Here is a 91991-nt window from a genome sequence, read left to right as displayed (position 1 = left end):
TATCTCAAAGACTACGTGGCGACCTATGAAGCCATGTACAACGCCAAACGCATCAATGCGATGCTCATTCGACGAATGTGCCGGACAGCAACGATGCAAACTGGTTACACATGAGCCAACATTTCTTCCTGTAGAAAATTCGGGGTTGCCACCTGGGAGCGCAGGCATCCTTGCCTGCTGGTAAGAAACGCCGCGTAGCGTTCCTTTTCCCTGCTACCGCCTTTGGCCTAGATCGGTTTTCATTTGCGTGTACGGTAGACGCGCCGCGCCGGGACAGTACCGCGCGCGTGAGCAAGCGGCGCGTCAAGTACGGCTGGACTGGCGCAACGCCAAAGCGCCGCTTGCTCACGCGCGCGGTACTGTCCCGCTTGCGCGGCTTTTGCCATACACCGAAGTGAAAACCGATCTAAGTTGGTAAATGGTGGCTGCGCGACTTCTTCCTCAGCAGGCAAGGATGCCTGCGCTCCCAGGTGGCACCGCGCTTTTTATCTATCACCGAATTATTTACAGAACGAGTGAAATTCGTGATGTGGTTCGCCAACAACAAACCGGGCGGCAGTATGAAAGCAGTGCCGTGCTTTGGTCAAAGCCAAAAGCGCGCGGGTGGATTACCGACGGGAACCAAGGTGGGATAAAGGATGCTGCCTCACTTATTTGCTATCCGCGTCACTGACTGTTCCAGCACCACGCCCAACGCAATCCCAACCGCATAACAAACCAGATCGCTCCACAAAAACCCTTGCCCCAGCACCAGCGCCGCCCAGCGATTGGCGCGCAACTCGTCCAACCAAGGTGCGTGATAAAGCTGGCTCAATTCGATGGCAAGCGAGAATACCCCTGCATACCAAGCAACGCGGATGGCGGAATGCGCCGGAAAGAGCCAGCCGAAGCCCAGGAAGACAAGCAGTGCCCAGAGCGTGTCTCCGGCATAAGCGGCAATGAATGTCGGCAGCGGGATGTGTTTGGAACGGGAAAGCAGGCCGAGACAGATCACGAGCAGGCTGCTCGCGGCATACGCTGCTCGTGATCTGGGTTTGTGTTCAGGCATTTATCACTTGCCGTTGCCGGAGGAACCTGCCGGGAGCGGCGCGAGTTCTTTGGCTTTGACCATCTCTGGCAAATCGGCGTCGGCGCGCGCCCAGGCTTTGACGAACTTGGCCAATTGCTGACGCGCTTCGTCGGCCTTGCCCAAGGCTTGGTGCGTTTGCAGCAAGCCGAAATAGGCGCGGCCACTGCCGGGATCACGTTCAAGGGCGGCGGTGAATAAGTCCTGGGCGTCTTTCCAGCGTTGTAGGGCGAGCGCCGTGCGGCCAGCGGCCTCTTCCATTGGGTTCGGATAGATCGGCGGTTCGGAATAGCCGAGTTTGTATTCTTCCTCGATGCCTTGTTTGAACTGGGCCAGCGCTTCGTCGGCTTTGCCTTCTTGGGCGAGGATGCGGGCGCGCAATTCAAAGGGTGCGACTTTCAGCGCGTTGGCTTGCTGGCGTTGGCGACCTGCTTGCGGCAGGTCTTTTACCTGCGAGATGTGTTCGCGCACGTAAGCCGCCTCGCGTTCGAGCGCGGCCAGTTGCTCGCGCGCGCCCGCGACGTCGCCTTTGCCGAGTTTGGCTAGGCCGATGGCGTAGATGCGCCAAGCGGTGAAGACCTCAAACGCGCCGCTGTCAGGCAGCATCTTGCCAGCCAGAATCTCATCCCATTTCTCAAAACGCACCAGCGTGCGCAAGCGGGCGAGGCGCGCTTCCAAGGCCGTGCGCGACTTGTCTTCGCCGGGTTTGGCGACGGCGTCAAGGAGTTCCTGGCTGGCTTTGAGGCTGTCGCGATAACGGCCCTGATAGTTATAAACCGTCGTCAGGAAGTGGACGTTGTGTCCGTATGGTCCGGCGGCGTGGTCGGTCGTTTCGTTGTTGTCGCGGATGTAGGCGCGATCCACGGCGGCTGAATTCTCAAAGGCGCGCGCCGCATCGTCCCAACGGTCTACGTGGACGTAGGTGTGGCCGGGCATGTGCACGGCATGGCCGACTTGGGGCGCGAGCGTGCCGTAAATATCCGCCGCCGCGACGCCGTCAACGGCGCGTTTGCCCGCTTCGGTGGCGTGGATCATGTAATGGTGCGCGGCCAGATGTTGCGGGTCGCGCGCGAGCACGACTTGCAACAGCGCGATGGCTTCGACGGTGCCGGGGCGCGGGGTGCCGTCGCGTTCGTAACCGGACATCGAGGCCAGCGCGAGAAAGAGCTTGGCTTCGTTGTCATCGGGGTAAAAGGCGACGATTTTGCGCAGCGCCTTGGTGTGTTCGTCGGTCGCGCCCAGGAAGCCGTTGTTTTGGACGGTGCTCTTTTCGCCCTTGTAACGCGCCTCAACGGCGGCGAGGTAAAGCTGTTCGCGCGCGCTCACCTTTGGCGCGAGTTCCTTGGCGCGTTTGAGCGCGGCATCGCGGCGCGCGTCGTTGACTGCCGCCATCGCAATGCCCCACTGCGCCATCGCGCATTCGGGGTCGAGTTGCGCGGCGCGTTCAAAGGCACGGTCGGCTTCATAGCCCCAGAACGAATGGAGCAGCGCGAGGCCCTGGTCAAAGAACTGTTGCGCTTCCGCCGATTTGGTCGTGATGGGCATGTGAACTTTGCCATATCCAGCCATGAGTTGCGCGGGTTTGGTTGATGCTTGGGTGGTGGATGGCAGGTGGCAAACTTGGGTGTTGTCTTTAGTTTCAGCTTGTTGGGCGAGTACCGCACAACACAGTGCCGTGGAAAAGCAGAAAGCAAAGAGCGCCGTTCGCAGTTTCATGATCTTCCTCCAAGTTCAAATTGAGCGACGCCAGCCAATGCCACGCCGTCGCAAATGAAACGCGGGAACACAGCATCGCTGCCGCCTTCCCGCGTTCTCGCCACATCAGTCCGTTACGGACTTATTTCTTCTTCGCCGACCAAGTGCCGGTAAAGCCGCCGAACTCCCATTTGCCGCCCATGCTGCCGTCAGTGGCGCGTTTGCCTGGAAGCATGATTGGGCCTTGGCCTTGATACTGCGCCACCAGCGTGATGGTTTCGCCTTCGACCTTGATGTCCACGATGTTCAGATCGCCGCCGCCGGGGACTTCGGTCTTGAGCTTACCGCCCTCGCTTTTGATGACCAACGTCATCGGCAATTCGCCTTGTCCGTCGGCAATCACTTTGGCGTCATAGGTGCCCTCGAGACCCGCCATCGCGGACGCGCCGCCACCGGCTGCCGGTGCTGCCGGAGCCGCAGCCATCGCGGCATCTTTCTTGGCGGCTTCCCAAGTGCCTTTCATGTCGCCCGCCGACCAGGCGCCTTTGATTTTACCGGCGTCGAATTTGCCTTTGATCTCGACTGCGGTGCCGCCCGCATCGGCGACCACGGCGACATTATTTTCGGCATCAACAGTGGTGCTGGTCACGGTCAGCGGCAAGGGCGAATCTTTGATCTCGCCCATCCATTTGTCGCCATTCTTTTTGAGCACGAGCACAAAATTGATCGTTCCCATCTCGCTGCTCGTGGAAGCAACCGTGTAGGTGCCTTCGGCGGGATGGCCTTGAGCCAGAGTTGCCACCGAGAGCACACCCGCGAATACTGCGGCCAGCGCCAAGCTGGCCAGTTTGAAAAGCTGTTTCTTCATTGCCTGTCTTCTCCTATCGAAAAAGTGTTTGCGGCAAGCGCACATTGGCTTGCGTGAAGTCGTCCGAACGATGTTGGATTGCACTGGGGAGCTTGGCGTAGCGAGCGAGTTTATTTATTCGTAGCTTTGTCAACCACTCAATTAATGTACTGGCAACCATGCGCTCAACCAACGCTAAGTCGTCGCGCAGTCTACTGCCACAGAGCGCGGGAAAACAAGCGGCAACTCTCAAGCCTCATTTGGTTTGTCCAACCAGGCACTGCAATTCATAGAGCTTGGTCAATGCTTCGACCGGACTGAGTTGATTGATGTCCAGTTGCAATAGCACTTCAAGCACAGCGTGGCGCGCGGTTTTATGCCCAGCGCGCACGGCCCTTCCAGCCTTGCTATCGTATTCGCGCAACAATTCTTCGGCGCGCCGGATCACCGGTTTGGGCAAGCCCGCCAGTTGCGCGACATAAATGCCAAAGCTCTTTTCGGCGCGGCCCGCTTCGACGCGGTGCAGGTACTCGACCGTGCTGCCGCGTTCACGCACAGCCAAATGGTAATTGCAGACGCGCGGCAAATAGTCGGCGCAATCGGTCAGTTCGTGATAGTGCGTGGCGAACAATGTTTTGGCCGCCAGCTTCGGTTGGTTGTGCAGGTATTCAACCACGGCGCGTGCAATCGAAAGGCCATCCGCCGTGGCCGTCCCGCGCCCGATTTCGTCCAATAGAATCAGGCTGCGCGGCGCGGCTTGCTGCAAAATCTGCGCGGTCTCGAGCATCTCGACCATAAAACTGGAATGGCCACGCAAGGTGTAATCGTGCAAGCCTACGCGGGTGAAGATGCGATCCACGATGCCGAGCTTGGCAGATTCGGCAGGCACGAAGCTGCCGATTTGCGCGAGCAAACAAATCAACGCGACTTGCCGCAGATACACCGACTTGCCCGCCATATTCGGCGCGGTCAGCAGCATGATTTGCTCGCCCCGATTCGATAGATGCGTGTCATTGGGCACGAACTGCCGCCGGTCGTCTAGTCGCTGCTCGATCATCGGATGGCGGCCTTGGCGAATGTTAAGCGCATCACTGTCGTCTAATTCGGGTTTGACATAACCGTAACGTGCCGCCGCTTCGGCCAACGCACAATACACATCGAGTTGCGCAATGCCTGCGGCGACCTGCGCGATGCGTTCGGCGTGCTTGCCGATTTCGGCGCAGACCTGGCGATAGAGCGTCGTCTCCAATTCAATGACGCGCACGCTGGCGTTGGCGATTAGCGACTCGTGCTCTTTCAGTTCCAGCGTGTAAAAGCGTTCAGCGTTCGTGAGCGTCTGTTTGCGAATGTAATCTTTGGGTGCGAGGTGCAGATTGGCTTTGGTGATCTCGATGTAATAGCCGAAGACTTTGTTGAAGCCGACCTTGAGGGAACGAATGCCGTTGCGCTCTTTCTCGCGCGTCTCAAAGCGCGCCAGAAAGTCCTTGCCGCCGCTGAGCACGTCGCGCAATTCGTCCAACTCTTTTGAAAAGCCCGCGCGGATGATGTTGCCGCGCTCGAAATCAGAAGAGGGCCGGTCGGTCACAGCGCGCGCGACATAATCCACCAGGTCTTCGCAATCTTTGAGCGGCTGGCTGAAAGCGGCGGGCGCTTTGTGTTTGTCGAGCGCGGCCCGCAACAGCGGCACGGCGTTCAAGCTGCGGGCCAGCGCGACAATTTCCATCGGCACGGCCAGCTTGCGGCGGATGCGGCCCAGCAGGCGTTCGATGTCCAGCACTTCATTCAACGCCGCGCGCAACTTGTCGCGCACAGGTTCGTGTTGCCAGAACCATTCGACCGCGTCCTGCCGCGCGCGCAACTCAACCACATCCAGCAACGGATGCCGCAACCAGCGCCGCAAACGCCGCCCACCCATCGGCGTGAGCGTCAAATCAATCGTGGCGAGCAGCGAACCGGTCGGCTGTCCGCCCGTGAAATCCCAACCCTGAAAGATTTCCAGATTGCGCGCCGTTTGCGGATCGAGCCGCATGAAATTGTCGGTCACGAAACTTTGCAGCCGCGTCAGGTTGGCGAGGGCGTCCGGTTGCGTGTCGCGCAAATACGCGATGATTGCGCCCGCCGCCGCAAGCGCGAGCGGCTTGCCTTCACAACCAAACGCTTCCAGCGTCCGCACCTCGAAATGATCCAGCAACGCACGGCGCGAGGGTTTGGGTTCCCAATGAGCATCGTCAAGTTTTGTGATTGCCTTGATCTCAACGTTCGGTGCGGGTTGGCTGCGGGGCAACAACAACTCTGCCGGATCAAGGCGTTCCAATTCGGCCAGGGCCTGCATGGCTTCCAATTCAATCGCGGCGAACTCACCCGTCGTGACGTCCGTGAAGGCGAGACCCGCGTGCCGCTCAATGCTGACAAAGCTCGCCAGGTAATTGTTCGCGCGGCCTTCCAGCAAGCCCGGCTCGACGATGGTGCCGGGCGTGACGATGCGTGTGACTTCGCGTTCGACCAAGCCCTTGCCCGGCAGCGTTACCTGCTCGCAAACGGCGACTTTGTGACCGCGATTGATGAGTTTGGCGAGATGGCTTTCGAGCGCACGCACCGGCACGCCAGCGAGCGGATGCACCTGGCCCTTGCCAAAGAATTTGCGCGTCAACGCCACGCCCAATTCACGCGCGATGACGTGCGCGTCTTCGTCAAAGGCTTCGTAAAAATCGCCGATCTGGAAGAACAGCAACATGCCGGGGTAGCGGCGTTTGATGTCTAGGTATTGGCGACGCAACGGGGTCGTCATAAGCGCAGGCGATGCAAGCTCCGAAGTTAAGGTTGGGAAAACTGGCTGGGAGTATAGACGGCGCGTGGCGGGCTTGTCATTCACGGGGAGCGTGGCTGTCTCATCCGCGCTCCCCGCAAGCTTTATCAATGCGTGTGGTGATGGTCTGGCGTTTCGACCACTTTGTCTGGATAGACGACCGAGACGGCGTCCACCGGCAGCGCGGTGTCCGCATCGTTGCGAATCAACAACTGGCGCGCTTGCAATAAGCCGTGATGGCCCATGTCGTGACCTTTGATGCCCTGCACAAAACCGTGGCGGTTGCTGTCAATACGCTGCCACGCGGCGGCGGCGGCGTTGCGCACAAAGACTGTGTAGCTGACTGGCGCTAAGGCCGCGCTGTGCACCTGCACATCCGCGCCTGGGCCGTTGCCAAAAAAGCTGCCCGCGCGCAACTCCAAGGCGAGTTGACCGCCGGAAGCGATCACGGCGGCGGTCTGATCCGGCTCCGCCAGGGCGTTTTCAGCAGCGCTGACCTCGCTGGTCTGGTCAGCAATGAGCGTCCAGCGCTGCGCCAAAACCGGCGTCGGCGACGCCATCGGCGTGACCGTAGGTTTAGCGACCAGCGAGGCCACCGCCTGTGCCGCAACCGGTTGCTGCCGGTATTGCTGAAAGCCAAAACCTCCGGCCAACAAGAGCATGACAGCCGCCGCCAACAGCACAGACACTCTGCGTTGCGAGGCCGTCTTCGCCGGGATTGTGTGTGTGCTTCGGTCTAAGGCTTTGCCTCTGCTGCGTGCAAGTGCAGGGACGACCGTCACGCTGCTTTGTTTAATCCGCACCGTTTGCGCGGCAGCGGCGTTGCGTTGCGGCGTAGTCAGCACCACCGGCGCGACTTTTTGCGTCACGGTTTGGTGGGCCGCAACAGATACCGTGCGGACGACAGTCTGGGCAGCGGCGTTGCGCGGCGTGCCTTGGTAGCGCGGCAACATTTGTGCGAGGCCGCAGCGTGTGCAAAAGCGTTTGCCTTTGCTTGGGGTTCCACATTTTGGACAAAACATAGCAATGCCTCCCATTCGGTCAGGGGTTCGTTCAAGGTGCATTTCTCGGCCAATGGTTTTTGCGATTCAGGAAAGGAACAATCGCGTGACAGCCGCTCCGGCGAAGATTTTCAACGCGCCGGAGCGACCGGGACGGTCTGAACAGGAAGACACAGCAGGCAACCGGGTAAGCTTTCGGCTAAGAGCTTGCGTTGCGTTTGTGCTGTTGATTAGCGTCTCAGGAAGCGGCGATGATTGCGGAACCACCACCAATCGCCACGGTCAAAACGGCGGCGGTTGTTCCAGCGACGGCCATCGCGGTCATCATCGTCATCGTATTTGTGTTTCTTCTTCGAGTACTTCTTGTCGTACTTGCCATGGTCTTTGTCATCGTCATCGTTATGGCGGCGGGAGTCACCGGCAAACGCTTTGGCAGACGAACTGTTGGTCAATGTGGGCAACATCAGCAAAGCCAAGCCCAGCAACGTCGCGCTAATCAGTTTGGAAAATGGGGACAACATAACTACCTCCTAGTTTGGAATGCCAACTGGCAACACCGACTAACGGTCTCTGGTTGCCAGCACCTTTTCAATCACGCGCCTAGCAAAAGCACTTGGCGTGCCGCGCTGAGAAATTTTATAGAAATGCTTGAAACCACGTAGATATACGTGGTTTGTCCTAAAACGCGCTTCCACCGAATGCGCCCAAGGCTACCCCAAGTCGCGTAGCCTTACGGGCAGGCTCGCCGCATATGGGGTATGACCTTTCTCGCTGCTAATCTGAACAAAAACTGTTATGGAGCCGCTAAAACACGGCGTCGCAGGAAGAATAAATCCTGTGCAGACTGGTTCATTTGCCCGGTGCAGTTATGGCTATTGAAGCTGGTTGGGATTCAAACGCGCCGCACCAATTTTTCGAGCAGCACGGCTTGTTGCTGTAGCGTTTCGGCCAGCCGTTGTAAGTCGCCCACACCGATGACCGTCACCGCGTGTAGGATTTCGTGAAACGAGGCGGCCAACCGTTTCCGCGCAAATGTCACATCTCGTTCAGCGCCGATAACCAGGAAGAGTTGCGAGCGCTGCGCCTCATAAGCCTGCTTCAGCCGCGTCAACGCGCTGTCCACGCTGCCCGCAATCTGCACTTCGAAAACATGGCTTAGGCGCGGCGCGTGCGCACTGGCGCGCCAGACCACGTCGTAATACTCAAACTCCGCTTCGGCATGCCAGCCTAACAGCGAACCGATTTCGACCAGCAAGTCCTGCGCTTCACGATGCGACAGCGCGCGCGTCGCGTTTTGCCCAGGCGCGCGGCTCGGCTCGAATTGCACAGCCTCGGCTGCGACACGTTTCAACCCGCGCGGTGTGATCGTCCAGTGCGCCTGCGCGCGTTTCAATTCGCCCGCGTCGGCCAATTGCTTCCCGGCGCGTTGCACCAGCGTGCGCCAACGATTGCGCCCGGTTTCTGTGCGTGCGGCCAAATCGTCTTCGCTCAACTGCGGAAAGTAGCCAGTGAGCCGGTCGTACAGATACCGCACCTGATCGCTGCCGCCCGTGGCCTGGAGTTCTTGCAGGATGGGCAACTCGAGGCGGGTGGTTTCGGGGAAAGGCATCGAAGCAAATCTCCTCATTACAAAACAGAAAACCCGCGCCGCCTCCGAAGCTGCAACGCGGGTTTCACTCACTTGGGAATCAGCCGAGTCGAATTACTTCTCGCTGCCGATTCGCATCCCGTAAAACGACCGGTACACAAAGAACATCGAGACCAGTAAGAAAACGACTGCCAGCACGTGGCTCAATGAAGTGCCCGCACTCGTGTGCCGCAAGCTGACCGCCAGCTCCACCGCCAGCAAGCCGAACAGCGTCGTGAATTTGATGACCGGATTCATCGCCACCGAAGAGGTGTCTTTGAACGGGTCGCCGACCGTGTCGCCGACGACGCAGGCATCGTGCAATTCGGTGCCTTTGGCTTTCAGTTCAACTTCGACGACCTTTTTGGCGTTGTCCCAGGCACCGCCCGCGTTCGCCATAAAGATCGCTTGGTACAAGCCGAAGATCGCAATCGAGAACAGATAGCCAATGAAGAAATACTCTTCGATAAAGGCGAAGGCCAGCGCCGAGAAGAAGACCGTCAGGAAGATGTTGAACATCCCTTTCTGCGCGTATTCCGTGCAGATTTGGACGACCTTCTTGCTGTCTTCCACCGAGGCTTTCACGACGCCATCGAGTTTGATGTTGGCCTTGATGAACTCGACCGCGCGGTAAGCGCCGGTGGTCACGGCTTGCGTGGACGCGCCGGTGAACCAGTAAATCAGCGCGCCGCCCGTGATCAGCCCCAGCACGAAAGGCGCGTGCAGCAGCGAGAGCTTCTCTACGTTTTCGGTCAGGCCGTTGGTCAGCGACATGATGATCGAGAAAATCATCGTGGTCGCGCCGACGACGGCGGTACCGATCAGCACGGGTTTGGCCGTCGCTTTGAAGGTGTTGCCCGCGCCGTCATTCTCTTCGAGCAGGTGTTTGGCCTTGTCGAAGTTGACCGTGATGCCGAAATCGCGTTTGACCTCGGCTTCAATGTTCGGGATTTGCTCGATCAGCGAGAGTTCATAAACCGATTGCGCGTTGTCGGTCACCGGGCCATACGAGTCAACCGCAATGGTGACGGGGCCCATGCCCAGGAAGCCGAAGGCCACCAGACCAAAGGCGAATACCGCCGGCGCGGCCATCAGCACAGCCAGACCTTGCAGGCTGACTGCATAAGCAATCGCCATCAGGATGACGATGCTGATGCCCAACCAGTAGCAAGAGAAGTTACCCGCGACCAAGCCGGACAGGATGTTGAGAGAGGCACCGCCCTCTTTGGACGAGGTGACGACTTCGCTGACGTGCCGCGATTCGGTCGAGGTGAAGACCTTGACCAGTTCGGGAATGATCGCGCCCGCCGCCGTGCCGCACGAAATAATCATCGAAAGCTTCCACCATAGCGTGCTGTCGCCCGCCAAGTCCGGAATCATCAGCTTCGACACAACGAAGGTCAGGATGATCGAAACGATGGAAGTCAGGATGACCAGGCTGGTCAGCGGATGCTCGAAGTTCATCTTGTCGGCGCCGTCGTAACGCGCTTTCGCGATGGCTTCGTTGATGAAGTATGAGCCAGCCGAAGCGATGACCATCATCACGCGCATCACGAAAATCCAGACCAGCAGTTGCACCTGTATCGTTTCAAAACCGATGCCTGCCGTCTTCTGATTGACGGCCAGCAGAATGAACGAGATCAACGCGACGCCCGTCACGCCGTAGGTTTCAAAACCGTCTGCCGACGGGCCGACCGAATCGCCCGCGTTGTCGCCCGTGCAATCGGCGATCACACCAGGGTTGCGCGCGTCGTCTTCCTTGATCTTGAAGACGATCTTCATCAGATCGGAACCGATGTCGGCGATCTTGGTGAAGATGCCGCCTGCGATACGCAAGGCCGCCGCGCCCAACGATTCACCGATGGCGAAGCCGATGAAACACGGCCCGGCGTAATCGCCCGGAATGAAGAGCAAAATGCAGAGCATGATCAGCAATTCGACCGAGATCAGCATCATGCCGATGCTCATCCCAGCCTTAAGCGGGATAGCGTAAATCGGATAGGGCTTGCCGCCGAGCGAGGCAAAGGCGGTGCGCGAATTGGCGAAGGTGTTGACGCGGATGCCGAACCACGCGACACCATAACTGCCGCCGATGCCGATCAGGCTAAAGATCAAAATGATAGCGACCTTGTACGCGGGAAAGCCGACCAGCAAGCCGAAGTAAAGCACGATGATGACGGCGATAAAGGCTTCCAGAATCAAGATGAATTTGCCCTGCGTCACCAGATAGGTTTTGCACGTCTCGTAAATCAACTCAGAGATTTCGAGCATGCTTTTGTGCACGGCCATCTTTTTGAGTTGGGTATAAATCAACAACCCAAAAACCATCCCGAGCAGCGAGACCAGAATGCCGACCATCAACAGGCTGCGGCCATTGGTGCCGCCCATAAATGAGACGGTCGAGAGATCGGGCAGTTTCAAATTGGCTTCGCCGCCAGGCCGGTGCGCCGGTTCCTGGGCAAATGCCGTCAGGGTGTTGAGGGCGAAAAAGGCTACGCCCGCCGTCAGTGCAGTGAGTTGGGCAGTGAGTTGACGGCGCAGCCGCGCGAGACCGAATCCAGGATTCGTTTGGTGCATAGGTGATTGAACCTCTTGTGTTATGAAGTTGACGTCCTTAGACAATGTGAATGCCGTAATGAGCGGCGGATTATAGACGAAGCAAAAGCGGCTTGAAAAGCGCGGGCGGGCGGGCGGGCGCTTCCCTTGGTCATACCGGGCTGGGTTGCGTGGTTTGGTGAACCTGTGAACGATGACTATAATCAGGCCTCGTTAGCAGCAAAACTAGATTGATTGAGCAAGGAGAAGGAAATGCCCAAGATTGCAGACATCGAATACACGCCCAACCCAAATGCCGTGAAGTTCATTTTGAAGGAACCGGTGACGGCTGGCTCTTCACGTTCCTATCAAAACGCGCTCGCCGCACAAGGCGACCCCTTGGCCGCGTCATTGTTTGACGTGGGCAACGTGACCTCGGTCTTTTACATGGATCGCTTCATCACGATCAACAAAGCGGATCATGTGGATTGGGAAGAGATGCTGCGCAAGCTGGCCGAACCGATTCGCTCAGCCCCGGCAGTGACCGAAGTCGCGCAAGCAGCCGCAGCCGAAAGCAACCCGGCTTACGTCGTTGGCGAAAACCCACTGCTTGATCAGATCAATCAGGTGCTGGATGAAAAAGTCCGCTCCGGCTTGGCGATGGACGGCGGCGGCTTGGAAATCATCGGACTGAATGGCAAACGTTTGACGATCAGCTATCAGGGCGCGTGCGGCAGTTGCCCGAGTTCGTCATATGGTACGTTGATGGCCATTGAAAGCATGCTGAAAGCCGAGGTTGATCCTGAGATAGAAGTTATCTCCGTTTGAAGAGTGAGGGTGAGGGGGAAATCAGTTCATCCCTCATCCTTCACACCGGCAAATAAACGCTCACCGTCGTGCCCTTTCCCTCCTCACTCTCAATCTCAATTTTGCCGTCGTGTTTTTTGATGATTTCCTGCGTGATCATCATACCCAAGCCGGTGCCGTGTTGTTTGGTTGAATAAAACGCCTCGAAGATGCGGCGTTTGGTTTCGGGCGACATGCCGATGCCGTGGTCGGTGACGCTGACGGCAACGGCCCCGCGTTCAGCTTGAAAGTCCGGCGGCAATTCATCCGGGTTGAGTATGCGCGTGCGCAATTCGATCTCGCCCTCACGCGGCGAAGCTTCGACGGCATTGATGAGCAGATTCAAGAAGACTTTGCGTAATTGCAGCGGATCGTACTCGCCCAGCAATTTTGCCGCCGCGTAATCGCGTTTGATCACGACGCGCGAACGTTCCAGCCGGTCGCCCGCCAGTTCGATCACCTCATCCAACAAGGCATTCATCTCGGTCGGCTGGCGTTCAGGCTCGCGCGGGCGCGTCACATAACGCAAATCCATCACGATGGTCGTCAGGTGTTCCAACCCGCGTTTGAGGCGCGCAACGGTGTGTTTGACGTCGTTGTCCTCATCGCTTAACTGCATTTCCAGTAAATCCACATTGAGCTTGATCGCGCCTAACGGATTGTAAATTTCGTGGGCGACCTGGGCGGTCAATTGACCGACTGTGCTAAGCGTGCGATTGCGGTTGGCCTCTTCGCGGATGCGCTCGGCCTCGGTGACATCGGTCAGCACGACGACGTGCCCGCGCTGCTGCTGTCCGACCAGACGCGGCGCCACGTCAACATCAAAGAGCCGCGTCATCTCTTGCCCGCCGTCAGGCTGAATTTGAATGTGTTTGCGATGCGCCGGGTCGCCGTTTTTGGCTTGGGCCGACTGTTCGACAAAGGCGCGTAAGTCAGCATTGCGGCTGAGCAAGGTGCGGTAATCCTGCTGCAAACATTCGTCGCGTTGCAGCTTGAAATCTTTGAGAAACGCCGGATTGACGGTTAGCACCGCGCCTTGTTCGTTAAAAGCCAGCACGTCGTTGGACAAGCTGTTGAGCACCGAAGTCGTCAGGCCATCGGCCTCTTGCGCATTGTTCTTGGCCTCGCGGATTTGGCGCACCTGTTGTTGCGTGAGAATGTAGGTGGCTACAGCCACAATCCAACTCACCATGTACATCAACCACCAACGATTATTGACCTCAGCGGCTGCCTGGGTCTGTTGCGCTTTCATCTCCTGCAAGACGGTGCTTTGACGGCTGCTGAGGTTGTCGGCCAATGCGCGGGTGGCGTCCGCAAGCTGGTTGCGTTTGTCAAAAAAATGCCGTTGCGTTTCGTCAGAAACCTGTGGCTCGGATTCCTTGGTTAAAGCGCCAGCGCCGATAGCATCAGAGGTAGTCGTGGGCGGCCCTTCCGGTACGCGTTGCTCTTCGGCAAACAACGCGGGCCAGAAATCTTTGGCGCTCTGTTCGACCTTTTCCCAAGCCGCGCGTTCATCGGAGGGTAGCGCTGCGCCACGTAGGGCACGGAGTTTTTGGCCTTCCCCCAGCAACTGTTCCAGCTTTACTTTCGACTCGTTCAACTTGGCTTTAATGGCGGGGCCACGCACGCGCAAATCACGCGCGGCCCGATAGAAGCGCGCCTCTGCGATAACGCTGACGGTTTGTTCGCGTAACTGGATCGCCAGTTTCAGGCGGTTGGTGTAATCCTGCGTGCGCTCTTCGGCCAGGGTGCTCAATTCGCTGAGCTTTTGCGTACTGTAGTTGCCAATGTACCAAAGTGAACTGAGCAGCATGGCGAAGCCGAAGATCAAGACATAGTAAATCAGCCGTGAGTTAACCGGTTTGGATTGAAAGACTGAACGATTCATGTGGTTACCGCTAATGCGTAGTCAGTAGCCAGTAGTCGGTAGTCAGTAGTCGTCTCCGAATGGAATCTCTTGCAATTATTGACTGTGAATAAAAAGGGACTGACTACTGACTACTGACTACCGACTACCGACTACTGCTTGAGTTTGCGCACGCTTGTGTTCATACAGACGCGCATCAGCCAACCGCAATAATTCGCCGGCGCCTTGCCCATCGGCTGGGTACGTCGCGAAGCCATAGCGAATGCCGAACGGCGGGCGCACAGCTTCCGCCTGGCAAGCCTCAAGCAACCGTGCTTCCAGCCGTTGCAAAATGGGCATGGCGGCGGCGCAACCGGTTTCGGGCAAGAGTGTCGCAAACTCATCGTCCCCATAACGAAAAGCAACGTCGCTTTGACGCAAAGAGGTTTGCAGGACAGTCGCGAAATGGCACAAGACTTCGTCGCCCGCGGGCCGACCTAGCCGACCACTGCCTTGTTTGAACTGATCCAGATCAAAGAGTGCCAGTGTCAATTCACGGCCATAACGGCGCGCGCGCGCCAATTCCTCCTGCCAGCGGTGTTCAAACACAGCCCGATTGAAGAGTTTGGTCAAGGGGTCTTGCTGAGCCTGTTCCTGCAATTGCCGCGTCATCGTGTGCAAATACGCTTTGATGGCGCTGGCCAACAGCGCCTGTTGTTTCGGCAGATGGCCCTCGCCGGGAAATTGGCTGGCCAATAGTAACTGGCCGATTAAATCTTGCAGATCGCCATTGTATCGGGCATACCATTCACCCAGTTTGCGCGCCGCTTTGAACGCATCTTCGTTCAAGCCCGGCGTGGCGCAAGTCAAGCTGACGATTTCCAGCAGGGTGTTGAATTCCGCCGCGCGTTCAACAGGCGTCTGCGCCAATTGCGCCAACAGACTTTCACAATTGTCTCGTAAAAGAGCGACCATCGAATCCGGCATTAGGGCTATTCTCCTCACCGTGTCTTGCGACTGTGTTGTACGAATGCTTGCGGGACAGATTGTTTTCAGCGAACGGCGGACATTATATTCACTTCGCCGCAATGGCATAACCCATCCGCGCACTCAGCGCGTAAAAGTCTTCGGAAATAGAACCGTTATGCAAAAGGACTCTCTTCAAAAAACGTATGATGCCGCGGTGATCGGCGCTGGCGTGTTTGGTGCGTGGACGGCCTATCAACTCTGCCGCGCAGGTTTGCGTGTGGCTTTGATGGATGCTTACGGCCCCGGCAATAATCGGTCGAGTTCGGGCGATGAGTCGCGCATCATCCGCATGAGTTACGGCGCGGACGAACTCTATACACGCTGGTCGTGGCGCGCCTTGCAATTGTGGCGGGAGTTTGACGAACGCACCGGACAGCCAGTCTTCCAAGCTACGGGCGTGCTGTTGCTGGCGCGCGCCGAGGATGCATATGCGGCGCACAGCGTCACAGTTTTGCAAAACGTCGGCATCCCCTTTGAGAAATTGGACCGTGACGAATTGGAACGCCGCTACCCGCAAATCAATTTTGGGCCGGTGGCGTGGGGGATTTATGAACCGCAAAGCGGCGCATTACTGGCGCGGCGCGCCGTGCAACTGGTCGCGCGTGAAGCCGTCAATGCTGGCGTTGATTATTTCCCAGCAGCGATTTTGCCACCCGTAGGCATGGGCCAATTGAAGGCCGTGACAACACACGCAGGCGCGACGATCAGCGCCGGGGTCTTCGTCTTTGCCTGCGGCCCCTGGTTGCCTAAGCTCTTCCCTGACCTGCTTGGCGAACGCCTTCACCCAACACGGCAAGAGGTGTTTTATTTCGGCACGCCGGCGGGCGACCGGCGCTTTGCTCCGCCGCAATTCCCCGCCTGGATAGATTTCGGCAGCGAGATGTACGGCTTGCCGGATATGGAAGGACGTGGTTTCAAACTCGCCCTTGACCGCCACGGGCCGCCCTTCGATCCCGACACGGGCGAACGCGCCTTCACGCCAGAACGCTTGCAGGAAGTCCGCGCCTTTCTGGCCGAACGTTTCCCAACCTTGCAAGACGCCCCGCTCGTCGAGAGCCGCGTGTGCCAGTACGAAAACACCTGCAACGGCGATTTTTTGATTGATCGGCATCCGGCCTTTGAGAACGTTTGGCTGGTCGGCGGCGGTTCCGGCCACGGCTTCAAACACGGGCCGGTGCTGGGCGAATACATGGCCGCGCGGATTTTGGCGGGGGATGACGTGGAGCCGCGCTTTGCGTTAGCGACGAAAGAGACGGGGCGACGGCGCGCGGTTTACTGAGGCGCTGTCCTCGCCATAAGGTTATGACCAAGTGTTGCTTCCCCCAGTTTTGATAATCGCTGGAATTTCTGCGACCGAGCCGAAGTGGAAGAGCTTTACTTTGATGTTGCGGTCTTTTTTCAGATTCTTTTTCACGCCCTCGAAAAAGCGTCCGATTAAGACCCCTTCCATGCTGCTTTTGAGCGTTTGATTGCGATTGGTGCGTTCCAGCCGGGGCGAGAGCGCCAACGAAAACATCGTTCGGGGAATATCAATCAAGTAGTCTCTGACCAGGAAAAACGGCGTGCGCGCGCCTTCGTTTGTTCTGATGAACAGCTTATCCGGCGCGCCATATAGCACCTCTCCTGGAAATTCAGCGAGCAACCGTTTTTCCAATTCTTCCCTGATTTCCTCCACCCGGCTCGCCAAGTTTTCGGGGCGAAGTACGATCAACCCTTGCAAGGCCCTAGTCTCCTCGACCAGCTTTCCTTCCGGAGTTTGCGTTCGATAAACGATTTCACCATTCGTCAAAATCGGGCGCGCGAAGTTGTCATAGAATCCTGCCGCCAGCCCATTGGCCGCCGAAATGTCAGGCAATGGAGCACCGTAAAACCGTTGAAGCGGATTTTCTGATTCGAAAAGCTTATTCCTATTTTTGAGCCAACTCGCGAATCTATTCTTTAACTCATCGGAAGAAATCGTTTTGGGCCGGAAATCAATGTTGATGAATTTGGTTTGCGCCAGATAGAAACTCACGGCTTCGGCGCCGCCGACCAAAATCGTCTCGATGCCCAGCGCATGCGTAAAGGCAAGTTCGTAAATCACCGCTGGTTTATTGCCGCTCAAATCAGCAATCACCAAGTCAGAATCATCAATCGCATCAAACACATTTGAGGGAATATCGCCAGCCCCGTATAGGTCGAACGGGGTCAGGATGGTAATAGAATCCTTGCCTTTTCCCTTTCCTTTTACCAGCGTGACACTGCCGACGCGCTGGCCTTCGGTTAGAGTGAAAAACTTATTTTTGGTTTCTTGATACCCGTGCTCTTCTTTGAGGTAAGAAACAAGAAAGGCGTGGAGTTTGGGCAAGTGCAACGTGTAATCAACCCCTTTATCAGCCCCTTTGCCGGGCTTTTCCTTACCCATCGGGCCGATAAAAAAGACGCGCCATTCCATCAGTGTCCCTCCGTTTTGTTTCAGGTGATTGTTAAGGCGAGCGCAGTCTACTCAGAGAGGCGAAAGCTGACAAGCAATTGCTGGATGCCGAACTGAGTCTCTGTGACAAGAGCCGGTTGACATCGTTACGCGGTAGTATATCTTCCGTTTGCCTCTGCTTCCGGCATTCACCAATGTCGGAAGCCGCGCCACAAGCGCGCGGATCGTCGTGAGGTGCAACCACTTTACGCTCCGCGAGGCGCCGCCAGGCCGCGCCAGGCGCAGCGTCAGTTACCGCAACCAGGTCATGCTTGGATCATTGGGATGACGCAGTGCTTGGGCACAAACGCTGGCAGGCGGCTTTGAGAGACTTGTTCGCAAGGCTCTTCGGTCTCACCCCGCGCGGGTGAGGATCGCCGCATCGTTCAGTCCAGTATCGTGGGCGGAACGATGGTCGGTGACGGGTCCATCCGGCTGGCGTGGCGCGCTTATGAGTGCGCGCCGCGCGGCTGGCAAGTAGAGGCTTCGGCCTCTCCTGCAGATCGCCACGGCTTTGGCTGTGCTCTGTGGAACGCCGGTACCTAACGGTCGGGGGTTGCGGTAACCAATGGCCCCCGATATTTTTTCAACTCCAACGATGGGTGAATTAGCACTAGCTGTCAGCGATCTAGACAACCTTTATCGCGCCTGGCGTGACGTGCGGGCCAACGTGGCGCATACGGCGTGGCCGCATATCACCTATGAGATGCACGCGATTGACGCGGCTCCGTTGCGCGCGTTGCTTGAGATTCAAACGGCGCTGCGCCAGCACACCTACGAATTTTCCAAAAAACACGGCTATACCAAACGCAAGAGCGGCGGTTCGCGGCGCGGCATCGCCATCCATTCGGTGCGCGACCGCATCGTGCAACGCGCCATCCTGGATGTGCTTTACACCGCAGATGACGAGTTGAAAACACACCTGGGCGCGCTGCCTGTCGTGCTCAACCAGCCGCGCAGTTTTGCAGGCACACCGGGCAAGGGCTTGCCGCAAGCGATTGCTTGTATCGTCAGGCTGATTGAAACGGGCGCGCACGCTTATGTGTATTCCGATATGAAAGACTTCTTCCCCTGCGTGCCGCGCGAAGAGGTCGCCGACTTTATCCGCGCCAATGTCAACGATGCCGCTTTCGCCGATTTGTTCGAGCGTGCGGTCACAACAGAACTGAATAATGTCGCGGCGCTGGGCGAATTTATCGAACTCTTCCCAGGGCCAGCGCTAGGCGTGGCCCAAGGATCGTTGCTGTCAGTGCTCGCCGGAAACATCGCCCTGCGCCGGTTTGATGAAGTGCTCAATACGAACGGGCTGGCGATGGTGCGTTACCTGGATGATTTCGTGATTCTCGCCAGCCGGGAGAACGACATCGAGCGCGCCTTTGCCCTGGCGCAAGAAGAACTGGCGCGGCTGGGGATGGATTGTTATGCCCCCGGCGATGGCAGCCAGAAAGCCTTTTTGGGGCGTGTGGCCGAGGGCTTCGATTTTCTGGGCTGCCGGATTCATCCCAGCGGCGTGTCGCCCTCAAGCAAGAATCGGCGCAAATTTTTGCGCGAACTAAAATCCATTCTTGCCCAAGCCAGACAAGAGATTCGGGCCTTCAAGTCAGACGGCGCGCCACGCCGCCGCGCGGAACAAACCTACTTGCAAACGCTGAGCTTGATAGATCGCAAAATACGCGGTTGGGGCGACGCTTATCAATTCGTCACCAACCGCGTGACCTTTGCCCAGATGGATGCTGCGATTGATCACCTGCTGACGGATTTCCGGCTCTGGTTTGTGCGTCAAAGCGGCACGGCTGATGCCCGCACGCAACGCCGGATGTGGGGTGTGGCGTTGTTGGCCGACACGCCGCCGCAGGATCTTAACCAGCTTTAGCCCAGCGAATTTCGCCAAGCTTTTCTGGCTGGAAAAAATTCGGGAAGCCGCCTGGGAGCGCAGGCAAGGATGCCTGCGCTCCCAAGTAAGGTCACCGAACAATTTACTGCCAGAACCTTTTCGCCCCTACCAACTCGAAGGCCATCCATTGTGCCCGGCCAAGTACTACTGCATCGAAGAAGGTGCGCAGCCGCACCAAATCAGCCTCTCGAAACCTACAAACAATTTGCGCTTTTCGGCATTATCGGGCCATTGGCAGGCCTCTTTTTGCAACGTATACTCCCGCTGCCTTCACCCTCCCTCCTGGTTCCAAATCGCTTTGGAATTGCCATTAAGCCAGTGCCGAGCTAGAGGAGATTTCAGCTATGCCCCAACGAAAAATGCGCTCACTTAGGTTACGTGCGCTCACGTTCATCGGTTGTTTATTTCTCGGCGGTCTTAGTTTCAGCAAGTATTTCCAGAGCCTGACCGCGCCGCTGCAAACGCAACCACCGTTTATTTCGCTCTCTGCTGCTGGGTTTGAAACCAACCTGACTGCCGAAGGGATCGCCGCCGGATTCGGCAGCAACCTGGCGCCCGGCAACGCGACGGCCACCGCCACGCCGCTGCCCACGACGCTCAATGGCGTCACGGTCACGGTCAATGGCGTCAATGCCGGACTGTTTTTCGTCTCGACCGGCCAGATCAATTACCAAGTCCCGCTCGGCACTGCCGCCGGTGAAGCGACGGTCAATGTCTTGCGCAACGGCGCCATCACGCATACCGGCAAGCTGACCATCGTCAGCGCCGCCCCGACCATCTTCACCGCCAACGGCAATGGCCTGGGCGTGCCCGCTGCCGTGGCGATGCGCGTTGCCGCGAACGGCGCGCAAACGACCGAAGCCATCGCGCAACTGGTCAACAACCGTTGGGCGACCAAACCCGTCAACCTGGGGCCGGCGAATGAACGCGTCATTCTGGCGCTGTTTGTGTGCGGCGTGCGCGGCTTACCCAATACGGACGGCAACACCGGCAATGGCGTCGCCGAAAATGTGCGCGTGTTGCTGGGCGGCCTTGAATTGACGCCCAGTTTTGCCGCCAAACAGGGCGGCTTGGTCGGTGTGGATCAGATCAACGTCGAGATTCCGCGCGCCTTGCTCGGACGCGGCAAAGTCAAACTCGCCGTCCAGGGCGGCAACTTTGTTTCCAACGAAGCCGAAATTGAAATCGCCGGCTTGATTGGCTCGAATCCGCCGACGATCACCAGCTTTGCACCCGCGTTGGCGACGGCGGGCGAGACGCTCAACGTCAACGGCTCCGGCTTTTCCGCCGTTGCCGCCAACAATGTCGTCCTCATCAACGGGCTGGAAGCCGTCGTCGAATCGGCTTCGGCAAATCAACTGATCGTGCGTGTGCCGTTGGGCGCCGAGAGCGGGCGCGTCGCCGTGCGCACGATACAGGGCGAAGGCAGCAGCGCCAACACCGTCACGGTGCGCACGACGCTCAGCGGCCTCGTGACCGACACCAATGGCAATCCGCTGCCCGGCGTCGAAGTCAGTGTCGGCGCGATCAAAGCTACGACACGCAACGATGGCACGTATTTGCTGCGCGACTTGAGCGCCGGGCTGGGCACCTTGAAATTCGATCCGTCAAAACTGCCGTTGACGCCGCCGATGCAGGTTTACAGCAAGATCGTCACCGTCACCGCCAACCGCGACAACCTACAGGCCAACGTCGCCTTGCAACCCGTCACGGGCGAGGCCGTTTCTGTGCAAACGCAAGGCGGCGGCGCTGCGGATGTAAACGATTGGAGCACGCACCGCCTGCTCGCGCCCGAGGGCAGCGTGACTTCCGGCGGCGTCACGTTCACGTTCGCCGATAACACTGTCGGCACGTTTCCACCCGGCGTGACCGGCAATCTGGTTTTCCTGACGCTGATCGCCAACAGCCGCACGCCCGCGCCATTGCCCGCCGGGATTTTCAGTTCGGCCATCGCCCAGCTTTCGCCCTTCGGCGTCAAACTCGCGCCGGGCGGCAAGCTGACCTTTCCAAACCCTGACGGCTTGGCCGCCAATGCGGCGGCGCGGCTTTACAAACTGGATCAAACCACGGGCAGCGCGACGCTCGGTCAATTCATTGAAGCGGGCACGGCCACGGTTTCCGCCGACGGCACGCGCGTCGAGACTGGTGCGAATACGATCACCGAAACCAGCGTGTACTTTGCGGCGTTGCCGCGCGCGCTGACCACGGTCACGGGCCGCGTGGTGGATAGCGACAACACGACACCCGTGCGCCGCGCATTGGTCAGAGTACGTGGGCAAGAGACCGTCACCGACGGCAACGGCGCTTCACGCTGCGCAACGTGCCCGTCCCGGCCAATAACCAACTCAGCGTCGAAGCCAGCTTCGTCCGGCCCACGGGCCGCACCGACCGCGTGACGCGCAACAACATCGCCGCCGTCGTGAACGGCCTGACGCGCGTAACGCCCGATCTGGTGCTGCCTTCGCCCACGACGCAGCCCAATCAACCGCCGACGCTGGTTGCGCCATTCGCGCTGGCCGTGACCGAGAGCCAGACGCGCGACATCCCGCTGCTGGTCAGCGATCCCGATCCGAATCAAACCGTGCAAGTGACCGTGAGCGGCGCGGCCTTCGCTTCGATTGTCCAAGTGCAAGGTGTGTTCAACGTGCGGCTTGCACCCGGCGCGAATACGGCAGGCGCGTATACGCTGACGTTGCGCGCGACCGACAACCAGAATGGCGTCACGACGCAAACCATCGCGTTGACGGTCAAGCCCAACAGCCCGCCCGTGCTGACAGTACCGGGAACGCAAACCGTAGTGGCAGGAACCCCGCTCACGTTCGATGTTTTTGCGACCGACCCGGATGTGGGGCAAACGTTGACGCTGACAGCGACAGGTTTGCCGAGCGGCGCAGCGTTTAGCCAGACAAGCGCGACAACGGGGCGCTTCACGTGGACGCCGAATACGAATCAGGTCGGCACCGTGACGGTAAATTTTGCGGTGAGCGACGGCAGTTTGAGCGACACCAAGCCGGTTGCCATTACTGTTACCACTGGCGGTGGCGGCGGTGGTAGCTGGATACTCACGACAGATTTTCAAGGCGGAGAAATCAGAAACATTGTGCCGATTGGAAATGATCTTTACCTTTCGCGCTACGGCTATGGTGTATTTCGGTCACCAGACAATCGATCGGGCTGGGTTCCCTTCGGGCAGGGTCTTGATTCCAACGGCTACTACATTGTTGGCCTAGCTGCGCGCAATGGCTACTTGCTCGCGGGGACAAATGGACTCAACAAAATCCACCGGACACAGCCCGGCAACAACAATTGGACAACGACGTTTACCGGGGCGAGTTACGTTTACGATTTTATCCAAACCGGCGCTTCAGTTTATGCCATCGGGTACTATGGCTTTTTCGGTTCCTCGAATGACGGGCTGACCTGGGCCAAGATTGGCGACCAGAACTTAGAGGCTGCCGCCATCGGTTCAAATGGCTTCTACGGGCTTTATAACGGAGATGTTTACCGCTCGATTGATTCAGGCGGCTTCTTCTCGAAGATTGGCATTGCTGCGCTGGACACCGCAGGCGGCACGGCGACAGCCATTACGGTACGCGGAACTGAAATCTTCGTCGGGACGAATTTCTCAGGGATTTACTACTCTAACAACAACGGCTTGTCGTGGGAGCTAATCAATACAGGCGTCCCACCAACAGCAGCAGGGAGCACAACGCTCGTGCCAGTAACGAAGTTTCTTGTCCACAACAACGTCGTCTATGCCTGTTTGCGGGGCGGAGCGGCGGCGGCAGGGGGCGGGATCGTTCGGTTCAATGATGCCACGCGAACTTGGGAACCATTCAACCAAGGACTGACCGAGTTGCAAGTCTCCACGCTGGCTGCCGGCAATGGCTTTTTCTACGCTGGCACGTATAACGGCAAGTTTTACCGCCGCGCGCAGTAATGCCTGCGGACGGCCTGAGTACGCACGGCTTCCAGCGTGCGGGCGTGGCAGCCGACGGCTTGATACTGAAAGGAAATCCTTCGGCAGCATCCCGTCCGTTGCCACGCCCGCACGCTGGAAGCCGTGCGTACCCAGGTTGCGTGTTTTCCGCTTGTCGCCCGGTCTCTGGAGCGGAGTGGCAAGCAGGCACTGTGGTCACCTATTCCCGCGAACTTTTCGCTGTGCCTTTTTCGTATCGAACTGGCGTGGAGGAAAGCATTGTTATGAAAAATCCGGGAACGGCGGCAGTCTTGAGTTTCTTCATTCCGGGCGTGGGCCAGATTTACAACGGCAAGATTTTGCGCGGCATTTTCTGGCTGATTATTACGCCTGGGTTTTGGATCGGCACGGGCGGCATGCTCGGTTGGGTCTGTCACGTGATCGCCGCGTGGACGGCTTACAATTACGCCAAGCAGCATCCGTATTAATCGCGCGGTAAGCTGCGCCAGGCGAAAAGAGCAAAGCCCGCCAAGGCTGAAACCTTGGCGGGCTTTGTTTTGTCTCTGGCAGTCCCGAAGCGCTACTTTACTTGGGCCGCCTCTTTGGGGGCAGGCAGCACCTGGAAATTGTCTTTCGGCGAAGTCAAACTCTTGCCCGCCACGTTGTCGGTAATCGTGATGGCGACATCGTAAGAGCCAGGCTTGAACCCCTTGAGCGGGATCGAACGCGCCAACGTAATTTGCTGGCTGTTGATCGTGCTCAGGCCGGTCTTGCCGTCTTCTTTGACACGCAGCACTTCTTTGTCCTTTTGCGTGATGACGTATTCGATCTCGACGCTCGGACGCAGCGTCGCTTGATCAATCTGGACGTTATAAACCTGCATATACAGGCCCAGATTCTGATCCGGTTTGAACTCTGGTGTCGCCGCGGGCATCACCTTCAACGCGCCGAGCACGAACATACCCGTGGGCAGCTTGCCATTGAGCGGCTCGATGCGCGACGCCAGAATCATGGTTGAATGCGCCAGTTCGCCTTCGTTGTACTTGGGCACAACGAAGCCTTGTTTGAGGATGCCTGTTTTGCCGCTGTTCACATCGCGCACCACCAGATCAATCTTGTAATTGCCCGGCGGCAACACGATGTTCTTTTGATACGCTGATTTTGACTGCTGACCCAGTTCCAGCGCTTCAGGCACATAGCTCGAAGTCACGACATCTTCAAACAACCCGGCGCGGCGGCCTGACACCGCGGTGATCTTGGCGTAGATATTGGCCGCCGCTTGCGAAATGCCGCCCACGTCTTTGTAAACCAGATCGGTGTTGTCCATCTGCACGGTGAACGAGGTCAGGACTGAATTCTCAGTCACACGCAGGCAGTTGATGACCAAGCCCGCTGACAGCACGTCAAAGCTGGCTTTCGGCAATTCGGATTCCGCCGCCGCCGCCAGATCGTTGAATTTGACTTTGGGCGGACGCGAGATACGCGCCAGCAAATCCAGCCGTTCAAACTGGCTATCTTTGGCGCGTTGGCCAAAAAGCTGTCCGCCTTGCCCATTGCCGCCGCCGATGCCGCCGAAAGCGATGCGGTCAGCCTTGGACGACAGACCGAGTTCTTCGGCCAAGGTCAAGCCGGCGTTGGGCGTGTAAAGCAATGCGTCTTTTTCATTCGGATTGCGCGCAATGCGGTATTCGCCAGAACCGCTTGGGTCTACGAATTCGATTTCCACGTCCGAGCCGACGCCTTCGATATAGCGGTACCACCAGATTTCAAACGGATAGGTCGAAGTCGTGCCGCCGCCCTCCCAGGTGGGCCGGTCATAGCTGCCGCCCGACGGATGCGATTCAACCTGATCGGGCTTGCCGAACATGATGTACATGCGGCCCCGGTCGGTCTTCCAGCCAGGGATGCCGCTGGTGTATTTCTCATTCGTGTAGGCGATGCGCTGATAGTATTCCTCGCGGTACTCGTTGGTGTCGGTGTCAGGGTCGGGATCGCGGCGCAGCCAGAACTGTTCGATGAACTGCTCACGCTCTTCGTCATTTTTGAGCGCGTTGAAGGTCTTGCGCTCTTCGTCGGTGATGATCCAGCGCACGTCTTCATCGAGCCAGCGTTTGTAAACACTGTTGAGCTTTTCGGCCTGACCGCGTTTGCGGCGCTCTTCCTGATCCTTCTGCTTTTTCTTGTCTTGCTTGTTATCCTGCTTGGCATCCTGCGCAAAAGCAGTCCCCGCGCCGGACAAAGACGAAGCCAGAAGAGTGGCGATCAGCAGCAACGCCAAACGGCGCGCCGTAGCAACATTAAACAAACGATATTTCATAACAACTTTCTCCTCGGTGATTGCTGTGCAGACCGTTGGAATGTCGTGCGGGTGTTTAACCGTGAACATGAACGGCTCCGTGCGGGCCAGCTTGCAGCGCGCGACCTCCAAACACATCTCTCAAAAGTCCGTCTTCCGTGACTACTGCGACGGTTGCTTCAGGGCTTTTCCTCGCAAACCGAGTTGGCAGGTTTGACGCCGGGCAGTCTAAGCGAGCGGCAATTAGAGCGTCAAGCAAGGGCCTAGCCTGGCCGGTCACCACGCAAGACGATAAACGTCGCCAGCGTTTTCGCCACCAGCCGCCCGGCAGCGCTGCGAATCTCAGCCTCGACCACGACGCTGGTGCGCCCTTTGTGCACGACCCGAGCTTCGGCCACACAATCTTCATCACGAAGCGCGCCAATGTAATTAATTTTCATTTCCAACGTGGCGCATTGCTCACTCGGTTCCAGCATGGTGTGCACCGCCCACCCGCTCGCATGATCGGCCAGGGCAAACAAGGCTCCGCCATGAATGCGTCCGTGCGTTTGCAGATGGTTTTGGGAAAACGGCAACTGCACCGCCACGTGTCCTGCTGCGGCACGCAACGGTTGAAAGCCGAGCAGTTGTCCAAACGGTGAACCTTGCGCGGGCGCTTCGGCTGGCGGCTCAGTCTTTTCATTCATCAGAGTTATGGTTCTCCTGTCGCACAAATTACGGCGGTTGATAGTCAGCTTACGGTCTTGGTGACACAAGCTCAACTCTGCGGGCGCGGGCGGCGCAATCTCACGCCGCACAGCAATTTAGTTGCCAAATCCGTCTTGCGATGTTATTGATTTAGCGCTTTTCTGGCATTCGCCCTCCCGTTTGCCGCGCTGTTTTTGAACTTGTATTGCTGCCAACTGCCCCGGCTGACTGCGCTTGTAACGCGCATCAGGCTGGCAGTCCGGCGAAAAGTTTCAGACAAACACCAGACGCTTATGTGGCCTAACGCGCAGAAACCTTCGCAAGCTGAGGAATCAAACACACCACCCTCCGTGGTCGTCGTGGCTGCTGTCCAAGCCGCACCCATCTATCAAAACCTGGAACGCAGCTTGGCGCGCGCGTTGGAACTGATCGCGGAAGCCGCGCGCCGTCGTGCTCAACTGGTCGTCTTTCCCGAAGCCTGGTTGCCGGGCTATCCCGCCTGGCTGGATGTTTGCCGCGACGTGGCCGTGTTTGACAATCCGGCGATCAAACGCCTCTTTGCGCAACTGGTCGAGCAAAGCGTCGTCGTCCCCGGCCCCATCACCGAAGCCCTGGGCAATGCCGCCCGCGAACACCATCTAACCCTCGTCATCGGCGTCAACGAACGCATCATCGAAGGCTCCGGGCGCGGCACGTTATACAACACCGTGCTGACGTTCGGCCCTGATGGCGCATTGCTCAACCGGCACCGCAAGCTTGTCCCCACGTTCAATGAACGCCTGATCTGGGGGCCTGGCGACGGCAACAGCTTGCAGGTCGTTGAGACTTCGGCTGGACGCATTGGCAGTTTGATCTGCTGGGAACACTGGATGCCGCTCGTGCGCCAAACCTTGCACGTGGCGGGCGAAGACATACACGTGGCGCTCTGGCCCACGGTCAAAGAGATGTACCAGATTGCCGCGCGCCATTACGCCTTTGAGGGCCGCTGCTTTGTGCTTTCGGTCGGCAGCATCATGCGCCGCCAGGATTTGCCGCGCGAATTGGAACTCGCGCCGTCCTTCGCCCAATCGAACAGCGAATTTGTGCTGAGCGGCGGCAGCTCGATTGTCGGCCCCGACGGGCAATACGTGGCCGGTCCGTCCTTCGATTCCGAAGTCATCATCCTGGCGCGCATCAATCTGGATCGCATCCGCGAAGAAAGCATGACCCTGGACGTCACCGGTCATTACAATCGGCCCGACCTCTTCGACTTTGATTACAAAGTGCGCGGCTTGCTGGGCAAACCGCAAAACACCGAATTGCCGCAACTCAATACCGGCTCCTTGAACCCTGCGTTCATTCAGGAAATTGCGCCCGCCGTCAATCCTTCTGCGCCAACCGAAATCTTGCCATCAACGGAGTCGGCTCCGGTGGTCAATGGGCCGCCGGGTGCCGATGTCGTCACACCGATTCGCAAACTGGCCGCCGTGCCTTCGCCACAGGCCGCAGCCCAACCTGAACCGCCAATTCAAAAGGCTGAACAGCGCTGAGTTCGTCTGGTTCGCTGACGATGAAACCGCTTGGTGCGCAAACTCTGCCTGCTTTCACTGATGAATTCGGGAAGGTTGACGGTGGCGTGTATGCGGCGGCTCTCACGCTCTGGCTGCTTCTACCGATCACGATCCTTGTTGCAGTGGAAAACAGTGGGGAATTTGCGTTTTGGCGTTCACTACCAACTGCTTAACCGCCATTCTCCATTCTGCATTCTCCATTCCTGGGCAGTGGTAAACCTCAATCAAGACGGCCTCTGCAAGAGAATGGAGAATGGAGAATATAGAATGGAGAATGACGGTCGCCCACTGGGTTTCAGTGTCCCCGTCGCCAATTTGCTATGTTGTTGTTTCCAAAGGTCGCAACAACTCTATTACTGGTACGTTTCTGGTTGTGAGCGGAGGGCGCTGATCGTTCCCCCGAACAGTTGAGTTTATGAACGAACAAACCGAAACCGCCATTGCCCCACCCGCTGCCGGAGCGCGTGGCTTCAAGTTTTATGCGCAGGGCACCTGGCTCTTTTTGAAAAAGATGTGGCCCGCGATCTGGGATTTAACCGAGAGCGAGACCTACGTGCACGCCTCGTCCATCGCCTTCAACGTGCTGATGTCGTTCTTTTCGTTTCTGGTCCTGCTGGGCAGCTTTCTGGTCAACGTCCTCGGTTGGCAGCAAGGCTATGAAACCTGTTACCGGCTCATGATTGCGCTGGTACCGGCGGAATCGCGGACCTTGTTCGACAGTCTGGATCAAGTCACGCGCGGGCCGGGTGGCAAGGCCACGCTGGTTTCATTTGCGCTGCTGATCTTTTCCAGTTCGGGTATTTTTCAGCCGCTTGAACTCGCCTTGAATCGTTCGTGGAAGTTCCCCGAACGCAACGTCATCAAACAATACTTGCTGTACATGCCGCTGGTGTTGGTGTGCAGCGTCATCATCCTGCTTGCAATTGCGATTGCCAGCCCCTGGGATTATTTGCTGGGCAAGCTGCTGGGCGATGCCGCGATTCGCAAGCCGATCTTTGCGGTGATTGCGACGATCATCTCGCTGCCGTTTTTGGTGCTGCTCTTTTTTGCCGTGTATTACGTCGTGCCCAACGGCAAGGTGCATCGCGTGCAAATCTTTTTCGCCTCGGCAGCGACGGCGGTGCTGTGGATGATCACGACGTTGGGGTTCAGAGTGGTGATGCCGTTGCTGGATTTCAAAGGCAGCTACAAACAGCTTTCGTCGCTGATGGCGCTGATCACGTGGGTGTTCATCTCGTCATTTATTCTGATCTTGGGCGCGAATCTGTCGGCACGCGATGTGTTGCCGAAAAGCTGGACGCGGTCGAAGTAAGCGATCTTTGCCGCAGATAGACGCAGAAAAACGCGGATCAATGCTATTGCCAATCCGCGTTTTTCTGCGTCTATCTGCGGCAAGCCTTAACCTGGCGAGTTAGTGACCAAAGAGAAAACCCCAACATCCGCCGCCGCGCTGCGCTATAATCCCGCCCGCTTGCGATTACCCCTTTCCGCGCAAGCCTTCCCCATTCACAAAAATTCGTCCGTAGCGGGCAAGCTGTATCTATCGCTGCGTTCATGCGCGCGGAAGGAGTACGCACAATGAATAGACCGATCTTCGCAAGCTTTCTCTTCGTTTCGTTCATGCTCACGCTGGCCTTCGGCGTCAATTTCCATGCTGCCGCGCAATCGGGCCGCCGTTCGCAACCTGCACCGACGCCTACACCTGGACAGAAACAGGAAACTACGCCACCGCTGAACCAGCCATCGCAAAAACCCGAAGTGCCGGATGACAGCGACACGATCAAAATTGATACGAGCTTGGTTTCGATTCCCGTGACGGCGCTGGATCGCGGCGGACGCTACATCCCGTTTTTGAAGAAAGAAGACTTTCGCGTTTACGAAGACGGGGTTGAGCAAGAGGTAGCCGATTTCACCTCGGTCACGATGCCGTTGCACGTCGTCCTGCTGCTGGACGTTTCGCGCAGCACCGCCTTCAAACACGAAGACATTCAGGCCGCCGCCATCGCCTTTGTCGAACAATTGCGCGGCGATGACCAAATCATGGTCGTCTCGTTCGATGATCGCGTGTATGTGGATTCCGAATTCACCAGCGACCGCGCGCGCTTGCGCCGGGCCATTTACGGCACGCGCATCGGCGGCGGCACCAGCCTTTATGAAGCGGTTGATCTGGTCGTCAGCGAACGCCTCAAACGCATCGAAGGCCGCAAAGCCATCGTGCTCTTTACCGATGGCGTAGATACCACCAGCAAAGGCGTGCGCGCCCGCGACACTATCGCAGAGGTCGAAGAATCGGACGTGGTCGTTTTCCCAATTCAATACAACACCGAAGACCAGATGCCAGGTGGTTATGGTGGCCGGCGCAATCCTGGCGGTTTACCACCGATCATCAATATCCCTCCGTCAGGCGGCGGGCGTCGCCGCTGGCCCTTCATGCCATTGATGCCGTGGCCGCAATGGGGCAATGCGCAATTTCCCGGTGGCCAATGGCCGCAACGCGGGCCGAATCACGGTCAATATGTGGATGCGGGCGAATATCTGCGGCAACTGGCGGATCGCAGCGGCGGTAGGCTTTACCGCGCCGAAACACTCGGCAATGTGCACAGTGCCTTTACCAGCATTGCCGAAGAACTACGCTATCAATACGCGCTGAGTTACTACCCATCCAACACGGCGCAAGATGGCACTTATCGCCGCGTGCGCGTGCAAGCCAAACTCCCCAACGTCGTCATCCGTGCCCGCGAAGGCTATCGCGCAAAGGGCACACCGGACGGCAAAGATAGCGGCAAAGACCGCCCGATTCTGCGCCCACGCCAGTTGGCGGGCACGGGGCAATAGAGGCATTCGCCAAAGAGCATGGAGTTCAGGCTTCAGCCTGTTTTGGAGTTGGCGAACACAGGCTGAAGCCTGAACTCCATGCTTTTGTGCAGCGCCGCTCATCGCTTTTCAGCCTGTCCTGTTTCGGCTTTACGTTGCGCGGCTTGACAGCCTATGATCTGGGCCGGGCCACCACCGGCCCGCTTCATTCAGATTGGCAAGATTGGCTGAATCAACCGATGAATACGCACAAGCTTCGCAGCATTTTTATCAGCGCCTGCACGTTGTTGCTGTTGGCCGCAAACGCCCGCGCCCAACAAGCACAACGCCCGCTGATCACCGAAGACGTAGAGATCGTCAAACCCGGCACGGCGCGCTTCGATTTCGGTTTTGACTTTGTGCAGAACCGTGACTTCACGCTGTCGGGCTTGAATGGCGATTTGACGCGCGTCGGCGTCGTCTCGCTCACCTTCGGCCTCGCCCCCAACGTAGAGTTTGAGGCCGGCGGCGTCATGCAAAATTACCTCAGCATCAACCGCCAGATTCAGACCGCGCCCTTCCCGCTTCATCTGAGCCAGGGGACGAATTCGACGCACGACACGGGCGATTTTTTCCTGGCGGCCAAATTCAAACTGCGCAACGAAGGCAAGCGCACGCCCGCGCTCGGCTTCCGCTTTGGCGCGGAGCTGCCCAACTCCAACCAGACGCGCGGCATCGGCGTCAATCAAACCAACTTCTTTGCGACCACGCTGGCGGGCAAGCATTTCGGCAAGAAACTCTATGTCTATGGCAACCTCGGCCTGGGCATCCTGACCGCACCCGTTGATCTGTTCACGCAAAACGATGTGCTGTTATATGGGCTGGCAGCGACCTACGCTTACAACGACCGCGTGACCTTTGTGGGCGAAGTGAATGGCCGCTACAGCACGCGCAAGAACGCGCCGCGCGGGACGGAATCGGATGGCGCCAGTCGCTTCGGCGCGCGCATCAAGGCGGGCGGGTTGTTGTGGGACGTGGCCGGGATCACAGGTCTTAACAAACGCAGCGAACGGAGCGGTCTGACGTTTGGGGTGACGTATCAGGCTGATGTGTTTGCGCCCGTGAAGTAATTGCCAGTCAAGCCAGACTTCGTTCAGCACAGTTTAGTTGTGTTCATCTTTACCGGCTTCCCGACTTCCGAAAAAAACGGTGCAACGCACCAGCCGCTTGCCGTTATCGTGAGCGCCGTCCGTCTGTGCTAGGATTCCGATACATAGAACACGCAATTCGGAGTTATCCAAATGAAGATCAAACAGCTTGATATTGCCGGGTTCCGGTCGCTCAAAAATGTGAGTTGGCAGCCGGGCGATTTGAATGTGGTGATTGGTCAGAATGGAACGGGGAAATCGAATTTATTGCGAATGCTTGAATTGATAGCAGTTTCAGCACAAAGCAGGCTGTCAAAGTATGTGCAGATGTCAGGTGGAATGGAGTCTATTTTATGGGATGGAGTCGCTGCATCCATAAGTGTTGATTTGAAAACATTTGATCCTGACTTTAGGTGCATATTTGAGTTAGCCCGATTTGGTTATACAAATTCATATTCGGTATCTAAAGAAACCGTAGCGGTCAAACAGTTAACTGACATTCAAGCACCTTTAGTTGTGACTTCCTTTGATAGAAATAGCGGGGATTCATCTCAGGAAATAGAATTGCTAAATACAGGCGGGCAAGATCTTCGGCAAGATGAACTTTGGTTTGGACTTCTTCCATCGCATACCGCTGGAGCCCCTAGCCTTATGAGAGTTCGTAATAAGTTAAGTCGCATTTTTATTTTGCAAGATGTCAATGTTGGACAAGACGCAAAAATTAGACAAGCCGTTGTTTCTCGCTTTGAGAAACATCTTGAATCTGATGGGCAAAACCTCATAGCTGTGCTGCATACTCTGTACACTGGTGACCGCGAATTCAAACGCAGCATTGATTCGGCAATGCGCGCGGCTTTCGGCGGCGACTATGAAGAGCTTGTTTTTCCGCCCGCTGCCGACCAACGCGTACATCTCCGCTTACGTTGGAAAACTTTGCGGCGCGAACAATCTGCGGCGGATTTGTCTGATGGCACGCTGCGTTACTTGCTTTTACTAACAGTCTTGACTGCGCCTGATTCGCCAATGTTGATTGCCATTGATGAACCCGAAACGGGCTTACATCCGACAATGCTGCCGATCATTGCCGAGTTTGCCGTTGAGGCTTCTTCTCGCACGCAAGTCGTCTTTACTACCCACTCCCCGCAATTCCTTGATGCCTTCACCGACACCAAGCCGACCACCACTGTGGCACGCTGGGAGAATGGGGAAACCTTGCTGAACACGCTTGATGGAGAAGAATTGAGGTATTGGCTGGCCGAATACTCGCTTGGCGAGCTATTTAGATCAGGTGAGTTGGAGGCCCTGACCACATGAAGTTCGTCCTGTTGGTTGAAGGCGACACCGAGCAGCGAGTGTTGCCCGGTTTTTTCCAACGCTGGCTCAATCCGAGGCTGAGCCAGCGTGTTGGTGTGCAGGTAATCCCTTTCAATGGATGTGGTGAATATCTGGCGCGATTTGCGAGGAAAGCCCGGCTACATCTCGACGGCCCGAAAAGCAGCCAGGTCATCGCCGTCATCGGCTTGCTTGATTTGTACGGCCCACAGAATTTCTATCCATCACATCTGCGCACGGTGCAAGAACGCTACGCCTGGGGACAACAGAAATTGCAGGCTGAGGTAAGTCACCTGAAATTTCACCAGCTCTTTGCGGTTCACGAGTTGGAAGCCTGGCTCTTGAGCGATCCGGACATCTTTCCTATTCAACTCCGAGCTGCTTTGCGCAACGCGGCAAACAACCCCGAAGCGGTCAATTTCGATCAACCGCCAGCTAAGCTGCTAGGCAGGCTTTACCGTGAGAAACTTGGGGCTGGCTCTGGCAAGACCGAATACTACAAGAAGACTGCTGATGGTTACGATCTGTTCAGCAAACTTGACCCGGCGCTTGCTTATCAAAAATGTCCGCGCTTGAAAGAACTGCTGGATGAAATGCTGCGCCTGGCACAAGCCAGCGGTTGTTGATTGCCAAACCATCAGCTTAGGGATTGATCGTGCTTACCCTCAACACCCCACTCGTCGAACTCCACCACCACGCGATCCCGCGCGTAGGCCAGAAGACTGCGCATTCCCTCGCCGTCGAAATGGCCGCGCTCACCGCCAAGCCCGACGCGCGCGAAGCCATCATCGAAGACCTGCTGCATTACCTGCCGATGCGCTATGAAGACCGTTCCAATCTGGCGCGCGTGGCGGCGTTGCAGGATGGCGATTACACTTCGGTGGAGGTCTTGGTGCGCGTGGGTGGCATCGTGCCGCTCAAGGGCGGGCGGTTGAAGATGTATGAGTTTATCGCCACCGATGGCGAGGCGCAGGTGCGCGCTTTCTGGTGGAATCAGGTCTATTTATCGAAGGTCTTCAACCGGGGCACGCGCGTGATCCTGTACGGGCAGTGGAAGAAGAACAAGTACAAGGGCTATTTCGAGGTCGAGAACCCCGAATACGAGTTGCTGGCCGATGAGGACGATGACGCCGAGTCCAACGCGATTCATACGGCGCGGCGCGTGCCGGTCTATCGCAAGCTGGGCGATTTTCGCACGCGGCAGTTGCGTTCGATCTTTCATCACGTCGTCAGCAATCTGAGCCAGGATGTGCTGGAAAACCTGCCGGAGGAAATCGTCGCGCGCAACAACCTGATCGTGCGCGGTGCGGCCTTGCGCCAGATTCATTTCCCCAGCGATGACGTACCGATTGAGCATTACCAGCAAGCCAAATCGCCCGCGCATCGGCGCTTGATCTTCGAGGAGTTTTTCTGGCTGGCGCTGGCGTTGGGCTTGCGGCGCGGCGAACGCATCAGCGAACCGAAGGGCTTGCAGATCGAAATCACCGACAAAGTGCGCCAGGCCGTGCGCTCCATTCTGCCGTTTACGCCGACCGGTGCGCAGAAGCGTTGTCTGAAAGAAATCGTAGACGACATGACCAGCGACAAGCCGATGAACCGGTTGTTGCAGGGCGATGTCGGCAGCGGCAAAACCATCGTCGCGGTGCAGGCGCTGGTGATTGCGGTCGAGAATGGCTACCAGACGGCGTTGATGGCGCCGACGGAGATTCTGGCCGAACAGCACGCGCGCAACATCAAGCGCTGGCTGGCGGGCAAATACCGCGTCGAATTGCTGACCGGCAGTTTGAAAGCCAAAGAGAAACGCGAAGTGCAGGCGGCCATCGCGGCGGGCGATGTTGACGTCGTCGTGGGCACGCACGCCGTGATTCAAGAGGCCGTGAGCTTTCACAAGCTGGGCTTCGCGGTGATTGACGAACAGCACCGCTTCGGCGTGATGCAGCGCGCGGCCTTGCGGCGGTTGGGCTTGAATCCCGATGTGCTGGTGATGACGGCGACGCCGATTCCGCGCAGCCTGGCGATGACGGTGTATGGCGATCTGGAAGTTTCGATCATTGACGAAATGCCGCCGGGCCGCACGCCGATCAAAACGTTTTTGCGTTGGGATACCGAGGAGAAGCGCGCAAAGATATATGAATTCGTGCGCGGCCAGATCAAGGCGGGACGGCAGGCATACGTCGTGCTGCCGCTGATCGAAGAGTCTGAAAAGCTCGATTTGCGCAATGCCACCGAGATGTATGAAACGCTCAGCACCGAAGTCTTCCCCGAATTCAAAGTCGGCCTCTTGCACGGCAAGCTGAAACCGGTGGAGAAGGAAGAAGTGATGCGGGCCTTCACCACGAACCGCACGCAGATTCTGGTGGCGACGACGGTGATCGAGGTGGGCGTGGATGTGCCGAACGCTTCGGTGATGTTGATCGAACACGCCGAACGTTTCGGCCTGTCGCAACTGCATCAACTGCGCGGGCGCGTCGGGCGTGGTGCGGCTGAAAGCTATTGCATCCTGCTTTCCCAATTCGCCAAATCAAAAGAGGCGCAAGAGCGGTTGAAGGTGATGGAAGAGACGACGGATGGCTTCAAGATCGCCGAAAAGGATTTGGAGATTCGCGGCCCTGGCGAAGTGCTGGGCACGCGCCAATCGGGCTTGCCCGAATTCCGCATCGCCAACATTGTGCGCGATCAAAGGATTTTGGAGGTCGCCAAACGCGAGGCCGAATACATGCTCAACGAACGCGGGCGCACACGCGAGACGGACAAGTTGATTCAGCATGTGCGGAGTCAGCCGAGATTTGGATTGGCGCGCGTGGGCTGAGTTGCGCAAAGCGAGAGGCCGCAAAAAAGCGCAAGAGACGCAAACGTTGCTTTGTGTTGCTTGCGCTTTTTTGCGGCCAACCGATAGTTGAAGGTCAGTCCGCGTCCTGTGCGTCCATCATCACCAGCGCCGAACGCCAGCGCAAACCGCCGGGAATCGGTTCATAAGCCTTTTCGTGGCGTTGCGCGAAGTCGAGCGCTTCAGAGACGGCTTCTGTCAGGTCTGGGTGGATGCGTTGACGCATGCAGGCGTCGAGATGGGTGGAGAGAATTTCGACGGCCCAGCGAAGCTGTTCCGGATTAGGCGTCGGGCGTTCGGGTTGTTGCGCGTGTAACCGAATGTGCGAGTCCAGCAAACGCTGGGCTAACGAGACGGCATGGGGATGCTTCATAACTACCTCTTCTGTTAATGAGCCTGTCTGACAGGCTTCCCGTGACCGTGTTAGGTGGTAATGGTGTTCTTGAGACGGGCGCATCCTACTGCCGATGCCAATGAGGCGCAAGCAAAATTTGGCTGAAGTTTTGACAGTGAATTTTAGGTCTTGCGCGCTTGCCAATGTTGCAAGCCATGCGTTGTCGCTTCCAGGCGGCGCGTCAAACTCAGCCGCACCAATTGCTGTTCGCACAACGCGCCGATGGCCTGTTTGGCGCTGGTTTCGTCAAGGTCGGCTTCCGCGCCCAAGGTGCGGTCAATGATCCAACCGGCCAGGCCAATGCGTTCGCTGCCGACCGACACCGCCAGATGTTCAGGACTATAACGTCCACCGAGTTCAGCGATGATGCCGAGCAAGGCCAGGCTGACGGTTTCCAAATCCAATTCAATAGCAGGCTGAACGAGATTAGCAGGGAATGGCTGATCAATGAGCGCCGGTTCAGGCAACGGCAATAACGGTTGTCTCAGGCTCGCTTGCTCACGCAATTCATAATCGCCGCGCAAGCCGCGTTCGCACTGCTGTTCGTAAAGCAACAACGTGCAGGCAGCATCCAGCGAAGCGTAATGCAGTTGTTCGGCGCTCAATGGGCGGCGGCCCCAATCGCCGCGCTGTTCGGTTTTATCCAGCGCCAAGCCCAAATGGGTTTCAGCCTGTGCCTTCAATGAGCATTTCTTATCGCCGCTGCGCCGCGCCGCCAGCATCGTGTCGTGAATCGGCGAAGTCGTGATGCGGTAATGGCGCAACAATCGTGAGGCATCGAAACTGGCGTTGTGAATGGCTTTGGTTGAGCTGCTCAGTTCCAGCGGATGGCGCAACGGTTCCAGTTCCAGGTTGGCCAGGGTATCAATGATAGCGACGTGCGTGTGCTCGGCTTCGCGAAAGGCCAGTTGCACGAGCGCGACTTTTTCAGCCGCGCGATCCCACCAGTTGATCGTCTCGATGTCCAGGGCCACTGCGCGGGCTTGGGCGGCGCGTTCGGCCAAGGCGGCGAGTTGCGGTTGCGTGTGAATGAATTCGACGGTGTGCTGCAACATTGGCGAATATCTTCTGTGATCGTTCGCGGGGGCGCAAGGCGGAAAAAAGTTGTGACGGGTTGTCACCTTTCGCAAGGCTGAAACGTGATGTGGACAGGAACAGAAACTTTTGTGAGAACGAGGGAGGACACAATGACCCAATCAAAACCAGTAGCAATCATCGGCGGCGGGTTGGCCGGATTGACAGCCGCAGTCTGGCTGGCGCGCGCGGGCACGCCCGTCACCGTGTTTGAAAAGTCACGCCATCTGGGCGGCCGCGCCATGACCGAAACGCGCGGCGGCTTTCAATTCAATCTCGGCCCGCACGCGCTTTACGCCAAAGGTGCGGCGGCGCGCATCCTGCGCGAGTTAGAGATTGAATTCAGCGGGCGTGTGCCTGCGTTGTCAGGCGGCTATGCGTTGGAGGGCGGAACCAGGCAGACCTTGCCGATGGGCTTTACTTCGATGCTGACGACGGGATTGTTGAATCTGCCTGCCAAGCTGGAAACGGCCAAGCTGTTCGGTTCGATTGGCAAGCTCAATGCGCAAGCGTTGCAAGGCGTGAGCGTGCGCACCTGGCTCGACGAAACCTTGCAGCAGCCCCAAACGCGCGCCGTGGCCGCAGCGTTTTTGCGCTTGAGCACCTACGCAAACGATGCCGAGCGGCTGAGCGCGGGCGCGGCCATCTCACAATTGCAATTGGCGCTGGCGGGTGGCGTGCTCTATCTGGACGGCGGTTGGCAGACGTTGGTAGATAAGTTGCGGGCAGCGGCTGAACAAGCGGGCGCTCGCTTCGTCACGGGCGCGCGTGTAACGCAGGTTGAACATAACGGCGTGGTGCAAGCCATACGGTTGGCCGATGGCCAGCGCCTGCCTGTGGCAGCGGCGATTCTCGCCACGAGTCCGGCAGAAGCGGGGGCGTTGTTGGCAGATGGCGCACAACGCGCTTGGGCCTGGACACCGACTCCCTCCAAGCTGGCGTGTCTGGATGTTGCCTTACAGCACTTACCTGACCCACGCGCGCTGTTTGCCCTGGGCATTGATCGTCCGCTTTACTTTTCGGTGCATTCGGCGACGGCGCGCTTGGCTCCGGCAGATAGCGCGCTGATTCACGTGGCGATGTATCTGGGTAATGACTCGGCGAATGCACAGGCGCTTGAGCGTGAGTTGGAAGGCGCGCTTGATCTATTGCAACCGGGCTGGCGCGCCGTCTTGGCAGAGCGCCGCTTTTTGCCGAGCATGACGGCGGCGAACGCGTTGGTCACTGCCGCGCAAGGCGGTTATGCCGGACGGCCCAAGGCTGATGCTTCAGGCATACGCGGCGTCTTCCTGGCAGGCGATTGGGTTGGTGACGAAGGGATGTTGGCCGACGCCAGCGTGGCGAGCGGCAAACGCGCAGCGGAATTGATTATGCAATGGCACGCCCTTGCCGCGTTGGCAGCATAAAGAATGAGTAGCGAATGAAAGAGAGAGATTACGGAACAGACGGAAATAACGGAACAGACTGAAAAGATATTACCAACCAAGCTGGCTCTGTTTGTTCCGTTATTTCCGTCTGTTCCGTAATCTCGTTTTACCTTCTTGATTGAATGGCAATCAGAATAAGTTATGAGCGCAGTTTCGACTTCAACTTGGGATGAACTCTTTCAAACGCACGAACGCTTTTTGTGGGGCTTGTGTTACCGGCTGACCGGCAATGCGGCGGATGCGGACGATCTGGTGCAAGAGACCTTTGTGCGCGCGCTGAAGCATCCGCCCGCGCGCACCGACGAGCCGTGGCGTCCGTGGCTGGTGCGCGTGGCGGTCAATCTGGGCCGCGATCTGTTGCGGCACAGGCGGCGGCAGCCGTATGAAGGTGCGTGGTTGCCCGCGCCCATCGAAACGGGCCATGAAAGCGCGCCGCCCGCGTTTGAGCCGGCGGACGCAGCGGGCAATCCGGCGGCGCGCTATGACATGCTCGAAAGCGTTTCGTTTGCTTTTCTGCTGGCGTTGGAGGCATTGACGCCGCTGCAACGCGCGGTGTTGCTGTTGCGCGATGTCTTTGATTATTCGTTGCGCGAGACCGCCGCTGCCTTGGGCGTGAGCGAAGCCAACGTCAAGACGACGCATCTGCGCGCGCGCCGGGCCATGCGTGCTTACGAACAGGCGCGCTGTGTGCCGACGCGTTCATTGCAACAACAAGCCGGGCAGGCGCTCGAACGCTTCTTGCAATGTTTGCGCAGCAACGATGTCAGCGGGATTGAAACCTTGTTGGTGGATGATGTCTGCGGTTTGAGCGATGGCGGCGGCGAATTCCACGCGGCGCGCAAGCCCATTGCCGGGCGCGACAAAGTGCTGTTGTTTTATCGCACCGTGGTCAAACAGGCGGGCACGAATTGGCGTGTGGAAATGCGCTTTCTCAACGGCCTGCCCGCGCTGGTGACCGAAGCGCTTGTGCCGCAAGCGGGCTATGCGCCGCGCACGGCAATGCTGCTGGGGCTGGACGCCGAGAGGCGCATCAATCGTGTGTATTCGATTTTGGCGACGCGCAAATTGAAAGCGGTGCGGGGAATTGAAGCGTGATTGCCAGCCTGGGTACGCACGCATCCTTGCGTGCAGTCTCGGCAGCAGACCAAGCAACGCCGAAGGGATTACCTTCCGGCAGCATTCGATCTCACCCCAAGTCTGCACGCTGGAAGCGATGCGTACCCAGGGTTACTTCACCACCGGCACGCGCAAATGCGACGGCGCAATCTTTGACCGGTAAATGCGCTGCGTTGCGCTGACGTAATCAGCGTCTTTGGCTTGAAAGATATTCGGCACGAATTTTTGCGGATTGCGGTCAATCACCGGGAACCAAGTGCTCTGCACTTGCACCATGATTTTGTGGCCTTTCAGAAAGCGGTGATCCAGGTGATGCAGATCAATCGTGTATTCGTTGACCGCGTTCGGCACAATCGGCAACGGTTTTTCAAAACCCTGGCGGAAGCGCCCGCGCAACACATCATTCGCCACCATCAATTGATAACCGCCCATCTTTGGCTCTTTCGGATAATCGTCCGGGTACACATCAATCAGCTTCACAATCCAATCGCTGTCGCTGCCGGTGGTCGCGGCGAACAGATGCGCGCTGAGTTTGCCGGTGATGGTCACGTCTTCGGTCAACATCTCCGTCTGCCAATTCGCCACATCGGGCCGCTGGCTGGCGAAGCGTTGATCTTCGACCAGCCACGCGCCCCAGTCCGAACCGCGCGGATCATAGGTCGCCTCGATCGGGCGCGGGCGATAGGGCACAGGGTTGCGCGGGTCTGAAACATAACTGTCAAACGCGTGGCCCGCGTCATTCGGCGCATCGAATGAAAGGTTGCCAGCGGCGTGAAAATAAAGCTGACGATCAACCGTCAAATTGCGCGGCGGCCATTGGTCATAGCTCTTCCATTCATTCGCGCCGGTTTGAAAGGTGATCGCTTCGGTCAGGCCCGCAGTGCCTTTGTCTTTTAGCCAGTATGCGAACCAGGGCGCTTCGATCCGTTCGCGGTAATGTTGCGCGGTGTTGCTGCCGAATTTGATGCGGCCCAGGCTGCTGCCATCGCCGCGCGCCCAGCCGCCGTGATTCCAGGGCCCGGCGACCAGGAAGTTTTGCCGCTTGGTGTCGTGCGGTTCAAGCGTCTCGTAAATTTTGGTCGGCCCGTAAAAGTCTTCCTGATCCCACCAGCCCGCGACGTTGAGCAGCGGCACGTTGACCTGTTTCAAATAACCCGCCATCGCTTGCTCCTGCCAAAATTGATCGTAGTTCGGATGGTTGACGAAATCGTTCCAGGTGGGAATCTTGCCGTGCAGATATTTCTCGTTCACGTTCGAGAGCGCGCCCAACCGCAAATACCATTCAAACGTGTCATAGCGGTCGAATTCAAAACGCGCCTGTTCCTTGTTCGTCTCCATCATCGTCGCGTATTCAAAGCCGTAGCTCAGCCGGAACGCGCCGTTGTGATGAAAGTCGTCGCCCAAAAACATATCGGCGGGCGAAGCCTGCGGCGAGGCGGCGCGCAAGGCCGGATGCGGCGCAAGCGTCGCCATCGCCGCCGTCCAACCCGGATATGAAATCCCCACGATCCCCACACGCCCGTTGTTGTTCGGCACATTTTTGATGAGCCATTCAATCGTGTCGTAAGCGTCAGTGACTTCGTCAATTAACTTCGGATCGTGCTTGAGCACTGAGACGGGCGCGCGCTGCATCACGAACTGGCCTTCCGATTTGTAACGCCCGCGGATGTCTTGAAAGACGAAGATGTAACCATCCGCCGCCAGCGCCTTGTATTTGCCATTGGCCCAGCCTTGATTGGCGGGCGCATTGTAGGGCGTGCGTTCCAGAATGATCGGCAACGGCGCACTCGCGTTTTTGGGCGCGAAGATGTTGGTGTTGAGCCAGACGCCATCGCGCATCGGGATCATGGCGTTGGTGAGCGCGAAGCCTTGCTCTTGTTGGGTGTGCGCGCGCGGCGTGGCGAAGACAAGCAGCGCGAAAACCAGCGAGCAGGAAAGGGCGGCAGCTTTTTTCATGGGAGTTCCGTTCTGCGAATGAGGAGCAGCCGCAGATGAACGCAGACCACGCAGATCAATCCGAAAGGCGATAGGTTTGATCAGCGTTTTTCAGCATTCATCTGCGGCAAATTCTCCGGTTTGAATTCCGACTCGGCGAAGTGCCTTAACGTTGTTGCAACGGCGCGAGCGGTTCGCCAGCCTTGATTGGCGCGACGCCGCTCTCAGCGATTTGTTTGTTCAGGTTCGGAACCTCTTCCTGAATGACTTTGTTTGCCTCGGCGATCAGCGCGTTGAGTTGCGTGGTGAAGCGTTGCAACTGTTCGCGGTGATTGTTTTTGGGTGTTTCGGTGTAACTGTCGAGCGCGCCGAAAAGCTGGTTCAGCCGCGCCGTCAGCGCCGGTTGAATTGTCGGATCAGCCGGGCCGGCGGCTTCTGAGAGCATGGGATCGTTGGCGATTTGCGGCGTGATGCGTTTTTGCAATTCGCCGATTTGTTGCGTCAGTGATTCAGCGGCTTTGTTCAATGCTTCAGGCGCAGCGGGTTGTTTCTTCAGGTTTTCTTGCAGCGCTTTCATTTCGCTGTTGAGCGCGGTGAGGCGGCGTTGCAATTCAGTGGCGGACTTTTGCAGCTTGTTGACCGATAGCAACGTTTGCAGGCGCGTTTCCAATTCGGCAGCCGTGGCCTGGATGCGCGGGTCTTCTTCGACGCGAACGGTTTTGGTGAAACTCTTTTCGCCGACGCTTAGCTTGACGACGTAATCACCCGGCAAGACACGCGGGCCGCGCGCCAGCCCGATATTCGCCAGCATGGAATTGGCCTGCGCGGGAGTGAGTGCGCGTTCGAGCGAGGTGGGCATTTGCGCGGGCGAGCCGTAACGCAAATCCCAGACGGCGCGCTGTACGCCAGGATCGTTCGCGACCGACATTTCACGCACGAGGTCGCCGCTGTTGTCGGTGATGGTGAGCTTGACTGTGTCGTTCGGCTTTTCGCGCAAGTAGTAACTGATCAGCGCGCCGACGGGCGGATTGGGCGCGCTGAAAGTTTTATGGCCCGTGCTGCCTTTGTGGTTGCTGATGCGCCAAGCGATGGCCGGGCGAATGTCGAAGAGTTGCGCATTGCTTGTCGCCACGGCTTCGCTCATCTGTTCGAGCGGCGTCAGGTCGTCGAGAATCCAGATGCTGCGTCCGTGCGTGCCGAGGATCAGATCGTTTTCGCGCGGATGGATGGCGATGTCATCCACCGGCACGGTCGGCAGATTGCTTTTGAATTGAAACCACGCGGCGCCGCGATTGAGGCTGACCCACAAACCGAATTCAGTGCCAGCGAACAGCAGATCAGCATTGCGCGGATGTTCGCGGATGACGTGAGCCGCGTGCGGCAAACCGTTGTTGATTGCCTGCCACGATTCGCCGTAATTTTCGGTCACAAAAACATACGGCTTGAAATCGTCGTTGCGATGTCCGTCAAACGCGAGATAAGCGCGGCCCTCCTTGGCGTACGAGGCGATCACGCGCGAAACATAAGTGTTGGCGCGCACGCCGGGCACTTTGGCGGTCAGGTCTCGCCAGGTCTTGCCGCCGTCGCGCGAGAGTTGCACGTTGCCGTCATCGGTGCCAATCCAGAGCAAGCCTTGCTTCAACGGCGATTCGGCAATCGTCACGATGTGGCCGAAAGTTTCTTGTCCATCATGGCCCGACAGCACATTGGATTTGGGCACGACGCCCATGATCGGCAGTTTGTCGCGGTCTAGGTTTTTGGTCAGGTCTGCCGACCACGTCCAATCGTCGCCGCGATTGGTTGAAGTGAACAAACGATTGCCGCCGAGATAGAGCGTTTTTGGATCGTGCGTTGAAATCACGAGCGGCGCGTTCCAATCGAAACGGAATCGCTCGGCCTCTACGCCTTGGGCGGGCGCTTGCGGTTTGATGGACTTGGCTTCGCCCGTCGCGCGATTGAGCCGCAACAGCGCGGCGTTCTGCGATTCGGTGTAAACAGTATCGGGATCGTGGGGATCAACCTGAGTGTAAAAGCCATCGCCGCCGCCCACGCGCATCCATTCATCATTGCTCACGCCGATTTGCGTCAACGTCTGTGAGGGCGCGCCCCACGCGCCGTTATCCTGCAAGCCGCCATAGACCCAATATGGTTTGCGGTAGTCAAAACCGACCTCGTAAAACTGGCCCAGCGGAATCGTGTTGATGTAATCCCAGGTCTTGCCTTTGTCGTAGCTGAAATGAATGCCGCCATCCGACCCGCTAATCAGATGATTCGGATTGGCCGGATTGATCCACAGCGCGTGAAAGTCGCCGTGAATCGGCAGCAGCCGATTGCTGGTGAATCCCTTGCCGCCATTGTCCGACACATACCAGCCCGCGCCCAACACATAAACGCGCTGATCGTTCTGTGGGTCAACGCGAATCTGGCTGTAATACGCCGGTCGCGGATTGGTCGCGGATTGCTTTTTCCACGTCAACCCCTTGTCATCGGAGCGATAGACGCCGCTCTCGGTCGCGTGTTCATAGGTGAGGTAAACGACCTTGGTGTCCTTGCGCCAGATTTCGATGCCGATGCGTCCGGCGTCGCCGACGGGCAAGCCTTCGGTCAGCTTGCGCCACGTCACGCCGCCATCCGTCGTTCTGTACAAACCGCTGCCGGGGCCGCCGCCATTGAAGCCGAAGGCCGTGCGGCGGCGTTGATAGGCTGCGGCGTAAAGCGTGTCGGGGTCGTTGGGATCAAGCGCGACATCAATAAAGCCGGTGTCTTCGTTGATGAATTTGGTATTCGTCCAGGTCTTGCCGCCATCAATGGTTTTGAATAAGCCGCGCTCTTTGTTCGCGCCCCACAGATGCCCGGCGGCGGCGACATAGACGATGTCAGGGTTGGTCGGATGAATGGCGATGCGGCCGATGTGGTGCGAGTCTTTCAAGCCCGCGTGCTCCCAGGTTTTGCCGCCGTCGGTGGATTTGTACACGCCATTGCCCCATGACGAACTCTGGCGATTATTCGCTTCGCCGGTGCCGACCCAAACGATGTCGGGGTTAGAAGGCGCAACGGCCACGTCGCCAATCGAACTGTGCGGCTGGCTATCAAACAGCGGTTCCCAGGTCGTGCCGTTGTTGACGGTCTTCCACAATCCGCCCGAAGCCGTGGCGGCAAAGATGAGATGCGGATTGCTTTCGACGACGGCGAAATCATCAATGCGCCCGCCCATAATCGCCGGGCCGAGCGCACGGAATTGCAGGCTTTTGAATAGCGTGTCGTTGAGGGCGGCGGTGGATTGCGCTTGAACAAACTGGCGCCTGTCAGGCGCGGCATAAATGAACAAGGCCAGTGCGGTGAGTACAAAGTAACGCCCCCACAGACGGGCGCAACGCTGATCCATAAACCCTCCGGGGTTGCAGTGAATGATAAGGAAGTTCGCCGATTGGTGACGGCGCTGGGAAAGTAGCACCCGCTGAAAAACAAAGTCAATCGGTTGATTTGGAGAGCAGGCAAGCCCAAAAATACGGCGATGGCCAGCGCCCACTTTTCAGCATTTCAAGCTGTACGGTGCGCAATGCCACCACAGGCGCCAATCGTTGCGTGCCCAGCAAGCGCCGCTAAAGCTGGTTCATCAATATTGCCGGTCGCCGCGAGCTTGTGGTGACCACAAGCTCGCGGCGACGGCGAGGCTCCGGCGTATAAAAAACTCTGTACCATGACGGCCAATTAGGGGTTGTCTGACGTTGGGGCATCGAGTTGCGCCAGTTCGGCTTCCAGTTGCTGCAAAGCGTTTTCCAGCCAGCGTCGTTGTGCGTCGTTGCGCGCGCCTTGCAATTGTTCGCGCAATTGGCTGCGAGAGAGTTGCAAATTCTCCCGGCGCTGCTGGTGCACTAATTCTTCGGGCGTCAGCGGCGTAAAGCTCTTCTGCTCTGCCCCACGCGCGGCTTCGGCCTGCTGCTCTTCAATCGCTTTGCTTTCCCAACCTCTGGCCATCGTCTTTTGAGTTTAATGCAGCCCTTAGATCGGTTTTCATTTCAGCTTACGGGAAAAGAGCCGCGCCGCGAGACAGTACCGCGCGCGTGAGCAAGCGGAGTCTGTGCAAATCGGCCAATGGCGTCAGCTTGACGCGCCGCTTGCTCACGCGCGCGGTACTGTCCCGGTACAAGCTGCTCCCGTAAACGCGCTTGCAACCCGCTCTAATGTAAGAGGCAGGCCGCGTGGCCCAGCACGACGTCGCCCCCGCGCAAAGGACTTGGCGTTGGTTGCCAGCCGATTTGCAAGCGCGCCGTCAGCAATTCTGCCGCGCCTGGTTGATGATCCCACACAGCGACCGCCGTGATCGTGCCGTTTCAGGTCGAGCTGTACACCAGCCAGAGCGGCGCACGCCACGGCACAACGACCTCGTGCGTGTATTCGTCGAGCGCAATCGTTTCCTGCAAGCGCACCGGCGGTGTTTGCTGCTTGCCCCATGCCACCAATTCCATCAGCGTGCTGTGCGCGGGCAGGGCGGCGCCGAGCGCGGCCAGCGCTGCAATGGACAAGTTGGCGTGATTGGCGATCTGCATGATTGCCGCAGTGTAGGCGCGGGCCACGGCGACCGTCAACGCTCAGGGTTTTATGGGCTGTTCCAGTTGGGCGAGCCGTGCACGCGCGGTTTCGGCTGCGGCGCTGCGCGGATAACGGCGCAGCAATTCCCGATAGGCCGCACCATCGTAAACGATACGGTCGCGCATTTCGTCGTAGTCAAACGTCACGCCAGCGCGGTTGAACCGATCCAGCCCGTTGAAGCTGAGCACGAAATCGCGTTTGCCCAGGCCGCCTTCTGGCAGGTCACCGCCCAAGCGGCGGTCGGCATCGCGGCTCAATTTATCCGCCGCGTGTTCGGCGGTTTGCCCCAGCGCCAGCAAGGCTTGCGGCGCAATCGTGCCCGAGCGCAATTCATCGGCGCACAACCGCGCCAGCCGCGCTTTGACCAGATCGTCTTTGCTCTCGGCGATGGCGGCCAAAATCTTTTCGCCATCCGCCGTGCTGCCCAACCGTGCAAGCGCAGCGGTCAACAGCCAGCCGCGCACGTTGCGCGAGATGGCCACGCGCACAAACGGCGCACCGCTTTTGCTTTTGGCCGTGCCAACAATGCCGACGAGACGGCCACGGCTTAAGCGTTGTTTCAACGGCGCTTTGACATCGGGCTGCTCGCGCAAGGCCGACAGCCGGTCGTCAAAGACGATGGCGTGTTGTCCGGGGATGAAAAGTTTGCGTTTGGTTTGGGCGAAGGCAGGCACGGCCAACAGTATGCCGGCCAACAGCAAATGCCGCGTGAATTGCGAGGTCATGGCAAACACCTCCTGAACGTTGCCGAGTGTTTCCAGGCTGGGAACACTTCCGAGGTTGATGATGGCCGTTCGCGCGAACGGCGTTTGAAGGTACAACCGCGCGCGTGAGCAAGCGGCGGATTGCGCCAATCCGCCGCTTGCTCACGCGCGCGGTACCGTCACCGCAGCCTTGCGCTTCGGTCGCAAACTCGTATGCACCAATTGCAACCGCGCGAAATCACAACCATACCGCTGTTCCTGTTGCGCAATGGCACCAAGGTAATCGAATAGCAACATCCCTTTGCCAGGCGGAGCAGGCGTCAAGGTCGCGCTGAAAAACAGATGGGGCAAACTTTTGCGTTCGGCTTCGTCGCGCCAGCGGGCCAGCACTTGCGCGGGCAGAAAGTAAATCTCGTGGTGGCTGCTGAATTCGACCAGAAACCCAGCGACCGCGCCCAGCTTCGCCATGCGTTCGAGAAAGTAAACTTGATGCGCGTGCAGGTTGTCGAAATCCAGCACGTCGCGTTTGGTCGTCTTGGCGTCGTAAAAAATCGCGCGCCCATCCGGCGCCAGCACGCCGCCGTAATCCGGTTCGGCCTTCGATTCAGGCACGAAACGCCGCCAATCTTCGGCTTTATTCGCTTTGACCAAGCGACCCAACTCGGCGGCGGCGAGTCGTGGTTGTGCGCCAGCGGTTTTGAATTCAACACTCGGCAACGCCAAGCCGCGCCGCGTCTCGCCGCGCTCGATCAGATATTTGCCCGGAATGGCTTTGCGCGTGATACAGGCGCGGCCCAACCGTTCGTATGCTTCGTTGACCCGGTTGATCGCTTCCTGAAACCCGCTGCCGGTTTCAGCGCCGCGCCGTTTAATTTTCATAACAAGATGCTAGCTGTTGGATGCTAGATGCTAGTGTTTTTTTTCCAGCATCTAGCATCCAACAGCTAGCCCCTAACTCAAGCGCCCTGCTACATCGCCGCGTCATCCGGCTCGAAGTTGGTGTAGACGTTCTGCACGTCGTCGTGATCGTCGAGCGCCTCATAAAGTTTCATCATTTGACTGGCCGCGCCGCCTTCGAGGCTAATGGTGTTTTGCGGGATCATCGCCACTTCGGCGGAGAGGGGTTCGAGGCCGGCGGCTTTGATGTTGTCGAGCACAGTGTGGAAGTCTTCGGGCGTGGTCAGGATTTGATAGCTGCCGTCACCGGACTGGAAATCGTCCGCTCCGGCGTCCAATACCAATTCCATCATCTCGTCTTCGCCCTTTGCCGCGCTGTCAATGATGATCTGGCCCTTGCGGTTGAACATCCAACCGACCGAGCCTGATTCGCCCATGTTGCCGCCGTGCTTAGAGAAGGCATGACGGATTTCCGCGACCGTGCGATTGCGATTGTCGGTCGTGACTTCGACCATCACCGCGACGCCGCCGGGGCCATAACCTTCGTAGGTGATCTCGTCGTAATGCACGCCTTCCAATTCGCCGGTGCCGCGTTTGATGGCGCGGTCAATCGTATCGGCGGGCATGTTGCCGGCTTTGGCATCGGTGACGGCCTTGCGCAAACGCGCGTTCTGGTTGATGTCACCGGTGCCGCCGGAACGCGCCGCGATGGTGATTTCCTTGATGAGTTTGGTGAACAGCTTGCCGCGCTTGGCATCGAGCGCGCCTTTTTTATGTTTGATCGTATGCCATTTACTATGCCCTGACATCGGTGCTACCTCTCACTTTCAAGATTTTATCTGAATGTATTGCTGGAATTATGCTTGGCTAGTAGAGGCGGAATATAGCACGCCCCTTGCGCAATCGTAAATCCTTGCGGCAGGATGCGTCTATGTTGCGCAACCGTGGAAAAAATCAGGGCAACTGGGGCGCAAAAGGTGAGCGCCCGACCACCCCTCAAGCCACCGAACGTCCGCCCACCTCTCCACAAACGCCTTATGAAAAGACTCTCGCCCGCGCTTTTCGGCTGCTGGCGGCCAAAGCGCGCAGCGTCGCCCAGTTGCGCGAGCGGCTGCTGGAAAAGGCCGAATCCGAAGTCGTCGAACAGGCGTTGGCCCGGCTGGTTGAACTTGGGTATTTGAACGATGAAGAGTTCGCCCGCAGCTTTGCCAACTCGCGGTTGAGTTACAAACCGCTGGGCCGCACCCGCTTGCGCCAAGATTTGCAGCGCAAACAGCTTGCCAAACCAGTCGTCGAACAGGCGCTGGAAACGGCTTACACCGAACACAGTGAGGAAGCGTTGATTGATCGCGCCATCGAAAAACGGCTGCGGTTAAAAGGCGCGCCGACCACGCGCGAAGAGGCGAAGAAGCTGTTTGATTATTTGTTACGGCGCGGTTTCAGCTATGACCTGGTCATTCGCAAGGTGCGGGCAGCGGGACAGTCAGATATCACGGATGAGGAGTGAATATGAGCAACCAGGAAATCATGCAGTTCACCGGGCAGAACTACTTCAACCTTGAAAGCTACCGCAAAGACGGGCAAGGCGTGCGCACGCCGCTGTGGTTTGCCGAAAACGACGGCGTCTTTTATTTCTACACCGTGGCACACTCGTTCAAAGTCAAACGGCTGACCAACAACCCGCGTGTGCGGATTGCGCCATGCGATATGCGTGGCAACGTCAAAGGCGCCTGGGTCGAAGCGACGGCGCGGCGCTTGGAAGGTGCCGAAGCCAAGCGGGCGGATGATTTACTAAATCAGAAATACGGCTGGCAAAAACGCCTGCTGAATTTCTTCGCCAAACTGCGCGGCCATCAACGGGCTGCCTTTGCTGTTCAAATGCTGTAGTCCGTGCTAAACATCCATCACGAATGAAACCGCTGTTATCACTCTGTTGCGCCCTCACGTGCTGTTTGTTGCTCGCGCCCGTGTGCCTGGCGCAAGAGCAGGCCCAACCGCCGCTCAAACTTGAACAAGCCATCGAACTCGCGCTCGCCAACTATCCGGCCCTGCGCATCGCCCGCGCCCAAAAGCTCGCCGCCGAAGCCAACATCGAACTGTCTCGCACCAGCCTGCTACCGCGCGCCGAATTGCTGGCGCAGGAAAATCGCGCCAGCCGCAACAACGTCTTCGGCTTGCTGTTGCCGCAAAGCACGCTGCCGTCAATTTCCGGCCCGGTGCTCAACAACACTTCGCAAACCAGCGCCTGGGGCAGCGCCGCCGGATTGCTGGTGGCGTGGGAGCCTTTCGATTTCGGCTTGCGCCAAGCGCAGATTGACTTAGCCAAAGCCCAAACCAAACAGGCCGGAGCCAGCGAGAACGTCACCAAACTCGACGTCACCTTCGCCGCTGCCGAAGCTTTCCTCGCCGCGCTCGCCCACGAACAAGCCGTGCGCGCCGCCCAGGCCAACGTTGACCGTTTGGAAACTTTCGGCAAAGCGGTTTATGCGCTGGTCAATAACCAACTGCGCCCCGGCGTCGAAGCCTCGCGCGCCGAGGTCGAACTGGTCGCGGCGAAAAACCAGTTGATCCAACTACAGCAAAACGCCGAACTCGCGCGTATCGCGCTGGCCGATGCCATCGGTCAACCGGGCACGATTGCGCGCCTAGACCCAGGCCCGCTGCTCGAATACACGCCCAACGCGCCCGCGCTGCCCGCCGTCAATACCTTCGCCACGCACCCGTTGTTGCTGGCGCAAAGCGCCACGATTGACGTGGTCAAGGCGCGGCAAACGACGCTCGACAAATCTTTCTTCCCGCGCTTCAACTGGCAGACGGCGGTTTTCGGACGCGGCACGGGCGCGCGGCTGGACGGCACGTTCCGCGAAGCGCGCGGCTTTTACCCAGATACCTTTAACTATGCGACCGGCTTCACGGTGACGTTTACTGTTTCGGACTGGTTCGGCTTGAAAGCCAAACGCCGCGTCGAACGCTTCAACCTGCAAGCCGAAGAGGCGCGGCTGGCCCAAGTCACCAACACTCTCAAAACTCAGGAAGCCCGCGCCCGGGCCTTGATCGAAGCGGCGTACAAGCTGGCCGAGAACACGCCCGCGCAGGTCAACGCCGCTTCCGAAACGCTGACGCGCTCGAAGGTGCGCTACGAATACGGCCTGACCACCATCACCGAAGTCGCTGAGGCGCAACGCCTGTTGGCGCAGGCCGAAATTGACGAAGCGGTCGCGCGGCTGGGCGTGTGGCGCGCGTATCTGGTGGCGGCGAAATTGCAAGGCGAGTTGAAACCGTTTTTGGATCAAATGACCAGTGTTTCGGCTGAACGGAAGTAATGAACGAGGCAGTCACAAGCTGTGACCAGATGGCGTCATCTGCCACTGTGTTTTCGCCCGTGTGGTGCTAGAGTAACGCTGGAGGTACAAGACGATGGTCTCAATAACGTATGAACAAATTGCCGAAGCGGCGCTCGCGTTGCCGTTGGCGGCGCAGCAACAATTGCTTGGGCTGCTGCTCGCACAACCGGGCATGCGTGATGAGATGACGAAGAATGGTTTGCCCGCTCAACCTGCCGTGAACCCCTTAATAGCTGAAGGGAAAAAGTTCGCGGAAGAATGGATTGCTTCACTCAAGCGACGGCCTGACGACCAGAGTGACGCGGAAGACTGGCTGGAAGCGCAGGCATGGTCGGACTTATGAAACGAGGCGACATCTGGCAAGCTGATTTGGGCGGACGTGCCGGGATACGCCCAGTCGTCATCCTGACGCGCGACGAAGTGATTCCTCAACTCAACAAGGTGACCGTGGCTGAGATCACGACGCAGGGCAAGGGTTATCGAACTGAAGTAGATATTGACCATCGAGCCAACTTACCTCAGCACTCGTTTGTGCAACTCGACAACCTGCAAACCATTCCCAAAACGAGGCTGGGAAAATATATCGGCACGCTCGATGACGAGATAATGAAAGCCATTGGGCAAAAAGTCGTACTGGCGCTTAACCTCGAAGACGCTTATCCATCATCTTGATTTCACCTTCCGCTCATAACCCATGTGGCTCATCAACACCGCACTCCGTCGCCCCTTCACCATCCTCGTGCTCGTCATCGGCATCGCGCTCGGCGCAGGTCTTGCCGTCACGCGCATGCCGGTGGACATCTTTCCGACGCTCAACCTGCCGGTGATTTATGTCGCGCAGCCTTACGGCGGAATGGACCCGGCGCAGATGGAAAGCTTTCTGGTGTCGTATTACGAATACCACTTTCTGTACATCGCGGGCATCGAGCACGTCGAATCGAAATCAATCCAGAACACCGGCCTCGTCAAACTCTTCTTTCATCCCGGCACCGATATGAGCCAGGCGCTGGCGCAAGTGATCGCTTATGTCGAACGCTCAAAAGCCTTCATGCCGCCGGGCACAGTGAATCCGTTCGTGATGCGCTTTGATTCGGGCAGCGTCCCTGTAGGGCAATTGGTCTTTGCGAGCGAGTCACGAACGCTGGGCGAGATTTCGGATTTGGCGCTGTTCCGCGTGCGGCCGCTGTTTTCAACGCTGCCGGGCGTGTCGGCGCCGCCACCCTTCGGCGGCAATCAGCGCACGGTACTGGTGCGCGTTGATCCTGAAAAGCTGCGCGCGTTCAACATGTCACCCGAAGAAGTCGTCAAGGCCGTGGCTTCCGGCAATTCGATCTTGCCGTCGGGCACGCTGCGCACGGGCGACCTGGCGCGCATTGCGGCGGTCAATGGCGTAGTGCGCGACATTCAGGAACTGGCCGAGCTGCCGATTCGCGCGGGCGCGGGGACAAACGTCTATGTGCGCGACGTGGGACGTGTCGAAAACGGCAGCGACATCTTGACTGGATATGGGTATGTGAACGGTAAGCGCGCCGTCTACATCCCCGTCACCAAACGCGCGGAAGCCTCGACGCTGGATGTTATCAATCGCGTCAAAGCAGAACTCCCCAACTTTCAAAAGCTGGTGCCCGAAGACATCAAGATTTCGTTCGAGTTGGATCAATCAGGCATCGTCAAGAATTCGCTGAACAGTTTGATTTTTGAAGGCGTGCTGGGCGCATTCCTGACCGGGTTGATGGTCTTGCTCTTTTTACGCGACGTGCGCAGCGCCGCGATTGTCGTGTTGACGATTCCGTTTGCCTTGTTGGCAGCGGTGGTCGGGTTATGGCTGAGCGGACAAACGTTCAACATCATGACGCTCGGCGGGCTGGCCCTCGCCATCGGCATTCTGGTGGACGAAGCCACCGTCACGATCGAAAACACCCACACACATCTGGCGCACGGCGAAGCACCACGCCAAGCTGCCTACACCGCGGCGCGCGAAACCGTGCTCCCACGGTTTCTAGCGATGTTGTCAGTATTGGCTGTGTTCGTGCCTTCGCTGTTTATGACCGGCGTCGCACGTGGGCTGTTCGTCCCGCTTTCGCTGGCGGTCGGCTTTGCGATGCTGGCGTCCTATCTGTTGTCGAGCACGCTGGTGCCGGTGCTGGCGGCGTGGCTGTTGCGCCCGCACAAAGCCGAAGACGAGCATTCCTTCTTCGCCCGCTTGCAACAACGCTACGGCAACCTCAGCGCCAGTCTGATGAAAGCGCGCTGGCTGGTCTTTGCCGTTTACTTGCTCATCGCCTTTGGTGTGATCGCACTCGTCGGCACGCAGCTGGGCACAGACATTTTCCCCAACGTAGACACGGGGATGTTCCAGCTTCGCATGCGCGCGCCAACCGGCACACGTGTCGAACGCACCGAACTCGTCCTGCAGAAAGCCCTCGAAACCATCAACGCCGAAGCCGGCGGCAACGTAGACATTTCGCTCGGCTTCGTCGGCATTCAACCGCCCAGTTTTCCGGTCAACGTGATTCACCTCTGGACAAGCGGGCCGCACGAAGCCGTGTTGACCGTGGCATTGAAGAAAGGCTCCGGCGTGCGCGTCGAAGCGTTGAAAGAACGCCTGCGCCAGCGGCTGCCCGAAGTCATTCCCAACGTCGCGCTGTCATTCGAGGCGGGCGACGTCATCACCAAGATCATGAATTTCGGCGCGCCCACGCCCATCGAAGTCGTCACCAGCGGCCCCAACCTCGCCAACAACCGCTCCTTCGCTGAAAAGGTCATGACCGAATTGAAAAAGATCGGCAGCCTGCGCGACTTGCAATTCGACCAGCCACTCGATTACCCGACCGTCAACATCAACGTAGACCGCAAACGCGCCGGGCAAATGGGCGTGACCGTCGAACAGGTCGGACGTTCGCTCGTCGCCGCGACTTCATCGAGCCGCTTTACGCAGCCGGTTTACTGGCGCGACCCAGCCAGCGGTACGGCCTATCAAGTCCAGGTCGAAGTCCCGCAGGCGCGCATGAATTCCATTGAAGACATCCAGAGCATGCCTGTCACGCTGGGCGCAAACGGCGCGCGGACGCTCGCCGGGGATGTGGCCGAAATCAGCTACGGCACAATGGTCGGCGAATATGACCGCTACAACCAGCAACGCATGGTCACGATCATCGGCAACATTTTCGGCAAAGACCTGGCGGGTGTCGCGCGCGAAGTCAACGACGCCATCAAACGCGCGGGCGAAGCGCCACGCGGCGTCACCATCGCCTTGCGCGGCCAGGTGCCGCCGATGGAGCAAACACTGTCAGGTTTGCGCACAGGCTTGCTGCTGGCGATTGCGGTGATCTTTTTGTTGCTGACGGCGAACTTCCAATCGCTGCGGCTGGCGCTGGCGATCATCGCCATGATTCCGGCGGTGGTGGCGGGCGTCGTGCTGGCGTTATGGCTGACGGGCACGACGCTCAACGTGCAATCGTTTATGGGCGCGATTATGGCGATTGGCGTTTCGGTGGCGAATGCGATTTTGCTGGTCACGTTCGCCGAACAACAACGGCGCGGTGGATTGAACGCGGCAGAGGCGGCCACAGCAGGCGCACGCAGCCGTTTGCGCCCGATCCTAATGACTTCGCTGGCGATGATCGCGGGCATGTTGCCGATGGCCTTGGCGCTGGGCGAAGGCGGCGAACAGAGCGCGCCGCTAGGACGCGCGGTGATTGGCGGCTTGGCGGCTTCGACAGTGGCGGTGCTATTGATCTTGCCCGCATTGTTTGCCTTGGCGCAGCGGAAGGTGAGCGTGGCGTCAGGGTCGTTGCATCCTGAAGATATGAACGCGGCTGCCAATTGACGCTTCGTTTGATTCAAGGTTCGACAAGAATGGTAAGGCGTCGCCGCAGTTCCCAGATCAGAGAGAACATATCGCGTGGAATCAGCCTTTCACCGCGAACGGGATCAAGCACTTGAACAGCAAACTGGTTGATGGCGATTACAACAAAAGCGTGCGCCTCATAGCCGCCGTCCAGCGGCGTCAGGTCTACGAACACGATGGGGAACCAGCCGTCAGCAACAATCGCTTCCAATTCGCCGATGGTCAGGTTGTGTTTGGTAGAGTTCGCAAAGCCGAGTTGACGCGCAGCGTTCAGGGCGTTGACTGCCCGCGTGCCTTCAAAAGTGCAATCGCAAAGGCGGCGCAGTTCCGCTTCTTCCACTGCTTGCCCAAAACCGGCCATGACCATTTTCAGGCAAGCCGGTACGCAAGAATCATCGGTTTCCTGCTTGTGAAAAGGCGGTTTGGATGGCTTCACAATGCTGTTCGTAATGTTGGCGGGCGCGTTCCCGCATTTCTGTCAGCGGCGTGTGAGAAAGCACTTCTTCTGAACTGGCGCTAATGACGATTTCTCCCACTTCACCGACTGCGCCGATAAACGGGTAAGTCAGTACGACCTTGACGCGCCAGACTTGTGTCAGAGCATCCAGCCGTGGCTCAACGGCCAGATAGCGGTCCGGTAGGTTATCAAGCAGAAAACCATTTGCCGCTGCTTGCGCTTCGAGCGCGGAGATTTTGGGAATGGCTTGTGCAATCATGTTTGTGCTCCGATCAATTCAGCTTCGCTGATGTCACGCTGGTTTCTGTGACGACCGGATGATAACACCCACAATCAAAGCTTGTGAACTATCCATTCGCGCGCTGTACTGCGCCAGGCTCTGGCCGCTGAAAAACTCTCTGCAAAGGATTGAGCGATGAACATAACCAAGATGAGAACCCGTTTGGTGAAGCGCTGCCTCCTGCTTGTGCTCTGCGGTGTCGGAATAGCCTTGCAAGCTGTCACGACCTATGCGCTCGATCCGAAGAAAGCCATCACTCAATATATCCACGATTTGTGGACGAGCGACAACGGCCTGCCGCAAAACAATGCTCGCGCGATTGTCCAGACGCGTGATGGTTATTTATGGCTCGGCACTGAGGAAGGGTTGGCCAGATTCGATGGCGTGCGGTTTGTCATCTTCGACCGATCAAATACGCCAGAGATGAAAAGCCGATGGATCAGTGCCCTTATAGAAGACAGAAACGGCAATCTGTGGATTGGCACTAATCGTGAAGTGCTCAGTTTCAAAGATGGAAAGTTCACGAGATATGACACAAAGAATGGCCTGTCTTCTTCCTTTGTGAATGTCTTTTGTCAGGACCTTGAAGGGAATTTATGGATCGGTACCAACGATGGATTGAATCAATTCAAAGATGGCAAATTCACTGCCTGGACGACTAAAGAGGGGTTATCTCATAACGCTGTACATTCTATTTACCAAGGCAAGGCTGGCGATCTCTGGATTGGCACCGATATGGGTTTAGATCAATTCAAGAGAGGGCGATTCACTAACTACACCTCTAAACAAGGGCTTGCCCCTGGCACAGTATATTCAATATGTGAAGATCGAAATGGCAGCCTTTGGATTGGCACTCAAATGGGCGACGCTAACAAGGGTGGCCTCACTCAATTTAAGAACGGCAAGTTCAAAGTCTTCACAACAAAAGACGGGCTGTCTTTCAATGGCATCTCCTCAATCTTTGAAGACCATGATGGGAATCTCTGGATTGGCACTTTTGTTGGAGGGTTGAACAGATTACAAGACAATAAATTTTCAACTTACACAGTAAAAGAAGGATTATCAGATAACTTCGTGTCATCAATGTATGAAGACCGCGAGGGCAGTCTATGGATGGGGACAGGCACTGGGCTAAATCGCTTACGCGACAGCAAATTCAACACTTATAGTCAAACTGACGGCTTATCAGGTGAATATGTGGAGTCCATTTATGAAGATCGAAATGGAAGCCTCTGGATTGGTACAGATGATGGACTGAATAAATCGACAAGTGGGAAGATCACAAGCTTTTCAACTAAAGAGGGGCTATCTAGTAATAACGTGCGCGCGATTAAGCAAGACACAGAAAATAACTTTTGGATTGGGACTGATGCAGGATTAAATCATTTACGCCAAGGGGGTGGGAAAATCTCCGCAACTAGAGATGGGCCAGCTAACGATCACGTGCAGTCTATTTATCAGGACCAAGTGGGCAATCTCTGGATTGGCACCGTTGGCAATGGATTATGGCAAACCAAGAACGGATTATATACACACTACACAATGAAAGAAGGCTTGTCTGGGAGAGATGTATTTGCGACATATTCTGATCGAAGAGGTGACCTTTGGATCGGCACCGGTCGTGGGCTAAACCAGTTGCATAATGGGAACCTAGTGAATTACACGGCGCAGATGGGTTTATCAACGTCTGTTCGTTATCTCTATGGTGATCAACAAAGTTTTCTGTGGATTGGGACAGATAATGGATTGTTCCTGTTCAACAATGAGCATTTTACTCGCTACACCACTAGCGAGGGGCTATTTGATGATGTGGTGTGGACGATCCTGGAAGATAATCGGGGCAACTTTTGGATGAGTTGCAATAAGGGCATTTTCCGCACGACACGACAGGAACTTATTGATTTTGCTGCCGGGAAAATCAAATCTATTTCGTGCATTGCCTATGGCACGGCTGATGGCATGAAAAATAGAGAATGCTCTGATAACCAGCAGAGTGGATTAAAGACAAAAGACGGCGGATTGTGGTTTGCCACCGTCAAAGGCGTCGTCGTTATTGATCCTGCCAATCTGCATCTCAACACCGTCCCGCCGCCCGTCGTCATCGAACAGGTGAACGTTGACGGCGCCTCTCTTCCCCACAATACAGCCGCCCAGCTTCCGCCCGGCCAACGCAATTTCGAGTTTCAATATGCCGGTCTGAGTTTTGTGGCGCCGGAGAAGGTCAGCTACAAATACCGGCTGGAAGGTTACGACCACGATTGGATCGCGGCGGGCGGGCGGCGCGCAGCGTATTACACCAATCTCGCGCCCGGCCAGTACCGCTTCCGCGTGATTGCCGCCAACAATGACGGCGTCTGGAACGAGACGGGCGCGGCATTCAGCTTCTACCTCAAGCCGCACTTCTATCAAACCTGGTGGTTCTATTCATTCTGCGGACTGGGGCTGGTCTTTTCCGGCATCGGTCTGAACTCGCTGCGGCTGCGCGGTGTGTTGGCCAAAGAACGTGAGCGCACCCGTTTGCAGGAAGCCGAATTGCGCGCCGAAGTGGCGGAATCGCAAGCCAAAGCCATCGAAGCCGAGCACCAGCGCAAGACTCAGGAGTTGGAAGAAGCCCGCCAATTGCAACTCTCAATGCTGCCGCGCAACGTACCGCAATCACCACGCCTGGAAATCGCCGCGTATATGAAAACAGCTTCGGAAGTCGGCGGCGATTACTACGACTTTCATCTCGGCGAAGATGGCACGCTGACAATTGCCGTGGGCGATGCCACAGGACACGGCCTGCGGGCAGGCACGCTGGTGTCATCGGTCAAGAGTTTGTTCGTTGCGCTGGCCTATCATCCAGACATCCCGCACATCTTGCAGCGCATGAGCCGCGTGCTAAAAGAGATGAAGCTGCGCGGGCTGTTTATGGCGATGACGCTGGTCAAAGTGCACGGCCAGCAATTGTCTGTCAGCATCGCCGGCATGCCGCCCGTGCTGATTTATCGCGCGCTGACCGGCGCGGTCGAAGAGATCGCCCTCCGAGCTTTGCCCCTGGGCAGCCTGATGGGCTATCAATACAAACAAGCGGAAGCTACGCTCAACGCCGGGGATGTCGTCGTGCTGCTGAGCGACGGTTTGCCGGAACGCTTCAATCCGCAAGATGAAATGTTTGATTATGCCGCCACCAAACGCGCGCTGGCCGAGGCCGCCAGCCAGTCGCCGCAACAGCTCATCGAACATCTCGTTGCGGCAGGCGAGGCCTGGGCTCAGGGCCGCGCGCAGGATGACGATGTGACTTTCGTAGTGTTGAAGGTCAAAGCGAACGATGCGCAAAACGGCTAACCTGGGAGCGCAGGCATCCCTGCCTGCTGAAAAAGAAGCCGCGCAGCTTCCGCTTTTTAGCCGCTCGCTTGCGAAAGAGAGGAAAAGGAACGCTTCGCAACTTTTCTCCCCGCAGGCAGGGATGCCTGCGCTCCCAGGTTGTTACTCCCAGGTCGCACGCCCGTTGGATCAACCGCGATAAAGTAAGGACGTTTATGAAACGCAAACAATTATTCCACCTGCTGACTTGCGCGCTCGCCGCCCTCGCCCTTTCCTGCGGCGGCAAAGCGCTGCAACCGCCAACCACACAACCCGCGCAAGCCGCGCCTGCTGCCCCGCCCACGATCACCGTGACTACCGTGCAATCCCACGAACTCAACCGCCAGACGCGCTTGCCCGGCGAGTTGCAGGCGTATCAGGACGTGGTGCTTTACGCCAAAGTGCAGGGCTTCGTGCAAACGATCAATGTTGATCGCGGCTCCATCGTGCGCCAGGGGCAATTGCTCGCCACCTTGCGCGCGCCTGAAATTGACACGCAACGCAGCGAAGCCGAGGCCCGCGCCCGCGCCGCCCAGTCGCAACGCGCCGAAGCCGTCGCCCGCATCAGTTCGATCAAAGCCCAACGCCTGGAAGCCGAAGCCAAACTCGCCGCCGAAGAGACGACATATCAACGATTGAAAGCAGCTTCGGCTACGCCGGGCGCAGTCGCGGGCAATGATGTAGACATTGCCCAGCGCAACGTCGAAGGGGCCAAAGCGCGCGTGCAGCTTTATCTGGAAAACGAAAAGGCTGCGCAATCTCAGGTGCGAGCACTAGAAGAAAGCGAGAAGGCGTTGTTGGATGCGGTGCGCGGCGTCAAAAACGTCGAGGACTATCTGAAGATCACCGCGCCCTTTGACGGCGTCATCACCGAACGCAACGCGCATCTGGGCAGTTTGGTTGGTTCGGCGAATAGTGTGGGCGGGTTGCCAATGCTACGGCTGCAACAAATTGCGCGCTTGCGGCTGGTCGTCGCCGTGCCTGAGACCGAAGTCGCAGGCGTAACGCCAGGCAAAGAGATCAACTTCACCGTGCCGGCATTTCCCGGCGAGACGTTCACGGGCCGCGTCTTGCGCGTGAGCCATGCGCTTGATGCGAAAACGCGCACGATGCCGGTCGAATTGGAAGTCGGCAACGCGCGTGGCAGATTGGCGCCCGGCATGTTTTCCGAAGTAACGTGGCCGACGCGGCGTCCGCGTCCGTCGCTGTTTGTGCCGCCGGGGGCAGTGGCGACAACGACCGAACGCTCGTTCGTCATTCGCATCAATGGCGGCGTGACCGAGTGGGTGGATGTCAAACGCGGGGCTTCGATGAATCAGCAGGGCGTTGATCTGGTCGAAGTCTTTGGCGAGTTGGCGGCCGGCGAACAAATCGCGGCGCGCGGCACTGATGAGTTGCGCGCCGGAACCAAAGTCAACGTGAAAATTCAAGGAGGCAAGTGATGAAAGCAATTGCTAGACGTGAGGCCTTGGCGGCGTTAATCGGTGGCGGTACTGGTTTGCTGCTGGCCGAAAACGCTGTGGCGTTCGCCCGACAACCGGCGGCAGTGCCAAAAGCCTTTGCCGGACAGCATCAAATCAAACCGCTGCCGTTTGATCCGGCCAAGCTGAAAGGCATTTCTGAAAAACTGATCCGCTCGCATTGGGAAAACAATTACAGCGGCGCGTTGCGGGCGTTGAATGTCGTCGAACAGCGGCTGGCCGCGATGGCTACCGACAAAGACTTGCCCGCGTATGTATACGGCGATTTGAAGCGCGAAGAGGCGTTGCGCACCGGCTCGGTCGTCCTGCACGAAATCTATTTCAGCCTGTTGGGCGGCGAGGGCAAAGCGGGCGGCGACGTCTTGAACGCCCTCAAACAAGCGTTCGGCAGCCATGAAGCGTGGGAAGCCGAATTCAAACGCACGGGCGCGGCGCTGGGCGGCGGTTCAGGTTGGGTGATGCTGGGTCTCAATCTGCACACGGGCGAGTTACACAACTATTGGTCGTGGGATCATCTGCATAATGCCCCGACGAGCGTGCCGTTGCTGGTGATGGATATGTATGAGCACGCCTACCAGATGGATTACGGCGCGGCGGCGGCCAAATACATTGACGCGTTTCTGACCAATCTGAGTTGGGAAGAGATCAATCGCCGTTATGTCAAAGCGCAAAAAGCCTGGGACGCACTAAAGGCAACCTAGATCGGTTTTCATTTGCGTGTACGGTAGGCACGCCGCGCTGGGGCAGTACCGCGCGCGTGAGCAAGCGGCGCGTCAAGTACGGCAGACTGGCGCAACGACGTAAGCTCCGCTTGCTCACGCGCGCGGTACTGCCCCGCTGCGCAGCTTTTGCCCTACACCTAAGTGAAAACCGATCTAAAACCGCTCCGCCAGATTTATCCGCCAAACTTGGCGCGCACTGGTAAAAGCTTGTGCCGTGCAGACGCTATGGTTATAGTGCGCCCGTCTTACTCAGACCGGATCGTAGCGAGGCAATCAGGGTGATCGCCAGAGACAGGACGCAGCAGCCTCGGTGACGATTCAGCAAACATCAACAAACGCCCCACGCACCGCCCAAGTTTTGATTGCAACAGCCCGCACGGTCGTGGGAATGAAACCATCCATTCGTTAAAGATGCAGACCCCAACCCGGCCTGCCAGGAGAACCAGTTATGCCAAATCCGACTTATGACGCCATTGTCAGCGGCAGCGGTTTCGGTGCGACCGTCACCGTCTTGCGCCTGACCCACGTCCAATCATCAGATCGGGCTGTGGGAATTTCCCGTTGCAGTGCGCACAAGTTTTAACAAGCCAAGGAGCTAACAATGCCAAGCAATCCCATTATTCATCTGGAACTGTTCGATGGCGCGCGGCGTCCCATCGCCGCCGCGTTCAAAAGTCTGGTGACGCTCAACAACGGCAATCACCAACAGGTTTTTCGCGACGAGGTGCAAGGGCAACCGCCGCAATTCAAAGTCGAGTTCTTTGACAACTTCGGCGACGATTACAGCGTGCTGGTGGCGGCCAAAAAACATCACGACGCGGGCTTTTTCCCCATCAAGGTACAACTCGACACCACGCACCGGCTGGCCTTGATGCTGTTACCGAAAAAGAGCCGCTATAACTTCGCCGACTGGGACACGCTCAAGGCGAATGACCGGACGCTGACAGATTTCATGACGGTGGGTTTAAGCGGAGAGGCCGAAGCCCGTGCGCGCCACGATGAATTGCTCGACGGCGCCGATCCGCAAATGGATGCGCTGGCCGCGTTTCACAACCTCATCACGGCGCTCAAAGCCGTGCAATTGCGCCAGGGCCGCCCGCTCGATTATTTCAAGCAATTGTTTTGGGAAGACCCGCCACCCCGGCGCGACCGTTTCTTTGCCTTTGCCGACGCGCGACTGATCGAACAAATCAAACTGGCGCGCGAGGATGGCGGCTGGGCGACGGCCCCTGTGTTTTTGCATCCGGGCGCGACCAGTTCGTTCAAGCAACTCCAATTCGGCGAAGCCAACGTGCAACTCTCCTTTCACGAAACCGTCACCAAAGTGATTAACGGCGTGAATTGCGTGAAGGTCGAAGCCGACATGGATTATTTCAAAGACCTCGGCGCGCACTTCCTGCTCGAAGTTCTCCCCAACACCTTCACGCAAACCAAGACAAATCCCAAACTCGTGTACCTGCTGCGCTGGATTGCCGGACAGCAGGCGGCAGCGCCCTTCGACCCGCCTTATACCATCGAAGCGGCGACTTGAGCCGGCCAGTTTGCCTGATGACGACTTTGCCAAAGCCGTGGGTGAATGGATTGCGCCTGCTCGCGGTGGTTGAACGTGGCAACTTCATTCAAGAGGGCAACAAGAGGCAACGGGCCGCGCAAGCCAGTCGGGCAATCGTGGCAGCGCTGGATTTTGCGCCCCGTTCACAAGTTCTTCCCAGTATTCAATCAAGGCTGGGCGCAAGCCCCGCGCGGCGGTTTCGACTGGTAGGTGCTGGGCGCGCGCCTCATGCTCAAGACACCTTCCGTTTTTGAAATACAATTGATAAATTTTGGCGCGGTATAAATAACAGGTATGCCGAATCTTGATTTTGAAGGACAAAATACACGTTACGCCACGCACGGGCTACACACGTATGCAGCTAAATGTCCACCGCAATTGGTTGGCTATGGGCTGCGCTACTACTCGAAGCCTGGTGAAACCGTTTTAGATCCAATGGCGGGCAGTGGCACAACACTGGTCGAGGCGCGTTTGAAGGGGCGTCATGCCATCGGCTACGACCTTGACCCACTGGCCCGCCTCATCGCCAAAGTCAAAGCGCAGGTGTTGAATGACAATGAGATTGAGCGCGCCTACGAAGCTCTGGCCTCGCGGACAATGCGCGATTTGGCCGCTTTGAAGACCAATCGAATGACACGGGCGTTGCAGCAGCGCGGGCAATTGCCGGAGTTCGTGAATCGTGATTATTGGTTCCTGCCGGAAGTGGCGAATGCGCTGGCGTTGTTGGCTTGGCACATCAAGCATCTGGAAACCACTCAACCAGTACGCGAATTTTTCTGGGTGGCCTTTTCTTCGCTCATCCTGGCAAAAACAAGCGTCGCAAACGCTCGCGACATCATACATTCTCGGCATCATTACCAGGCGCACACGCAACCACCTGACGTGCTGGGGAAATTTGCCAAACGCATCAAGCAGATGCGCAAACAAGCCAACGAATTTCAAACGCTCTGTGCTCAAGCCCCGTCGGCAAAGGTAGAAGCGCGTTTGGGCGATGCGCGAAAATTACGCTTGCGATCTGAGACCATAGACTTGGTTTTTACCTCGCCGCCTTATGTGACCGCACTTGATTACACCCGCGCCCATTTCCTGACGGTGCCTGAGTACGGGTAGTGTCGAATCAGCAGTCAGGGTTACTCCGCGAATGCGCCTCTACATCTCAGCAATTCGTAGTAGATGTTTCTTCCTTTGATTATTCTCTTCAATGGTTATGGAGCTAACTTATGCGAATTAAATTTTCGGGAAGAACTAAGGAGAGTGCCACTGCTATCCAGCAACTGGCTAATTTCCTGGAAAGATTTGGAGAAGTGAAGGAGACAGGTGAGAGCGTCCTTGTGGTTGATAATCGAGAATGTATCCTCATTGCCTACAACGCGCAGGCTTACTATGAGCGGAGAGGCTACTATTGGTTCTCGCTGGCAAAAACCAAATATGCTCAGATGCTCAAGTGGAGCGAGGATCATGCCTGGATGGTTCTGCTTTGCGGTGATCATGGCAGATACTTTATTCCGTTCGGCCAGATCAAGGTGCTCCTAAGCCAGAAACCATCAAACAGGCGCGATGGTAGATGGGACCTATACATTCGATTAGAAAGAAGTACGGAGGCCCAGATCACGCGAGTAATATCATCGCCTTATGCCCAACTCATCACTGTATGATGGACTTGGGAGTTTTAGCTATTGTACCTTCCAGCCTAGAAGTACTTGCGATTGATAAAGAACAGCACAGTAAAGGCCAAAGACTCAGCGTCTGTCGCGAGCACGGGCTAAATCGAAAATATCTTCAGTTCCATCTGGATCATATTTACCTCGCTGGTTACGGAATAACTGAAATTCAGCTTTCGAAAGCCGATCAAGAGATATAAGCCTTCTTCATTCTTCGATCACCTGAGCCTAAACTCATTGGCAAGTCACAAAACTAAGGCTGACGTTGATCTAACAACTGCGTCGAAGCCTGTGACGGCATGAGCGTCGTTCACGACACGCTTCCGCTCACGATCACCCAAATTGGCGTCTGCCTGGTCTCTTACAACGGCGAACAAGGCTCGTGGGCACACCGCCTGTACCGCCGCGACTTGCGCGCCAAACTCGCCGATCCGGTGGAGGAGGTATTGGCGGTGCTGGGACAACGAGAGAAGCGCGGGTCACAAGGGCTTGAAGAGGATTCACTGAGCGAATTGGCGCAGCGCGGGATTATGGCATATGCCGAACGCGCGATCTTGCGTGAGAAGTCGCAGGCTTCGTGGCGGATGGGGCACGGCAGCCCCGCGCCCTACGAATTGTTGACGGGACTGTGGTCGTCGCAGCGCGAACGTATCAAGCTCAGCCTCGACCTGATTCGCTGGTATGTCGAGCATAAGCGTTTTGTCTTTGTGCCGAGCGCGCCACGCAAACGTCATTGGCTGATGATCGGCCAAGCCTTGCGCCCGCTGGAATTTACCATCGTGCAAACGCTCAAGCCGGAGATCGAACGCATGATCGAAAACGGCGGCTACCGCGAAGGCAGCGGCGTCAAACAGGAGATGGAGCGATTCCGCGATGAAGTCGCCTCAGACATCGTGATTGGCCTTTATCGCGCCTGGGACGCCGCGCCGCCTTACCTGTTTTACGCGCACAAGGATTGCGCGGAAATGGCCGCGCACATCGCGCTGGCCGACAGCATTCTGCAAGAGCATCGCGGCTTTCCGATGCTGATTGATCTGGCCGATACCGTGTGCGGCACGACCTTCAGTGCGGATAGCTTTCTATCATCGGTGCAAATGGCGTATGCCAACGCTGGCGAGCCGTTTCGTTATCTGGGCGAGCGTGAGACCCGCGCGCGCCGCGGGAGGTAGAGATGGATCAACCGCAAAGTAATGGACTCGCAAACAGCGACGCTGCCGTACCAACCATGCCAGGCGAGTTTGTCGGCTTGCTGGACGAAGAGATCAACCTGGCAGGCGGCGCGTGGCAGGAGGACAAAGCGTTTCAAGGCGCGGTCGGGCGCACGATGTACGACATGCCCGCCAGTAAGGACAATACGGTGACGATTCTGTTGCCTGCTGAAGAGATTCGCAGCGTGCCCTCGCAATCGCTCGTGCGCATCAAGAGCCGCCCCCTTAGCAAAGGTGGCGACGGGCGGCAGTATGTGGCCGCCGTTGTCGAAGGGCCTTTTGCCGAGCCGGACGGGTTGCGCGCCGATGCGCCGTTGGTCGTCACCACGACGGTGCGTGGGGCGACCTTTACACCGCGTTATCATGGGCGCGTGCAGGCGGAAATTCTCGGCGAAGAGTTTGAGGACAAACTCGTGCCGCCGCGCTTTCGTCCGCTGCCCAACAGCCCGGTCTTTGTGATCGGTGAAGCGGAGACGGCGGAGCGCTTGCGCTTGCTCGGCGATGTGACGATTGGGCTGGCGGTTGGCTACGAGAGCGTGCTGGTCTCGTTTTCGACGGCACGCAAAGACGTGCTGCCCAGACATACCGGCATCCTCGGCACGACTGGCGGCGGCAAATCCACCACTGTTTCCGGCTTGATTGGCAAGCTGGGCGCGAGTGGTGTGGCGGTGGTCATCTTCGATACGGAAGGCGAGTACACGCAGATGATGCAGCAGACGGAAGACGCCGTAATGCTGACCGCGCTGGCGCAGCGCGGCTTGGCGCCACAAGGTGTGAAGAACGTTGGCCTGTATCATTTGGTCGGACGCGCGACGACCAATGCGCAATATGCAGACCGCAAAGAGTTCTGCCTGAAATACGAGAATCTGTCACCACATGCTGTGATGGAGATTCTCGACTTCAACCCGGCACAAGAGGAACGCTTCCTAAAAGCCTACGACATCGCGCGCAGGTTAATGCGCGATCCGAAGATCAACCCTTTTAGCAAAGCCGACGAAGAGAAAGTGTTTGAGTTGGATGAAATGGAACAGGGTTATCCGCGCCTGATTTTGCAGATGATGTACGAGATTGTGCGGATGTGTGCTGACACGGTGGAGGGATCGGATGACTTCAATTATTTACAAGTAAAGCCGCTACGCGAGAATTCAAAGCAGATTCAGGCAATCATCAAAGAATCCAAGCTGCCAGGGCACATCGGCAGTTGGCGTAAAGTGCAAGGCAGCTTAAGTCGGTTGTTGCGGCTGAAGATTTTTGACAATCCGCAAGCCGCGCCACCGAACTATAAGGCAATGACCGAACCAAGTCGCATAACTATTATTGATCTGAGCGACACAGATTCGCCGCAAATCAACAATCTAGCTATCTCTGAAATCCTACGCGGGTTGCATTTGCAGCAAGATGAAAACTATCAGGCGAGCGAAAAGGGTGAGCCAATGCGCAAGGTTGTCGTGGTGATTGAAGAGGCGCACGAGTTCCTCTCCAAAGAGCGCATCAAGCAGATGCCAGTGCTGCACCAACAAATCGAGCGCATTGCCAAACGCGGACGCAAACGTTGGCTGGGCCTGATGTTCGTAACGCAGTTACCACAACACTTACCCGACGAAGTTTTGGGACTGATCAACAATTACGTTTTGCACAAAATTGCGGACGTCAATGTCATCAACCGACTTAAACGCTCTCTCGGCAGCGTAGACGAAGGCTTGTGGAACCGGTTGCCCAATCTAACGCCGGGGCAGGCGCTAGTACTCCATCAAGCTGTAAGTGATGGATGCTGAGAGCGCATCCGGGATGTAGGGCGGGATTAAATCCCGCCCTACATCCCTCATTTTCAGCTTGATGGAGCTTGATGGAGTACTAGTTTCATTTGCAGGAATAACTAGGCCATTACTTGTTGCAGTTGATCCGACACCATGCCGATTGAGGATGATTGAGTAACTGCAAGCTATGGTGAACTTCCCAGGAAGGTCTATCTTTGTTAAATCATTGCAGGCCAGCTTGTCGAGCAATACCATCGTTTTTAGAGTGTTCAGCCATGTCTGTGTAATCGTCCCCAAATTAATCTTATGTTTGTCCAAAAGCCGTAAAATCAAGCAGAAACATGACTTGACTTGCGCTTGGGACATGCGCTTGAATGGCCGCCGTTGTGGCGAACCTCAGACCCCTGCACCACAACAAATTTGACCCCTGGTTTGCATCGGCACATCCCGTCATCCTGTCACCGGCCCGTCACCGGTCAACGATGCAAAGTAAGCAAACGTTACGAACCGAGAGAGTGACTTGCATTGGTGTTTGGCGAATGAGTTTGGTGTCCGGGTTTGGTAAATGACTGGTACGGCGTTCTGATTGATCCCACGGCTTTATTTTGCTGAAAATCCCGGCGGATTTTCTCCTACGAACTGGCTGACCGCTGCTACTGGCAAAGAACACCCCGCTTGCTAGCCCCGCCTGAATTACCCGAATTAATTGTTCCGCAACGCCCGGCGTCGCCTGGTAGTCCTGTCCGCTAGGAGTTTTTGCATGAATCGTTTTCCTCACCTGCGACCACGCGTGTCTGTGCCTCACCTGCTTTCCCGTTTGCAACGCCGGTTGGGGTTCACTCTGACTTTGCTCGCTCTCGGCGTGGGCGGCGCTGTTTGGCAAACACACCAGGCAGCGGCGATGGAAACACAAGTGTCAGGTTTCCTGGCGCGCATAGGGACGGCCTTTGGCTTGGCCGCCCCGGTACAAGGCGGCGTGGGGGCGCGCACGATCATTTCGACGATTGCGGGCGGCGGCTTTTCCAACAACGTGCCGCCGCGCGAGGCGCCGATGGTTTACCCTTCGGCCACGGCACTCGACCCGTTGGGGCGCGGCTTTTATGTGGTGGACGAAGTCAACAATTCCAGCCTGTTGCGCTTCGTCAATACCACCGCCAACGCGGTCACACTGGCGGGCGCGACGATTCCGCCGGGACAAATCGGCTTGGTCGCGGGCAGCGGCGCGGTACCGGAACTCGGCATGGCGCGCGAAGTGGATTTATCGCTGGTGACGGGCCTGGTCGTAGACCCGTCGGGCAATGCTGTTTACATCTGCACGCCGCTGGTCAATGCGATTCGCGTGATCAACGTCGGCACGCAAAGTCTCACCTTTTTTGGCGCGACGACCGCGCCGGGCATGATCGGCCAGGTTTTTTCCATCGCGCGGCCCGAACTGCGGGCGCTGGCCTTCAAACCGCAAACGCGCGATTTCTTTTATGTCAGCACGCTGACCATCAATTCGACCACCAAAGTGATCTGGCGTCTGGATGGCGCGACCGGGCAGGAAAGCGTGTATGCCGGGGGCGGCGAACCGGGCACGGGCAATGGCGACAATGGCGCGGCGACCGAAGCGCGTATCGTCAGCCCCTTGGGCATGATCATTGACAGTGCGGGCAATTTGCTGATTGCCGAGGGTGGCGACGCGCGGCGCAATCCGGGCGCGGTGCGCAAAATTGATGGCGCGGGCACGATCACTTCCATCGCCTCGCGGCTGGATTTCCCGACGGGGCTGACGCTCGCGCCCAACGGGACGATTTATGTGGCGCTCGGCAATCGCCAGCAATACGCGCGGGTGGATGCCAACGGCACCGTGACCGCCGTGGTGGGTGACAACAGCGCCACGGTTTGCGATCAGCTCAACCGGCCCACCTGCGGCGATGGCGGCTTGGCGCTCGCGGCCAACATCACCTTGCCGAGCAGCACCGATCAGCGCAGCGTGCCGTTTGCCGCCGATGCCAACGGCTTGTTCATTCCCGACTTTCTGTTCCGGCGGGCGCGCTATGCCAATTTGAGCAATGCATCCGTCACCGTCGCGGGCGTCAGCATCGGCGCCAAGCAAATCAACACCGTGGTTGGCAACGGACAGGAAGGGCCGTATGACAACATCCCGGCGACGAGTTCGGAATTGCAAGGCTCCACCGGCATTGCCGTAGACACGCAAGGCAATCTGTTTATCGCCGACACGACGCCGTCGCCGATCAGCCTGCTGCGTTATGTCAATCGCGGCACGACGCCTGTCACGCTGTTTGGCGGCACGGCCTGGGAACGCACGGTACAACCCGGCCACATCGTCACGCTCAACAACAACGCCACCATCCAGCGCAATGACGACCGCATCATCACGGCGAGTTTCGAATCGCCGCAAGGTCTGTTTGCGGTCAGCAATGGTTTGTACATCGTGGATTCGCAATACGGCGCGCTGATCAAACCGCCCAACACCGTCAGCGGACGCCGCAGCGGCCACATCCGCTTTCTGAACACCTCGAACGCCGAGGTCACGCTTTTCCCCAACAACCCTGCCAACAGCATCAGCGTGCCGCCCGGTCAGATCAAAGACCTGGTTGGCGTCAACGATGTCGTGCCCAATTCCGGTTACGGCACGAACGGCAACATCGGCGATGGCGGCCCGGCCAGTCGCGCGGTCATCTTCCCCACCGATGTCGCGGTCACCGCGCAAGGCAACATTTACATCGCCGATCAGGGCAGCAACCGCATCCGCATTGTGGATGGCGCGACCGGCGTAATTCAAAGTTTGCGCGTGCCGGGCGCGGATGGTGACACGCCCTTCGCGACTAACGGCGCAACTGGCATTGCCTTTGATTCGCAAGGTCGTTTGCTGATTGCCGACACCAAGGCCAATCGCGTCTTGCGCCAGTCGGGGGCGACGTTTGTCGCCATCGCCGATCAGCCGCGCGGCATCAATCGTCCGCGCGATGTCATCACCGATAGCGCCGGGAATATTTACGTCACGAACTCAGGCACGAATCAGATCATGCGCATCGTTGCGCCCACCGATGCCCTGGGCACGGTCAGCCTGATGGCGGGCACGGGCGAGCGCGGGTTTGGCGGCGATGGCGGCGCGGCCAATCGGGCGCGCATGGATTTTCCGAATCCGACCGGCAACTTCGATATTCAATACACGGTCAGCTTGCTGGCGCTGCCTGACAATTCGCTGCTGTTCACCGACACCAACAACAACCGCATTCGCAGATTGGTGCAAACGCCGAATCAACCACCCGTGCTGGCGGCCATCAGCAACGTCACGCTCAATGAAGGCCAGACGCAAACGGTGAACATCAGCGCCACCGATGGCAACAACGATCCGCTCACGCTGACGATCAATAACAAACCAAGTTTTGCTACGTTTACACCCGCCAACAATGGCACGGCCAGCTTGCAACTCGCGCCCGGTTTCAGCGATGCGGGCGTCTATCAAATTTCCATCGTCGCCAATGATGGCGACGCCACCGACACCAAAAGCTTCACGGTGACGGTCAGCGATGTGAATCGCGCGCCGACGGTGAGCGCACAACCTCTCGGCTCGCCACTCGAAGCCAATTCGCCCGCGGGTCGCCAAGTCACTTTGGTTGGCACGGCCACTGACCCCGATGGCGACCCGGTCACATACCAATGGTTCGACGGCGCAACGCGCATCGCCACGACGGCGACGGCCAATGTCACGCTCGCTTTCGGTTCGCACAGCATCACGTTGCGCGCGACCGACGCCAAAGACGCCAGCGCCACGACCACGCCGCAAACCGTCGTCGTGCAAGATACCGCGCCGCCGGTCTTCGCCAACGTTCCGGCGGATGTGACGACAGCCGCGACTTCGGCCAGCGGCGCAACCGTGACGTTCACCTTGCCGACCGCCACTGACGCAGTGGACGGCCCGGTCACGGTCACGGCTGATCCGCCTTCGGGTGCGCTCTTCACGCTCGGCACCACCGTCGTCAATTTCACCGCGAAAGATGCGCGCAACAATATTGGGCGCGCTTCGTTTCGCATCACGGTCAATCAGGGCGGCGGCGGCCCTGCACCTGAAGCGGTGTTTGGCAACATCACGACGCTGGCGGGCAACGGCAATTCCGGCTCCAGCGGCGACAACGGCCCGGCGACGAACGCCACCTTGCGCGAAGCGCGCGCCTTGCGCGTGGATCGCAACAACAATGTTTTGTTTGTGGATGGCCTGAGCCGCAACGTGCGCGCGGTGAATCCGCAAGGCGTCATCCGCTCGGTTGCGGGCAATGGCGCGAACGCCAACACGGGTGATGGCAATCTGGGCATCTATGCCAGCTTTGGCGCGCCGGGCGGCGTGGCGGTGGACGCGCAGGGAAATCTGTATGTGTCTGACGCCAGCTTCCACCGCGTGCGGCGCGTTACCGCCAGCGACGGACGCATCGCGCATTTCGCCGGTTCGCCGACGGGCGTCTCGGGTTCGCAAGGCGATAACGGCGCGGCCACGGCGGCACGGCTGACGCGCCCCACGGCCATCGCGCTGGATGCGCAAGGCAATGTTTACATCGCAGATTCCGGCAATCACCGCATTCGTCGCGTAGACCTCAGCACCAACACGATCACGACTTATGCGGGCAACGGCTCCGCAAGTTTCAGTGGCGATGGTGGCGCGGCAACGCTGGCAAGCATGAACAATCCGACCGGCTTGGCCTTCGACGCGCAAGGCAATCTCTTTATCGCCGACCGCAACAACCAGCGCATTCGCCGCGTGGATGCCGTGACCAAAAACATCAGCACCATCGCAGGCACGGGCGCGCAAGATTTCAGCGGCGATGACGGCCCGGCGAATAATGCCGTGCTGAACAATCCCAGCGATGTCGCAGTGGATGGCAATAACAATCTTTACCTCGTCGAGCAGGGCAACCACCGCGTGCGCCGCGTCAACGCGGGCAGCCAAGTGATCAAGACCGTCGCGGGCACAGGCGCGCAAGGCTTCGCTGGTGATGGCGGCCCGGCCTTGCAGGCGCAATTCAGCATGCCGTCCAGCCTGGCGTTTGATGCGCTGGGCAATCTGTATGTCGGCGACAGCGCCAACTCGCGTGTGCGCCGCATCGCCAATAACAACGCCCAGCCGGGCAATCGCGCGCCGGTCTTCACCTCGAACATCGGCAATCAAACGCTGGTCAAAGGCCAAACGCTGGAACTGGCTGTCAGCGCCAGCGACGAAGACAACGACAGCGTGGGCTTCACGTTGCAGAACGCGCCCGCCTTCGCCACGCTCATCAACGTCAATCCGCCGCAACGCACGGCGACCTTGCGGCTCGCACCGACTGAAACGGGCACGTTCAACAACCTGCAAATTCAGGCCAGCGACGGCAAGGGCGGCCTCACCAACAGCGCGGCATTCAACGTCACGGTCACCGAACCTTCGCCCAACAACCGCCCACCGACGGCCAATGCCAACGCAGTGGCTTCGCCGCTTGAAGCGGCTTCAGCGGCGGGCGGACAGGTCGCCCTCAGTGGCAGCGGCAGCGACCCTGACGGCGACCCCATTACGTTCGCGTGGTTCGACGGCAACACGCCAATCGCCACGAGCGCGACGGCCACGGTGATTTTGGGTATTGGCACGCACAGCCTGCGCCTCGCGGTTTCGGACAATCGAGGTGGCACGACTTCCACACCCGCGCAAACGGTCGTCGTGCAAGACACCACGCCGCCCACGCTCACCAACGTTCCGGCGGATGTCACGACGCCAGCCGCTTCAGCGAGCGGTGCGAATGTGACATTCCTTTTGCCGACCGCGACCGATTTGGTGGACGGCAATGTCGCCGTCACGGCGGAGCCAACGTCTGGCGCGCTGTTCCCGGTAGGCACGACGACGGTCAATTTCACGGCCCGCGATGCGCGCGGCAATGTCGGGCGCGCTTCGTTCCGCATCACGGTCACGCCCAGCGGCGGCATGGGCGGCGGTGTTACAGCGTTTACCATCTCCACTGTTGCGGGCAATGGCGCGTATGGTTTCAGCGGCGATGGCGATTTGGCCGTTACGGCAGCACTGCGTTCGACGACGGCGCTCAGCTTTGACAAAGACGGGCAGTTGCTGATCGTGGACGCGCAGAGCCGCAACGTGCGCCGCGTCTTCCTGGCGGGCGCAACGCCGGGCGTTATTCGCACGGCGGCAGGCAATGGCGCGAATGCCAACAGCGGTGACAATGGCCCGGCGATTTATGCCAGCTTTGGCGCGACGGGCGGCGCGGCCGTGGCTGTGAATACGCAAGATGCCCAGGGCAATATCTATGTTTCCGATTCCGTCTTTCATCGCGTGCGCAAGATCGGCGCTGACGGACGCATCGCGCATTTCGCCGGTTCGTTGAATGGCGTGGGCGGCAGCGTCGGCGATTTCGGCTCGGCGACTTCGGCGCGCTTGAATCGGCCCGGCGCGTTGGCGGTGGACGCCCAGAACAACGTTTATATCGCGGACATGGCGAATCAGCGCATACGCCGTGTGGATGCCGCAACGGGCCTCATCACGACTTACGCGGGCAATGGCGGCGCGGGCTTCGGCGGCGACAACGGCCCGGCCAACCAAGCCACCTTGAATAATCCGACCGGCTTGGCCTTTGATGCGCAAGGCAATTTGTATATCGCCGACCGGGGCAATCAGCGCATACGCCGCGTGGATGCCGTTAGCAAAACCATCACGACCGCGGCGGGCGACGGCACGCAAAATTTCGGCGGCGAAGACGGCCCAGCGACCAACGCGCAGTTCAACAATCCGTCCGACATCGGCGTGGATGGCAACGGCAATTTGTACATCGTGGATCAAGGCAACCACCGCGTGCGCCGCGTGGATGGCGCGAGCCGCCTGATCAAAACCATCGCGGGCAATGGCGTGGCGGGGTTTGACGGTGATGGCGGCGCGGCAGCACAAGCCAAGCTGAACCTGCCCTCCAGCGTGACGGTGGCGGCGGATGGCAGTGTCTTCATCGGCGATGCGGGCAATCTGCGCGTGCGCAAACTGACGCCCGCTGGCCCCGCCAATCGCGCGCCCGTCATCACCACGACGTTGGGCGAGCAAACCCTGACGCGCGGCCAAACGCTGGATGTGCCGCTCAGCGCCACCGATGAAGACGGCGACCCGGTGACGTTCACGCTGCTCAACGCGCCCGGCTTCGCCAGCATCGTCAACGCCAATCCGGCGCAACGCACGGCTACATTGCGGCTCACGCCCACGACGGCGGGGATGTTCGACAACGTGCGCGTGCAGGCCGAAGACAGCAAAGGCGGCAAGACGCCCAGCGCCGCCTTTACGATCAAGGTCAACGAAGCGTCGTCGTGTGCGGCGAACGTCCCGGCTGAACGTTGGAAAGGCGAGTACTTCAGCAACCGTTTGTTGCAGGGCACGCCGGTGCTGGTGCGCGATGACGGCGCGGGCAATCTCAACTTCAGTTTTGGATTGGAAAGCCCCAGTGCGGCCTGCAACGTGCCGGTAGACAATTTCTCGATTCGCTGGACGCGCGCGGTCAATTTCGACGCCGGTGTTTATCGCTTTGCCGTGACGGGCGATGACGGCGTGCGTTTGTATGTGGACGATGTCATTCGCCTTGACCAATGGAAGGATCAATCCGAAACCAGTTTCACCGCAGATGTGCAATTGAGTGCGGGCCTGCATACCTTGCGGTTTGAGCATTACGACGCGGGCGGTTTGGCAGCCGCGCGTCTCTCGTGGGCGCCGGTCACCGTGGGCAATCACGCGCCTGTGATCGAAACCATTCCCAACCAAACGGTCGTGCGCGGGCAAACCATCGAAGTCGAAATCCGCGCCACCGATGCTGACGGCGACCCGGTCACGTTTGCGCTGGAAAATGCGCCCGCGTTCATCACGCTAACCAAAGCCAATTCGGCCCAGCGCACGGCAACCTTGCATATCGCACCGCCGGCGGGCGACAACACCGCGCTATACACCTTGCGCATCAACGCCAATGATGGACGCGGCGGCGTCAGCACCAGCAATCCATTTACGCTCACGGTGGCTGATAATTTGAATAATCAACCGCCCGTGGCCGTGGCCAACCGGCTGCCTGACACGCTGATTGCCAATGAAAGCGGTCAGGCTTCTGTGCAATTGGACGGCTCTGCTTCGAGTGATCCGGAGGGCGATCAACTCAGCTTCACCTGGCTGGATCGCGGGACAGCGATTGCCAGCGGCGCGGTTGCCGAGGTGCGCTTGCCGCTGGGCGAACATCTGTTGGCGTTGCGCGTCAGCGATGGCCGTGGCGGCGTCAGCACCACCAACGCGCAGAAGCTGACGGTGCTGGCCAACAACGCGGCCAGCCTGAGCGTCACATCCGTTTCGCCCTCGATGGGGAAAGCGGGGAAAACGGTGACCATCACCCTCTCCGGCACAGGTTTCGTGCCGGGCACACAAGTGCAATTGAGCGGCGGCGGCATCACCACCGCGACAACCTATTTGAATTCCACACAACTCAATGTGCGCGTGGTGATCTCCACAGCGGCATTGACCAACTTGCGCAATCTCATCATCACCAATCCGAGCGGCGAAACGCTTGTCAAAGCCAACGCCTTTGCGGTTAGCCCCTAAAGCGTTGATCGCTTTTTTTCCTTGAGCGCCGAAGGTTCATCACTGCCGCAATCGCCGCAGCTTTGAACTTTCGGCGTTTGCTTTTAGACTGGCGCGCGTGAACAACGAAATCCCCGTTATCATTCTGTTGGCCGTTTTTACGGGCGTTCTGGCTTGGATGGCGCATTGGCTTATCGGCGTGGCAAGACGCCGTTTACAGCGACGTTTTGCGCTGTTGGAAACACAGCCGGATGAACCAAACTCATTACGAGACTTTTTGCTTGAATGGGGCGGCAACGCGTTGCGCACCACCGTCTGGGTGCTCTATGCGCTCTTTATCATTTTCCTATTGCCACAAACACGCTCGCGTATCGAGACGCTCAGTGAACGCCTGGAATTGATCCGCGCGCACGCCGGCACTTGGCTCTTCGATACGGGCGTGAACCTCGCCATTGATGTGGTGGCGACGATTTTCCTGGCCCGCTTCGCCACCGCGCTCATTCGCACAGGTTTCAAGCTCTTTGAACGCCGCGCCATCGAACGCGGTGAAACGACCGCCAACCGCCGTGCGCAAACGCTCTCGGCCATCTTTCGCGGCGTGGCGCAAACCGTCATTTTCTTCATTGGCCTGCTGGCGGTCTTGCAACACCTGGATGTCAACGTCACGCCCATTCTCGCCAGCGCCGGGGTTATCGGCATTGCCGTCGGCTTTGGCGCGCAAAGCCTGATCAAGGATTTTTTTGCTGGCTTTATGATTCTGTTGGAAGACCAATATAACGTCGGCGATACGATCAAGGTTGGCGAAACGAGCGGCACGGTCGAACGGCTGACGCTGCGCATGACGCTGGTGCGCGCGCTGGATGGGTCGCTGACAACGATTCCGAACGGCACGATTGCGACGGTCTCGAACTTCTCAAAGGATTGGTCCCGCGCGGTGCTCGATTTTGAAGTTGATTACACCGAGGACATTGACCGCGCGATGAAAGCGATGCTCGCCACCGCCCACCAGATGCGCACGGAGCGCCCCACTGATCTCATTGAAGAACCCCTCATGCTGGGCGTCGAACGGCTCACCCACACCAGCATCGGATTGCGCCTGACCGCCAAAACCGCCGCCAACAAACAAGCCGAAATCGCCCGCGAATTGCGCCGCCGCATCAAACTCGCGTTTGACGAACTGGACATCAAAGCACCCACCCGCGAGCAATTCGTGCTGGCGCCGGGCAAAGAAGAAACACCTGTAGGCGATAAAAAGCGTCCCGCGTGACCGGCGGGTCAACGTTTGAGCAATGCGCGCACCTGCTTCAAATCATCCCACGCCTCACGCTTCTTTTCGGCCACGCGTAACAGATAGGCGGGGTTGAAAGTCGGCAGGACAGGAACTTCAAACGCATTGAGCCGCAGCGTGAATTGGCGACCGCGCAATTCCGAAATGGTCTTTTTCGAGCGGATCAAGGTTTGCGCCGCCAACGCGCCAAACGCCACGATCAACCGCGGGCGCACGACTAAAATCTGGCGCAGCAAAAAGGGCCGGCAATCTTCGATCTCTTCCACAGAAAATTTGCGCTGCCCCGGCGGAATGCGCTTGATGACATTGCACACATAACATTCCACGCGCGCCACATTGATGGCGGCCAGCATCTTGTTCAGCAACACGCCCGCCTGTCCCTGAAACGGCAACCCCGTCGCCGCATCGTCTACGCCGGGGCCTTCGCCGATCAACATCAATTCAGCCTTGGCGTCGCCTTCGCCAAAGACGAGCGGCCAGTTGTTTTGACACGCGCCGCACACCTGGCTCTGTTGCACGTCAGCCAGGATTTGCGCCAACGAATCGTCGGCTGGAACAGTCACTTCTTCCACGTACAAGGCCGCGTCCAAATCGTCGAATAAAGCCGTATTCATAGGCACTTTCTCTCCTTTTCCAGCAGCCGAAGCAACGTCCAACCCTCAACTTGACAGCCCGAAACCCAGCGGCTAAGATCACGCACGTTTTCGGGCCAGTAGCTCAGCTGGGAGAGCGCCGCGTTCGCAATGCGGAGGTCAGGAGTTCGATCCTCCTCTGGTCCATCAAAACTAGAAACGGCAGGATCAGATGGCCTGCCGTTTCTGTTTTGTAACCATCACTCCTCGGCGATTACATCTTCCCCACTCCATATCGGCTCTGCGCCGCAGCATGTTTCAGATCCTCGTCTTTGCCGTACCACACAACTTCGCCGGAAAGCGCCTTGAGAAACTCGACCAAATCCTGTTTTTCCTGAGTCGTCAGGCCCAACGGTTTGATCTTCGCCGACAGCCATTTGTTTTCGCGACAGCCTTTGTCATAAAACTCAATGACCTCTTCCAGTGTTTTCAGCGAACCGTCATTCATATACGGCGCGGTATTCGCGATCTCGCGCAAGGTCGGCGTTTTGAACGCGCCTTGTTGCCCGTCCAGTTTGCTGATTGCATACCGGCCCAAATCGGGCTTTTTCGCATTCACGCCCAACCCCAAGTTGTGATAGCTCTCATCCGTGAAATTGAAACCCACGTGGCAACTCGCACAATTGGCTTTGCCCAGAAACAGATGATAGCCCCGTTGCGCCGACTCGCTCATTGCCGACGAGTCCTTTAATTGCGTGAAGCGATCATACGGGCTATTGCCCGACATAATGCTCCGCTCAAAACTGGCGAGGGCACGGCTAATTGTGATGTCATTGATGGCCCCGCCTTCCGCCAGGAAAGCAGCCTTGAACGCCGCCACATAGCTGGCATCTTTTTCCAACCGGCTGACCACGCTTTTCATGTTCGGGCGGGCCATCTCGATTGGATTCATAATTGGCCCCAACGCCTGCACTTCCAACGAAGCGGCACGCCCGTCCCAAAACTGTTTGCGACTGAACGCGCGATTGATGAGGGCAGGTGCCTGGCGGCCACCCTTTTGCCCATGCACGCCCAGCGAGAACTGCCGCGGATCAGCAAAACCTTTTTCAGGAAGATGACACGACGCACACGACAGCGTGTTGTTGCTTGAAAGCGCCTTGTCAAAATAGAGCCGCCTGCCCAGCTTGAGCTTCGCTTCGGTTAAAGGATTTTCCTGTGGCACAGAGTAAGAAGCGGCTTCCAAATCCAACCCTAGCGGAACTTTTAACTGATACGCCGCTGCACCAGGCTTCAATGTTTCTACAGCCGGTTGTTTATGAGCGGTACAAGCCACCAAAGCGGCAGTCATTAACACCAAAGTTGCCAGCTTTTCTCTCATTCTTAACCCAGTCAGCTATTCATTGTTTCGCGCTCAAAGAAATTTAGCGAAACCAGCCTGCGGTCACTGCCAGCCCTACTTATTGCGCGCGGAAACAAGCCTTGGGCAATTTCTACTGCCTGTTATTAGTGAAGTCAACCACCCCCCGTAGCGCACGAAAGCCGGTTGACAGACATTGGCGCGTATTGTATTTTCACGCTTCCTAAATCGGATGAGGTTATGCTCCTCAGTAGCTCAATGGCAGAGCACCCGGCTGTTAACCGGGGGGTTGTAGGTTCGAGTCCTACCTGAGGAGCCAATTATTGCAAGCACTTACAAAGGCCGCACACGCGGCCTTTTGCTTTTACTTCCACACTTACTTCCACAATCCGAACGGCCGTTGATTTATGCATTCAATCCTGGGTCAATCTCAGGCGCCCGCCTTGCCGCTGGAAATTGATTGGCAATTATTTTGCGCTTTGCCGGTGGCGGAAGGTTCGTTGATGACCATATCGCTCGACTAGACTCGATACGAATTCGTCAAACTCCTCAATCCGACTCAACCGTTGCAAGAGGCGGCGCACGATGGGCAGCAACTTGAAAGCTTGTTGGGCGGAGTAGCCGTCTTTGCGGTCGCAGGCCCGTCGAATCAAGCGTTGATAAACAATCAAAGACTCTGCCGGATACTGGCGGGCACGCATTGAGGTCAATCTCAGCCATAACGCATCGCTGCAACCACCGGCCTGAGCTGCCTGCCAGGCCGCTTCGAGGTTTCCCGCCGCCAAGCAGTTTTGCACAAGGTCGCTATTTCCTGCGCTCTTCTCGCTGCCTTCAGTTGGCAAGGTCGCCTGGTCAGAATGGCTGGCTTGCGGAGTTGGCATTTGCAAACTTTGTGCGAGCCAAACCCGTTGGCGTCGTTGCACCAGATTTAATTTTGCGTCTTCGAGCGTGGCAAGTGTTGCCCAAAATTCTTTGCTTTGCTTTTGATAGGCCGCAGCCCAGTCGTTGCCAAAAACTTCTGCATTCAGCCTGGCTAGCTTTTCGCCAAACGGAGTTAGCGCAATACCCTCGCCAACCAGACCGAGTTGCAGTTTGAGCAAGCGCCGCGCGCGTGTTGCTAGCGAGATGGCGTCTCTTTGACATACGATTTGGTGAAACTGGCAGAGCATGTCTTCCAGGCGCGCAAGTTCAACCAGGTTTACATTCGGCAAGCGCTGGGCTTCGGCCTGCATCAGCAGAGATTGCTCGATCAATTTGAGGGCTGTGCGCAACTGGCCCTGATCGAGCAACTTCTCGAGTGTGACCTGCACGCATTGAAGCCAGTCAGCATTGGCCTTTGTTGCGTGCTCCAAACTCATTAGGGTGTGAATGACGAATTCCAGCAAGCGGTTTCCGTCTTTTAAGGGCGGCCCGTTGTGACGGTGCAACCAAGCCAGCCCCAATGCCACGGCGTGCTTGCAAAGACCGCGGCCTTTTCCAATCGGACAATCGCATTCGGCATGCCAACTGTTATCGCAGCAAGCCAGCGTCACACGATATGGCCTTTCGCCGAACACCCAAGCACGCGATTGCTCGTTCGATAGCAGCAGCGCGATCACATGCCCTTGTTCAAAATATGTCTGTCCACGGTTGAAAACACGCGGCCCAGCCAAGGCGAGCAAGTCAGTCTGATCGAAGGTTGTTGAATCGGTTCTCGCGGATTGGGTAGTTGATGGTAAATCACCTCGGTCAAAAGTCGTAGCACCGCTTTGGCAGCGGCGTCTCAGATGGTTTTGACGTTTTGACACTGACATTACTTGAAGAGGTATTCGGCCATCCCAAAGCCTTTCGAATTGGCTTCGCCAAAGCCGCAATCCCAACCGAGACGAATCAGTTCCGCGCTGCCGCTGACGGTGAAATTACCGAGGTAACAGTGATGATTCGTTTCCCGATACTGCACCAATTGAGATTTGGGCGGGCCGTCGAATTGAAAGTGTAATTCGCTATTTGCAGGCTCGGCGCCAGTCAGCGCCTGATATTTTCTGATGAGGTTGGCGCGAATTTGCCCGGCAAAGCGGCGGTCATCAGCACGCAGATGTTGTTTCGTCCGGCTGCCATCCGCGCGGCTCTCATCTACACTCACGAACAAGGGCGATAAGGTTTTGAAATGTGCTGCGCGGCGCATCTGCGGCGCACGGAGTTCGATAATCTCTGTAACCTCGAATTCACAACCGCCAGCTTTATCGCCGATGCGAATTGTCCCTTGTGAAATCAAGCCGCTGGCAAACAACTGCATCAGTTCGTCCAGCGGCGAAGCGACTTTCCAATCTACCGGACGCGGGCTGAGCCATTGCCTGCCATTGGCGATACGTTTGCCAGACTGTTCGAGGCGGGAAAACACAAAAAACTTGAAGCGTTTGTGTTCGGGGCTGCGGGGTTCTTTGTTGGGTACGTGCGCGGCAAAGCCTTCTTCGTGCAAAAACTCGGCGTAATCCGGCGCGACGCTGGCGACAGACCGATAGATCACTCCGGCTAAGGGGTAATTATCCAACGGCAAAGAAGCGGGGTTGCTGAGTGGCAGCAAGCGAATCAATAAACGCATATGTGTGACCTGTTAGCTGATTTCGTAAGGTTGTTAAGCACGTAACAGTTACCACCACGAATAAGCGCCACCATCGGCCAAGCCCGCGTTGGCACTGACGAGCGGCAATGCTACTGAGACTTTTCTGGTCGGTCAACGCGTGGAAGCGTTTAGCCAAGTAATAACGTGCCGTATACATAAATCGTTTCAATCCCAAGCTGATCCTATCGAATATCGAATACCTCAACGTATGAAAAAGGTCGTCATGCGAATCAAGGGTTAAAGCAGAGCAAATAGAAGGCTGCCGTCAGTTTTCCATGGCAGTGAACTCGCAAGCCTTCACTGGAACGAACCTTGACAGCATTCTGAATGCCGGTTTTCTCCACCAGCCAATTGAAGATTGATTCGATTGGCTGGCGCATGGCGGAAACGAAACGCGACCATAACCCGCTTTGGCCGACGTGATAGACGGCCTGACCTTTCTCTTTCTTGTCTGGCGTACAAATCGTCGTGCCGTGCGCGCTGCCAGTGCCTGCTTGGTCGCCTGATCGGGGTAGGCTTTGTCGCCAAATAAGGTGCCCGGCAAGGGCACAAGGACTGCTTCTTTTGCTGGCAGTTCCATTTGGGACAGCAACTCGCCGAGCAGCACTGGCCACACGTCCTCCAGCAGATTGCGCCGGTGATTGAAAGCTTGATAACTGGGCAGGTGCGGAAACCAAGCGCTCCAATGCTGCTTGATATAGACATGGATGGCTTTGATTTTGAAGCGCTCTTGCAAATGTCCAAACAGGTAGATGGTCATCGCTTCCTGGTCCGTAAAGACTGGTTCGGTCGTGTTCTTGCTCCAACGTTGATACTTCAGCGTCGGATGCTTATCGTAGACGGCGCAAACTCACAGATAGAGTTGTATGAGTTGATTTTCTGGTTTCACAACCCAACTCTACAACGTCTGTTGGGTTTGCGCCCTTACCCTTGATTCGCATTTACAGATTCGATTGGACGCCGCCTGTCTTACAGCAGTTTCGACTTGGATGTTCAGGCAGAATCAACCTCGGGGAGCAGCGGGCGCACGGGGAAAACAAGGTCAGTCTGCTCCCGTGTTCCCAGTCCTCCGTGGTTCGTCTCTTCTGCCTGAACACTCAAACCGAAAACGCTGTAAGTGGCACCAAGACCGTAACGATCAACGTCGGGGCAGCCTGCACCACTGCTCCGACGGGTTTGGTAAGTTGGTATCGCGGTGAAGGCAATGCCAACGACGTCTTGAACGCGCATCCCGGCACGTTGCGGAATGGCGTCACGTTCAACACTAGCCGCGTCGGACAGGCGTTTACCTTCGATGGTGTGGACGATGCTATCGAGTTGGGCGCGTGGTTCAATCTGCCGACGTTCACGCTGGCGCTGTGGGTCAAACCGGGCGCGACGCAAACCGCCTACGCCAACATCATTGACAACAACCACACCGACAACCGCGCCTGGGTGCTGCAACAAAATGGCGGCACGTTGAACCAATACATCTGGGGCGTAGCAGGAATCCAGCCCGTCATTACGTTCAATTTGACCGCCGATGTTTGGCAATACGTGGCGCTGACGCTGGATGCGAATCGCGTCACGCGTGTGTATGTGAACGGCGTGGAAGTCGGCCCGGCCAGCGGCACACAAGCGCCTGTTTACGATGGCACACAATTCCTGCGCTTAGGCGCGTGGGGCGGCGGCGGGCGTAACTGGCGTGGGCAATTGGATGAAGTGGGCATTTACAATCGGGCGCTTACGACCGGCGAGGTACTGGCGCTGTTTAATGCGGGCAGCACTGGTAAATGTCGTATTCATCGGTATAGATCAGCGTTCCCGCCGCGATTGTCGCTGTGTGGACGGGCTTGATCGTGCGTTGTTTGACATCGGGCAACATCTGAATAGCGACTTGACCGTCGCGTTGCACTAACCCTCGCGCGGGCGGTTTTTCTTTCGCTAGCGTGCCGCGTCCGCGTTCCCCTTTCAACCGTCGGCGGCGTCCGGTGCGACCTTTTTTTGACGGCCAGCGGATGTCCTTTGTGGCCCGCGACGATGTACACCTCGTCGCTTTCGACTTCGCCCGTCAAGACGGGCGCGGGTTTGCGCTCGACCACATCACTGCGCAACTGCGTCGTCATCTGCTGGACGTCATCCTTGTCGAGGTCCAGTTCCTGTGCGATCTGTAGGTTCGATAAGTTGAGTCCCATCAGATAGAGACACAACACCCACTTGCGTAAAGGTTGATGATGGCCGGCAAAAACGGTGTTGGTCAGATCATCGAAGTCGCGCTTACAAGCCTTGCAATGATAGCGTTGCCGCTCCTGCCGACGTTGGTTGATGGAAGCCGCGTTTTTTTACACGGTCAGACTTACACCATGCACACCGAATCCCGTCCGGCCAGCGCAGTTGGCGCACGCTCTCGTAACATTTCTCATCGTCTATCAGGTTATCGATTCGCAGCATAAACACAGTATGCTGATCTTGATTTCTTTCTCAAAGAGCATGGAAAGGAGCCGGGATTCGGCTCCTAGAAACAGCTATTGAGCCAAAAATCTAAGCTGCTGAGCCGAAGAAGTTGGTTGACAGAATCCGGCGCGGTTGGGTAAGCATTGCCAATGCATTTGCACACCGCGCCGCCCAACGCCGACGAAATCGGCTATGTTCTCAAAAGCTATCCTCGCACGTCAGAAACGTTCATCGCGAATGAAATTTACCTGCTCGAACGATTGGGTCTAAACCTGCGGCTCTTTTCCATCCTCGACTTAGCCGACCCGCAGCGCCACGCCGTGGTCGAGGCAACGCGCGCGCCCATTCACTATTTGCCGCAACTCAGTTCGCTTAGCGAAGTGCCCTTTCCCGCTTGGCTGCGGTTGAATGCGCCGCAGTTTTTTGCCAGCCATTGGCCGCTCTTCAAAGCGCGCCCAGTGGCGTATGTGCAAACGCTGCTGACTGCTGTGCAACGCGCCTTCAAACATCGCCAAGGTTCCTGGCGGCAACCCGCAACCAGTTTTTTCAAGGAGTTTTTGCAGGCCGGTTTTATCGCGCAACAAGTCCTGGCGCAGGGCACGCTGCGCCATCTGCATGCGCATTTCTGCCATACCGCAACGACCGTCACGATGTTCGCCAGCCAGCTTTGCGGCGTGCCGTTCAGCTTCACCGCGCACGCCAAAGACATTTATGTGCAGGCGCTCAACCCCGGCGATCTCTTGCCAACAAAACTACGTCGGGCAAAATTCGCGGTGACTTGCACACAAGCGAATCGGACGCACTTGAAAGCGTTGGGCGTCACCGAGACGCCCATTTACACCGTCTATCATGGGCTGGATACGCGGCAATTCGCGCCGCGTGCGGCAACGACGGAGGAACCGGAGATACCGGTCGTGCTGACGGTGGGCCGCGTGGTCGAGAAGAAAGGCTTTCCCTTTCTCATCGAAGCTTGCCGTTTGTTGAAAGCGCGGGGGCTGCGCTTTCAATGTCGGTTCATCAGCGGCGCGGGCGTGCGCGAACAGGAAATCACGGCGCTGATTCATGAATTGGGTTTAGACGACACGGTGCTGATGCAACCTGCCGTCACGCAAGAGACCTTGCGGCAGATTTATCAGCAGGCGACCCTTTTCGCCTTGCCCTGCCAAATCGCCGAGAATAACGACCGCGACGGCATCCCCAACGTACTGGTCGAAGCAATGGCCTCAGGCTTGCCGGTGGTTTCGACCGGCATTTCGGGCATTCCCGAATTGATCGAACACGGCGTCAGCGGCTGGCTGGTGCCGCCCAAAGATGCACGAGCGTTGGCGGACGCCATCGTCACGTTGCTGGCCGCGCCCGAATTGCGGCAACGGCTGGGACAAGCCGCGCGCGCGAAGGTTTGTCGTTTGTTTGAGGCTGAAGCGAATGTGCGCACGTTGCAACAATTGTTTTTGGACTGTTTGAAATCAGTAGAAGAGCGCGGCCAAACCGCTTCGTTATGAAAAAGCGCGTCCTATTTTATTGCCAGTCCTTGCTGGGCATCGGACATTTGATCCGCAGCCGCGAATTGCTGTTTGCGTTGCGCGATTTCGATATCTGTTTTCTGTATGGCGGCGAAGCCGTGCCCGGCTTTCACTGGCCCGCCTGGGTGGAAGTCATTTACCTGCCCGCGCTGCGCTCTGACGCCGCGTTTGAACAGTTGTTTGTGGTGGACGGCCAAGCCAGCCTCGGCGAAGTCAAAGCACGGCGCAAAGAATTATTGCAAGCCACGTTTGAGCGTTTCGCCCCGGACATTTTGCTGATCGAACTGTTCCCGTTTGGCCGCAAGAAATTCAAGTTTGAGTTACTGCCCCTGCTGGCCCAGGCCCGCGCCACCTACCCCGCCACCAAAATCGTGTGCAGCCTGCGCGACATTCTGGTGCACCGGCCCGACCAGGCGCGTTACGAAGCGGATGTCTGCGCCTTACTGAAGCAGTATTTCGATCTGCTGCTGGTTCACGCCGACCCGCATTTACAACGCCTGGAAGAAACCTTCGGCAGTGTGGCGCAACTGGCTTGCCCGCTTCGTTACACCGGCTATGTCGCGCAACCCGCTCCCGCCCGAGCGCCTGCGCAGGTTACAACTGAACCCTTGATCGTGGTCAGCATCGGCGGCGGGCGCGTGGGGCACGAGTTAATCGCTTGCGCCTTGGCGGCAGCGCCGCACTTGGCCCAGCCGCAGCGCTGGCAAATTTTCACCGGCCCGCACATGCCCGACGAACAGTTCGACCAATTGCGGCAACAGGCCGCCGGACGCCCCGACGTCACGCTGGAACGCCACACCACGGAGTTTCCGGCCTGGCTGCAACAGGCCGCTCTCTCCATCAGCATGGCGGGTTACAACACGTGCATGGACTTGGTGTCGGCACAGGTGCGCGCGCTGGTCTACCCTTTCAACGAACACGACAATCACGAGCAAACCTTGCGCGCGCGCAAGCTGGCCGCGTGGGGCTACGTCAAGGTGCTGGAACCGGCGCAACTGACGCCGGAATATCTGGCGTCAGCGATCACGCGCAGTCTTGCGCAGCCACTCTCCGTGCCCACCATGCCGCTCGATTTGCAAGGCGCGCCCAAAACGGCGGCCTTATTGGCGGCCTTGCTGGCGGGTGAATTGCACGCCGCAGCCGAAACAAATTATTAATGAATCCATTCGTTGCCCAATTGGAAAGCGCCTTGCAACAGCGCGCCCGGCGTGACGCACCGTTACGTCTGTTCTTTCGCGATGATGATGTGGATGAGGATGAACCCTCGCTGCACCGCCTGCTCAACCTGTTTCAGCACGCCGAAACGCCGCTCAATCTGGGCGTCATTCCAGGGCGACTGACCGAAGCGGGCCTTGCCTTGCTCACAACCTTTCAACAGCGCCAGCCGCAATTGATCGAATTGAACCAGCACGGCTGGCTGCACACGAATCACGAACGCACCGGCAAGAAATGCGAATTCGGCCCCGGCCGTAGTTTTGACGAACAGCTTGCCGACATCGCCGCTGGGCAAGCGCGGATGAACACGGCGTTTGGGTCGGCGTGGTTCCCGGTGTTTATTCCGCCCTGGAATCGTTGCACGGAAGCGACGGCGCAGGCGCTAGAGGCGCTGGACTTCCGCGTACTTTCACGCGATCACGGACACCTGACGTTTGCGGGTGCGCGCTTCAGCGAATTGCCGGGCACGCTCGATCTGTACCAATGGCGCGGCGGCGCGGCACTGCGACCGCTTGAAGAACTGGCGCGCGAGTTGATTCAGCAAGTCGAACAGGCCAATACCATCGGCATGCTGTTGCACCACAAGGTTATGAGCGACGAAGCGCTTGCGCTGTTGGGCGAGTTGCTGCGGCTGTTCCAGCAAACGCCCATTGTCGAGTGCCACACCTTCCAGAGCCTCTTAACGCACACGCACTGATGGCAACCAACACTGAAACCCGAGCCGATTTCCGCGCGTTGTTGCGCCGCTTCCTGCATAAAGTGCGTGGAAAAATCCTGCTCGCGTTGCTGTGCATGGTTGGATACGCCGCGATGGAGTTGCTGTCGCCCTGGCCGCTCAAGCTCATCTTCGATCACATCCTGCTCGAAAAGCCGCTGCCCCATTCGCTGGCTTGGCTGAGCGCGGTGCTGCAAAGCGGCAAGACGCTGGCGACGCTGATCGTGTCATCAGGTATTCTGGCCATCGCACTGCTGAGCGGCGTGTTCGCTTATTTCCAGCAGGCATTGACCTCGTACATTGGTTATCAATTGATTTACATGCTACGCAGCGAATTGTTCGCCCACTTGCAACAGCTTTCTCTTTCCTATCACAACCGCACACGCACGGGCGAATTGCTCAGCAAGGTCACGGGCGAGACCGAAGCCTTCAAAGATGTCTTTGTCGAAGCTGTGCTCACCTCTGTGGCGCAAGTGCTGACAGTCGCGGGCATGTTCGCCATTATGTTTATGCTCGACTGGCGCTTGAGTTTGGTCGTGCTCGCCACGTTCCCGCTGCTCTATTTCTCGCTCGCGCGCATTTACCGGCAGATCAAAATCGCTACGCGCCAGCAACGCCAACGCGAAGGACTAATTGCCGCGCGGATGAACGAAGTGCTCAGTTCGGTACGGCTGGTGAAAGCCTACGGCCGCGAACTTTACGAACAGGAACGCTTTGACCAAGCCAGCAGCCTGACCACTGCCGAGGGGATCAAGCTGGAACGCATGGCGGCGGCGGCTTCGCGCACTGTCGAATTGATCAAGGCGGCGGGACTGTGGGCCACGGTGCTTTATGGCGCGCTGCTCGTGCTGGATGGACGCCTGACGCCCGGCACGGTGCTGATCTTCATCGCGTATCTCAACGACATGTACAAACCGCTGCGCAATCTGGCGAAGACTTCGACGCGGCTGTCACGCGCCATCGTCAGCATGCAACGCATCGGCGAGATTCTGGCTACTGAGCCAGAACAGTGGAATGAAACCGTTACGCAGGTGGCGGCGCACTTGAGTGGCGAAATCGTTTTTGACCGCGTCTCGTTTGATTACGGTGACGGCAAGCAAGTGCTGCAAGAGGTTTCATTCAACATCGCGCCCGGACAACGTGTCGCGCTGGTCGGGTCTTCCGGCTCTGGCAAATCCACCATTGCCAATTTGATTTTGCGGTTCTATCACGCCACCCACGGCGCGGTTTGCCTGGATGGCCTCAACATCGAAGAATACCCGCGCGACTTCCTGCGCCACGAGATCGGCGTCGTCCTGCAAGACGCGCTGCTCTTCGGCGCTTCGATCCGCGAAAACATCGCCTACGGCAAACCCGACGCCACCCCAGCCGAGATCGAAGCCGCCGCCCGCGAGGCCCACGCGCACGAATTCATCAGCGCCTTGCCGGAAGGCTACGACACCATCATCGGCGAGCGCGGCAGCACGCTCTCGGGCGGCCAGCGTCAGCGCCTCTGCCTGGCCCGCGCCATCATCAAACACTCGTCCGTGCTGATTCTGGATGAACCGACCTCTGCCGTAGACAGTGAGTCAGCGGCGCTCATTCACGAAGCCGTTGACCGCTTGCGCGCAGGCAAGACCACCCTCGTCATCGCCCACAACCTAACGGCGCTTGAGGGCTACGATCAGGTTCTCGTCTTGCGGCGCGGCAAGCTGGTCGAACAAGGCACGCACGCCGAATTGCTGGCACTGCACGGCGATTTTTATCGAATGTTTCAGCGGCGCGGGGTGAAGGAATCGCCGGGATCGTGAAAACACTGGATAAACTTGCCTGCATCAAGCCGAACGCTTAGCATTCCACTGCTCTTGCGTCATCATCAATCTTGGAGCGCATTCCTGGGAGCGCAGGCATCCCTGCCTGCTGAAAAAGAAGTCGCGCAGCATCCTTTTTCGGTTTTCGTAAGGTGTGGAAGTAGGGATAAGGAACGCTGCGCGGCATTTATTAAAGCAGGGAGGAATGCCTGCGCTCCCAGGTGAGTTCATGTTTGAGTTGAGCCTGCCATGAAAGTATGTCCGCAATGCCAACGTGACTATCCCAACGAACAGCGCTTCTGTTTGCAAGACGGCGCGTCGCTCGTGCTCAAAGACCCTTACGGGTTGGTGGGCCGTGTGCTCGCCGAAAAATACCGCATTGACGCGCTGGTCGGTATGGGCGGGATGGGTGCCGTTTATAGCGCGCATCACTTGCGGATTGATCGCAAAGTCGCCTTCAAGATGTTGCTGCCCAATCTGGCGCTGAGCAATGCTCAAGTCGTCCTGCTGTTTGAACGCGAAGCCCGCATGGCCGGGCAGCTTCAGCACGAGAATATCGCCACCGTCTATGACGCGGGCCGCACGCCGGATGACATCGCCTACCTGATTATGGAGTGGCTGGAAGGGACGACGCTCGCCGACGCGTTGGCCCGTCACGGCAAGCTCAGCCTGGAACACGCGGCGGGTGTGTTGCACCAAATCGCCGCCGCGCTGGATGCCGCGCACGCCAAACGCATCATTCACCGCGACCTGAAACCCGCCAATGTCATGCTCGTCAAAGGGCCAAACGGCCAGCCGCAGGTGAAGGTCCTGGACTTCGGCCTCGCCAAGGTCGTCAGCGAGACGACAGATGCGCCAGTCTCGGCGCTGATGGGGACGCCGCATTACGCCAGCCCGGAGCAGTTCCGGCTGGGCGCGCGGATTGACGGGCGGACGGACATCTACTCGCTGGGCGTGATGCTGTACGAAATGTTGGCTGGCACGTTGCCCTTCAACGCACCCACGATTCACGAATTGATGCGCTTCCAGCAAGCGGCCACACCACCACCGCTGCGCCAAGTGCGGCCCGATGTGCCGATGACGATTGAGCAGTTGGTGAGCCGGATGCTGGCGAAAGACCCGCAGCAACGGCCCGCGCGCGCAGGTGAAGTTGCGCGCTTGTTTGAAAGTGCGTTGCGTTCACCGGCAGCGGCGCAAGCGGAAGCGGGCAAGCTTGCCGTCAGCAGCGCGCCTACTGTCATAGATGAACAAGAGGCGCGGGCGACGCTGCTTCGTCCAGCGGCAACTAAAAGTAGCGTTTCGGAACCGACGCTAATTCAAAAGTCCGAAGAAAAGACGGCAGAGCGTAATCCGACCATTTTCCCTGTGCCCAAGAAGATGACTAGGCGTAAAAAATGGATGATCGCCGGTCTTACCGTCCTCACTATGATTGGAACAAGTGCTGCTTACTTGGCCTACCAGTATCTGCAAGTGCGGCGCAACAATACACCGCCAGCACAGTTGGTCTTATCACAACTGACTTTCGATCCAGGTTTGCAGGGGGAACCGACCTGGTCACCTGATGGGCGTTTCATTGCCTACAGTTCCAATCGCAGCGGTAACTTCGACATCTGGTTGCAACAGGTAGGTGGGGGCAATCCGGTTCAGGTTACGAAAGACCCAGCCCACGACTGGCAGCCCGAATTTTCGCCGGATGGATCTCGCATCGCCTTTCGCTCGGAGCGAGGTGAAGGAGGCTTGTATGTCATCCCGGCGCTGGGCGGGAATGAGTTGAAGATTTCCACTTGCAATACTGTGAACAGAAATCAGGCAGCTAAAGCGCCGTAAGTCCTGAGTTCTGCGTAAGCCGGGTGATTTTTCCAGCAAGTTAGGTCGTAAGCGTACTTGGCAGAAATCTCTGCCATAAAGTGTTCATTGAAAGCGATTTG

General features: G+C 57.8%; 68 protein-coding genes, 2 tRNA genes and 1 pseudogene. 40 read left to right on the top strand and 31 right to left on the bottom strand.

What is annotated here, in order from left to right; genetic code table 11:
* Positions 1-646: 646 nt before the first annotated feature.
* The 8 genes from HY011_13385 to HY011_13350 all read right to left on the bottom strand — a co-directional run bounded on the left by HY011_13385 (position 647) and on the right by HY011_13350 (position 11619).
* Positions 647-1048 carry a DUF2809 domain-containing protein gene (locus HY011_13385; protein MBI3423922.1) on the bottom strand — a complete coding sequence of 134 codons (402 nt, stop codon included), beginning with the start codon at positions 1046-1048 and terminating at the stop codon, positions 647-649.
* A 3-nt stretch (positions 1049-1051) separates the two neighbouring features.
* A complete protein-coding gene (locus tag HY011_13380; protein ID MBI3423921.1) occupies positions 1052-2782 on the bottom strand; it encodes a hypothetical protein in 1731 nt (576 codons plus the stop codon).
* Between the two features lie 121 nt (positions 2783-2903).
* On the bottom strand, positions 2904-3629 hold the full coding sequence (locus HY011_13375) for a hypothetical protein (protein MBI3423920.1): 726 nt from the start codon (positions 3627-3629) through the stop codon (positions 2904-2906).
* A 235-nt stretch (positions 3630-3864) separates the two neighbouring features.
* Positions 3865-6396 carry a DNA mismatch repair protein MutS gene (mutS, locus tag HY011_13370; GenBank protein ID MBI3423919.1) on the bottom strand — a complete coding sequence of 844 codons (2532 nt, stop codon included), beginning with the start codon at positions 6394-6396 and terminating at the stop codon, positions 3865-3867.
* 125 nt (positions 6397-6521) lie between these two features.
* The gene (locus tag HY011_13365) at positions 6522-7436 is read right to left on the bottom strand and encodes a zinc ribbon domain-containing protein (protein MBI3423918.1); all 915 of its coding nucleotides are present in this window, start codon (positions 7434-7436) and stop codon (positions 6522-6524) included.
* Between the two features lie 209 nt (positions 7437-7645).
* Complete coding sequence (locus HY011_13360) at positions 7646-7936, bottom strand: hypothetical protein (GenBank protein ID MBI3423917.1); 291 nt, start codon at positions 7934-7936, stop codon at positions 7646-7648.
* A gap of 371 nt (positions 7937-8307) precedes the next feature.
* A complete protein-coding gene (locus HY011_13355; protein ID MBI3423916.1) occupies positions 8308-9024 on the bottom strand; it encodes a winged helix-turn-helix domain-containing protein in 717 nt (238 codons plus the stop codon).
* A gap of 93 nt (positions 9025-9117) precedes the next feature.
* Positions 9118-11619, bottom strand: a complete 2502-nt coding sequence (locus HY011_13350) for a sodium-translocating pyrophosphatase (GenBank protein ID MBI3423915.1) — start codon at positions 11617-11619, stop codon at positions 9118-9120.
* Positions 11620-11850: 231 nt separating this feature from the next.
* Between HY011_13350 and HY011_13345 the strand changes: the two genes are divergently transcribed.
* On the top strand, positions 11851-12405 hold the full coding sequence (locus HY011_13345; protein ID MBI3423914.1) for a NifU family protein: 555 nt from the start codon (positions 11851-11853) through the stop codon (positions 12403-12405).
* Positions 12406-12445: 40 nt separating this feature from the next.
* On the opposite strand, the gene HY011_13340 is transcribed toward HY011_13345, so the two are convergent.
* Complete coding sequence (locus tag HY011_13340) at positions 12446-14311, bottom strand: hypothetical protein (protein ID MBI3423913.1); 1866 nt, start codon at positions 14309-14311, stop codon at positions 12446-12448.
* Between the two features lie 117 nt (positions 14312-14428).
* Positions 14429-15256: a GGDEF domain-containing protein gene (locus HY011_13335; GenBank protein MBI3423912.1), complete on the bottom strand. Its 828-nt coding sequence runs from the start codon at positions 15254-15256 to the stop codon at positions 14429-14431.
* A 157-nt stretch (positions 15257-15413) separates the two neighbouring features.
* Between HY011_13335 and HY011_13330 the strand changes: the two genes are divergently transcribed.
* The gene (locus HY011_13330) at positions 15414-16577 is read left to right on the top strand and encodes an FAD-dependent oxidoreductase (GenBank protein MBI3423911.1); all 1164 of its coding nucleotides are present in this window, start codon (positions 15414-15416) and stop codon (positions 16575-16577) included.
* A 21-nt stretch (positions 16578-16598) separates the two neighbouring features.
* Here the strand turns inward: HY011_13330 and HY011_13325 are convergent, their stop codons facing one another.
* A complete protein-coding gene (locus tag HY011_13325; GenBank protein MBI3423910.1) occupies positions 16599-17732 on the bottom strand; it encodes a hypothetical protein in 1134 nt (377 codons plus the stop codon).
* Between the two features lie 616 nt (positions 17733-18348).
* On the opposite strand from HY011_13325, the gene HY011_13320 reads away from it, so the two are divergent.
* The 4 genes from HY011_13320 (at position 18349) to HY011_13305 (ending at position 24051) form a co-directional block, all read left to right on the top strand.
* The gene (locus HY011_13320; protein ID MBI3423909.1) at positions 18349-19623 is read left to right on the top strand and encodes a hypothetical protein; all 1275 of its coding nucleotides are present in this window, start codon (positions 18349-18351) and stop codon (positions 19621-19623) included.
* A 365-nt stretch (positions 19624-19988) separates the two neighbouring features.
* Positions 19989-22040, top strand: a complete 2052-nt coding sequence (locus HY011_13315; protein ID MBI3423908.1) for an IPT/TIG domain-containing protein — start codon at positions 19989-19991, stop codon at positions 22038-22040.
* On the top strand, positions 21965-23584 hold the full coding sequence (locus HY011_13310; protein MBI3423907.1) for an Ig-like domain-containing protein: 1620 nt from the start codon (positions 21965-21967) through the stop codon (positions 23582-23584). Before HY011_13315 ends, HY011_13310 begins: the two co-directional genes overlap by 76 nt.
* Before the next feature lie 263 nt (positions 23585-23847).
* On the top strand, positions 23848-24051 hold the full coding sequence (locus HY011_13305) for a hypothetical protein (protein ID MBI3423906.1): 204 nt from the start codon (positions 23848-23850) through the stop codon (positions 24049-24051).
* A 92-nt stretch (positions 24052-24143) separates the two neighbouring features.
* On the opposite strand, the gene HY011_13300 is transcribed toward HY011_13305, so the two are convergent.
* Both HY011_13300 and HY011_13295 read right to left on the bottom strand, forming a co-directional pair.
* A complete protein-coding gene (locus HY011_13300; protein MBI3423905.1) occupies positions 24144-25880 on the bottom strand; it encodes a GWxTD domain-containing protein in 1737 nt (578 codons plus the stop codon).
* Between the two features lie 242 nt (positions 25881-26122).
* Entirely contained in the window at positions 26123-26545 is a 423-nt protein-coding gene (locus tag HY011_13295; protein ID MBI3423904.1) for a PaaI family thioesterase, read from the bottom strand.
* Positions 26546-26839: 294 nt separating this feature from the next.
* Between HY011_13295 and HY011_13290 the strand changes: the two genes are divergently transcribed.
* The 7 genes from HY011_13290 to recG all read left to right on the top strand — a co-directional run bounded on the left by HY011_13290 (position 26840) and on the right by recG (position 36178).
* On the top strand, positions 26840-28075 hold the full coding sequence (locus HY011_13290; GenBank protein ID MBI3423903.1) for a carbon-nitrogen hydrolase family protein: 1236 nt from the start codon (positions 26840-26842) through the stop codon (positions 28073-28075).
* A gap of 436 nt (positions 28076-28511) precedes the next feature.
* Entirely contained in the window at positions 28512-29408 is an 897-nt protein-coding gene (locus tag HY011_13285; GenBank protein MBI3423902.1) for a YihY/virulence factor BrkB family protein, read from the top strand.
* A 266-nt stretch (positions 29409-29674) separates the two neighbouring features.
* The gene (locus HY011_13280; GenBank protein ID MBI3423901.1) at positions 29675-30931 is read left to right on the top strand and encodes a VWA domain-containing protein; all 1257 of its coding nucleotides are present in this window, start codon (positions 29675-29677) and stop codon (positions 30929-30931) included.
* Positions 30932-31149: 218 nt separating this feature from the next.
* Positions 31150-32019: a hypothetical protein gene (locus HY011_13275; protein MBI3423900.1), complete on the top strand. Its 870-nt coding sequence runs from the start codon at positions 31150-31152 to the stop codon at positions 32017-32019.
* Between the two features lie 171 nt (positions 32020-32190).
* Positions 32191-33351, top strand: a complete 1161-nt coding sequence (locus HY011_13270; protein ID MBI3423899.1) for an AAA family ATPase — start codon at positions 32191-32193, stop codon at positions 33349-33351.
* Positions 33348-33995: a DUF4276 family protein gene (locus HY011_13265; protein MBI3423898.1), complete on the top strand. Its 648-nt coding sequence runs from the start codon at positions 33348-33350 to the stop codon at positions 33993-33995. Before HY011_13270 ends, HY011_13265 begins: the two co-directional genes overlap by 4 nt.
* Positions 33996-34024: 29 nt before the next feature.
* Positions 34025-36178, top strand: a complete 2154-nt coding sequence (gene recG / locus HY011_13260) for an ATP-dependent DNA helicase RecG (protein MBI3423897.1) — start codon at positions 34025-34027, stop codon at positions 36176-36178.
* A 94-nt stretch (positions 36179-36272) separates the two neighbouring features.
* Here recG and HY011_13255 read toward each other — a convergent pair whose 3' ends face one another.
* On the bottom strand, positions 36273-36569 hold the full coding sequence (locus HY011_13255; protein MBI3423896.1) for a hypothetical protein: 297 nt from the start codon (positions 36567-36569) through the stop codon (positions 36273-36275).
* A 143-nt stretch (positions 36570-36712) separates the two neighbouring features.
* On the bottom strand, positions 36713-37645 hold the full coding sequence (locus HY011_13250) for a hypothetical protein (GenBank protein MBI3423895.1): 933 nt from the start codon (positions 37643-37645) through the stop codon (positions 36713-36715).
* A 132-nt stretch (positions 37646-37777) separates the two neighbouring features.
* On the opposite strand from HY011_13250, the gene HY011_13245 reads away from it, so the two are divergent.
* Positions 37778-39070, top strand: a complete 1293-nt coding sequence (locus HY011_13245) for an NAD(P)/FAD-dependent oxidoreductase (GenBank protein ID MBI3423894.1) — start codon at positions 37778-37780, stop codon at positions 39068-39070.
* A 162-nt stretch (positions 39071-39232) separates the two neighbouring features.
* The gene (locus HY011_13240) at positions 39233-40186 is read left to right on the top strand and encodes a sigma-70 family RNA polymerase sigma factor (GenBank protein MBI3423893.1); all 954 of its coding nucleotides are present in this window, start codon (positions 39233-39235) and stop codon (positions 40184-40186) included.
* 132 nt (positions 40187-40318) lie between these two features.
* On the opposite strand, the gene HY011_13235 is transcribed toward HY011_13240, so the two are convergent.
* The 7 genes from HY011_13235 to HY011_13205 all read right to left on the bottom strand — a co-directional run bounded on the left by HY011_13235 (position 40319) and on the right by HY011_13205 (position 49145).
* Positions 40319-42163, bottom strand: a complete 1845-nt coding sequence (locus HY011_13235) for a CocE/NonD family hydrolase (GenBank protein MBI3423892.1) — start codon at positions 42161-42163, stop codon at positions 40319-40321.
* Positions 42164-42308: 145 nt separating this feature from the next.
* Complete coding sequence (locus HY011_13230) at positions 42309-45527, bottom strand: hypothetical protein (protein ID MBI3423891.1); 3219 nt, start codon at positions 45525-45527, stop codon at positions 42309-42311.
* A 326-nt stretch (positions 45528-45853) separates the two neighbouring features.
* Complete coding sequence (locus HY011_13225) at positions 45854-46120, bottom strand: hypothetical protein (GenBank protein MBI3423890.1); 267 nt, start codon at positions 46118-46120, stop codon at positions 45854-45856.
* A gap of 356 nt (positions 46121-46476) precedes the next feature.
* Positions 46477-46692, bottom strand: coding sequence for a hypothetical protein (locus tag HY011_13220; GenBank protein ID MBI3423889.1), 216 nt, complete (start codon positions 46690-46692; stop codon positions 46477-46479).
* Positions 46693-46734: 42 nt separating this feature from the next.
* Positions 46735-47460 (bottom strand): hypothetical protein, encoded by a 726-nt coding sequence (locus tag HY011_13215; GenBank protein ID MBI3423888.1) that lies wholly within the window; start codon positions 47458-47460, stop codon positions 46735-46737.
* A gap of 141 nt (positions 47461-47601) precedes the next feature.
* On the bottom strand, positions 47602-48318 hold the full coding sequence (locus tag HY011_13210; protein ID MBI3423887.1) for a Holliday junction resolvase RecU: 717 nt from the start codon (positions 48316-48318) through the stop codon (positions 47602-47604).
* An 89-nt stretch (positions 48319-48407) separates the two neighbouring features.
* The gene (locus tag HY011_13205; GenBank protein MBI3423886.1) at positions 48408-49145 is read right to left on the bottom strand and encodes a YebC/PmpR family DNA-binding transcriptional regulator; all 738 of its coding nucleotides are present in this window, start codon (positions 49143-49145) and stop codon (positions 48408-48410) included.
* Between the two features lie 122 nt (positions 49146-49267).
* Between HY011_13205 and HY011_13200 the strand changes: the two genes are divergently transcribed.
* The 6 genes from HY011_13200 (at position 49268) to HY011_13175 (ending at position 55509) form a co-directional block, all read left to right on the top strand.
* Entirely contained in the window at positions 49268-49843 is a 576-nt protein-coding gene (locus tag HY011_13200) for a regulatory protein RecX (GenBank protein ID MBI3423885.1), read from the top strand.
* Positions 49844-49845: 2 nt separating this feature from the next.
* The gene (locus HY011_13195) at positions 49846-50223 is read left to right on the top strand and encodes a PPOX class F420-dependent oxidoreductase (GenBank protein ID MBI3423884.1); all 378 of its coding nucleotides are present in this window, start codon (positions 49846-49848) and stop codon (positions 50221-50223) included.
* 23 nt (positions 50224-50246) lie between these two features.
* A complete protein-coding gene (locus HY011_13190) occupies positions 50247-51659 on the top strand; it encodes a TolC family protein (GenBank protein MBI3423883.1) in 1413 nt (470 codons plus the stop codon).
* 94 nt (positions 51660-51753) lie between these two features.
* The gene (locus HY011_13185; protein MBI3423882.1) at positions 51754-52023 is read left to right on the top strand and encodes a hypothetical protein; all 270 of its coding nucleotides are present in this window, start codon (positions 51754-51756) and stop codon (positions 52021-52023) included.
* Positions 52020-52352: a type II toxin-antitoxin system PemK/MazF family toxin gene (locus HY011_13180; GenBank protein ID MBI3423881.1), complete on the top strand. Its 333-nt coding sequence runs from the start codon at positions 52020-52022 to the stop codon at positions 52350-52352. Before HY011_13185 ends, HY011_13180 begins: the two co-directional genes overlap by 4 nt.
* A gap of 22 nt (positions 52353-52374) precedes the next feature.
* Complete coding sequence (locus tag HY011_13175) at positions 52375-55509, top strand: efflux RND transporter permease subunit (protein MBI3423880.1); 3135 nt, start codon at positions 52375-52377, stop codon at positions 55507-55509.
* A gap of 13 nt (positions 55510-55522) precedes the next feature.
* Here the strand turns inward: HY011_13175 and HY011_13170 are convergent, their stop codons facing one another.
* Complete coding sequence (locus HY011_13170) at positions 55523-55966, bottom strand: hypothetical protein (protein MBI3423879.1); 444 nt, start codon at positions 55964-55966, stop codon at positions 55523-55525.
* Complete coding sequence (locus tag HY011_13165) at positions 55923-56246, bottom strand: hypothetical protein (protein ID MBI3423878.1); 324 nt, start codon at positions 56244-56246, stop codon at positions 55923-55925. The genes HY011_13170 and HY011_13165 overlap by 44 nt, the downstream gene beginning before the upstream one ends.
* A gap of 156 nt (positions 56247-56402) precedes the next feature.
* Here HY011_13165 and HY011_13160 point away from each other — a divergent pair, with 156 nt between their 5' ends.
* From HY011_13160 to HY011_13115, 10 genes are all read left to right on the top strand, one after another.
* Entirely contained in the window at positions 56403-59594 is a 3192-nt protein-coding gene (locus HY011_13160) for a SpoIIE family protein phosphatase (protein MBI3423877.1), read from the top strand.
* A 194-nt stretch (positions 59595-59788) separates the two neighbouring features.
* Positions 59789-61054 carry an efflux RND transporter periplasmic adaptor subunit gene (locus HY011_13155; GenBank protein MBI3423876.1) on the top strand — a complete coding sequence of 422 codons (1266 nt, stop codon included), beginning with the start codon at positions 59789-59791 and terminating at the stop codon, positions 61052-61054.
* Entirely contained in the window at positions 61054-61794 is a 741-nt protein-coding gene (locus HY011_13150) for a superoxide dismutase (GenBank protein ID MBI3423875.1), read from the top strand. Before HY011_13155 ends, HY011_13150 begins: the two co-directional genes overlap by 1 nt.
* A 622-nt stretch (positions 61795-62416) precedes the next feature.
* Positions 62417-63346 carry a hypothetical protein gene (locus tag HY011_13145; GenBank protein MBI3423874.1) on the top strand — a complete coding sequence of 310 codons (930 nt, stop codon included), beginning with the start codon at positions 62417-62419 and terminating at the stop codon, positions 63344-63346.
* Between the two features lie 315 nt (positions 63347-63661).
* Positions 63662-64477, top strand: coding sequence for a hypothetical protein (locus HY011_13140; GenBank protein MBI3423873.1), 816 nt, complete (start codon positions 63662-63664; stop codon positions 64475-64477).
* Between the two features lie 110 nt (positions 64478-64587).
* The gene (locus HY011_13135; GenBank protein ID MBI3423872.1) at positions 64588-65022 is read left to right on the top strand and encodes a hypothetical protein; all 435 of its coding nucleotides are present in this window, start codon (positions 64588-64590) and stop codon (positions 65020-65022) included.
* Between the two features lie 305 nt (positions 65023-65327).
* Positions 65328-66197 (top strand): hypothetical protein, encoded by an 870-nt coding sequence (locus HY011_13130; protein ID MBI3423871.1) that lies wholly within the window; start codon positions 65328-65330, stop codon positions 66195-66197.
* Positions 66198-66199: 2 nt separating this feature from the next.
* Positions 66200-68011, top strand: coding sequence for an ATP-binding protein (locus HY011_13125; protein MBI3423870.1), 1812 nt, complete (start codon positions 66200-66202; stop codon positions 68009-68011).
* An 883-nt stretch (positions 68012-68894) separates the two neighbouring features.
* Positions 68895-76589, top strand: coding sequence for an HYR domain-containing protein (locus HY011_13120; GenBank protein ID MBI3423869.1), 7695 nt, complete (start codon positions 68895-68897; stop codon positions 76587-76589).
* A 97-nt stretch (positions 76590-76686) separates the two neighbouring features.
* A complete protein-coding gene (locus HY011_13115) occupies positions 76687-77835 on the top strand; it encodes a mechanosensitive ion channel family protein (protein ID MBI3423868.1) in 1149 nt (382 codons plus the stop codon).
* A gap of 8 nt (positions 77836-77843) precedes the next feature.
* Here HY011_13115 and HY011_13110 read toward each other — a convergent pair whose 3' ends face one another.
* Positions 77844-78470: a uracil-DNA glycosylase gene (locus HY011_13110; protein MBI3423867.1), complete on the bottom strand. Its 627-nt coding sequence runs from the start codon at positions 78468-78470 to the stop codon at positions 77844-77846.
* Between the two features lie 92 nt (positions 78471-78562).
* Here HY011_13110 and HY011_13105 point away from each other — a divergent pair.
* Positions 78563-78635, top strand: a tRNA-Ala gene (locus HY011_13105).
* 67 nt (positions 78636-78702) lie between these two features.
* Here HY011_13105 and HY011_13100 read toward each other — a convergent pair.
* Complete coding sequence (locus tag HY011_13100) at positions 78703-79650, bottom strand: c-type cytochrome (GenBank protein MBI3423866.1); 948 nt, start codon at positions 79648-79650, stop codon at positions 78703-78705.
* 379 nt (positions 79651-80029) lie between these two features.
* Here HY011_13100 and HY011_13095 point away from each other — a divergent pair.
* Positions 80030-80104 (top strand) — tRNA-Asn (locus HY011_13095).
* A gap of 148 nt (positions 80105-80252) precedes the next feature.
* Here the strand turns inward: HY011_13095 and HY011_13090 are convergent.
* The 3 genes from HY011_13090 to HY011_13080 form a co-directional block, all read right to left on the bottom strand.
* On the bottom strand, positions 80253-81644 hold the full coding sequence (locus tag HY011_13090) for a hypothetical protein (GenBank protein MBI3423865.1): 1392 nt from the start codon (positions 81642-81644) through the stop codon (positions 80253-80255).
* A complete protein-coding gene (cas6, locus tag HY011_13085) occupies positions 81578-82366 on the bottom strand; it encodes a CRISPR-associated endoribonuclease Cas6 (GenBank protein MBI3423864.1) in 789 nt (262 codons plus the stop codon). Before cas6 ends, HY011_13090 begins: the two co-directional genes overlap by 67 nt.
* A gap of 286 nt (positions 82367-82652) precedes the next feature.
* On the bottom strand, positions 82653-83147 hold the full coding sequence (locus tag HY011_13080; protein MBI3423863.1) for a hypothetical protein: 495 nt from the start codon (positions 83145-83147) through the stop codon (positions 82653-82655).
* A 311-nt stretch (positions 83148-83458) separates the two neighbouring features.
* Here HY011_13080 and HY011_13075 point away from each other — a divergent pair, with 311 nt between their 5' ends.
* Positions 83459-84223 carry a LamG domain-containing protein gene (locus HY011_13075; protein MBI3423862.1) on the top strand — a complete coding sequence of 255 codons (765 nt, stop codon included), beginning with the start codon at positions 83459-83461 and terminating at the stop codon, positions 84221-84223.
* Here the strand turns inward: HY011_13075 and HY011_13070 are convergent.
* Positions 84138-84341 (bottom strand): transposase, encoded by a 204-nt coding sequence (locus HY011_13070; protein MBI3423861.1) that lies wholly within the window; start codon positions 84339-84341, stop codon positions 84138-84140. The two genes, HY011_13075 and HY011_13070, sit on opposite strands and share 86 nt — an antisense overlap.
* Positions 84342-84357: 16 nt before the next feature.
* Here HY011_13070 and HY011_13065 point away from each other — a divergent pair, with 16 nt between their 5' ends.
* A complete protein-coding gene (locus HY011_13065; protein ID MBI3423860.1) occupies positions 84358-84540 on the top strand; it encodes a hypothetical protein in 183 nt (60 codons plus the stop codon).
* Here HY011_13065 and HY011_13060 read toward each other — a convergent pair.
* A pseudogene (locus HY011_13060) lies at positions 84457-84817 on the bottom strand (IS1 family transposase). The gene HY011_13065 and the pseudogene HY011_13060 sit on opposite strands and share 84 nt — an antisense overlap.
* Positions 84818-84969: 152 nt before the next feature.
* On the opposite strand from HY011_13060, the gene HY011_13055 reads away from it, so the two are divergent.
* The 5 genes from HY011_13055 (at position 84970) to HY011_13035 (ending at position 91890) form a co-directional block, all read left to right on the top strand.
* On the top strand, positions 84970-86322 hold the full coding sequence (locus tag HY011_13055) for a glycosyltransferase family 4 protein (GenBank protein MBI3423859.1): 1353 nt from the start codon (positions 84970-84972) through the stop codon (positions 86320-86322).
* Positions 86319-87500, top strand: coding sequence for a glycosyl transferase (locus HY011_13050; GenBank protein ID MBI3423858.1), 1182 nt, complete (start codon positions 86319-86321; stop codon positions 87498-87500). Before HY011_13055 ends, HY011_13050 begins: the two co-directional genes overlap by 4 nt.
* The gene (locus HY011_13045; GenBank protein ID MBI3423857.1) at positions 87500-88255 is read left to right on the top strand and encodes a hypothetical protein; all 756 of its coding nucleotides are present in this window, start codon (positions 87500-87502) and stop codon (positions 88253-88255) included. Before HY011_13050 ends, HY011_13045 begins: the two co-directional genes overlap by 1 nt.
* Entirely contained in the window at positions 88255-90063 is a 1809-nt protein-coding gene (locus HY011_13040) for an ABC transporter ATP-binding protein (protein MBI3423856.1), read from the top strand. The genes HY011_13045 and HY011_13040 overlap by 1 nt, the downstream gene beginning before the upstream one ends.
* Before the next feature lie 249 nt (positions 90064-90312).
* Positions 90313-91890 carry a protein kinase gene (locus HY011_13035; GenBank protein MBI3423855.1) on the top strand — a complete coding sequence of 526 codons (1578 nt, stop codon included), beginning with the start codon at positions 90313-90315 and terminating at the stop codon, positions 91888-91890.
* Positions 91891-91991: the final 101 nt, after the last annotated feature.

The sequence above is a fragment of the Acidobacteriota bacterium genome (assembly GCA_016196035.1).
Taxonomy (GTDB): domain Bacteria; phylum Acidobacteriota; class Blastocatellia; order RBC074; family RBC074; genus JACPYM01.
Note: the sequence above shows the minus strand (reverse complement) of the source record. Positions and strands in the feature narration are given on the sequence as shown.

Excerpts from the sequence above, each read along its gene's own strand:
- HY011_13040 (MBI3423856.1), top strand. The coding sequence starts at position 88,255 with ATGGCAACCAACACTGAAACCCGAGCCGATTTCCGCGCGTTGTTGCGC.
- HY011_13315 (MBI3423908.1), top strand. The coding sequence starts at position 19,989 with ATGCCCCAACGAAAAATGCGCTCACTTAGGTTACGTGCGCTCACGTTC.
- mutS (MBI3423919.1), bottom strand. The coding sequence starts at position 6,396 with ATGACGACCCCGTTGCGTCGCCAATACCTAGACATCAAACGCCGCTAC.
- HY011_13380 (MBI3423921.1), bottom strand. The coding sequence starts at position 2,782 with ATGAAACTGCGAACGGCGCTCTTTGCTTTCTGCTTTTCCACGGCACTG.
- cas6 (MBI3423864.1), bottom strand. The coding sequence starts at position 82,366 with ATGCGTTTATTGATTCGCTTGCTGCCACTCAGCAACCCCGCTTCTTTG.
- HY011_13200 (MBI3423885.1), top strand. The coding sequence starts at position 49,268 with ATGTTGCGCAACCGTGGAAAAAATCAGGGCAACTGGGGCGCAAAAGGT.
- HY011_13195 (MBI3423884.1), top strand. The coding sequence starts at position 49,846 with ATGAGCAACCAGGAAATCATGCAGTTCACCGGGCAGAACTACTTCAAC.
- HY011_13035 (MBI3423855.1), top strand. The coding sequence starts at position 90,313 with ATGAAAGTATGTCCGCAATGCCAACGTGACTATCCCAACGAACAGCGC.
- HY011_13285 (MBI3423902.1), top strand. The coding sequence starts at position 28,512 with ATGAACGAACAAACCGAAACCGCCATTGCCCCACCCGCTGCCGGAGCG.
- HY011_13330 (MBI3423911.1), top strand. The coding sequence starts at position 15,414 with ATGCAAAAGGACTCTCTTCAAAAAACGTATGATGCCGCGGTGATCGGC.
- HY011_13055 (MBI3423859.1), top strand. The coding sequence starts at position 84,970 with ATGCATTTGCACACCGCGCCGCCCAACGCCGACGAAATCGGCTATGTT.
- HY011_13205 (MBI3423886.1), bottom strand. The coding sequence starts at position 49,145 with ATGTCAGGGCATAGTAAATGGCATACGATCAAACATAAAAAAGGCGCG.
- HY011_13340 (MBI3423913.1), bottom strand. The coding sequence starts at position 14,311 with ATGAATCGTTCAGTCTTTCAATCCAAACCGGTTAACTCACGGCTGATT.
- HY011_13365 (MBI3423918.1), bottom strand. The coding sequence starts at position 7,436 with ATGTTTTGTCCAAAATGTGGAACCCCAAGCAAAGGCAAACGCTTTTGC.
- HY011_13230 (MBI3423891.1), bottom strand. The coding sequence starts at position 45,527 with ATGGATCAGCGTTGCGCCCGTCTGTGGGGGCGTTACTTTGTACTCACC.
- HY011_13165 (MBI3423878.1), bottom strand. The coding sequence starts at position 56,246 with ATGATTGCACAAGCCATTCCCAAAATCTCCGCGCTCGAAGCGCAAGCA.
- HY011_13290 (MBI3423903.1), top strand. The coding sequence starts at position 26,840 with ATGTGGCCTAACGCGCAGAAACCTTCGCAAGCTGAGGAATCAAACACA.
- HY011_13135 (MBI3423872.1), top strand. The coding sequence starts at position 64,588 with ATGCGAATTAAATTTTCGGGAAGAACTAAGGAGAGTGCCACTGCTATC.
- HY011_13210 (MBI3423887.1), bottom strand. The coding sequence starts at position 48,318 with ATGAAAATTAAACGGCGCGGCGCTGAAACCGGCAGCGGGTTTCAGGAA.
- HY011_13180 (MBI3423881.1), top strand. The coding sequence starts at position 52,020 with ATGAAACGAGGCGACATCTGGCAAGCTGATTTGGGCGGACGTGCCGGG.
- HY011_13275 (MBI3423900.1), top strand. The coding sequence starts at position 31,150 with ATGAATACGCACAAGCTTCGCAGCATTTTTATCAGCGCCTGCACGTTG.
- HY011_13175 (MBI3423880.1), top strand. The coding sequence starts at position 52,375 with ATGTGGCTCATCAACACCGCACTCCGTCGCCCCTTCACCATCCTCGTG.
- HY011_13240 (MBI3423893.1), top strand. The coding sequence starts at position 39,233 with ATGAGCGCAGTTTCGACTTCAACTTGGGATGAACTCTTTCAAACGCAC.
- HY011_13215 (MBI3423888.1), bottom strand. The coding sequence starts at position 47,460 with ATGACCTCGCAATTCACGCGGCATTTGCTGTTGGCCGGCATACTGTTG.
- HY011_13220 (MBI3423889.1), bottom strand. The coding sequence starts at position 46,692 with ATGCAGATCGCCAATCACGCCAACTTGTCCATTGCAGCGCTGGCCGCG.
- HY011_13295 (MBI3423904.1), bottom strand. The coding sequence starts at position 26,545 with ATGAATGAAAAGACTGAGCCGCCAGCCGAAGCGCCCGCGCAAGGTTCA.
- HY011_13300 (MBI3423905.1), bottom strand. The coding sequence starts at position 25,880 with ATGAAATATCGTTTGTTTAATGTTGCTACGGCGCGCCGTTTGGCGTTG.
- HY011_13360 (MBI3423917.1), bottom strand. The coding sequence starts at position 7,936 with ATGTTGTCCCCATTTTCCAAACTGATTAGCGCGACGTTGCTGGGCTTG.
- HY011_13160 (MBI3423877.1), top strand. The coding sequence starts at position 56,403 with ATGAACATAACCAAGATGAGAACCCGTTTGGTGAAGCGCTGCCTCCTG.
- HY011_13375 (MBI3423920.1), bottom strand. The coding sequence starts at position 3,629 with ATGAAGAAACAGCTTTTCAAACTGGCCAGCTTGGCGCTGGCCGCAGTA.
- HY011_13120 (MBI3423869.1), top strand. The coding sequence starts at position 68,895 with ATGGAAACACAAGTGTCAGGTTTCCTGGCGCGCATAGGGACGGCCTTT.
- HY011_13355 (MBI3423916.1), bottom strand. The coding sequence starts at position 9,024 with ATGCCTTTCCCCGAAACCACCCGCCTCGAGTTGCCCATCCTGCAAGAA.
- HY011_13385 (MBI3423922.1), bottom strand. The coding sequence starts at position 1,048 with ATGCCTGAACACAAACCCAGATCACGAGCAGCGTATGCCGCGAGCAGC.
- HY011_13050 (MBI3423858.1), top strand. The coding sequence starts at position 86,319 with ATGAAAAAGCGCGTCCTATTTTATTGCCAGTCCTTGCTGGGCATCGGA.
- HY011_13190 (MBI3423883.1), top strand. The coding sequence starts at position 50,247 with ATGAAACCGCTGTTATCACTCTGTTGCGCCCTCACGTGCTGTTTGTTG.
- HY011_13280 (MBI3423901.1), top strand. The coding sequence starts at position 29,675 with ATGAATAGACCGATCTTCGCAAGCTTTCTCTTCGTTTCGTTCATGCTC.
- HY011_13255 (MBI3423896.1), bottom strand. The coding sequence starts at position 36,569 with ATGAAGCATCCCCATGCCGTCTCGTTAGCCCAGCGTTTGCTGGACTCG.
- HY011_13345 (MBI3423914.1), top strand. The coding sequence starts at position 11,851 with ATGCCCAAGATTGCAGACATCGAATACACGCCCAACCCAAATGCCGTG.
- HY011_13235 (MBI3423892.1), bottom strand. The coding sequence starts at position 42,163 with ATGAAAAAAGCTGCCGCCCTTTCCTGCTCGCTGGTTTTCGCGCTGCTT.
- HY011_13110 (MBI3423867.1), bottom strand. The coding sequence starts at position 78,470 with ATGAATACGGCTTTATTCGACGATTTGGACGCGGCCTTGTACGTGGAA.
- HY011_13350 (MBI3423915.1), bottom strand. The coding sequence starts at position 11,619 with ATGCACCAAACGAATCCTGGATTCGGTCTCGCGCGGCTGCGCCGTCAA.
- HY011_13245 (MBI3423894.1), top strand. The coding sequence starts at position 37,778 with ATGACCCAATCAAAACCAGTAGCAATCATCGGCGGCGGGTTGGCCGGA.
- HY011_13325 (MBI3423910.1), bottom strand. The coding sequence starts at position 17,732 with ATGGAATGGCGCGTCTTTTTTATCGGCCCGATGGGTAAGGAAAAGCCC.
- HY011_13185 (MBI3423882.1), top strand. The coding sequence starts at position 51,754 with ATGGTCTCAATAACGTATGAACAAATTGCCGAAGCGGCGCTCGCGTTG.
- HY011_13125 (MBI3423870.1), top strand. The coding sequence starts at position 66,200 with ATGGATCAACCGCAAAGTAATGGACTCGCAAACAGCGACGCTGCCGTA.
- HY011_13270 (MBI3423899.1), top strand. The coding sequence starts at position 32,191 with ATGAAGATCAAACAGCTTGATATTGCCGGGTTCCGGTCGCTCAAAAAT.
- HY011_13080 (MBI3423863.1), bottom strand. The coding sequence starts at position 83,147 with ATGACCATCTACCTGTTTGGACATTTGCAAGAGCGCTTCAAAATCAAA.
- HY011_13250 (MBI3423895.1), bottom strand. The coding sequence starts at position 37,645 with ATGTTGCAGCACACCGTCGAATTCATTCACACGCAACCGCAACTCGCC.
- HY011_13045 (MBI3423857.1), top strand. The coding sequence starts at position 87,500 with ATGAATCCATTCGTTGCCCAATTGGAAAGCGCCTTGCAACAGCGCGCC.
- HY011_13265 (MBI3423898.1), top strand. The coding sequence starts at position 33,348 with ATGAAGTTCGTCCTGTTGGTTGAAGGCGACACCGAGCAGCGAGTGTTG.
- HY011_13335 (MBI3423912.1), bottom strand. The coding sequence starts at position 15,256 with ATGCCGGATTCGATGGTCGCTCTTTTACGAGACAATTGTGAAAGTCTG.
- HY011_13225 (MBI3423890.1), bottom strand. The coding sequence starts at position 46,120 with ATGGCCAGAGGTTGGGAAAGCAAAGCGATTGAAGAGCAGCAGGCCGAA.
- HY011_13140 (MBI3423873.1), top strand. The coding sequence starts at position 63,662 with ATGCCGAATCTTGATTTTGAAGGACAAAATACACGTTACGCCACGCAC.
- HY011_13305 (MBI3423906.1), top strand. The coding sequence starts at position 23,848 with ATGAAAAATCCGGGAACGGCGGCAGTCTTGAGTTTCTTCATTCCGGGC.
- HY011_13130 (MBI3423871.1), top strand. The coding sequence starts at position 65,328 with ATGAGCGTCGTTCACGACACGCTTCCGCTCACGATCACCCAAATTGGC.
- HY011_13145 (MBI3423874.1), top strand. The coding sequence starts at position 62,417 with ATGCCAAGCAATCCCATTATTCATCTGGAACTGTTCGATGGCGCGCGG.
- HY011_13320 (MBI3423909.1), top strand. The coding sequence starts at position 18,349 with ATGGGTGAATTAGCACTAGCTGTCAGCGATCTAGACAACCTTTATCGC.
- HY011_13150 (MBI3423875.1), top strand. The coding sequence starts at position 61,054 with ATGAAAGCAATTGCTAGACGTGAGGCCTTGGCGGCGTTAATCGGTGGC.
- HY011_13155 (MBI3423876.1), top strand. The coding sequence starts at position 59,789 with ATGAAACGCAAACAATTATTCCACCTGCTGACTTGCGCGCTCGCCGCC.